At 68.1% G+C, this 98,821-nt stretch carries 89 protein-coding genes (1 of these 89 cut by a window edge); 53 read left to right on the plus strand and 36 right to left on the minus strand.

What is annotated here, in order from left to right; all coding sequences use genetic code 11:
* From AC07O4_RS05730 to AC07O4_RS05810, 17 genes are all read left to right on the plus strand, one after another.
* Positions 1-317: the 3' portion of a branched-chain amino acid ABC transporter permease gene (locus AC07O4_RS05730; RefSeq protein WP_062471312.1), read on the plus strand. Its footprint begins 1,009 nt before the window's first position; 317 of the gene's 1,326 nt are visible here — the last part of the coding sequence; the start codon falls outside the window, past its left edge; the stop codon is at positions 315-317.
* Positions 318-1,094: an ABC transporter ATP-binding protein gene (locus AC07O4_RS05735; RefSeq protein WP_062471315.1), complete on the plus strand. Its 777-nt coding sequence runs from the start codon at positions 318-320 to the stop codon at positions 1,092-1,094.
* Between the two features lies 1 nt (position 1,095).
* On the plus strand, positions 1,096-1,791 hold the full coding sequence (locus AC07O4_RS05740) for an ABC transporter ATP-binding protein (RefSeq protein ID WP_062471318.1): 696 nt from the start codon (positions 1,096-1,098) through the stop codon (positions 1,789-1,791).
* A gap of 237 nt (positions 1,792-2,028) precedes the next feature.
* Entirely contained in the window at positions 2,029-4,131 is a 2,103-nt protein-coding gene (locus AC07O4_RS05745; protein ID WP_062471322.1) for a 3-hydroxyacyl-CoA dehydrogenase NAD-binding domain-containing protein, read from the plus strand.
* A 25-nt stretch (positions 4,132-4,156) separates the two neighbouring features.
* On the plus strand, positions 4,157-5,632 hold the full coding sequence (locus tag AC07O4_RS05750; RefSeq protein WP_495303966.1) for a M20 family peptidase: 1,476 nt from the start codon (positions 4,157-4,159) through the stop codon (positions 5,630-5,632).
* A gap of 49 nt (positions 5,633-5,681) precedes the next feature.
* Complete coding sequence (locus AC07O4_RS05755; RefSeq protein WP_495265702.1) at positions 5,682-6,857, plus strand: acetyl-CoA C-acyltransferase; 1,176 nt, start codon at positions 5,682-5,684, stop codon at positions 6,855-6,857.
* Between the two features lie 2 nt (positions 6,858-6,859).
* Positions 6,860-7,351 (plus strand): PaaI family thioesterase, encoded by a 492-nt coding sequence (locus AC07O4_RS05760; RefSeq protein ID WP_495303967.1) that lies wholly within the window; start codon positions 6,860-6,862, stop codon positions 7,349-7,351.
* 18 nt (positions 7,352-7,369) lie between these two features.
* Positions 7,370-9,223, plus strand: coding sequence for an acyl-CoA dehydrogenase (locus AC07O4_RS05765; protein ID WP_495303968.1), 1,854 nt, complete (start codon positions 7,370-7,372; stop codon positions 9,221-9,223).
* Between the two features lie 2 nt (positions 9,224-9,225).
* Positions 9,226-9,465 (plus strand): hypothetical protein, encoded by a 240-nt coding sequence (locus tag AC07O4_RS05770; RefSeq protein ID WP_495303969.1) that lies wholly within the window; start codon positions 9,226-9,228, stop codon positions 9,463-9,465.
* 20 nt (positions 9,466-9,485) lie between these two features.
* Positions 9,486-9,788, plus strand: a complete 303-nt coding sequence (locus AC07O4_RS05775) for a Dabb family protein (protein ID WP_062471343.1) — start codon at positions 9,486-9,488, stop codon at positions 9,786-9,788.
* Positions 9,778-11,175: a DUF2252 domain-containing protein gene (locus AC07O4_RS05780; RefSeq protein WP_495303970.1), complete on the plus strand. Its 1,398-nt coding sequence runs from the start codon at positions 9,778-9,780 to the stop codon at positions 11,173-11,175. The genes AC07O4_RS05775 and AC07O4_RS05780 overlap by 11 nt, the downstream gene beginning before the upstream one ends.
* Before the next feature lie 70 nt (positions 11,176-11,245).
* Entirely contained in the window at positions 11,246-12,046 is an 801-nt protein-coding gene (locus AC07O4_RS05785) for an SDR family oxidoreductase (RefSeq protein WP_447744189.1), read from the plus strand.
* 1 nt (position 12,047) lies between these two features.
* Positions 12,048-12,518, plus strand: a complete 471-nt coding sequence (locus AC07O4_RS05790) for a PaaI family thioesterase (protein ID WP_082817985.1) — start codon at positions 12,048-12,050, stop codon at positions 12,516-12,518.
* Between the two features lie 34 nt (positions 12,519-12,552).
* On the plus strand, positions 12,553-13,569 hold the full coding sequence (locus AC07O4_RS05795) for an NADP-dependent oxidoreductase (protein ID WP_495303971.1): 1,017 nt from the start codon (positions 12,553-12,555) through the stop codon (positions 13,567-13,569).
* Positions 13,570-13,600: 31 nt separating this feature from the next.
* Positions 13,601-15,241 carry an isovaleryl-CoA dehydrogenase gene (locus AC07O4_RS05800; RefSeq protein ID WP_495303972.1) on the plus strand — a complete coding sequence of 547 codons (1,641 nt, stop codon included), beginning with the start codon at positions 13,601-13,603 and terminating at the stop codon, positions 15,239-15,241.
* Between the two features lie 32 nt (positions 15,242-15,273).
* Positions 15,274-16,212: a glutathione S-transferase family protein gene (locus tag AC07O4_RS05805; RefSeq protein ID WP_495303973.1), complete on the plus strand. Its 939-nt coding sequence runs from the start codon at positions 15,274-15,276 to the stop codon at positions 16,210-16,212.
* 108 nt (positions 16,213-16,320) lie between these two features.
* The gene (locus AC07O4_RS05810; RefSeq protein ID WP_062471360.1) at positions 16,321-17,226 is read left to right on the plus strand and encodes an SDR family oxidoreductase; all 906 of its coding nucleotides are present in this window, start codon (positions 16,321-16,323) and stop codon (positions 17,224-17,226) included.
* Between the two features lie 33 nt (positions 17,227-17,259).
* Here the strand turns inward: AC07O4_RS05810 and AC07O4_RS05815 are convergent, their stop codons facing one another.
* Positions 17,260-17,946, minus strand: a complete 687-nt coding sequence (locus tag AC07O4_RS05815) for an FMN-dependent NADH-azoreductase (protein ID WP_495303974.1) — start codon at positions 17,944-17,946, stop codon at positions 17,260-17,262.
* Positions 17,947-18,080: 134 nt separating this feature from the next.
* Here AC07O4_RS05815 and AC07O4_RS05820 point away from each other — a divergent pair, with 134 nt between their 5' ends.
* Entirely contained in the window at positions 18,081-18,986 is a 906-nt protein-coding gene (locus AC07O4_RS05820) for a LysR substrate-binding domain-containing protein (protein ID WP_495303975.1), read from the plus strand.
* 50 nt (positions 18,987-19,036) lie between these two features.
* On the plus strand, positions 19,037-19,678 hold the full coding sequence (locus tag AC07O4_RS05825) for an ABC transporter ATP-binding protein (RefSeq protein WP_495303976.1): 642 nt from the start codon (positions 19,037-19,039) through the stop codon (positions 19,676-19,678).
* On the opposite strand, the gene AC07O4_RS05830 is transcribed toward AC07O4_RS05825, so the two are convergent.
* Positions 19,679-20,206 (minus strand): GNAT family N-acetyltransferase, encoded by a 528-nt coding sequence (locus AC07O4_RS05830; protein ID WP_495303977.1) that lies wholly within the window; start codon positions 20,204-20,206, stop codon positions 19,679-19,681. It abuts the gene before it with no gap.
* A gap of 27 nt (positions 20,207-20,233) precedes the next feature.
* Complete coding sequence (locus AC07O4_RS05835) at positions 20,234-21,214, minus strand: GlxA family transcriptional regulator (RefSeq protein ID WP_495303978.1); 981 nt, start codon at positions 21,212-21,214, stop codon at positions 20,234-20,236.
* A gap of 156 nt (positions 21,215-21,370) precedes the next feature.
* Here AC07O4_RS05835 and AC07O4_RS05840 point away from each other — a divergent pair, with 156 nt between their 5' ends.
* Complete coding sequence (locus tag AC07O4_RS05840; RefSeq protein WP_495303979.1) at positions 21,371-22,210, plus strand: dienelactone hydrolase family protein; 840 nt, start codon at positions 21,371-21,373, stop codon at positions 22,208-22,210.
* On the opposite strand, the gene AC07O4_RS05845 is transcribed toward AC07O4_RS05840, so the two are convergent.
* On the minus strand, positions 22,174-23,370 hold the full coding sequence (locus tag AC07O4_RS05845) for an MFS transporter (RefSeq protein ID WP_495303980.1): 1,197 nt from the start codon (positions 23,368-23,370) through the stop codon (positions 22,174-22,176). The two genes, AC07O4_RS05840 and AC07O4_RS05845, sit on opposite strands and share 37 nt — an antisense overlap.
* 90 nt (positions 23,371-23,460) lie before the next feature.
* Between AC07O4_RS05845 and AC07O4_RS05850 the strand changes: the two genes are divergently transcribed.
* On the plus strand, positions 23,461-24,423 hold the full coding sequence (locus AC07O4_RS05850) for a LysR family transcriptional regulator (RefSeq protein ID WP_495303981.1): 963 nt from the start codon (positions 23,461-23,463) through the stop codon (positions 24,421-24,423).
* Here AC07O4_RS05850 and AC07O4_RS05855 read toward each other — a convergent pair.
* The 3 genes from AC07O4_RS05855 to AC07O4_RS05865 form a co-directional block, all read right to left on the minus strand.
* Positions 24,372-25,136 (minus strand): fumarylacetoacetate hydrolase family protein, encoded by a 765-nt coding sequence (locus AC07O4_RS05855; RefSeq protein ID WP_495303982.1) that lies wholly within the window; start codon positions 25,134-25,136, stop codon positions 24,372-24,374. The genes AC07O4_RS05850 and AC07O4_RS05855 overlap by 52 nt on opposite strands.
* A gap of 303 nt (positions 25,137-25,439) precedes the next feature.
* Positions 25,440-26,417, minus strand: coding sequence for a Bug family tripartite tricarboxylate transporter substrate binding protein (locus AC07O4_RS05860; protein WP_070060655.1), 978 nt, complete (start codon positions 26,415-26,417; stop codon positions 25,440-25,442).
* 130 nt (positions 26,418-26,547) lie between these two features.
* Entirely contained in the window at positions 26,548-27,792 is a 1,245-nt protein-coding gene (locus AC07O4_RS05865) for a pyridoxal-phosphate-dependent aminotransferase family protein (RefSeq protein ID WP_307638170.1), read from the minus strand.
* 121 nt (positions 27,793-27,913) lie between these two features.
* Between AC07O4_RS05865 and AC07O4_RS05870 the strand changes: the two genes are divergently transcribed.
* Together AC07O4_RS05870 and AC07O4_RS05875 are read left to right on the plus strand one after the other, a co-directional pair.
* Entirely contained in the window at positions 27,914-28,621 is a 708-nt protein-coding gene (locus tag AC07O4_RS05870) for a GntR family transcriptional regulator (RefSeq protein ID WP_489056783.1), read from the plus strand.
* A 9-nt stretch (positions 28,622-28,630) separates the two neighbouring features.
* Positions 28,631-31,687, plus strand: a complete 3,057-nt coding sequence (locus AC07O4_RS05875) for an FAD-binding and (Fe-S)-binding domain-containing protein (protein WP_495303983.1) — start codon at positions 28,631-28,633, stop codon at positions 31,685-31,687.
* Between the two features lie 27 nt (positions 31,688-31,714).
* Here the strand turns inward: AC07O4_RS05875 and AC07O4_RS05880 are convergent, their stop codons facing one another.
* The 6 genes from AC07O4_RS05880 to AC07O4_RS05905 are packed head-to-tail and all read right to left on the minus strand — an operon-like array spanning position 31,715 to position 38,883.
* Positions 31,715-35,521, minus strand: coding sequence for a pilus assembly protein (locus AC07O4_RS05880; RefSeq protein WP_495303984.1), 3,807 nt, complete (start codon positions 35,519-35,521; stop codon positions 31,715-31,717).
* 49 nt (positions 35,522-35,570) lie between these two features.
* Positions 35,571-36,074 carry a type IV pilin protein gene (locus tag AC07O4_RS05885; protein ID WP_495303985.1) on the minus strand — a complete coding sequence of 168 codons (504 nt, stop codon included), beginning with the start codon at positions 36,072-36,074 and terminating at the stop codon, positions 35,571-35,573.
* A gap of 4 nt (positions 36,075-36,078) precedes the next feature.
* Complete coding sequence (locus AC07O4_RS05890) at positions 36,079-36,687, minus strand: PilX N-terminal domain-containing pilus assembly protein (RefSeq protein ID WP_495303986.1); 609 nt, start codon at positions 36,685-36,687, stop codon at positions 36,079-36,081.
* Positions 36,684-37,688, minus strand: a complete 1,005-nt coding sequence (locus tag AC07O4_RS05895; protein ID WP_495303987.1) for a PilW family protein — start codon at positions 37,686-37,688, stop codon at positions 36,684-36,686. Before AC07O4_RS05895 ends, AC07O4_RS05890 begins: the two co-directional genes overlap by 4 nt.
* Entirely contained in the window at positions 37,685-38,284 is a 600-nt protein-coding gene (gene pilV, locus AC07O4_RS05900; RefSeq protein ID WP_495303988.1) for a type IV pilus modification protein PilV, read from the minus strand. The genes AC07O4_RS05895 and pilV overlap by 4 nt, the downstream gene beginning before the upstream one ends.
* Positions 38,281-38,883, minus strand: coding sequence for a GspH/FimT family pseudopilin (locus AC07O4_RS05905; RefSeq protein ID WP_495303989.1), 603 nt, complete (start codon positions 38,881-38,883; stop codon positions 38,281-38,283). The genes pilV and AC07O4_RS05905 overlap by 4 nt, the downstream gene beginning before the upstream one ends.
* 252 nt (positions 38,884-39,135) lie before the next feature.
* On the opposite strand from AC07O4_RS05905, the gene AC07O4_RS05910 reads away from it, so the two are divergent.
* Positions 39,136-39,693 carry a methylated-DNA--[protein]-cysteine S-methyltransferase gene (locus tag AC07O4_RS05910; RefSeq protein ID WP_307693613.1) on the plus strand — a complete coding sequence of 186 codons (558 nt, stop codon included), beginning with the start codon at positions 39,136-39,138 and terminating at the stop codon, positions 39,691-39,693.
* A 10-nt stretch (positions 39,694-39,703) separates the two neighbouring features.
* On the opposite strand, the gene AC07O4_RS05915 is transcribed toward AC07O4_RS05910, so the two are convergent.
* Positions 39,704-40,924, minus strand: a complete 1,221-nt coding sequence (locus tag AC07O4_RS05915) for an MFS transporter (protein WP_495303990.1) — start codon at positions 40,922-40,924, stop codon at positions 39,704-39,706.
* A 78-nt stretch (positions 40,925-41,002) separates the two neighbouring features.
* Positions 41,003-41,884 (minus strand): LysR substrate-binding domain-containing protein, encoded by an 882-nt coding sequence (locus AC07O4_RS05920; RefSeq protein WP_495303991.1) that lies wholly within the window; start codon positions 41,882-41,884, stop codon positions 41,003-41,005.
* A 78-nt stretch (positions 41,885-41,962) separates the two neighbouring features.
* Here AC07O4_RS05920 and AC07O4_RS05925 point away from each other — a divergent pair, with 78 nt between their 5' ends.
* The 14 genes from AC07O4_RS05925 to AC07O4_RS05990 all read left to right on the plus strand — a co-directional run bounded on the left by AC07O4_RS05925 (position 41,963) and on the right by AC07O4_RS05990 (position 59,303).
* Positions 41,963-43,138 carry an MFS transporter gene (locus AC07O4_RS05925; RefSeq protein WP_495303992.1) on the plus strand — a complete coding sequence of 392 codons (1,176 nt, stop codon included), beginning with the start codon at positions 41,963-41,965 and terminating at the stop codon, positions 43,136-43,138.
* Positions 43,135-43,746: a pyridoxamine 5'-phosphate oxidase family protein gene (locus AC07O4_RS05930; RefSeq protein WP_495303993.1), complete on the plus strand. Its 612-nt coding sequence runs from the start codon at positions 43,135-43,137 to the stop codon at positions 43,744-43,746. Before AC07O4_RS05925 ends, AC07O4_RS05930 begins: the two co-directional genes overlap by 4 nt.
* 99 nt (positions 43,747-43,845) lie before the next feature.
* Positions 43,846-45,063, plus strand: a complete 1,218-nt coding sequence (locus tag AC07O4_RS05935; RefSeq protein ID WP_185993570.1) for a multidrug effflux MFS transporter — start codon at positions 43,846-43,848, stop codon at positions 45,061-45,063.
* Position 45,064: 1 nt separating this feature from the next.
* Complete coding sequence (locus AC07O4_RS05940; protein WP_495303994.1) at positions 45,065-46,495, plus strand: MFS transporter; 1,431 nt, start codon at positions 45,065-45,067, stop codon at positions 46,493-46,495.
* A gap of 20 nt (positions 46,496-46,515) precedes the next feature.
* Positions 46,516-47,166 carry a paraquat-inducible protein A gene (locus AC07O4_RS05945; RefSeq protein WP_095745301.1) on the plus strand — a complete coding sequence of 217 codons (651 nt, stop codon included), beginning with the start codon at positions 46,516-46,518 and terminating at the stop codon, positions 47,164-47,166.
* A 2-nt stretch (positions 47,167-47,168) separates the two neighbouring features.
* A complete protein-coding gene (locus AC07O4_RS05950) occupies positions 47,169-47,906 on the plus strand; it encodes a paraquat-inducible protein A (protein WP_095747606.1) in 738 nt (245 codons plus the stop codon).
* Positions 47,903-49,564: a PqiB family protein gene (locus AC07O4_RS05955; RefSeq protein WP_070060642.1), complete on the plus strand. Its 1,662-nt coding sequence runs from the start codon at positions 47,903-47,905 to the stop codon at positions 49,562-49,564. Before AC07O4_RS05950 ends, AC07O4_RS05955 begins: the two co-directional genes overlap by 4 nt.
* Positions 49,561-50,190 carry a PqiC family protein gene (locus AC07O4_RS05960; RefSeq protein ID WP_139705864.1) on the plus strand — a complete coding sequence of 210 codons (630 nt, stop codon included), beginning with the start codon at positions 49,561-49,563 and terminating at the stop codon, positions 50,188-50,190. Before AC07O4_RS05955 ends, AC07O4_RS05960 begins: the two co-directional genes overlap by 4 nt.
* A gap of 62 nt (positions 50,191-50,252) precedes the next feature.
* Positions 50,253-51,863, plus strand: coding sequence for an MFS transporter (locus tag AC07O4_RS05965; RefSeq protein ID WP_495303995.1), 1,611 nt, complete (start codon positions 50,253-50,255; stop codon positions 51,861-51,863).
* 19 nt (positions 51,864-51,882) lie between these two features.
* On the plus strand, positions 51,883-53,367 hold the full coding sequence (locus tag AC07O4_RS05970; RefSeq protein WP_495303996.1) for a flavin-containing monooxygenase: 1,485 nt from the start codon (positions 51,883-51,885) through the stop codon (positions 53,365-53,367).
* 174 nt (positions 53,368-53,541) lie between these two features.
* Entirely contained in the window at positions 53,542-54,978 is a 1,437-nt protein-coding gene (locus AC07O4_RS05975) for a PAN domain-containing protein (RefSeq protein WP_495303997.1), read from the plus strand.
* A gap of 211 nt (positions 54,979-55,189) precedes the next feature.
* Complete coding sequence (locus AC07O4_RS05980) at positions 55,190-55,699, plus strand: RNA polymerase sigma factor (RefSeq protein WP_495303998.1); 510 nt, start codon at positions 55,190-55,192, stop codon at positions 55,697-55,699.
* A 69-nt stretch (positions 55,700-55,768) separates the two neighbouring features.
* Positions 55,769-56,785, plus strand: coding sequence for a FecR family protein (locus AC07O4_RS05985; protein WP_495303999.1), 1,017 nt, complete (start codon positions 55,769-55,771; stop codon positions 56,783-56,785).
* A 103-nt stretch (positions 56,786-56,888) separates the two neighbouring features.
* Positions 56,889-59,303, plus strand: coding sequence for a TonB-dependent siderophore receptor (locus AC07O4_RS05990; protein ID WP_495304000.1), 2,415 nt, complete (start codon positions 56,889-56,891; stop codon positions 59,301-59,303).
* 1 nt (position 59,304) lies between these two features.
* Here AC07O4_RS05990 and AC07O4_RS05995 read toward each other — a convergent pair whose 3' ends face one another.
* Entirely contained in the window at positions 59,305-60,501 is a 1,197-nt protein-coding gene (locus AC07O4_RS05995) for a serine hydrolase domain-containing protein (protein ID WP_495304025.1), read from the minus strand.
* Between the two features lie 285 nt (positions 60,502-60,786).
* Between AC07O4_RS05995 and AC07O4_RS06000 the strand changes: the two genes are divergently transcribed.
* A complete protein-coding gene (locus AC07O4_RS06000) occupies positions 60,787-61,263 on the plus strand; it encodes a VOC family protein (RefSeq protein ID WP_495304002.1) in 477 nt (158 codons plus the stop codon).
* Positions 61,264-61,281: 18 nt separating this feature from the next.
* On the opposite strand, the gene AC07O4_RS06005 is transcribed toward AC07O4_RS06000, so the two are convergent.
* From AC07O4_RS06005 to AC07O4_RS06040, 8 genes are all read right to left on the minus strand, one after another.
* Positions 61,282-62,718 carry an MATE family efflux transporter gene (locus AC07O4_RS06005; RefSeq protein WP_495304003.1) on the minus strand — a complete coding sequence of 479 codons (1,437 nt, stop codon included), beginning with the start codon at positions 62,716-62,718 and terminating at the stop codon, positions 61,282-61,284.
* Positions 62,715-63,287: a DUF2239 family protein gene (locus tag AC07O4_RS06010; protein WP_070060635.1), complete on the minus strand. Its 573-nt coding sequence runs from the start codon at positions 63,285-63,287 to the stop codon at positions 62,715-62,717. Before AC07O4_RS06010 ends, AC07O4_RS06005 begins: the two co-directional genes overlap by 4 nt.
* Positions 63,288-63,355: 68 nt before the next feature.
* A complete protein-coding gene (locus AC07O4_RS06015; RefSeq protein WP_495304004.1) occupies positions 63,356-63,796 on the minus strand; it encodes a MarR family winged helix-turn-helix transcriptional regulator in 441 nt (146 codons plus the stop codon).
* A complete protein-coding gene (locus AC07O4_RS06020; protein ID WP_159271826.1) occupies positions 63,793-64,155 on the minus strand; it encodes a GIY-YIG nuclease family protein in 363 nt (120 codons plus the stop codon). Before AC07O4_RS06020 ends, AC07O4_RS06015 begins: the two co-directional genes overlap by 4 nt.
* A gap of 55 nt (positions 64,156-64,210) precedes the next feature.
* Positions 64,211-64,720, minus strand: coding sequence for a hypothetical protein (locus AC07O4_RS06025; protein WP_070060632.1), 510 nt, complete (start codon positions 64,718-64,720; stop codon positions 64,211-64,213).
* A 91-nt stretch (positions 64,721-64,811) separates the two neighbouring features.
* Positions 64,812-65,150, minus strand: a complete 339-nt coding sequence (locus AC07O4_RS06030; protein ID WP_062480212.1) for a hypothetical protein — start codon at positions 65,148-65,150, stop codon at positions 64,812-64,814.
* Between the two features lie 23 nt (positions 65,151-65,173).
* The gene (locus tag AC07O4_RS06035) at positions 65,174-66,208 is read right to left on the minus strand and encodes a hypothetical protein (RefSeq protein ID WP_495304005.1); all 1,035 of its coding nucleotides are present in this window, start codon (positions 66,206-66,208) and stop codon (positions 65,174-65,176) included.
* Between the two features lie 78 nt (positions 66,209-66,286).
* Complete coding sequence (locus AC07O4_RS06040) at positions 66,287-66,979, minus strand: hypothetical protein (RefSeq protein ID WP_062472930.1); 693 nt, start codon at positions 66,977-66,979, stop codon at positions 66,287-66,289.
* Between the two features lie 379 nt (positions 66,980-67,358).
* Between AC07O4_RS06040 and AC07O4_RS06045 the strand changes: the two genes are divergently transcribed.
* The 5 genes from AC07O4_RS06045 to AC07O4_RS06065 all read left to right on the plus strand — a co-directional run bounded on the left by AC07O4_RS06045 (position 67,359) and on the right by AC07O4_RS06065 (position 73,812).
* The gene (locus tag AC07O4_RS06045) at positions 67,359-68,153 is read left to right on the plus strand and encodes a LuxR C-terminal-related transcriptional regulator (protein ID WP_062472928.1); all 795 of its coding nucleotides are present in this window, start codon (positions 67,359-67,361) and stop codon (positions 68,151-68,153) included.
* A gap of 91 nt (positions 68,154-68,244) precedes the next feature.
* On the plus strand, positions 68,245-69,159 hold the full coding sequence (locus AC07O4_RS06050) for a sensor histidine kinase (RefSeq protein WP_495304006.1): 915 nt from the start codon (positions 68,245-68,247) through the stop codon (positions 69,157-69,159).
* Between the two features lie 79 nt (positions 69,160-69,238).
* Positions 69,239-71,614, plus strand: coding sequence for a Tex family protein (locus tag AC07O4_RS06055; protein WP_070060629.1), 2,376 nt, complete (start codon positions 69,239-69,241; stop codon positions 71,612-71,614).
* A 39-nt stretch (positions 71,615-71,653) separates the two neighbouring features.
* Positions 71,654-72,730, plus strand: coding sequence for a patatin-like phospholipase domain-containing protein (locus tag AC07O4_RS06060; protein WP_159271828.1), 1,077 nt, complete (start codon positions 71,654-71,656; stop codon positions 72,728-72,730).
* A gap of 95 nt (positions 72,731-72,825) precedes the next feature.
* Entirely contained in the window at positions 72,826-73,812 is a 987-nt protein-coding gene (locus tag AC07O4_RS06065) for a tripartite tricarboxylate transporter substrate binding protein (protein ID WP_159272713.1), read from the plus strand.
* A 15-nt stretch (positions 73,813-73,827) separates the two neighbouring features.
* Here the strand turns inward: AC07O4_RS06065 and AC07O4_RS06070 are convergent, their stop codons facing one another.
* From AC07O4_RS06070 to gbd, 7 genes are all read right to left on the minus strand, one after another.
* Complete coding sequence (locus AC07O4_RS06070) at positions 73,828-74,214, minus strand: DUF4150 domain-containing protein (protein ID WP_056580973.1); 387 nt, start codon at positions 74,212-74,214, stop codon at positions 73,828-73,830.
* Between the two features lie 20 nt (positions 74,215-74,234).
* A complete protein-coding gene (locus tag AC07O4_RS06075) occupies positions 74,235-74,921 on the minus strand; it encodes a DUF3540 domain-containing protein (RefSeq protein ID WP_495304007.1) in 687 nt (228 codons plus the stop codon).
* The gene (locus AC07O4_RS06080; RefSeq protein WP_495304008.1) at positions 74,918-76,042 is read right to left on the minus strand and encodes a pentapeptide repeat-containing protein; all 1,125 of its coding nucleotides are present in this window, start codon (positions 76,040-76,042) and stop codon (positions 74,918-74,920) included. Before AC07O4_RS06080 ends, AC07O4_RS06075 begins: the two co-directional genes overlap by 4 nt.
* Entirely contained in the window at positions 76,039-78,696 is a 2,658-nt protein-coding gene (locus AC07O4_RS06085; RefSeq protein WP_495304009.1) for a DUF2169 family type VI secretion system accessory protein, read from the minus strand. The genes AC07O4_RS06080 and AC07O4_RS06085 overlap by 4 nt, the downstream gene beginning before the upstream one ends.
* A 6-nt stretch (positions 78,697-78,702) precedes the next feature.
* Complete coding sequence (locus AC07O4_RS06090) at positions 78,703-79,140, minus strand: hypothetical protein (RefSeq protein WP_307693638.1); 438 nt, start codon at positions 79,138-79,140, stop codon at positions 78,703-78,705.
* 16 nt (positions 79,141-79,156) lie between these two features.
* Positions 79,157-81,499 carry a type VI secretion system Vgr family protein gene (locus AC07O4_RS06095; RefSeq protein WP_495304010.1) on the minus strand — a complete coding sequence of 781 codons (2,343 nt, stop codon included), beginning with the start codon at positions 81,497-81,499 and terminating at the stop codon, positions 79,157-79,159.
* Positions 81,500-81,674: 175 nt separating this feature from the next.
* Positions 81,675-82,811, minus strand: a complete 1,137-nt coding sequence (gbd, locus tag AC07O4_RS06100; protein ID WP_062472908.1) for a 4-hydroxybutyrate dehydrogenase — start codon at positions 82,809-82,811, stop codon at positions 81,675-81,677.
* A gap of 63 nt (positions 82,812-82,874) precedes the next feature.
* On the opposite strand from gbd, the gene AC07O4_RS06105 reads away from it, so the two are divergent.
* From AC07O4_RS06105 to AC07O4_RS06115, 3 genes are read left to right on the plus strand one after another with little or no spacing between them, the layout of a single operon-like run.
* Positions 82,875-83,747 carry a 2-keto-4-pentenoate hydratase gene (locus AC07O4_RS06105; protein ID WP_495304011.1) on the plus strand — a complete coding sequence of 291 codons (873 nt, stop codon included), beginning with the start codon at positions 82,875-82,877 and terminating at the stop codon, positions 83,745-83,747.
* A gap of 50 nt (positions 83,748-83,797) precedes the next feature.
* Positions 83,798-84,712, plus strand: coding sequence for an alpha/beta hydrolase (locus AC07O4_RS06110; protein WP_495304026.1), 915 nt, complete (start codon positions 83,798-83,800; stop codon positions 84,710-84,712).
* On the plus strand, positions 84,709-85,593 hold the full coding sequence (locus AC07O4_RS06115) for a YbgC/FadM family acyl-CoA thioesterase (RefSeq protein ID WP_495304012.1): 885 nt from the start codon (positions 84,709-84,711) through the stop codon (positions 85,591-85,593). The genes AC07O4_RS06110 and AC07O4_RS06115 overlap by 4 nt, the downstream gene beginning before the upstream one ends.
* A gap of 10 nt (positions 85,594-85,603) precedes the next feature.
* On the opposite strand, the gene AC07O4_RS06120 is transcribed toward AC07O4_RS06115, so the two are convergent.
* Both AC07O4_RS06120 and ygfZ read right to left on the minus strand, forming a co-directional pair.
* Complete coding sequence (locus AC07O4_RS06120; protein ID WP_369647068.1) at positions 85,604-86,527, minus strand: hypothetical protein; 924 nt, start codon at positions 86,525-86,527, stop codon at positions 85,604-85,606.
* A 146-nt stretch (positions 86,528-86,673) separates the two neighbouring features.
* Positions 86,674-87,600, minus strand: a complete 927-nt coding sequence (gene ygfZ / locus AC07O4_RS06125; RefSeq protein ID WP_070060618.1) for a CAF17-like 4Fe-4S cluster assembly/insertion protein YgfZ — start codon at positions 87,598-87,600, stop codon at positions 86,674-86,676.
* Positions 87,601-87,738: 138 nt separating this feature from the next.
* Between ygfZ and mltG the strand changes: the two genes are divergently transcribed.
* The 6 genes from mltG to AC07O4_RS06155 all read left to right on the plus strand — a co-directional run bounded on the left by mltG (position 87,739) and on the right by AC07O4_RS06155 (position 92,441).
* Positions 87,739-88,764, plus strand: a complete 1,026-nt coding sequence (mltG, locus tag AC07O4_RS06130) for an endolytic transglycosylase MltG (protein ID WP_062472898.1) — start codon at positions 87,739-87,741, stop codon at positions 88,762-88,764.
* A 5-nt stretch (positions 88,765-88,769) separates the two neighbouring features.
* Positions 88,770-89,441, plus strand: a complete 672-nt coding sequence (gene tmk / locus AC07O4_RS06135; protein ID WP_307638295.1) for a dTMP kinase — start codon at positions 88,770-88,772, stop codon at positions 89,439-89,441.
* A 25-nt stretch (positions 89,442-89,466) separates the two neighbouring features.
* Positions 89,467-90,489: a DNA polymerase III delta subunit-related protein gene (locus tag AC07O4_RS06140; protein ID WP_095947640.1), complete on the plus strand. Its 1,023-nt coding sequence runs from the start codon at positions 89,467-89,469 to the stop codon at positions 90,487-90,489.
* Positions 90,486-90,872, plus strand: a complete 387-nt coding sequence (locus tag AC07O4_RS06145) for a PilZ domain-containing protein (RefSeq protein ID WP_307638204.1) — start codon at positions 90,486-90,488, stop codon at positions 90,870-90,872. The genes AC07O4_RS06140 and AC07O4_RS06145 overlap by 4 nt, the downstream gene beginning before the upstream one ends.
* An 85-nt stretch (positions 90,873-90,957) precedes the next feature.
* Positions 90,958-91,764, plus strand: coding sequence for a TatD family hydrolase (locus AC07O4_RS06150; protein ID WP_159271840.1), 807 nt, complete (start codon positions 90,958-90,960; stop codon positions 91,762-91,764).
* Positions 91,761-92,441: an ankyrin repeat domain-containing protein gene (locus tag AC07O4_RS06155; protein WP_495304013.1), complete on the plus strand. Its 681-nt coding sequence runs from the start codon at positions 91,761-91,763 to the stop codon at positions 92,439-92,441. Before AC07O4_RS06150 ends, AC07O4_RS06155 begins: the two co-directional genes overlap by 4 nt.
* Positions 92,442-92,454: 13 nt before the next feature.
* Here the strand turns inward: AC07O4_RS06155 and AC07O4_RS06160 are convergent, their stop codons facing one another.
* From AC07O4_RS06160 to AC07O4_RS06170, 3 genes are all read right to left on the minus strand, one after another.
* Positions 92,455-92,928 carry a hypothetical protein gene (locus AC07O4_RS06160; protein WP_495304014.1) on the minus strand — a complete coding sequence of 158 codons (474 nt, stop codon included), beginning with the start codon at positions 92,926-92,928 and terminating at the stop codon, positions 92,455-92,457.
* Positions 92,929-93,616: 688 nt separating this feature from the next.
* Positions 93,617-98,071, minus strand: coding sequence for an NACHT domain-containing antiphage protein HyoA (gene hyoA, locus AC07O4_RS06165; protein ID WP_495304015.1), 4,455 nt, complete (start codon positions 98,069-98,071; stop codon positions 93,617-93,619).
* A gap of 459 nt (positions 98,072-98,530) precedes the next feature.
* A complete protein-coding gene (locus AC07O4_RS06170; protein ID WP_495304016.1) occupies positions 98,531-98,716 on the minus strand; it encodes a hypothetical protein in 186 nt (61 codons plus the stop codon).
* Positions 98,717-98,821: the final 105 nt, after the last annotated feature.

The raw sequence follows: 98,821 nt of genomic DNA on the forward strand, positions 1-98,821 counted from the left end.
TGGCCAAGTTCGGCAAGTTCAACCGCTTCTGGGGCCTGTACGCCGCGCTCGCCGTGGCCCTGGTGCCGGTGGTGGTCGGCGCTGCCGCGCTGATCGAGATGATCTATCACATCCAGCTCAACGCGGCGATGGGCCCGGACCTGAAGTTCTTCGGCACCATGCTGAACACGGCGGGCGTGACCAGCTGGCTGGGCGCCATCGCGATCCTGGCCGTCGGCCTGGGCCTGCTCGAGGTGGCACGGCGCCGCTTCGTGCGGGTCTGGGGCCAGGCGCAGGAAGAGATCGAAGCAGAAATCAAACGTCGGGAGGCGGCGTAAATGAGCGCGCAATACGCATTGGAACTGAAGGCGCTGCGCAAGAATTTCGGCAAGACCGAAATCATCCGCGGCGTGGACCTGGCGGTGAAGGCCGGCGAACGCATCGCCGTGATCGGGCCGAACGGCGCGGGCAAGTCGACGCTGTTCAACCTGATCAGCGGGCGGCTCACGCCCACCAGCGGCGAGGTGCTGCTCAACGGGCAGCGCATCGACGGCAAGAAGCCCTATGAAATCAACCGCCTGGGGCTGTCGCGCAGCTTCCAGATCACCAACATCTTCCCGAAGCTCAGCGTCTTCGAGAACCTGCGCTGCGGCGTGCTGTGGAGCCTGGGCTACAAGTACACCTTCCTGCGCTTTCTCTCGAACCTGGACGACGCCAACGCACGCACCGAAGAGCTCATCAAGCAGATCGGCCTGGAGCGCAAGCGCGACGTGCATGCGGTGAACCTCACCTATGCCGAGCAGCGCGCGCTCGAGATCGGCGTGACCATCGCCGGCGGCGCCGGCGTGATCCTGCTGGACGAGCCCACGGCCGGCATGAGCAAGACCGAGACCTCGCACTTCATCTCGCTCATCAAGCACGTCACCGTCGGCAAGACACTGTTGACGGTGGAGCACGACATGGGCGTGGTCTTCGGGCTGGCCGACAAGATCGCCGTGGTGGTCTACGGCGAAGTCATCGCCTTCGACACGCCGGCTGCCGTGCGCGCCAATGCACGCGTGCAGGAGGCGTATCTGGGTTCGTCGGTTGCCGACGCGCAAGGGGCGGGACACTGACATGCTGAAGCTTCACGACATCCACGCCTACTACGGCAAGAGCCATGTGCTGCATGGCGTTTCCTTCGACGTCCGCCCGGGCGAGATCGTGGCCCTGCTGGGTCGCAACGGCTCGGGCCGTTCGACCACGGCCAAGGCCATCATGGGCCTGGTGCATGCCGAGGGCACGCTGCAGTGGAAGGGCGGCGACATCCTGCGCCGCAAGGCCTACGAGATCGCGCACATGGGCATCGGCTACGTGCCCGAGAACCGCGACATCTTCCCCAAGCTCACGGTGCACCAGAACCTGCTCCTGGGGCAGAAGGGCTCGGGCAAGGGCAGCCGCTGGTCGTTCGACGACATGTACGGCATGTTCCCGCGCCTGAAGGAGCGCCAGCACACCGAGGCCGGCGTGCTCTCGGGCGGGGAGCAGCAGATGCTCACGCTGTGCCGCACGCTCATGGGCGACCCCGACCTGATCATCATCGACGAGCCCACCGAAGGCCTCGCGCCCAAGATCGTCGAGCTGGTGGGGCAGTACCTGCGCACGCTGAAGGACAAGGGCATCTCGGTGCTCCTCATCGAGCAGAAGCTCACCATCGCGATGCAGATCTCGGACCGCGCGCTCGTCATGGGCCACGGCAGCATCGTGTTCGACGGGACGCCCGACAGCCTGCGCGCCGACGGCACCACCCGCAGGGAGTGGCTGGAGGTTTAAGCAAACCCCCAGGCTTCGCGCACTTCGTGTCGCGCGCGCCTTCCCCCTTGCAGGGGGCAACACCTGCGGCCCGGCAAAGCCGGTTCCGCGGTGTTCCTGGAAAGTCCGGCTCTCTCTTGAGGCCCTTGTCCCGACAGCGACTGCGTGCCATTGTTCGGCCACGCAAAACGCCTAGAATCTTCGAAAAAGAACACTCGTGCTTTTTCTTCTTTTTCTTCACACACCAAGGAACGCAGCATGACGGCTGAATACAAAGTGCTCGGCGATGTCGCCGTGATCACCCTGACCAACCCGCCGGTCAACGGTCTCGGCTTCTCGACACGCATCGGCATCACCGACGGCCTGTCCAAGGCCAATGCCGATAGCGCCGTCAAGGCCATCGTCATCACCGGCGCCGGCAAGGCGTTCTCGGGCGGTGCGGACATCAAGGAATTCGGCACGCCCAAGGCGCTGCAAGAGCCCAACCTGCTGAGCGTGATCCTCTCGCTCGAAGCCTCGCCCAAGCCCATCGTCGCAGCCATCCACTCCGTGTGCATGGGCGGCGGCCTCGAGCTGGCGCTCGGCTGCCACTACCGCGTGGCCGCACCGGGCACCAGCGTGGCACTGCCTGAAGTCAAGCTCGGCCTGCTGCCGGGTGCCGGCGGCACGCAGCGCCTGCCGCGCGTGATCGGCGTGGAAACCGCCCTCAACATGATCGTCAGCGGCGAGCCCGTGAAGAGCGAGCTGCTCGCCAGCCTGCCGGGCCAGAAGCTGTTCGACAAGCTGGCCGCCTCGGCCGAGTCGGTGTTCGACGAAGCCGTCGAGTTCGCCAAGTCGGTTGCTGCCAAGGGCGGCGAGCTGCCGCTCGTGCGCAACCTGCCGTGCAAGCACCCGCAAGGCGATGCCTACTTCCAGTTCGCCAAGAACATGGTCGGCGGCATGTCGAAGAACTACCCCGCGCCGCTGAAGTGCGTCGACGCCGTGCAGGCCGCGACCAAGATGAAGTTCGACGACGGCATGGCCGAAGAGCGCCGCCTCTTTACCGCGCTGATGTTCACGCCCGAATCGCTGGCCCTGCGCCACCTGTTCATGGCCGAGCGCGCCGCGAGCAAGATTCCCGACGTGCCCGAAGACACGCCCAAGCGCGACATCAAGGCTGTGGGCGTGATCGGCGCCGGCACCATGGGCGGCGGCATCTCGATGAACTTCCTGAACGCGGGCATCCCCGTCAAGATCCTCGAGATGAAGCAAGAGGCGCTCGATCGCGGCATTGCCACCATCAAGAAGAACTACGAAGCCCAGGTCAAGAAGGGCAAGCTCAAGCAGGACAAGTACGAGCAGCGCATGGCGCTTCTGAGCACCACGCTGAGCTACGACGACCTGAAGGACGCCGACCTCATCATCGAAGCAGTGTTCGAAGAAATCGGCGTCAAGGAAAAGGTCTTCAAGGAACTCGATCGCGTCGCCAAGAAGGGCGCCATCCTGGCCTCGAACACCTCGACGCTCGACGTCGACAAGATCGCCTCGTTCACCGACCGTCCGCAGGACGTGGTCGGCATGCACTTCTTCAGCCCCGCCAACGTGATGAAGCTGCTCGAAGTGGTGCGCGGCAAGGCCACGTCCAAGGACGTGCTGGCCACCGTGATGGCCATCGGCAAGAAGATCAAGAAGACCTCCGTCGTGTCGGGCGTGTGCGACGGCTTCATCGGCAACCGCATGATCGAGCAGTACAGCCGCCAGGCCGGCTTCCTGCTGGACGAAGGCGCCACGCCGCAGCAGGTCGACAAGGCCATCGAGAAGTTCGGCTTCGCCATGGGCCCGTTCCGCATGGGCGACCTGGCCGGCAACGACATCGGCTGGGCGATCCGCAAGCGCCGCGCCGTCGAGCGCGCCGACATGAAGTACAGCCGCACGGCCGACAAGCTGTGCGAACTGGGCCGCTTCGGCCAGAAGACCGGGGCAGGGTGGTACGACTACCAGGCCGGCAAGCGCGACGCCATTCCGTCGGAACTCGTCAACAAGATGATCGAGGATCATCGCAAGGAACTGGGCATCACGCCGCGCAAGATCTCCGACACGGAAATCGTGCAGCGCCTGGTGTTCGCCCTCGTCAACGAAGGCGCACACATCCTGGAAGACGGCATTGCTTCCAAGTCGGGCGACATCGACATGGTGTACCTCACCGGCTACGGCTTCCCGATCTACCGCGGTGGCCCGATGCACTACGCCTCGCAGGTCGGCCTGTACAACGTGGCCGAGACGATGAAGCGCTTTGCGCAGAACCCGCGCGACGACGCCGAGTTCTGGCAGCCCGCACCGCTGATCCAGAAGCTGGTGGCCGAAGGCAAGTCCTTCAGCTGAGTCTGAACCGGGATCAAGACCGCCCATGTTGAAACGCATCTTCCTCGGGCTGCTGCTGGTGCTCCTGGCACTCGTGGCGGCCGTGGCGGTCAAGACCTGGACCACGCCATCGCAGCAACTTGCGGTGGCGCCCGCACCGAAGCTCGAGATCGACCTGCAGGCGGCTGCGAAGCGGCTGGCCGGCGCGATTCCGATCCGCACGGTGTCGAGCCTGGACGACCCGGCCGCCAACCTGGCCGAGTTCGACAAGCTGCACGCCTACCTGGCGCAGCAGTACCCGAAGGTCCACGCCACCCTCAAGAAGGAAGTGGTGGGCCAGAAGGCCTTGCTCTACACCTGGACCGGCACCGACGCGCAAGCCAAGCCCATCGCGCTCATGGCGCACCAGGACATGGTGCCCATCGCGCCCGGCACCGAAAAGGCCTGGTCGGTCGACCCCTTCGCGGGCGAGATCAAGGACGGCTTCGTCTGGGGCCGCGGCACGCTCGACAACAAGGGCAACCTGTTTGCGCAGATGGAAGCCATCGAGTTGCTCATCGGCAGCGGCTTCCAGCCCAAGCAGACGGTCTACCTCGTGATGGGCGACGACGAAGAGGTGAGCGGCCTGCGCGGCGCGCAGCCCATCGCCGAACTGCTCAAGTCGCGCGGCGTGAAGCTCGACTGGGTGCTCGACGAAGGCCTGCTCGTGCTCGACGGCGTGCTGCCCGGCCTGAGCAAGCCCGCGGCACTCATCGGCCTGGCGGAGAAGGGCTACGGCACCTTCTTCCTGTCGCTCGATACCGCGCCCGGCCACTCGTCGATGCCGCCGCAAAAGAGCGCCATCGGCCGCATGAGCGCCGCGCTCGCGCGGCTCGAAGCAACGCCGATGCCCGGCGGCATCCAGGGCGTGGCCGGCCAGATGTTCGGCGCGCTCGCGCCCGAGATGGGCGGCGTCAACCGCGTCATGCTGTCGAACCTGTGGCTCACCGAGCCGCTGGTGCGCGGCCAGCTCGAGAAGAGCCCGAGCAGCAACGCCATGCTGCGCACGACCACCGCGCTGACCATCGTGCGTGCCGGCAACAAGGACAACGTGCTGCCCGGCCGTGCCGAGGCCGCTGTCAACTTCCGCGTGCTGCCCGGCGACACGCTGGCCAGCGTCGAGGCGCATCTGCGCAAGGCGCTGGGCGACGACGACATCAAGGTCAAGCCGTACCCCGGCAACTCGGAGCCCTCGCCGGTGTCGCCCACCGACAGCACCGGCTACCGCGCGATCCAGCAGGCCGTGCGCCAGAGCTTCCCCGACGCCGTGGTGGCGCCCGGTCTCATGACCGCCGCCACCGATTCCCGCCACTTCAGCCTCGTGAGCGATGCCGTCTTCCGTTTCTCGCCGTTCCGCGTGAAGAGCGAGGACCTGGCGCGCTTCCATGGCAACAACGAACGCCTGGCCATCTCGAACTACGGCGAGATGATCGGCTTCTATCACCAGCTCCTGAGCAACACCAACGCTGCTCCGGCGCAATGACGACCCCGTCTTCTCCCTCTTTTCCCTTCCATCTTCAAAGGACCTCACCATGACCAGCGCCGTCATCGTTTCCACCGCCCGCACGCCGCTCGCGAAGAGCTGGAAGGGTGCCTTCAACATGACCCACGGCGCCACGCTGGGCGGCCATGCCGTGCAGCACGCGGTGCAGCGCGCCGGCATCGACCCGGCCTCGGTCGACGACGTCATCATGGGTTGCGCCACGCCCGAAGGCGCCACCGGCTCCAACATCGCGCGTCAGATCGCCCTGCGCGCCGGCCTGCCGGTCACCACCTCGGGCATGACCATCAACCGTTTCTGCTCGTCGGGCCTGCAGACCATCGCCACCGCCGCCCAGCGCATCATCGCGGGCGAGGGCGACGTCTACGTGGCCGGCGGCGTCGAGAGCATCTCGTGCGTGCAGAACGAGGCCAACACGCACATGCTGGCCGACCCGTGGCTCGTGAAGCACAAGCCCGAGATCTACTGGAACATGCTGCAGACCGCCGAGCAGGTCGCCAAGCGCTACAACATCGGCCGCGACGCCATGGACGAGTACGGCGCACAGAGCCAGCAGCGCGCCACCGCCGCGCTCGAAGCGGGCCTCTTCAAGGCAGAAATTGCCCCCATCACCGTGCTGGCTGGCGTGGCCGACCCCGTGATGGGCCTGCGCACCAAGGAAGTCACGATCGAGAACGATGAAGGCATCCGCCCCGGCACCACCAAGGAAGGCATCAGCGGCATCCGCTCGGCCATGCCCGGCGGCCTGATCTCGGCCGGCAACGCCAGCCAGTTCTCCGACGGCGGCGGCGCCTGCGTGCTGGTCGACGAGAAGTACGCGCAGCAGAAGGGCCTGGCGCCCATCGGCCGTTTCCTCGGCTTCGCCGTGGCCGGTTGCGAACCCGACGAAATGGGCATCGGCCCGGTCTTCGCCATCCCCAAGGTGCTCAAGCGCCTGGGCCTCACGGTCAACGACATCGACCTGTGGGAGCTGAACGAAGCCTTCGCCGTACAGGTCATCTACTGCCGCGACAAGCTGGGCATTCCGGGCGACCGCCTGAACGTCAACGGCGGCGCCATCGCCGTGGGCCACCCCTACGGCGTGAGCGGCCAGCGCCTCACGGGCCACGCGCTCATCGAAGGCAAGCGCCGCGGCGCCAAGAAGGTCGTGGTCACGATGTGCATCGGCGGCGGCATGGGCGCCGCGGGCGTGTTCGAGGTCCTGTAACCATGTCCGGCTTGGGCAATGACCAGGAGGAGGTCTCGCCCGAAGCCGTCCTGGCTGTCCTTGAGTATGGCCGCGGCGTGCTGGCCGCGCAGCCCTTCAGCGTGCTGATCGGCGCCGAGCTGCACGCACTCGCGCCGGGCCATGCCGAGCTCCAGCTGCCGCTCACCGCGCAGCTGAAGCAGCAGCACGGTTTCGCCCATGGCGGCATCGTGAGCTACATGGCCGACAACGCGCTGACCTTTGCAGGCGGCAGCGCCTTGCGCGTGCCGGTCGTGACCTCCGAATTCAAGATCAACTACGTGCGGCCCGCCATCGGCCAGCGGCTGATTGCGCGCGCCCGGGCCGTGCACACCGGCAGCTCGCAGGCCGTGTGCACCTGCGAGGTGGTGGCGGTGGCCGACGACGGCACCGAGAAGCTCTGCGCGCTGGCGCAGGGCACCATCGCCAAGCTGCCCGATTCCCCGAAGAAGACTTCGTCGCCCGCGAAGTCGTAGCCTGAAGAAGACATCACCATGAGCCTGCGTCCCACCCTCGACTTTCTGCTCTACGACTGGCTCGACGCCGAGAAGCTCAACCAGAGCGAGCGTTTTGCCGACCACTCGCGCGAGACCTTCGACGCCGTGCTCGACACCTGCGAGCGCATCGCGCGTGAAAAGTACGCACCGTTCAACCGCACCGTCGACACGCAGGAACCGCATTTCGACGGCGAGAAGGTCATCCTGCCGCAGGCCACGCACGACGCGCACAAGGCCTTCGTCGAGTCCGGCATGCTGTGCGCCGCACAGGACTACGACATCGGCGGCATGCAGCTGCCGTACACGGTGCAGGCCGCGGCCAACAGCTTCTTCGCGATGGCCTCGGTGAGCATCGGCTCGAACATGCTCACCAGCGGCAACGCGAACCTGCTCATGGTGCACGGCACCGAGAAGCAGAAAGAGGTGTTCGCCAGGAATGAATTCTCGGGCCGCTGGGCGGGCACCATGTGCCTGTCGGAGCCGCAGGCCGGCTCGTCGCTGAGCGACGTGGCCACGCGCGCCGTGCCCGACGGCGCCGACTTTCAAAACGACCCGCTGGGCCCACGCTTTCGGCTCACGGGCAACAAGATGTGGATCTCGGCGGGCGACCACGAGCTGACCGAGAACATCGTGCACATCGTGCTGGCCAAGATCCCCGACGAGAACGGCAAGCTCATTCCCGGTACGCGCGGCATTTCGCTGTTCATCGTGCCCAAGCGCATGGTGGACACGCAGGGCGAACTCACCGGTGAGCGCAACGACGTGGCGCTGGCCGGCCTGAACCACAAGCTCGGCTGGCGCGGCACCACCAACACGCTCCTGAACTTCGGCGAGGGCAAGTACCCGGTCGGCGGCAAGGCCGGTGCGGTGGGCTACCTGGTCGGCGCGCCCGGCAAGGGCCTGCACTGCATGTTCCACATGATGAACGAGGCCCGCATCGGCGTCGGCACCGCCGCCACCATGCTCGGCATGGCCGGCTACTACGCCTCGCTCGACTACGCCAAGAGCCGCCCGCAGGGCCGGCTGGTGAAGAAGCCCGAAGCGGCCGGCGCCGCCGTCGTCAAGGACTCGGCCGCGCCGCAGGTGCGCATCATCGAGCACGCCGACGTGCGCCGCATGCTGCTCGCCCAGAAGGCGTACTGCGAGGGCGCGCTGGCGCTGGAGCTGTACTGCGCCCGCCTGGTCGACACGCAAAAAACCGGCGACGCCGCACAGGCCGACGACGCCCGCCTGCTGCTCGAAGTGCTCACGCCCATCGCCAAGAGCTGGCCCAGCGAGTGGTGCCTGGAGGCCAATTCGCTGGCGATCCAGGTGCACGGCGGCTACGGCTACACGCGCGACTTCCCGGTGGAGCAGTACTGGCGCGACAACCGCCTGAACATGATCCACGAGGGCACGCACGGCATCCAGGCGGCCGACCTGCTGGGCCGCAAGGTGCTGATGGAAAAGGGCCGCGGCCTGCAACTGCTGGCCGGCCGTGTCACCGAGACCATCGGCCGCGCCGCCAAGGTGCCGGCGCTGGCGCCGCACGCCAAGGCGCTGGGCGCCGCGCTGCAGCGCATCGGCAGCGCCACGGAGGCCGCCTGGTCCACCGGCGACCCGGCCGACGCGCTGGCCAACGCCGTGCCCTACATGCAGGCCTTCGGCCACACGGTGCTGGCCTGGATCTGGCTCGACGTGGCGCTGCGGGCCCTGGAAATCGACGCACAGAAGGCGAGGGCGGTAACAGCTGGCAAGATCGGCGCCACGGACTATTTCTTCCACTACGAGCTGCCGAAAATCGGTGCCTGGCTCAACGTGGTGGAGAGCCGTGACCCGACCTGTACCGCTTTGCCCGAGGACGCTTTCTGACAATGGCCAACGCCGCCCCGAACTCACCCCCGCCCGCCGCTCAACCGCCGAAACCACCCAAGCCGCATGCGTGGCTGGAGAAGTGGATCTGGATCCTGATCTACGGCGGCCTGTTCCTCGTGATCCTGGGCATCGCCACGGGCCGCACCGAGCCCGCGCTGGGCTGGTCGATGGCCGTGCCCGGCGTCGTGGTCGCCGCGGTGGGCGTCGTGCTCATCTACGTGCGTTCGCGGCTCAAGTAAGAACAAGGCAAGGACCGACCATGCTCAAGCACATCGTGATGTGGAAGTTCAAGGAGCACGCCGAGGGCGCCGACAAGGCGACCAACCTGCTCAAGGCCAAGGCGCTGCTCGATGCCTGCGCGACGCTCTCGCCCGGCACGCACCGTTTCGAGGTGGTCATTGCCCAGCCCGGGCTCGAGGCCACCTACGACCTGATCCTCAACTCGGAATTCACCGATGCCGCCGCGCTGGCGGCCTACGCCGACCACCCCCAGCACGTGGCGCTCAAGCCTTTCATCGGCGCCGTGCGAGAAGCCCGCCAGTGCATGGACTATGAGCTCTGAACCCCACGCGCCCGACGCCACGGCCTCACCGGCCGAGCGGAGGGCGTTCGGCCGTGCGCAGCGCCAGCGCTGTGCGCTCGGTCAGTGGGCGCAGGTGCCCCGGCCCGACGCGGTCGACCGCGATCCGCTCGGCTGGCTGAAGGCGTCCAACCGCGGCCGCGTGCCCGAGCTGGTGCCGGTGCGCCATGGCCGCATGCTGGCCAGCCCCTTCACGTTCTACCGCGGCGCCGCCAGCCTGATGGCGAACGACCTCGCCAGGCTGCCGCACAGCGGCATCGCGACGCAGCTGTGCGGCGATGCGCACCTCGCGAACTTCGGTTTCTTTGCCAGCCCCGAGCGCGCGCTGGTCTTCGACATCAACGATTTCGACGAAACCCTGCAAGGGCCCTTCGACTGGGACGTGCGCCGGCTGGCCACCTCGTTCGTGGTGGCCGCGCGCGACCGGGGTTTCAAGCCGCGCATCGGGCGCGAGGCCGTGCAGCAGCTGGCCGAGGCCTACCGCGACCGCATGCGGGCCTTCGCACGCATGGACACGCTGGAGGCCTGGTACGCGCGGCTCACCTCGCAAACCCTGCTGAAGCTCGGCGCCGAAGACGCGACCGAGCTCGCGGTCATCAAGAAGGCGCGCCGCAGCACCTCGCGCGTGTTCGCCGACAGCGCAACCGAGACGGTGGACGGCCGCCTCATGATCCGCGACCAGCCGCCGTTCGTGTACCACGACGCCCGCGCAACGGCGCGTGAAATCAAGCGCTTCCGCGCCGGGCTGCCGGCCTTCCTGGCGCAGTACCGCGCCAGCCTGCCGCCCGAGCGCCAGCGGCTGTTCGACCGCTACGAGCTGCACGACGTCGCGGTGCTCACGCCCGGCGTCGGCTCGGTCGGCCGGCGCTGCTTCCTGCTGCTGCTCGTGGCCGACCGCGCGCACCCGCTGTTCCTGCAGTGCAAGGAGGCCGGCGAGTCGGTGCTCGAAGCCCCGCTGGGCGCGGCACCGGTCACGGCGTCGCCGGGCCAGCGCGTGGTGCGGGGCCAGCGGCTGGCCCAGGCCGCCAGCGACGTCTTCCTGGGCTGGGCCCAGGGACCGGGCGGGCGCGGCTTCTACGTGCGGCAGCTGCGCGACATGAAGGCCTCCTACAAGCTCGAGGACTTCAAGCCGGTCGACCTGCTCGAGTTCGCCGAGGCCTGCGGCTACAGCCTGGCCCGCGCGCATGCCAAGGGCGGCGACGCCTGGGCCATCGACGGCTACCTGGGGCGCTCCAGGAGCTTCAACACAGCGCTCGCCGATTTCGCCGAAGGCTATGCCGACGTGAACCAGGCCGACTGGCGCCGGCTGAAAAAAGCCGTGGCCGCCGGCAAGGCCGCCGCCGTCGAGGCCGACGACACCGCGTCCTGACGGCCCGAAGCCACCGCCTTCACAGCCAACGCAACCCTCTTCTTTCATCATCCACACCGGAGACACCGACATGACGAAGCCCCGCACCACCCAACAGCTGTTCGACCTCACGGGTCAGACGGCGCTCATCACCGGCGGCTCGCGCGGCCTGGGCCTGCAGATGGCCCATGCGCTGGGCGAAGCCGGCGCGAAGATCATGCTGAGTTCGCGCAAGGCCGACGACCTGGAACAGGCCGCCGCCGAGCTGCAGGCCGCCGGCATCGACGCGCGCTGGATCGCCGCCGACTGCTCCAAGGAAGAAGACACCCGCCGCCTGGCCGACGAGACCCTGCAGCGCATGGGCGGCGTCGACATCCTCATCAACAATGCCGGCGCCAGCTGGGGTTCGCCGGCCGAGAGCCACCCCGTCGAGGCCTGGGACAAGGTGATGAACCTCAACGTGCGCGGCTACTTCATCCTGGCGCAGCAGATCGCCAACGGCTACATGATCCCGAAGAAGCGCGGGCGCATCATCAACATCGCCTCGATCGCGGGCCTGAACGGCAACCCGCCCGGCATGCAGACACTGGCCTACAACACCTCGAAGACCGCGGTGATCGGCTTCACGAAGACGCTGGCCGCCGAATGGGGCAAGTACAACATCAACGTCAACGCGATCTGCCCGGGCTTCTTCATGACGAAGATGGCGGCCGGCCTGATCAAGACGCTGGGCGAAGAGCACATGGCCGCCTCGGCGCCGCTGGGCCGCCTGGGCGACGACGAAGACCTGAAGGGCCTGACGCTGCTGTACGCGAGCGATGCCGGCAAGCACATCACCGGCCAGTGGGTCGCGGTCGATGGCGGCGTGAGCGTGGTGCTGGGTGCGGCCTGACATGTCCGATTCGCCTGAAAAGTCCAGCGACATCAACATCCGCTCGTACACGAGCCAGATTCCGTTCGCGCGCCACCTCGGCTTCGAGCTCACGAAGTTCGAGGACGGCCAGTCCGAGATCATCTACACCGCCAAGCCCGAGCACCTGAACACCTTCGACGTGACGCACGGCGGCGCCTGCATGACGCTGCTCGACATCGCCATGGCGGCCGCCGCGCGCAGCGTGGCGCCCGAGACCGGCGTGGTCACCATCGAGATGAAGACCAGCTTCATGCAGCCGTCGGTCGGCCCGCTGCACGCACGCGGCACGCTGCTGCATCGCACCGCGACGCTGGCTTTCACCGAAGCCAAGATCTACGACGAGCAGGAGCGCGTGTGCGCCCATGCCACCGGCACCTTCAAGTACGTGAAGCGCCGGCTGCCGACCGGCCCCGCGAGCGCGAACGCGATGCGCCCGCCATCCACCGACTGACCGACCAACCGACACCCCCATTCCGGAGACTTCCATGCCGACCAACAAGCAACAGATTCTCGATAACCGCCCCGACGGCGAAGCCGTGGCGAGCAACTTCAAGCTCGTGACCACCGAGACGCCCGCGCTGCAGGACAACCAGGTGCTGGTGCGCCACCACTTCATGAGCCTCGACCCGTACATGCGCGGCCGCATGAACGACGCCAAGAGCTACGCGCAACCCCAGCCGCTGGGCCAGGTGATGCAGGGCGGCACGGTCGGCGAAGTGGTCGAGAGCAAGCACCCCAAGTACGCCGTGGGCGACAAGGTCGTCGGCTTCGGCGGCTGGCAGGAATACAGCGTCGTCGATGGCTCGCAGCCCGGCGCGCTGAAGAAGGTCGACACCAGGCACGTGCCGCTGTCGCACTACCTCGGCGCCGTGGGCATGCCCGGCGTGACGGCCTGGTATGGCCTCGTGAAGATCATCGCGCCCAAGGCCGGTGAAACCGTGGTCATCACCGCCGCCAGCGGCGCCGTGGGCAGTGCCTTCGGCGCGCTGGCCAAGGCGCGCGGCTGCCGCGTGGTCGGCATCGCGGGCGGCCCTGACAAGTGCAAGTACGTGACCGACGAGCTCGGCTTCGACGCCTGCATCGACTACCGCCAGCACCCCGACGTGAAGACCATGAGCGCCGCGCTCAAGGAAGCCTGCCCGAACGGCATCGACGGCTACTTCGAGAATGTCGGCGGCTACATCTTCGACGCCGTGCTGCTGCGCACCAACGCGTTCGCGCGCGTGGCGCTGTGCGGAATGATCGCGGGCTACGACGGTGCGCCGCTGCCGCTCGCAAACCCCGCGCTGATCCTCATCAACCGCCTGAAGATCGAGGGCTTCATCGTCAGCGAGCACATGGAAGTGTGGCCCGAGGCGCTGACCGAACTCGGCACGCTGGTGGGCACGGGCAAGCTCAAGCCGCGCGAGTCGATCGCGCAGGGCATCGAAGCTGCCCCTGAGGCCTTCCTGGGTTTGCTCAAGGGCAAGAATTTCGGCAAGCAACTGGTGAAGCTCATTTGATGCTTTGAAACGCACGGCAAGGAGGCCGGACATGGACATGACGCACGAGGTCTTCAACCAGCCCACGCCGCTGGTCGACTACAACCTCTTCGACACCCACCGCTCCCTGCGCGATGCGCTGAAGTTCAACGCGCCCGCGCTGCAGACCACGCAGCTGCACGAGCTGGGCGCCACCCTCGGCTCGGCCGCCATGCAGACGCATGCGCGGCTGGCCAACATCCACACGCCCGAACTCCACACGCACGACCGCTTCGGCCGTCGCATCGACGAAGTGGAGTTCCATCCGAGCTACCACGCGCTGATGACCGCCGCGGTGGGTGCGGGCCTGCACGGCACGCCGTGGACCGGCACGTCCGCCTCGCCGCACGTGCTGCGCGCGGCGGGCTTCATGCTCTTCACCGAGCTGGAGCCGTCCATCCTGTGCCCGATCTCGATGACCTACGCCGTCACGCCCGCCTTGCGCGGCAACGCAGGCGTGCATGCCGACTGGGGCCCGAAGCTCGCCAGCCTCTGGTACGACCCCACCCTGAAGCCGCTGCACGACAAGCCCGGCGTGACCATGGGCATGGGCATGACCGAGAAGCAGGGCGGCTCCGACGTGCGGGCCAACACCACGCAGGCCGTGCGCGACGGCAGCGACGCCTGGGGCGAGCGCTACGCGATCACCGGCCACAAGTGGTTCTTCTCGGCGCCGATGTGCGACGCCTTCCTCATCCTCGCGCAGGCGCCGGCCGGGCTGTCGTGCTTCTTCCTACCGCGCGTGCTGCCCGATGGTTCGCGCAATGCCATCCACATCCAGCGCCTGAAGGACAAGCTCGGCAACAAGGCCAACGCCAGCTCCGAGGTCGAGTTCCACGGCGCCAGCGCCTGGCTGGTGGGCGAGGAAGGCCGCGGCATTCCGCAGATCCTCGAGATGGGCACGATGACGCGGCTCGACTGCTCGCTCGGCACCAGCGGCCTCATGCGCCAGGCGCTGGGCATCGCGCTGAACCACACGGCGCAGCGCCAGGCCTTCGGCAAGCCGCTGGTCGAACAGCCGCTCATGAAGAACGTGCTGGCCGACCTCGCGCTCGAAAGCGAAGCCGCCACCGCCCTGGCCATTCGCCTCGCGCGGGCCTTCGACCGCCAGGCCGACGCGCACGAGAACCTGATGGCGCGCCTGCTCACGCCGGTCGCCAAGTTCTGGATCTGCAAGCGCGGCAGCCACTTCGCGCAGGAGGCCATGGAGTGCCTGGGCGGCAACGGCTACGTGGAAGAGGGCGGCGAGGGCATCCTCGCGCGCATCTACCGCGAGATGCCGCTCAACTCCATCTGGGAGGGCGCCGGCAACATCATGGCGCTCGACCTGCTGCGCGGCCTGCGCAAGGGCGACGCCGTGGCCGCGCTGGCGCACGAGCTGGCCCCCGCGCGCGGCCAGCAGGCCGCCCTCGACCGCCTGGCCGACGCCTTGCCCGCACGCATCGAGGCCATGGCCTCCGAGACCGAGGCACGCCGCCTCGCGCAGGACGTGGCGTTGGCCGTGCAGGCCGCCTTGCTGGTGCAGACCGCGCCCGCCGCCGTGGCCGATGCCTTCTGCGCCTCGCGCCTGGGCGGCGACTGGGGCCAGGCCTTCGGTACGCTGGGCGCGGGCACCGATTTCGATTCGATCATCCAGCGCGCGCAGCCGCGCTGAACCCTGACAAGAACACCTCCACGAAAGACACCATGGCCGACCTCATCCTCCACCACTACACCACCTCGCCGTTCTCGGAAAAGGTGCGCACGATCCTCGGCGCGAAGCAGCTGCCGTGGAAGTCGGTCTTCATTCCGCCGATCATGCCCAAGCCCGATGTGGAAGTGCTCACCGGCGGCTACCGCAAGACGCCGTTCCTGCAGATCGGCGCCGACATGTACTGCGACAGCGCGCTCATCGCCGACGTGCTGGAGCACCTGCAGCCCGAGCCCACGCTCTACCCGCAGCCCGAGAAGGGCATGTCGCGCATCCTCGCGCAGTGGGCCGACACCTCGCTGTTCTGGGCCGCGATGGCCTGGAGCCTGCAGCCCAAGGGCGCCGCCGAGGTGTTCGCCAAGGCGCCGCCCGAAGCCATCAAGGCCTTCGGCGAAGACCGCGGCAAGATGAGCGCCGGCAACATGACGCGCCTGCGCCCGGCCGACGCCACCGGCGCCTACAAGTCGTACTTGCGCCGCCTGTCCGACATGCTCGACGACAAGCCTTTCCTGCTGGGCGAAGTGCCGTGCATCGCCGACTTTTCGGCCTACCACCCGCTGTGGTACACGCGCCGCATCGAGGCGGTGAAGGGCATCCTCGACCTGACGCCTGCGGTGCTCGACTGGATGGACCGCATGGCGGCCATCGGCCACGGCACCTCGTCGAAGTTCTCCAGCGACGAGGCCATCGCCGTCGCCAAGGCCGCCACGCCGCACACGCTGCTGACCGACAGCACCTTCCAGGACGACCACGGCATTGCGCTGGGCAGCGCCGTCACCATCCGCGCCGAGAGCTTCGGCCTCGAAGAGACGGCGGGCACGCTGGTGGCCGCGACGCGCACCCACTACACGCTGGAGCGCAGCAGCGAGCGCACGGGCACGGTGCATGTGCACTTTCCGCGCATCGGGTATGTGTTGAAGAAAGCAGAGGCCTGATGAGCGAAAGATCGCGCGTGCGACGGGCACCTTCGTGACTGCGCCGGCGCGCGTTCCGTATTTCAATAGCGGCTTCCGCTTCAACGTCAGAGACAAGGACACCGGCAAATGATCCAGGACTTCAAGGGCAAGACCGCCGTACTCACCGGCGCAGGCTCGGGCTTCGGCCTCGAATGCGCGCGCATCGGCGCCGCCCGCGGCATGAACCTCGTGCTGGTCGACGTGCAGCAGGACGCACTCGACAAGGCCAAGGCCGAGATGGAGGCCCTGGGCGTCCAGGTGCTGGCGCGCAAGGTCGACGTGTCCGACGCGGCCCAGATGGAAGCGCTGGCCGCGGCCGTCAAGGAGCGTTTCGGCGCCCCGCACTTCGTGTTCAACAACGCCGGCGTCGGCGCCGGTGGCCTGGTGTGGGAAAACACCGTGGCCGACTGGGAATGGGTGCTGGGCGTCGACCTGTGGGGCGTGATCCACGGCGTGCGCCTGTTCACGCCGATGATGCTCGAGGCCGCCGCCAAGGACCCGAGCTACCGCGGCCACATCACCAACACCGCCAGCATGGCCGGCCTGCTCACGCCGCCCAACATGGGCATCTACAACGCGGCCAAGGCCGCCGTCGTGAGCCTGACCGAAACCATGTACCAGGACCTGAACCTGGTCACCGACCAGATCGGCGCCAGCCTGCTGTGCCCGTACTTCGTGCCCACCGGCATCACGAGCAGCGAGCGCAACCGCCCGAACGCACCGAAGGACACCGAGCTCACCAAGAGCCAGCTCATCGGCCAGGCCATGAGCAACAAGGCGGTGAGCAGCGGCAAGATCACGGCCGCCGAAGTGGCGCACAAGGTGTTCGAGGCCATCAGCGACAACCAGTTCTACGTGTTCAGCCACCCCAAGGCGCTGGGCAACGTGAAGAGCCGCATGGAGAACATCGTGTCGATCACCAACCCGGCCGACCCGTTCCTCGAGCGCCCCGAGATCGGCCAGAAGCTGCGCGAGCAGCTGCGCTCCGCCTGATCCCTTCCTGAGGCGGCCCCTCGCGGGCCGCCTTCAGCCGGCCTGCACCTTCGCCTGCAGGTCGCGCACCAGTTGCTCGATGCCCGACAGCGCCTCGGCCATCGAACGCTCCAGCAGGTCGCCGCGGTCTTCCGCATGCTCGACCGCGATGTCGTGCACCTCGTGCAGCCCGAGCAGGCCCAGCGCGGCCTTCACGCCCGGCACCAGGAAGTTCAGATGCGCCTGCATCCCGCCGGGCCCGAAGCCGCTGCTGCCATGCGCGGTGAGCAGCACGGTGCGGCGCGGGCGCTCGGCCAGCAGCGGCACGTAGGGGTAGTCCAGGCTCGGGTCCATGTCGAAGGTCTCGCCGACCCGCACGATGTTGTCGATCCATGCCTTCACGGTGGCCGGGGCGCTGTAGTTGTACATGGGCGTGCCCATCACGATCACGTCGGCGCGGCGCAGCTCGGCAATGAAGGCGTCGCTCTCGGTCAGCACCTCGTGCATCCAGGGCTCGCGCGCTTCGGCGGGCGTGTAGGCGCTGTGGATCCAGTCGCCGGTGACCGCCTGCGGCGGCGCGATGCCGAAGTCACGGTAGATCACCTCGTCCTGCGGGCGGGCCGCCTGCCAGGTGCTGACGAAGTGGTGGCTCAGGCGGCGCGAATGCGAGCCGTGGACGACGGCGCCCGAACGGCCGGAACGGGGGCTGGCATCGATGTGGAGCAGGGTGGTGGTGGTCATGGCGTGGTCCTCGGTTGGATGAAGGGAATTCAGCTGTCTGCTTGACACAGTTCCCAATCTATCGAAGCATCCGTGGCCGGACAAACGACGAATTTTTCTCGCTGCAGAAAACTCAATTCATCTATCAGCACGCCATGGCCCTCCTGCATTCCCTGCCTCCGCTGGCCTCGCTGCGCGCCTTCGAGGCCGCCGCGCGCCATTGCAGCGCCAAGCTCGCGGCGAACGAGCTGTCGGTCACGCCCACGGCCATCAGCCACCAGGTGCGCCAGCTCGAAGAGTCGCTGGGCGTGGCGCTGTTCGTACGCCAGCCGCGCCAGCTCGTGCTGACGCCGCAGGGCCGCGAGCTGCAGGCGGTGCTGAGCGATTCGTTCGCTGCCATGGCGCAGGCGGTGGCACGCCTGCGTGCGCCGCCCGAGCGCAGCGCCATCACGCTGTCGACCACGCCCGCCGTCGCCGCGCGCTGGCTGCTGCCGCGCGTGGGGGCGCTGCGCGCGGCACACCCACGGCTCGACCTGCGCATCCACGCCTCGCACGACGCCGTGCCGCTGGACGGCCTCACGGCCGACGTCGCCATCCGCTACGGCAAGGGACAGTGGCCGGGCCTCGTGGCCGAGAAGCTGTTCGACACGGTCTTCGCGCCGGCCTGCAGTCCCGCACTCAAGCTGCGCCGCCCGGCCGACCTCGTGAAGCACACGCTGCTGCATTTCGCGGTGCCGAACAGCAAGACCCAGCCCGGCACCTGGGCCGCATGGCAGCAGGTGGCCCAGGTGCCCGGCCTGGACGTGACGGCCGGCCCGGTGTTCTCCGACGAAACCCACACCGTCTCGGCCGCGCTGCAGGGGCAGGGCGTGGCGCTGATGGGCCTGGCGCTCATCGCGGACGAACTGCGCGCGGGCAACCTGGTGCAGCCCTTCGGACCGGTGCTGCAGGGCTCGCCGTTCTACCTGGTGTGCCCGCAGGCGCGGCGCGACGATCCGAACGTGGCGGCGGTGTTTGATTGGGTGAAGGGGCTGTCGCCGCTGGACGCCGGCGGGGTCTGAATCACGGCAGCGACACAATCGCGTCCATCGCCGTTTCGTTCCCCCTTCTCATGCGAACTTCCCCGACTTCTTCCCTCCTGCAGATCCAGAACCTGCACTTCGCCTACCCCGACCAGCCCGCGCTGGCCAAGGGCTGGTCTGCCACTGTGGGCGAGGGCGTCACGCTGCTGTACGGCGACACCGGCAGCGGCAAGTCGACCTTGCTGCGCGTGCTGGCGGGGCAGCAGCCCGCATCGGCCGGGCAACTGCGCGCGGCCGACGTGGCGCTCGACGCCGAACCCGCGGCCTACCGACGCCAGGTCTTCTTCTGCGAACCGGCGTCGGAAGCCTTCGACGCGCTCAGCGTGCAGGCCTGCACGGCCTTGCTGGGCGAGGGCGATGCGGGGTTCGACAAGGCCGAGTGGCAGCGCCTCGTCGAGGCCTTCTCTCTCGTGCCGCACCTGGAAAAGCAGATGTTCATGCTGTCGACCGGCTCGCGCCGCAAGGTCGGGCTGGCCGCCGCGCTCGCGTCGGGACGGCCCGTGGTGCTGCTGGACGATCCGGTGGGTGCGCTCGATGCGCGTTCGATCCACGGCCTGTGGCGGGCCATCGAACGGCGCATTGCGCAGCCGGGGCGGGCGGTGGTCGTGGCGAGCAGCGAGCGCGTCACGGAGGTGCCGCTGGCCGCCTGCATCGAGCTGCCGCTGGTCTGATCAGCGGCGCGGTGTCGCCATCACGTGGTTGTCGTGCGGCTTTCCGCCGAGCATGAACTGCGTGAGCCCCATCGCGACCAAGCCTTGCTTTTCGTAGAACGCGACGGCGCGCGGGTTCTTCGCGTACACCGCGAGCCACAGGCCGTCGCTGCCCGTGCGTGCGTGGGCGGCGGTGCGGGCTTCGCGCAGCAGCATCGACCCGACGCCGCTGCGCTGGAAAGGTGACTGCACATAGAGCGTGCGCAGCTCGGTGTCGCAGCCCGGCACCAGCGGCTGCGCGGCGCCGAACTGCAGCAGCGCATAGCCCACGAGCTGGTCGCCGACCTGCGCCACGCGCAGCGCGACATGGGGCGATTCCGACCACGCAGCGAACGCTGCCGGCGTGAAGGTCGACAGCACGTAGCGCCCGAGCACGTCGTTCACGCCGTCGGTGGCATAGGTGTCGAGCCAGACCTGAATCGCCAGCGCGGCGAGCGTGTGCGCGTCGGCTGCGGTGGCGGGGCGAAGGGTGACAGGCGGACGGTTCATGGTGCGGCGCATTCTGCGGCAAGCGCGTCACGCCGACTGCAGCGCCGACCGGAACCGGCTCGGCGGTGCTCCGGCCGACTTGCGCATCAGCCGCCGCAGCGCCGTGGCGTCTTCGTAGCCGACCTGCGCCGCGACCTGCTCGATGGTCATGCGGCTGCTCTCGATGAGCAGGCGCGCGCGGTTCAGCCGCACGCTCTGCACCAGCGCCAGCGCCCCCAGGCCGGTGGCGGCGCGCACGCGCCGGGCCAGCGTGCGCTGCGACATCGCGAACTCTTCGGCCAGCGCAGCCACGCTGGGCGGCGTGGGCAGCGCGGCCTCGATGCGCCGCGTGAGCCGCGCGACCAGCTCGTTGCCGTTGGACAGCATCGAGGGCACGACGAACGGGGCCTGCGCCTGGCGGCCGTCGATCAGCAGCACCTTGCTCACGGCCTCGGCCAGCGCGGGGCCGAAGCGCGTGCGCAGCAGGTGCAGCATGAGGTCCGACTGCGCAAAGGCCGCGCCCGCCGTGCTCACCGGCCCGTCGGCGCAGACCATGCGGTCGGCATCGACGTGGCAGGCCGGTTCGAGCCGGCGCAGCTCGGGTGCCAGCCACCACGAGGTGGTGACGCGGCGCTGCGCCAGCAGGCCGGCCGCCTGCAGCAGGAACACGGCCGAGCACGAGGCCGCGACCGCGCCGCCGCGTGCGGCATGGCGCCGCACCGCATCGATGGCGGCGCGGGCGTGGTCGTCGGTCAGGCGCAGTGCGAGGTCGGCCGGCTTGTCGACGCCGAGGCCGGGCACGATCCACGTCGAGCCGTCGGCGCGCGCGCGGCGGGGCATGGCGAGGGTGTCGATCTGCAGGCCGTTGCTCAGCGGCACGCAGCCGCCATCGGGCGACACCACGCGCCAGGTGGGGCGGGGCATCTGGTGGCGCGGCGCGAGCGTGGCGGCGGCCGCCAGCACGTCGAGCGTGACGGCGGTGCTGGTGGCGAAGCTGCCCGGGAGGACGAGAACGGTGAAATCGTGCATGGCAGAAAACGCCCGATAGGCGTCTGAATGGACACTGGCAGTCTAGTGCGTGCTCGGGTGCAATGGGCATCGTCGCAACACCGAAAGTGCCCTCGTGTCCCACATCCTTGCCCTTGCTCCTCTCGGCGCCCACCTGCACGCCCAGGGGGCCTTGCCATGACCGACCCGCTCGACGACTTCACCCGCCGCGAGATCACGCTCGACGGCGCCACCAAGGCGGTCTACGTCGCCGGCTCCGGCCCGGCCGTGATCGTGATGACCGAGATGCCGGGCATCAGCCCGCAGGTGGCGCGTTTCGCCCGCTGGGTGCGCGAGGCCGGCTTCACGGTCTACATGCCGTCGATGTTCGGCCGCGACGGCGCGCTGCCGGATGCGGAAGAGGGCAAGGCCGTGTTCCAGCGCGCCTGCGTGAGCGCCGAGTTCCGCGCCTTCGCGGGCAACGCCTCGAGCCCGGTGACGCAATGGCTGCGTGCGCTGGCGCGGCTGGCGCATGCGGAGTGCGGCGGGCCGGGCGTGGGCGCCATCGGCATGTGCTTCACCGGCAACTTCGCGCTCACCATGATGCTGGAGCCGGCGGTGCTGGCGCCCGTGCTGTCGCAGCCGTCGCTGCCGCTGGACAACCCCGGCGGCATCGAGATTTCGCAGGAAGAGATCGCCCAGGTGCGCCAGCGCCTGGAGCGCGAGGACCTGACCGTGATGGCCTACCGCTTCGAGGGCGACCGCTTCTGCCGGGCCCAGCGTTTCGCGGCGTATGCAAAGGCACTGGGCGACCGCTTCGTGGCCCGCGTGCTGCCCGACAGCGCGGCCAACACACGCGACCTGCCGTCGTTCTTCTCGCAGGTGGTCGCGAGCCCGCACAGCGTGGTGACGGCGCACCTGATCGACGAGGCCGGCCAGCCGACGATTGCAGCGCGCGACGAGATCCTTTCGTTCTTCGCGCGCCGCCTGGGGGTGCAGGATCAGGCCCGTGCCGAGGCGCCGTCGGCCGGCAGCTGACCGGTCTTCTGTGCGCGGCGGTCGAGCGCGCGGCTCCACAGCGCGATCGCCAGGCCCACGAGCGTGAGCAGCGCGGCCACCCAGCCCAGCGCATGCAGCCCCGGGCCGTGGTCGATCGTCACGCCGCCGACCCAGGCACCGAGTGCGTTGCCGAGGTTGAAGGCCGCGATGTTCAGGCTCGAGGCGAGGTTCTGGCCCGCGCCCGAAGCCTTCTCGAGCACGCGCAGCTGCATCGGCGCCACAGTGGCGAACGAGGCCACGCCGAGCAGTCCGACGAACACCACCGCGGTGAACGGCGTGCCGATGGTGAACTGCATCGCGCCGAGCACCACGGCCAGCGCCACCAGCGTGCCGAGCACGGCGGCCATCGGTGCGCGGTCGGCCAGCTTGCCGCCCAGGATGTTGCCGACGGCCAGGCCGCCGCCGAACACCAGCAGGACCGGCGACACGGCCGATTCCGAGAGGCCGGTGACCTGCGTCAGCAGCGGCTGGATGTAGGTGTAGACCACGAACACGCCGGCAAAACCGAGCACCGTCATCGCCAAGCCCAGCAGCACCTGCGGGCGGGCGAGCACGGCGATCTCTTCGCGCAGCGGGGCCGGCTTGGCCTCGCCCTTCATGCGGGGCACGAAGGCCGCGAGCACCACGAAGGCCAGCACGCCGATCAGCGTCACCGCCCAGAAGGTCGAGCGCCAGCCCAGCTGCAGGCCCAGCCACGCGCCGGCCGGCACGCCCAGCAGCGTGGCGGCGGTGAGGCCGGTGAACATGATCGCGATGGCCGAGGCGCGGCGCTCGGGCGCCACGAGGCCGGTGGCGACCACCGAGCCGACACCGAAGAAGGTGCCGTGCGCCAGCGAGGTGATGACGCGCGCGGCCATCAGCATTTCGTAGTTGGGCGCGAGCGCACAGGCGAGGTTGCCGAGCGTGAAGATCGCCATCAGCGCGAGCAGCACGGTCTTGCGCGGCAGCTTGCGGGTCGCAATGGTGAGCACGGGCGCGCCGACCGAGACCCCGAGCGCGTAGCCCGAGATCAGCAGGCCGGCGGCCGTGATGGAGACGTGCAGATCCGTCGATACCTGCAGGAGCAGGCCCATGATGACGAATTCGGTGGTGCCTATTCCGAAGGCACCGGCGGTGAGGGCAAGGAGAGCGATGGGCATGATGCCTGTACTGTGCGGACGATTGGCCTCGATGACTAGAATGCCGCCAGTACATGCACTTGTGAATTCAAGTCACAGAAAAGGAAGGCCATGCCGCGCATCGACGTCAACCGCTCCGGTGAAATGGAGGCCTTCGTGCAGGTGGTGGAGGCGGGCGGTTTCTCGGCGGCGGCGCGGCTGCTGGACATGACACCCTCGGCCGTCAGCAAGCTGGTGGCGCGGCTCGAGCTGCGCCTGGGCATCCAGCTGGTGCACCGTTCCACGCGCAAGCTGCAGCTCACGCCCGAGGGGCTGCATTTCTACGAGCGCAGCACGCGCGTGCTGGCCGACATGGACGAGGCCGAGCGTTGCGCCGCGGCCGGCGCGGCGCCGCGCGGGCGTGTGAGCATCAACGCCAGCGTGTCCTTCGGGCACCACAAGCTGGTGCCGCTGGTGCCGCGCCTGCTCGAGATGCATCCGCAGATCACGCTCGACATTGCGCTGACCGACCGCATCGTCGACCTGATGGACGAGCGCGCCGACATCGCGATCCGCTGGGGCCAGTTGCCGTCGTCCGACCTGGTGGCGCGACGTCTGGGCGAAACCAGCCAGGCCATTGTGGCCGCGCCGGACTACCTGGCGAAATACGGCACGCCGCGCACGCCGCAGGAGCTGGAGGCGCACAACCGGCTGGGCTGGAGTTACCGGCGCAACACGCCCGACTGGCCGTTGCGTGTCGACGGCCGCATGGTGATGCTGTCGGTGGCGGGGCCGGTGCGCGCGGGCGACGGCGAGACGCTGCGGCAGCTGGCGATTGCGGGGGCGGGTGTGGCGCGCTTGTCGCTGTATCACATCCAGCACGACATCGATGCCGGCCGGCTGGTGCCGCTGCTCGAGGAGTTCAACCCGGGCGAGATCGAGCCGATCCACGCGGTGTACATCGGCAAGGCCGGCACGCTGCCCGCGCGGGTGCGGGCGGTGCTCGACTTCCTGGTGGCGTGCTCGGGCGTGGGCGGCGGGCGTTACACGCTCAAGCGCACGGCGCCGATGCCGGGGAATTCGGCCGTCACCTGATCGCCGCGGTGGCAGGGCAGCACGCCGACCCACGAGCCGGTGGTGACGACGGTGCCGGCGGGCACGGTCTGGCCGTGGCGCGTGAGGTGGCGCAGCCAGATCGGCAGCAGCCAGGCCGGGTCGGCCAGCGGATGCGTGCCTTCGCGCACCACCGTTTCTGCATCGCCGATCTTCGTTTCGCAGCGCTGCGAGGCCCAGTCGACGGCGGCGTACGGTTGCCAGTCGCCGAGCACGAGTGCGCCGTGGACCTGCGAGTCGGCCAGGCGCAGCAGGGCGGGCGTGGCGGCCAGGTCTTGCCAGCGGGCATCGACGATTTCGACGGAGACGGCCATGGCGTCGATGAGGGCTGCCGAGTTGTCGTGGTCGAGCGCGGCGGCTTGGGCGGGCGTGACGTCCTGGCCGAGTCTCAATGCAATCTCGGCCTCGATGCCGGGGGTGTGGAATGTGAGGTCGCTGAAGTTGGCGGGGCTTTGGCGCACGCCGGACGGGGGCAGCGGGGCGTGCGTGAGCGTGGCGCTGCGGGAGCCGCCGCCGGACTTCCATGTCTTCGGGACGCCGTCGAACCAGCCGAGGGCTGCGGCTACGGCGTCTTGCACTTCGTACGCTTGAGGTGCGTCTTGCAGGGCGTCGGTCCAGGGGGTGGCGTCGAGCGTGCGGTTGGCTTGGCGTGCGGCGATGAGGGCTTCGGTGAGGGCTTTTTGGTCGGGCGTCATTTTTGGGATCTTCTCAGTTTCTCTTGGGTTCGTTTGTTCAGGGCGCGTGCCCAGGCCACCGGGTACTTCCCTCCGCGAATGTCCCCCGGCCTGCGGCCTCCTCCTTGATTTCGCTGCGGGAAGCACCCAGTGTCCTGGGCACATGGACGCGCTGTTGGTGTGCGGCCGATCAACAACCGCTCTGAACTCGCTCACGCCGATGGGGCGCCTTGCGCAGCGAAATCAAGGAGGAGGGCGAAGCCCGGGGGACATTCGCGGAGCAAGGTGCCCCGTCGGCGTGAGCGTCGCCCTGAACAACGACCGTCAAGTCTCGACCTGCACCTTGCCGTCCTTGACGACCTTCGCCCACTTGGCGATCTCGGTGCTGATGAACTGCTTGAACTTGTCCTGCGAACCGCCGCCGTCTTCCGCGCCGTAGGTGTCGAGCCGTTCCTGCACGTCGGGCATCGCGAGCACGGTGTTGACGTCGCGGTTCACTTTCTGCGCGATGGCTGGGGGCAGCTTGCCGGGGCCGGCCAGGCCGTACCAGGTGGTCGCTTCAAAACCTGCGAAGCCTTGCTCCTGCATCGTCGGCACGTTCGGATGGCCCTTGGCGCGCTTGGTGCGCGTCTGGGCCACGGCGAGCACGCGGCCGTTCTTCACGTGCGGGGTGGCGGCGGTCATGGTCTCGAAGCTGTATTGAATTTGCCCGCCCATCAGGTCGGCCAGCAGCGGGCCGCTGCCCTTGTACGGCACATGCAGCGCATCGACGCCGCCCTGCAGCTTGAACATCTCCAGCGCCAGATGCTGGGCCGAGCCCGCGCCGGCGGAGCCGAAGCTCACGGTGCCGGGCGCGGCCTTGCAGGCGGCGACGATGTCTTTCACGCTGAGGGCCTTCTGGCCCGGGTTGGCGATGAGCAGGTTGGGCGTGACGCCCACGAGCACGATCGGCACGAAGTCGCGCTCCACGTTGTAGCGCAGCTTGGGCTGCAGGCTGGGTGCGAGCGCGTGGCTGTTGATGTGGGCCATGAGCAGGGTGCTGCCGTCGCTGGGCTGCTGCGCCACGTAGTCGGCCGCGAGCACGCCGGCGACGCCGGCCTTGTTCTCGACGATGACCTGCTGGCCCCACATCGTCGTGAGCTTCTGCGCAACCACACGCGCGAGCGCGTCGGTGCCGCCGCCGGGTGGAAAGCCCACCACGATGCGCACGGGGCCCGTGGGCCACTCCTGCGCGAACAGCCGGGGCACACCCAGCGTGGCGGCCGCGCCGGCGGCGGCCTGGATCAGGGAACGTCTTTGCATCTTCTTTGTCTCCGTCGGTTGGGGAATCCGATGCGTGCCGGGAGCCGCTTGCGCGGGCCCGGCAGGGTGGTGGACCGCCGCATCGTTCAAGCGATGCGCTGCGGCCCGTGTGGGTTGGCGTGCGCCGGGTTCAGGCTGCTTTTTGCAGGCCGACCGGTGCAGCCTGGTGGCTCGCGAAGTAGTCCATCGCCGCCTGCACGCCGCTGCCCGCCAGCTTGATGCCGCTGAGCTTCATGCCCATCTCGACACCCGCGACCATGGCCACGAGCGTGAGGTCGTTGCTGTCGCCCAGGTGGCCCATGCGGAACATGCGGCCCTTGAGCTTGCCCAGGCCCGTGCCCAGCGAGAGGTCGAAGCGCTGGTGGATCAGGCGGCGCACGGCGTCGGCATCGACGCCCTCGGGCGTGATCACGCCGGTGAGCACGGGCGAGTACACGGACGGGTCGGCGCACTGGATCGGCAGGCCCCAGGTGTTGACCGCCGCACGCACGCCGGCGGCCCAGCGCTGGTGGCGCGCGAACACGTTGTCCAGACCTTCGCCGAGGATCATGTCGAGCGATTCCGACAGTCCGTAGAGCAGGTTGGTGTTCGGCGTGTAGGGCCAGTAGCCGTCCTTGTTCATCTCGACGATCTCGTCCCAGGCCCAGAAGGCCTTGGGCAGCTTGGCGTGCTTGGCGGTTTCGAGGGCGCGCGGCGAGAGAGCGTTGAAGCTGATGCCGGGCGGCAGCATCAGGCCCTTCTGCGAGCCGCTCACGCAGACGTCGACACCCCATTCGTCATGGCGGTAGTCGGCGCTGGCCAGACCCGAGATGCTGTCGACCATGAGCAGGGCGGGGTGGCCCGCCGCGTCGATGGCCTTGCGCACCGAGGCGATGTCGGAAGTGACGCCGGTGGAGGTCTCGTTGTGCACCACGCACACGGCCTTGATCTTCTTCTCGGTGTCCTTGCGCAGGCGCGCCTCGATGAGCTCGGCCTGCACGCCGCGGCGCCAGCTGGGCGCATTCGGCAGGTGGGCGTCGGTGCCGGTGTAGGCCAGGAACTCGGTCGACAGGCCCAGGCGCGTGGCCATCTTCTGCCACAGCGACGCGAAGTGGCCGGTCTCGTACATGAGCACGTGGTCGCCGGGGCTGAGCGTGTTGGCGAGTGCGGCCTCCCATGCACCGGTGCCCGACGCGGGGTAGATCGCGACCGGGTGCTTCGTCTTGAAGATCTCCTTGATGCCGCCGAGCACCTTCAGGCCCAGCGTGCCGAACTCGGGCCCGCGGTGGTCGATGGTGGGCAGGCTCATGGCCCGCAGGATGCGGTCGGGGACCGGGCTGGGGCCGGGAATCTGGAGGAAGTGACGGCCGGTGGGGTGGATGTCGAGTTGCAGCATGGGCTCTCCTTGTGCGCTCAGTTTTGCATTCAAAATGCATTTATGTATGCTGGTTTACACCTATCAACCCAGGTTGTATCGGCTATTTTTTGCATTCAAAATGCAGACAAGGGAACCTCACATGACCGCTGAAATCATCGAAATCTCCAGGCTGGCCTTGCATGACCAGGTGGTGGCGCGCCTGCGCACCATGCTGGTGGAGGGGCGCATCGCGCCCGGCGCCAAGCTCAATGAACGCGAGCTGTGCCTGCAGCTGAACGTGTCGCGCACGCCGCTGCGCGAGGCCATCAAGTTGCTGGCGGCCGAGGGGCTGGTCGACCTGCTGCCCAACCGCGGCGCGGTGGCGGTGAAGCTCACCGAGGCCGACGTGCTCAACACCTTCGAGGTGCTGGCGATGCTCGAGGGCATGTCGGGCGAGCTGGCGGCCAAGCGCATCACCGACGAGGAACTGGCCGAGGTGCGCGCGCTGCACTACGAAATGATGGCCTGCTTCGCGCGGCGCGACCTGTCGGGCTACTACCGCCTGAATGCGCGCATCCACACCGCCATCAATGACGCGGCGGCGAACCCGGTGCTGTCGAACACCTACCGCTCGATCAACGCCCGCGTGCAGTCGCTGCGCTTTCGCACCAACCAGGACGAGACCAAGTGGAAGCACGCGGTCGAGGAGCACGAGCAGATGGTGCAGGCGCTGGCCGCGCGCGACGCGCAGGCCATGCGCAAGGTGCTCACGGCGCACGTGCTGCGCAAGCGCGACACCGTGCTGGAGCTGCTGCGCGCCGGGCAGATCTATCCACAAGCCAAGAGCACAACCAACAAAGCGAGCTGACACCCCACCATGCGCATCGACCCCGCCAGCCACATGCAGCCAGCCGGAACCGTCCTCCCGCCCAACGACACCTGCGAACTGCTGGCGCGCCGGCTGCGCACCGACACGCAGGGCGAGGTGCTGTTCGACGACGGCTCGCGCGGGCGCTATGCCACCGACGCCTCGATCTACCAGATCACGCCGGTCGGCGCCTTCGTGCCCACGAACGAGCGCGACATCGCCACCGCCATCGACATCGCGCGCGACCTGAAGGTGCCGGTGCTGGCGCGCGGCGGCGGCACCAGCCAGTGCGGCCAGACCACAGGCGCGGCGCTGGTCATCGACAACAGCAAGCACTTTCGCAAGGTGCTCGAGGTGAACGTGGAAGAGGGCACCGCCACGGTCGAGCCCGGCCTGGTGCTCGATCACCTGAACGCGCAGCTCAAGCCGCACGGGCTCTGGTACCCGGTCGACGTGTCGACCAGCGCGCAGGCCACGCTGGGCGGCATGGCGGGCAACAACTCCTGCGGTTCGCGCTCCATCGCCTACGGCAACATGGTGCACAACGTGCTGGGCGCGAGCGCGTGGCTGTCGAGTGGCGAGCTGGTCGAGTTCGGGCCGCTGGGCACGCTCGGCGCACGCGCGGCGGGCATCGCGCAGTTCGTGCACGGGCTGGCGCAAGAGCACCGCGACGCCATGGCGAAGCACTGGCCCAAGGTGATGCGCCGCGTGGCGGGCTACAACCTCGACATCTTCGACAACCAGAGCGAGAAGCCGTACACGGCCGACGGCAGCGTGAACCTGGCGCACCTGCTGATCGGTGCCGAAGGCACGCTGGCCTACACGCGCAGCCTGAAGCTCAAGCTGGCGCCGCTGCCGCGCGCCAAGGTGCTGGGCATCGTGAACTTCCCGACCTTCCATGCGGCCATGGACGCAGCGCAGCACATCGTGAAGCTCGGGCCGACGGCGGTGGAGCTGGTCGATCGCACGATGATCGAGCTGAGCCTGGCCAACCCCGCCTTCAAGCCGACCGTGGAAACGGCGCTGATCGGCAAGCCCGCCGCCATCCTGCTGGTCGAGTTCTCGGGCGCCGACAAGGCTGCGCTGCTGCCGCAGCTGAAGCGGCTGGTCGAGCTGATGGGCGACCTCGGCCTGCCCGGCAGCGTGGTCGAGATGCCCGACGACGGCCGGCAGAAGAACCTGTGGGAGGTGCGCAAGGCCGGCCTCAACATCATGATGAGCCTCAAGGGCGACGGCAAACCCGTGAGCTTCATCGAGGATTGCGCGGTGCCGCTCGAACACCTGGCCGAATATACCGACGCGTTGACCGAGGTGTTCGCGAAGTACGGCAGCCGCGGCACCTGGTACGCGCATGCCTCGGTCGGCACGCTGCATGTGCGGCCCATTCTCGACATGCGCGCCGACGGCGCGGCCAAGATGCGCGCCATCGCCGAAGAGGCCAGCGCGCTGGTGCGCAAGTACAAGGGCGCCTTCAGCGGCGAGCACGGCGACGGGCTGTGCCGCGGCGAATGGATCGAATGGCAGTTCGGGCCGGCGATCAACGAGGCTTTTCGCGCGATCAAGCAGCAGCTCGACCCGATCGGCCTGTTCAACCCCGGCAAGATCATCGACCCGCCGCGCATGGACGACGGCGCGCTGTTCCGCTTCGCGCCGCCGACGGCGCCCAAGCCGTACCGTCGCATCGAACTGAAGCCCGTGCTCGACTGGTCGGGCTGGAACGTCAACGCCGACCCCGTGACTGAAGTGACCACCGCGCCCGGCACGGGCGGCGACAGCACCGGCGGCCTCGCCAAGGCCGTGGAGATGTGCAACAACAACGGCCACTGCCGCAAGTTCGACGCCGGCACCATGTGCCCCAGCTACCGCGTGACGCGCGACGAGCAGCACCTGACGCGTGGACGCGCCAACACGCTGCGCCTGGCGCTGTCGGGCCAGCTCGGCGCCGACGCCTTCACCAGCGAGGCCATGCACGAGACCATGGACCTGTGCGTGGGCTGCAAGGGCTGCAAGCGCGACTGCCCGACGGGTGTCGACATGGCGAAGATGAAGGTCGAGTTTCTCGACCACTACAAGAAGCGCCACGGCCACACGCTGAAGGACAAGCTGGTCGCCTACATGCCCGACTACGCGCACCGTGCCAGCCGCATGCCCTGGCTGCTGAACCTGCGCAACCGCGTGCCGGGGGCCGCGTGGCTGGGCGAGAAGATGCTGGGCTTTTCGGCCAAGCGCTCATTGCCCGAGTGGCGCACCGACACCTTCTGGCGGGCGAAGGACGCGGTGGCGGCCGGCCTGTTTTCCGATCAGGCCTCGGTGCTGGCTGCGGCAGCGCGCGGCGAGAAGGTCGCCGTGCTGTTCGTCGACACCTTCAACGGCACCTTCGAAAGCGAGAACGTCTTTGCGGCGGCGCGCGTGCTGCATGCCGCGGGCTATGCGCTGCACACGGTGGAGAAGGGCGGCGGGCACCACTGCTGCGGCCGGACTTTCCTGGCCAGCGGCATGGTGGACGAGGCCAAGGTGCGCGCCGGGGCGCTGATCGACGCGCTGCTGCCGCTGGCGCAGGCGGGTGTTCCCATCGTCGGGCTCGAGCCCTCGTGCCTGCTCACGCTGCGCGACGAAACGCTGGTGATGGGCTTCGGCGACAAGGCGCAGGCCGTCGCGAAGCAGGCGCTGCTGTTCGAAGAGTTCATCGCCCGCGAACGCAAGGCCGGCCGCTTCGAACTCGCACTGAAGCCGGCCACCGCACCGATCCTGCTGCACGGCCACTGCCACCAGAAGGCCTTCGGCGCGGTGAGCCCGATCATGGAGGTGCTGAAGCTGATTCCGGGCGCCGAGCCCGAGCTGATCGAGAGCTCATGCTGCGGCATGGCCGGCAGCTTCGGCTACGAAGCCAGCCACTTCGAGGTGTCGATGCAGATGGCCGAGGCGAGCCTGCTCCCGGCCATTCGCGCGAGGCCCGATGCGATCGTGGTGGCGGACGGCACGAGCTGCAGGCACCAGATCGGCGACGGCGCGCAGCGCGAGGCGGTGCATGTGGCGGTGCTGCTGGCGCGACACATGATGCTCTGAGGCGGCTGCGGCTTTCTCTTTCGGAACTCAGAAGGGCGGCGAGACCACCTGGCGCCAGCTGCGGCGCCAGGTGCGGGAGTCCGGACAGCCGTCACCGGCTTTCTGGGTGCCACCCACGCCGGTGAGAAAGCCGGTTTCGTTGGTGCAGCTGCTCCTGGGCTTGCCGTCCGGCTGGCCTTCGTTGGGCTGGCCGACCATGTTGCGCGAGTTCACGTTGCCGCGCGTGAAGCCGCCGGCGGGGATCGAGACGACCGAGTACGCGTCGAAGCTGCCGTTGCCATCCACGTCGAAGGAGTTCTTGTTCTTGCCGGTGAGGGCGTCGAGCACGTAGATGATGTTGGGCAGGCTGCCCGTGGCCGTGCAGGACTCGATGCCCTGTTTTTTGTCCTCCGGCAGGAAGGACGAGACGATCACGCTGCTGCCCAGGTTGGCGAGGTCGCCGACCACGCGCTCGCCGTTGGCCATCGCGCCGGGGTGGGTGATGGTGCCGAGGTTCAGTTGCCATCCCTTCTTGGTTTTCCAGTCGACGGCATTCGTGCTGAGCTGGTAGAAGTCTTTTCCCTCTTCAATGCCCGCGCCGGTCTTCGCCACAGGAACGATGGTTTGCGTCACGAGGTTCGAGGTGTTGAGCGCGACGGCGCCGGCCTTGTCGTCGCCTCCGATCGGGGTCTGGTCCCAGAGGCCGTAGAGGGCCTGCTTCGTGGCCGGCATGGCCAGGTCGTCCTCGTCGAGCAGGATGCCCGTGCCGATCACCACGATGGCGCCGCACTGCGAGGTGGCGCTGTAGGTGCAGGTGCTTCCGTCGCCCGGGTGGACCTGCCAGGTCGGCGCCGCGTAGATAGGCTGCTTTTTGCCCAATGGCGTGGTGAACAGCCGCCTGGGAACGGAGGCCGCGAGCTTCGCGCTTCGCAGGTCGAAGCGCCACAGGTTGCCGTTGGCGTCGCCGGCGTAGGCTGCCACGATGCGGCGGGTGCTGTCCCGCACCGCGACCACGCCGCCCAGGCCGCGGTTGCCACCGCTGACCTCGCCGCCATAGCCCGTGGGGAGTTGAATGAATTGCTTGAGCTTTCCGGTGAGCGCCTCCACCACGTACAGCCCGACCTTCTGCGTTTCGGGGTAGTGGCCGTTGCCGGTCAGCATGACCCAGGTGCCGTCGTCCAGCTGGCCCGCGGCGGGGTTGTTGGTCACATGGCCCAGGTGGGGATAGTCCTTGTGCTTGTTGTTCACTTCCCAGAGGAAGTGTTCCTTGCCCGGGGTCCGGTCGGCGGTGTTCAGCGGCGATTCCAGTCCGTACATGAAAGGGCCCGCGCGTCCGCCCGTGCCCAGCACCAGCTGGCGCCAGGTGTTCTTTTCGCCGGCCGGGGTCTGGCCGTTCCTGTCGTACACATCCTGCTCGACCAGCGGGCCGTCGAGCGTGTAGCGAAAGCGGAAGTTCGCGCCGGCGAGGTCGATCTGCGAGGCCATGGCGCCCTTGGGCATGAATGCGGCCAGCTCGCTGCCTGCGGCGTCGGTCCTGCCGGCGTTCAGCACATGGACTTTGCCGTTGTTGGTGGCCGCGAAGATGGTGGGAGGGCGCGTGGTCTTGAGTACCTTGTAATCGGGGTAGGTGTCCTTGCCGTCGACCGAGCCGAAGGTGCCGTAGCCCATGTCGAAGCGTCCCCCCACGAACACCGGCGGCGAGTTGACCGAGGCGCCGATGGGCTGCCTGCGCAGCCGGTAGACCGTGCCGTCGGCATCCTTCTGCGGGTCCTCGCCCAGCAGGTAACGGACAAAGCGTTCGTCGGTGGCCTGCTGCTTGTCGGCGTTCAGCAGGGCCTGGAGATCGTTCGGCAGGTCGCTCAGCCGGGTGCGGTCGGTGAGCGCCGTGCGCTGGGCGCTCCCGGGGGCGTTGGGGTCGTAGTTCGACAGGGCGAGGATCGTGCGCTTGTCCAGAGGCGGCATCCTGGCATTGGCGGACCAGGCCGGCTTCGGCTTTCCGGCATCGTCGAAGACAGCGTTGGCGCCGTCGGCATTCAGCGCGAAGGCCTTGATGTCGCCGCTGTTGTCGGCCGTCTGGTACTCGGTCGTGTACTTGTACTGGCCCTGCAGCGTCTGGAACTCGTTGCTGTTGCCCGATACGGCCACGCCGGCGTCGTTGCCGGAGCCGACCATGCTGCTCAAGGCGTTGTCGAGCGCGCGGCGTACGTCCTCGCCCGAGTACACGCTGTAGGCACGGCCGCCGCCGGTGAAGCCGGCGCGGATGAAGTCATCGACGCGCCGGGCGTCGCCCGCGTCCCCGCCGTCGGTGTTCAGGTCGCCGGTCGCCCACTGCGGTGGCGTCGCCGGATTGCCGGCGAGCCAGTCGCTGTTGTACTTCTCTATCTGCGCCCACGTCAGCCCTTTCTTGAGGGGTGAGTCGCCCGAGGGTGTGAGGCCCCAGCCGATGGTGTACGTGGTCATGTTCTGCCAGAAGGTGGGGTTGTGCTGACCCTCCACGGGTGGCACGTCGTTGGACAGCGTGCTGGAGAAATCCGTGTGCCAGAAATAGCGGGCCGTGAGATCGGCAAAACCGTTGCTGCTGGTGCCGCCATCGCTGTAGGGGATGTAGAGGTTTCTGGCACTCAGCTTCTGGGGCAGGTCCAGGCTGTCGCGCGCGGGAGCGCCCTTGGGGTCGTATTTGAACTTCGCTGCACTGCCGGAAGGCTTGCCGTCGTAGTTGGTGCTAGTGGTCGTGGCTGTGAAGAGCGTGTCGATGTCTTGCGCCGTGCCCGAGTTCCAGGCGCCATCGGACAGCACGATGGCGTAGGCGCGCCTGCAGCTCAGCTCGCCACTTGTCGCGTCGTTGGGATCGTTCTTCCAGGGGCTGGTCAGCGAGGAGGTCGCATAGGTCGCGGTCTCCTTGCCGGCGCAATAGTCGGCGGCGAGTCTCAGGGCGTTGTGGCTCGGCGTTCCTCCGTTGGGGACGATGTCGTAGATCCAGCTATAGAACCTGGACTTCCATTTCTGCCCCGAAGCGGTGGACTCGTCCTTGAAGTAGTTGACGCCGCTGACGATGTGCTCGGCGGGTTTGGCCGGGTTTCTCGGATCTACTTCCGCCACGCTTTGGTTGTATTGAACGTACCCGACCCTGAACTTGTTGTCGTAGCTCTGCATCGCCAGGCCCAGGGCGGTGCTGACGGCGAGCGCGCGGTTGCGGTACCACGTGTACCAGTTCGCGATGTTCTTGCGTTCCAGCGCCGCGGGGCATTCGTTGGCGCTCCCGCAGTCGGTCCGCCTGTGTCCGGGTGGCAAGGGGACATCGCCGACATCGAGCGCCCCGATGACGCTAACTGTTCGATTGGCCTCGGTGGAACAGTCGTTGTTCTTGCACAGAACGTAGGTGAACTTCTTGGTGCTTGTCGTCGTCCCCGCTTCGTGCAAAGGCCTTCTGTCGGTGGACGACTGGTTGTTGACGAAAGAAACCGGGTTGGGCTTTTCCTTTCCGGTTGCATCGACTCTGGCGCTATAGGTGATCGCTGGGTTGTAGTACTGGGTGTTGATGTTGCTGGACCGCATCGAATACCACCCGTACTTGCCCCTGCAATCCTTCTCTTCTCCCTTGCACTGGTCGTTGACCGCATACCCGTCCTGCATCTCGTCGTCCATCGACCCGGAGTTGTCCAGCACGAACATCAGGTTGGGCTTGGCACCCGGCACGGCGTTGTACAGCGGGGTCTGGCTCGGCGTCGTGGCAGCCAGCGCGTCGCCGATGGGAAGAAGCGCCGCGTTCCACGCGGCAGCGAGATTGACGAAGGTTCGCCGCATGCGTGCAGCCTTGGCGGGTGCCGGAACAAGAAACGGGCGCGTGGCGGTCATGCGGTTTTCCCTGCGGTTGAAAGTGGGGCGCTGAGGAGGCGTGCGAGATTCATCTCCAGCACTCCTTCGTCAGCAGTCCCGTGACCTCGTCATCCATGTCCTTCGCACCCAGGCCGCTCAAGGTCAGCGTGCCGCACCGGTCGCCGGTCATGCTGCCGGTGCGGGTGGCTTTGAGGATGTAGCTGGGTGGGGCGTCGCGCGCGAAGACGGCGATGGTGTAGTTGGCGGCGCCGGACTTCGGCGACTGCTGCAAGGCCTTGGGCAACAGGCTCTCTGCGCCTTTCTTCTGCTCGGTCTCCTCGCCGGCATCACCCGCGGTAGCGGTGTAGCGATCGTTCGCCGAGTAGTAGCGCTGCATGAACTGCGCGGCCTCCATCAGGATGCCCTGGGCTTCGGCGCGCTTGGAGCGGCGCACGTGCTCCTGGTAGTTCGGCAGCGCGATGGCGGCCAGGATGGCGACGATCGCGACGACGACCATGACTTCGATCAGCGTGAAGCCGCGGCGGGAGCGCGAAAAAGCAGAAGGCAGGTGTGGCATGGCGAGGAAGGTCATGAAGTCATTTGTCGCGCGTCAGCACGGACTGCAGCCACGCTTCGGCGCCCTGGGTGGCGACGCCGGTCGACGTCTCGAACCTGGCGTTGTTGGCAAAGCCCCGGGCGGTGATCAGGTAGCCGGTCAGTTTGGGCGTCGAGGTGGTGGCGATCTTCTGGATGAGGCAGCGCGGTTCGATTTCCAGGGGCGTCGCGTCGACCGTGGTGCCGGTGGGCTTCTTGTTGACGTAGGCCTTCGGAACGACGATCGCGCTGTTGCCCACCCAGCTGGCCTTCTTGCGCCATGCCGCGGTTTCATCGAACTCCGAGCCGATGGGGGTCGTGATGATCCGGGCGCGCATGCCGACGGAGGCGTACTCGGTGTAGTCCTTGTCGTCGCCGTCGAAGATGGCCACCTGTTCGCAAAAACGCAGCGCGGTCTCTGCGGCCTCGCGCGCGACCTCGGTCGAACGGATGCCGTTCACGCTGCGCTCGCTCTGCGTGGCATTGCGGATTGCGAAGGTGCCGACCAGCGACAGGATCACGACCAGGACCAGCGTGACGATCAGGACCACGCCGCGTTCGTACGCACGGCCGGCGACGCGGCGCGGAAGAGGGGATGGCTTCGTGTTCATGGGGTGATCAGGCGGTTGCGCAGCAGCACCGTGGTGGTGAAGGTCCTGCGCAGGTAGCCGTCGGCGCCGGTGCGGTCGGTGTTGTCGCATCGCTTGTAGGCAAGGCCACCGTCGGGCACGTCGCGCACCGGCCGGTCGCTGCGCATCTGCAGGCACACGCGCACGCTCAGCACGCGGCTCCAGCGGTCTTCGGTGAGATCGGCCAGGACGCCGCTGCCGGGCAGGGCATCGACACCCGCGGCATCGAGGTACTTGACGATCTGGTGTCGCAGCGGGTCGTAGGTGGCCGCCAGCTCGATGCTGGGACGGCTGGCCACGCCATAGAGAATGCGCATGCTCTCGACGTTGGCCAGCAGCGGCTGCGAGGGGCCGATGGCGTTGACGGCGTCGCGCTTTTCCATCCCGCGGCAGGACAGCATCGGCGCCGTGCTCGCGTCTGTCACCAGATAGCGGTTGTCGGCCAGGGCGTAGTTGCCGGGTGGGGGCGCGCCGGGTGCCGGCGTGGGCGGCGGGTTCACCTGCGACGGCGTGAGAGCGTTGATGCCGTTGCCCAGGCAGTTCGTTGCCAGCTTGGCGTCGGTGCCCGTGGGCATGGTGTTGTCGGTGGTGGCTTCGTAGCGGATGGCGATGGCGTCGCTGCCTTTGCCCGTGCACGACAGCTTGTCGAAGGCGGCTGCGGCGTCGGTGAATCCACCGGTGCATCCGCGCACGGCGGGGCCGGCGTAGTTGCCCATCACCGTGGCGCCGTTGCTCGGGATGAGCTGCTGCGAATAGCCGGCCTGCTTGAGCTGCTGCTGGATCAGGTTGAGCGCGAGGATGCCGTCCTCGTTCAACTGCGTCTCGGCCTGCGACAACTGGCTGCTGCGGCTGGAGGTCGAGAACGTGGACAGGGCGGCGGCCAGGATCACCAGCCCGATCGTCAGCGAGATCATCAGTTCGATCAGCGTGAAGCCGCGGACCGGGTTGCGCCTGCGCAGGGGAACAGTGAAGACGGCGCTCACAGCGTGATCCGGAAGTACATGCAGTTCACCTCTGTCGGGGCCGCGATGTTGGCGCCGGCGATGGGGCAGGCCTGGTGCAGCGCGAAGCCCGTGTCCTCCGCGATGCCGCGCCAGATCAGCCAGATATTCAGCACGCGCGTGGCCGGCAGGCCGTTCACGCCAGAGGCCGCGTCGACCAGTTCCGTCGTGACGTAGGCCGTGCCGCCGGGCAGCCGGTTCCCGACATTCGTGAGCCACTGCGCGAGGTCGTAGGCGGCAATGGCCGCGCCGCAGGTGTTGACTGGCATGTCGGGAACGGAGGTGTCGACCTCGCAGGCGGCGGGCGCCGGCGTGGGGTCCGTGGAGGCTGCCTCGCGCGTGCTGGCGTTGTAGGCCTTGGCGTGGGCGTAGCCGGCAAAGCCCGCGAGGTTGGCGCGGGCACGTTCCGCGTAGTCGTTCACCAGGCTCAGGCCGGTGGCACGCATGCGCGAGAACTGGTTGTACTTGAGGGCTGCCGAGGTGAGCCCCGCCATGCCGAACAGGCCGATGGCCAGGATGACGATGGCGACCAGCACCTCGATGAGGGTGGCACCGCGCTGTTGTGTGGAGCGCTTCATTCGTCGTTGCCCGAACAGTCTTCGCCATCTGCGGCGTAGCGGATGCGCCCGGGCTTGCTGATGCACAGCGTCTTGCGTGCCCACGGGGTGGTGCTGGCCGTTTCGAAGCCTGGGGTCTCAACGGTGATGCTGTTGCTCCCCGAGCTCACCAGACCATTGGGCAGGAAGACAAAGCGGCCGGCTTTGCCCAGAGCAATCTTCGCGATGCCAGGCAGTGCGTCCTGTCGCAACAGCACTTCGTCTGTCGACTCGGAATAGGCGAAGTCGCCGTCGCGGTCGTTCTTGGCGAAGACGATCCAGCCGGCCGCGAAATCGTTGCCACCCGAACCGGTTTCGCAGTCGATTGCGGTGCCTGCGCGCAATTGGCAGACGACGACGGGTCTTGCGCGGGCAATGGCTTCGGTGCGTGCGGTGCGCAACGAACCGGTCACGGCATTGACGGCGTTGGACAGCCGCCACTGCACGACGAAGCGCGTCATCGAAGGCGCCGCGATGCCGATCAGGATTGCGAGGATCGCCAGCGTGACCATCAGCTCGATGGCGGTCAGTCCGCGCTGGTCGCGCAGCCGCGCCGGCCGCGAAGAATCGCGTCGCCTCATGTGCATGTGTCTCCCTGTTGTTTTGGAATTTCAGCCGACAACTTCTGGGCGCGAGACTAGGGGGCGATGCACATGTCCGACAACGGCTTGCCGACGTTCGGTGCGTTCGAAAGGATGAGCGGAAATGCCTCGAAGCGCCGAATGAAAGTCTGGTATTTCGAGGTCTTCGGCTGGTACTTTTTCTCTTCTGCGGAAGTGGGCTTCGCGCCCATGTCCGCGCGTCGTTCTTCAACCTTGAATCACAATGCTTCGATGACTGCCGCATCTCCTTCCGATTCCGGCTTTGCCTTGTTCCCGACCGCCATCGGCGTCTGCGCGCTGGCCTGGGGGCCGCAAGGGCTGGTCGGTGTGCAACTGCCTGAAGAGCGGGGCGAAGCCGCGACGCGTGCGCGCATGCATCGGCGCTTTCCTGATCTGGAGGAAGCTCCGCCGTCGCCACGCGCGCAGCACGCCATCGCGGGTGTGCAGGCGCTGCTCGAAGGCGCGACCGACGATCTGTGCGACATCGAGCTCGACATGCGCGGCGTGTCCGAGTTCCATCAGCGCGTCTATGCGATCGCGCGGCGCATTCCGCCGGGTCAGACGCGCACCTACGGCGAGGTGGCCGAAGAGCTCGGCGACAAGGGCCTGTCGCGCGCGGTCGGTCAGGCCATGGGTCACAACCCCTTCGCGCCGGTCGTGCCGTGCCACCGCGTGCTGGCCGCGGGCAACAAGCCCGGCGGCTTCTCGGCGGGCGGCGGCGCGCTGACCAAGCTGCGCATGCTCGACATCGAAGGCGCCACGCCGAACGGGACGCGCTCGCTGTTCTGAGCTTGAACGGTCAGGCCGCCGGCACGGGCAGTTGTTGCAGTCCTGCGATGCGCGAACCGAAGATGATCGCGGCCTGCAGCACGAAGCCCGCGAGCGCCAGCAGCAGACAGGCCGGCTCGCCCCACAAGGCACCGGCCAGGCCGCCGAGCGCCGCGCCCACGGGGCGCGCACCCGCATTCACCGTGAGGAACACCGCCGACACCCGGCCCAGCATCGCCGAGGCCGTCACGCTCTGGCGCAGCGTGGTCGAGGTGATGACCCAGACCATCGGCCCCGCGCCGAACAAGAAGAATGAAAGCGCGGCCAGCGAAGCGGTCGGCACGACGAGCGTGGCCGCCATCGTCGCGGCCGCGGCGACCGCCACCGCCGGCCCGACCTGGATCGCGCGGCCGAACGGCAGCCGCGCCGTCACGCGCGAGGTCAGCAGCGCACCGACCACCATGCCCGCACCGTACATCGCGAGCGTGAAGCCCACGGCCTGCGCGCCGAGGCCCAGCACGCGCACGGCATAGGGCACATAGCCCGCCTGCAGCACGAACCACGAGATGTTGAAGACCGCGCCGGTCATCAGCATCGGCCGCAGGAACGCGTGCTGCCAGACGAAGCGCGCGCCATCGTGCACGTCGCGCAGCGGATGGCGCGACGTAGCCGCGGGGCGGGGCGCTTCGTTCAGGCGCAACAACAGGCCCACGGCCGCCACCGACAGCACCGCCGCCAGCACGAAGGCCGACGATGCACCAGCCCAAGCGACCAGCGCGCCTGCGAGCGCGGGCCCGGCCGTAAAGGCGGCACTGCGCGCCAACTCCAGCCGCCCGTTGGCGCGCGCCAGCGCGTCACGCGGCACGAGGGCTGGCACCAGTGCGGGCGCCGCGACGCTGAAGCCCACGGTGCCGACCGCGCCAAGGAACCCGAGCACGGCCAGCCCGCCGATGCCCAGCGTCGACGACAGCACCATGCCGAGCAAGGCCAGCAGCGACACGGCGCGCAGCCCCTCGGCCCACACCATCAACCGGCGGCGCGACATGCGGTCCGCGAGCAGGCCCATCGGCAGCGAGACCAGCAGGAAGGGCAGCGTCTGCACCGCCGCGAGAAAGCCGATCTCGCCCGGCCCGGCGCCGAGCGCGAGCACGGCCACCAGCGGCACGGCCGCGAGGCTCAGTTGTTCGGCGGACTGCGCCGCAAGATTGGCCCAGGCAAGGTGGGAGAAGGAACGGGGAAGGGGCGAGGGCATGGGGCGGCACACGAAGAGAAAGACCGCATCCTCGGGGCCGCGCCCGTCTGCCGCTGGCCGTTTACGGACGTGGAAGCCTCAGCCCGCGTTCATCTGCTCGAACCACTCGGCCACGCACACCGCCTCGGGCGCTGCATCGGGTGCAAGGCCGTAGTAGTAACGCTCCAGCGTCATCCGCAACCCAGGCAGCGGCGATTGCAGTCGCCCCGAGGCCAGGTCATGCGCCACCAGCGAGGTCGGCGCGAGCGCGATGCCCAGCCCGTCGACCGCGGCCTGCAGCACGAAGTGCAGGTGATCGAACTGCAGCCGCCCAGCCGGCCGGGCGCGCGGTGCGCCGACCTGCTTCTTCCAGTCGTCCCAGTCGTCCTTGCGCGTGCGCGCCGACAGCAGCACGTGCGAGGCGAGGGCGCGCAGGTCGGGCAGCGGCTGCGCCTTGAAGAGCGCCGGCGCGCCGACCACCAGCACTTCGTCTTCAAGGAAAGGCCGCACCTGGATCGACGACGGCCAACCTTCGAGGCCGCGGCGCACGGCGATGTCGAAGCTGTCCGTGGCCTGCTCGGGCATGACGGTGCTGGTGACGACCTGCGGCTCGATATCGGGATGGCGTTCCACGAACGACGGCAGCCGCGGAATGAGCCAGCGCACCGCGAACGAGGGCCGCACGTTGATGCGCACCGCGCGCGCCGGGCCCTGCAGCTGCAGCGCGCGGGCCGCCGCGTGGATCTGCGCGAGCGCGGGCTCGGTCTCCGCAAAGAACTGCTGGCCCTCGGGCGTCAGCGTGACCTGCCGGATGCGGCGCTCGAACAGCGCCACGCCCAGGCAGGTTTCGAGGCTCTTGATCTGCCGGCTCACCGCGCTGTGCGTCACGTGCAGTTCGACCGCGGCACGCGTGAAGCTCAGGTGGCGGGCCGCCGCCACGAAGGCACGCACGGCATGGAGGGGCGGTTCGCGAAGCGGCATGCGTGCGATTTTCTCACGCATGCCGCGCGGGAATGTCGTTTGTCGGCGGGCGGCGCGAGCGGGCACGATACGGGCTCGATGTCCGCCGCACCACCGCTTTCTCCCGCCGTTCCCGTCCGTTCCACCGACCTGGATTCCCGCCACGCCGCGATGGCGCTCGGCCTCTCGCTGCCGGCCGACGTGGTGCTCTACCTGCTGCTGCCCATGTACGCGTCGCAGTTCGGCGTCTCGCTGGCCGAGGTCGGTCTGCTGCTGGCGGCCAACCGGCTGGTGCGCATCGCGGGCTACGGCTGGGTCGCGCGTTTCTATGCGCGCCACGGCGACCGGGCGAGCTGCACGCTGGCCGTGGTGGCCGCCGCCTGCTGCGGGCTGGGCTACGCCACGCTCTCGGGGTTTTGGGCGCTGCTGCCGCTGCGGCTGACCTGGGGCCTGTGCTTCGCGGCGCTCAACCTGTCGACGCAGGCCCTGGCCACGGCCGACCCGCTCGGTGCCGCGCGGCGCAGCGGGCGTTCGCGCGCCTTCATCGCGACCGGGCCGGTGCTCGCGCTGCCGCTCGGTGCGCTGCTGGCGTACACGGTCGGGCCGCGCGCGATCTTCGGCGTGCTGGCGGTGGTGTCGTTGCTCGCGCTGTTCGTCACGCGGCGGCTGCCGTCGAAGCCGCACCACAGTGCCGCGCCGACGCGGCGCTTCTCGCGGCCGAACGCGCTCGACGGCTGGTCGTTCATGGAAGGGCTGGCGCTCGACGGCCTCTTCATCGTGGGCCTGTCGTACCTCGGCAAGGACCTGCTGCCCGGCGGCGCGGTGATCGTGGCCGGTGTGCTGATGGCGCTGCGCTACCTCGCGGAAATCTTCCTCGGGCCGGTGGGCGGGCGCATGGCGGAGCACTTCGGCGCCGAGCGCCTGCTCGTGAGCCTGTCGCTGGTGACGTCGCTCGCGCTCGTGGGTTTTGGCCTGGGCTGGCTGTGGAGCTGCGCGGCGCTGATCGTGGTGCTGCGCGCGCTGCAGGTGCCGCTGCTGCCGCCCATCGTGGCGCGTCGCACGCCGGGGCCGGAGCGCGTGCGGGCGCTGGCGGCCCGCGCGGTCTGGCGCGACATCGGCGCGGGCGCCGGGCCCTTGCTGGCCGGCGTGCTGCTGCCCATTGCTTCGCCGCCGTGGATCTACGGCAGTGCCGCGCTGTTGCTGGCGGTGGCGGCGCTGGCGTGTGTGCGGCGTGCATCGCCATCCACCCCGATCCAGGAGAACATCACCCCATGACCACCATCGACACCGTCGCCCAACTCGAAGCCCTGTTTGGCCAGCCGGGCGAGGCTTCGCTCAAGAAGGAAGTGCCGTACCTGCACCCGAGCTACCAGGCGCTGATTGCGGCGTCGCCGTTCGCGGTGCTCGCGACCCTCGGCCCCGGCGGGCTCGATGCTTCGCCGCGCGGCGACGCCCCGGGCTTCGTCGCGGTGCAGGACGAGAAGACCTTGCTGCTGCCCGAGCGCCGCGGCAACAACCGCATCGACAGCCTGCGCAACATCGTGGCCGACCCGCGCGTGGCCTTGCTGTTCCTGATTCCGGGCGTGGGCGAGACGCTGCGCGTGAACGGGCGCGCGCGCATCAGCGTGGCACCCGAACTGCTGGCACGCTTCGCGGTGGAGGGGCGCGCGCCGCAGTGCGTGATCGAGATCGCCGTCGAGACCGTGTTCTTCCAGTGCGCCCGCGCCATCCAGCGCTCCAAGCTCTGGGCGCCGGTGCCGCAGGACGCGCCGCGCACCGTGCCGACGCCGGGCGCCATCCTTTCGGCGCTGACCGATGCGGCCTTCGACGGCGCCACCTACGACCGCGAACTGCCCGCGCGCCAGCAGGCCACGCTGTACTGAGCGGGCGCGGCGTACCGCCCGGTAGAACGAATGCACTAGCGGCCCAGGCCGCCGACCCCACGCCTGCACCGATTGCGAGCCTTCGCCACAATCGACCCAATGCGTTCTTCTCCGTTCTTCAAAATGGCCCTGTTGTTGGGCCTGCTCTCCGCCATCGGGCCTTTCGCGATCGACATGTACCTCCCGGCTTTGCCCGCCATCGGGCAGAGCCTGCATGCGGACATCGGCGCGGTGCAGATGAGCCTCACCGCCTTCTTCCTGTCGCTCGGCGCGGGCCAGCTGCTCTACGGCCCGATCTCCGACATGGTCGGGCGCAAGCCGCCGCTGTATGCCGGGCTGGTGCTGTTCGCGCTGGCCAGTGTGGGCTGCGCGCTGGCGACCGACATCCAGACCCTGATCGCGCTGCGCTTCGTGCAGGGCCTGGGCGCGGCCGCCGGCATGGCGATTCCGCGCGCCGTGGTGCGCGACCTGCACACCGGCACCGACGCCGCGCGGCTGATGTCGCTGCTGATGCTGGTGTTCAGCGTGTCGCCCATCCTGGCGCCGCTCGCGGGCAGCCTGGTCATCGCCTTCACCGGCTGGCGCGGCGTGTTCTGGGCCGTCACCATCGCCGCGGTGGCGGGCCTGGCCATGATGGTCAAGCTGCTCGACGAAACACGCCCGGCCTCGGAGCGTGTTGAAAGCAGCCTGGGCAGCGCGCTGTCGGCCTACTGGCTGCTGCTGCGCGACTGGCACTACCTCGGGCTGGTGTTCATCGGCAGCTTCGCCATGGCGGGCTTCTTCACCTACCTGGCGAATTCGTCGTTCGTGATGATCGACCACTACGGCCTGTCGCCCGCGATGTACAGCGTGGCCTTCGGCGTGAACGCGGCGGCCTTCATCGCGGCCTCGCAGTTCACGGGTTCGCTGGGCGAGCGCTACGGGCTGGTCAATCTCGTCAAGTTCGGCGTGGCCTGCTGCGGCGTGGCGATGGTCGCCATGTTCGTGTACTTCGCGATGGGCGGCGACAACCTGTGGGTGCTGATCGTCCTGTACTTCATCGCCTCGGGCTTCATGGGCCTGGTGATCCCGACCACCGGCGTGCTCGCGCTCGAGATGCACGGCGCCATCGCCGGCACGGCCTCGGCGCTGCTGGGCACGCTGCAGATGCTGACCGGCGCCTTGGCGATGGCGGTGGTGGGCCTGTTCTCCAACGGCCGTCCGCTGCCGATGGTGGCGGGCATGGCCGGCGGTGCGCTCATCGCGCTGGTGCTGACCTGGCTCACGCTGGGCGGTGTGCGCTCCGAGCCGACCGGGGGCAGGGCGCAGGAGGCCTGACATGACGGTCGCCATGACAGGCAACGGCCCGCAGGCCCAGCTCGACGGCCTGGCCGCGCCCGCGCGCGGCTGGGCGATGCTGGTCATCATCCTCGGGCTCACGGTGTCTGTGCTCGACGGCACCATCGTCAACCTCGCGCTGCCCGGCATCGCGCGCGAGTTGCAGGCCAGGCCGGCGCAAGCCATCTGGGTGGTCAACGCCTACCAGATCGCCACGCTGGTGATGCTGCTGCCGCTGGCCTCGCTGGGCGACCTCGTGGGCTACCGGCGCGTGTACCTGGTGGGCATGGCGGTGTTCACCGTGTCGTCGCTGGCCGCGACCTTCGCCAATTCGCTCGGCACGCTGATCGCGTCGCGCGCCCTGCAGGGGCTGGGCGCGGCGGGGATCATGAGCGTCAACGCGGCGCTGGTGCGGCTCACGTTCCCCTCGGCGCAGCTGGGGCGGGGCATGGCCATCAATTCGCTGGTGGTCGCCACCTCGTCGGTGGCCGGGCCTTCGGTGGCGGCGGCGATCCTGTCGGTGGCGTCGTGGCCGTGGCTCTTTGCCATCAACGTGCCGCTGGGCATCGTGACCTTCGCACTCGGCATGCGCGCGCTGCCGTTCAACCGCGCGGCGCCGGCCGCGGGCGCGCGCTTCTCGCTGGTCGACGTGACGCTCAACGTGCTGATGTTCTCTCTGGTCTTCCTCGGCGTGGACCACCTGGGCGTGCGCGAGGGCGGGGTGCAGGCCACGGGCACGCCGTGGTCGGCCTGGGCCACGCTGGGGGCCGGGCTGGCAGTGGGTTTCGTCTACCTGCGGCGCCAGCGCACGCAGGCGGTGCCGCTCTTTCCCATCGACCTGTTGCGCATCCCGGTGTTCGCGCTGTCGATGGGCACCTCGGTGGCGGCGTTCTGCGCGCAGATGCTGGCCTACATCGCACTGCCGTTCCTGCTGCTCGACGTGTACGGCCGCAGCCACATCGAGGCCGGCCTGCTCATCACGGCGTGGCCGCTGGCCATCGTGGTGATGGCGCCCATCGCCGGGCGGCTCATCGGGCGCTATCCCGACGGGCTGCTGGGCGGCATCGGCCTGGGTCTGCTGGCCGCCGGCCTGGCGCTGCTGGCGGCGCTGCCGGCGCATCCGGGCAATGCCGACATCGCCTGGCGCATGGCGCTGTGCGGCCTGGGCTTCGGCCTGTTCCAGTCGCCCAACAACCACACCATCGTGAGTTCGCCACCTGCGCACCGAAGTGGTGCAGCCAGTGGCATGCTGGGCACGGCGCGGCTCACAGGACAAACGCTGGGGGCCGTGGTGCTGGCGGCGGTGTTCAGTGTCTGGAGCCCGCACGGCGGACATGGCCCGGTGGTGGCGCTGGTGCTGGCGGCGGGCTGCGCGGCGGTGGCGGCGGTTTTCAGCAGTCTGCGGCTGAAGACGACAAGTCCGCATGCCTGAATAAGGTAGGGTACGGCCTCATGAAGGAAGTACCTGACACCGTGGTCTGTCCGGGCTGCGACGCGGTCTACGCCCGCACGCCGCTGGCGCCGCGCGACGTGGCCGAGTGCCCGCGCTGCGGCACCGAGCTCGACCGGCACCCGGGCGCGCAGCAGCGGCGCATCCTGCCGCTGACGGTCGCGAGCCTGATCATGTTCGCCATCGCCAACCTGTTCCCCATCGTCGAGATCGAGCTGCAGGGCCTGCGCAGCCAGACCACGCTGGCCGGCGCAGTGGTGGTACTGAGCGCCGAGGGCATGTCGCCGGTGGCGCTGCTGGTGCTGGCCACGACCATCCTGTTTCCGCTGCTGCAGCTGTGCATCCTGGCCTACCTGCTGGTGCCGCTGGCCCGCGCGCACCGGCCCTGGGGGTTTGCGGTGCTGGTGCGCATGATGCAGTCGCTGCGGCCCTGGGGAATGATCGAGGTCTTCCTGCTCGGCGTGCTGGTGGCGATCGTCAAGCTGTCGAGCATGGCGACGGTGGTGCCGGGGCCCGCGCTGTGGGCCTTCGTGGCGCTCACTGTGACGCTCACGGCCGTGCTGTCGTTCAACCCCGGTGCGTTCTGGGAGATGACCTTCCGCAAGGCCGATGAAGAAGACGCCGATGCCGATGCACCGGAGGTGCGCGCATGAACATGCGCGGGCTGCCCGCCCGCCTGGCCTCGGCACGTCCGTGGGAGGCGCAGGCCGACGACGAGCACGACCACGAGAACCCGGTGCCGACCGCAGCCGCGCTCGGCCTGCACGTCTGCACGCACTGCACGGCCGTCTGGCGCGATGCCGAAGATGGCGATGCCTGCGCCCGCTGCGGCACGCACCTGCACACGCGCAAGCCGCAGAGCCTGAACCGCACCTGGGCCTTCCTGATCGCGGCCTGCATCATGTACATCCCGGCCAACCTGCTGCCGGTGATGATCACGCGCACGCTGTTCGGCGCGCAGTACGACACCATCCTGAGCGGCGTCATCTACTTCTGGGTGTCGGGCGCCTGGGGGCTGGCGGCCATCGTGTTCATCGCCAGCTTCCTGGTGCCGCTGTTCAAGCTGGCGGTACTGCTCTTGCTTGTGGTGCTGGCGCAGCGACGCAGCAACTGGCGCCGGCGCGAGCGGGCCAAGCTGTATCACATCATCGAGATCATCGGACGCTGGTCGATGCTCGACGTGTTCGTGGTGTCGCTGCTGACCGGGCTGGTGCAGATCCAGGGCTTCGCGGTCATCACCGCGGGCGTGGGCATCGCGGCTTTCGGCGCGGTGGTGGTGCTGACCATGCTGGCCTCGCTGAGCTTCGACCCGCGCCTGACGTGGGACGGCCCGGTGCCGCAAGCCGACACGGACGAACGACAGATTGAAAGCAGGGAAGAAAAAATCGCATGAGTGAAGAAGACACGCAACCGCAAGACCGTCCGGCAGCGTCGGCCCCGCCCGCGCTGCCGAAGCCGAAAGTGGCGCGCCGCCGCGAATGGCTGCCCTCGCTGATCTGGCTGATTCCCATCGTCGCCGCGCTGGTCGGCGTGACGCTGGTGGCGCGCATCCTCATGGAGCGCGGCCCCGAGATCGTGCTCACCTTCAAGACGGCCGAGGGCCTCGAAGCCGGCAAGACCGCCGTGAAATACAAGGACGTGCAGATCGGCCTGGTGCAGAGCCTGCGGCTGGCGCGCGACCGCTCGCACGTGCGCGTGCTGGTGCAGCTCAATAAGGACGCCGAGGGCTTCACTTCGGCCGACTCGCGCTTCTGGGTGGTGCGGCCGCGGTTGGACACCTCGGGCATCTCGGGCCTGGGCACGCTGCTGTCGGGCGCCTACATCGGCGCCGACGCGGGCGTCGAGAAGGAAACCGCGGGCGAGTTCACCGGCCTCGAAGCCCCGCCCATCGTCACGCGCGGCGACTCGGGCCAGCAGTTTTTGCTGCGCGCGCGCGACGTGGGCTCGCTCGACGTGGGTTCGCCCGTGTACTTCCGGCGCATCAAGGTCGGGCAGGTCGCGGCCTACGAACTCGACGGCGACGGCCGCGGCGTCACGCTGCGGGTGTTCGTGAACGCGCCGTACGACAAGTTCGTCGGCATGAACACGCGCTTCTGGCAGGCCAGCGGCATCGACGCGCAGCTCAGCGCCAGCGGCTTCACGCTGCGCACGCAGTCGCTGGCCACCATCCTGCTCGGCGGCATCGCCTTCCAGGCGCCCGACGACGCCATGGGCCCGCTGGCCAAGGAGAACACGGCCTTCGTGCTGGCGCAGGACGAAAGCGCCGCCATGAAGGAGCCCGACGGCCCCTCGCAGACGCTGCTGATGTACTTCAACCAGTCGCTGCGCGGGCTCACGCCGGGCGCGCCGGTCGATTTCCGCGGCGTGGTGCTGGGCGAGGTGAAATCCATCGGCGTCGAGTTCGACCGCGCCGAGCGCGAGTTCCGCATGCCGGTGCTGGTGCAGATCTACCCCGACCGCCTGCGCCGCCGCGAAAGTGGCGCCGGTGCGCAAGCCACGGAGTCGCGCGCGACGCAGCAGGAACGGCTGCGCTTCCTGGCCGAGAAGGGCCTGCGCGCCCAGCTGCGCAACGGCAACCTGCTGACCGGCCAGGTCTACGTGGCGCTCGACTTCTTCCCGAAGGCGCCGCCCGCGAAGATCGACCTGTCGAAGAGCCCGATCGAGCTGCCGACCATCGCCAACGGCCTGGACGAGATCCAGTCGCAGGTGCAGGAAATCGCCACCAAGCTCAACAAGGTGCCCTACGAGCAGATCGCCACCGACCTGCGCACCACGCTGGCCACGCTCAACAAGACGCTCACCAGCACCGAGCAGACCGTCAGCCGCATCAACAGCGACGTGACGCCCGAGCTGGCCGCCGCCATGAAGGACGTGCGCAAGACCGTCAACTCGGCCGAACGCACGCTGGCCGACGACTCGCCGCTGCAGCAGGACATGCGCCAGACCCTGCGCGAGCTGACGCGCGCCGCCGGTTCGGTGCGCGTGCTGACCGACTACCTCGAACGCCATCCCGAATCGCTGCTGCGCGGCAAACCGGACGACAAGAAATGAAGACGACGACGACCTTCGCGCTCGCGGGCGCCGCCGCGTTGCTGGTGCTGGCGGGCTGCGCGAGCAAGCCCGACAGCTACTACACGCTGGCCAGCCCGCCCGCGCTCACCGATGCCGCGCCGCGCCAGAGCGATGCCGCCACGCCGCTGTACATCGAGCTCGCGCCCGTGGCCGTGCCCGAGCGGCTCGCGCGCCCGCAGATGGTGGTGCGCCGCCCGACCGGCGGCGTGCAGGTCGACGTGCTCGAGCAGCACCGCTGGGCCTCGTCCTTCGAGAACGAGCTGCGCGACGCACTGGGCAGCGGCATCGCCAGCCGGCTCGGCGCGCTCGACGTCACGCAGGGCGGCCGCCAGACCTCGCAGCCCGTGTGGCGCGTGGCGGTGCAGGTGCGCCAGTTCGAGATGGTGGACGGCGGGCGCGTGGACGCCGGCTTCACCTGGACCCTGCGCCGCTCCGACGAGGCGCGCACGCTGGTGTGCCGGCTCGACGCGGGCGAAGCCACCGGCGGCGGCATGGACGCGCTGGCGCAAGGCGCGCAGCGCGTGACGGCCGCGGCGGCGGCGGCCATGGCGCGCAGCGTGAACGCGGCGCGGACGAACCCGGGCGCGACGGCGTGCGCGACCTGAGGCTTTCACCTTTCCCCGACGGGGGAAGGCACCACGCGGTAATCCGATAGATCGGAGGCCCCATGGCACAGATCGGCAAGGCGCCCTGCGACGACACGCTGATCCTGCATGGGTCTCCACCTCCTGCGGAAGAGGGCGCCTGCCCCGAAGCCTCCAAGCCCTGGGTGCTCGCCGCGGCCATCGTCGGCTCGAGCATGGCCTTCATCGACGGCACCGTGGTCAACGTCGCCTTGCCTGCCATCCAGGCCGATTTGCACGCCACGGCCTTCCAGGCGCAATGGGTGGTCGAGTCGTACGCCTTGCTGCTCGCGGCGCTGTTGCTGGTGGGGGGCGCGCTCGGCGACCGCTACGGGCGGCGGCGCATCTTTGCCATCGGCGTCGTCGTGTTCGCGTTGTCGTCGGTGGGCTGTGCGCTTGCGGCCGACGTGCAGCAGCTCATCGCCGCACGCGCGATTCAAGGGATCGGCGGCGCGCTGCTGGTGCCGGGCAGCCTGGCGCTCATCAGCGCGTCGTTTCCTGAAAAAGAGCGCGGCAAGGCCATCGGCACCTGGTCGGGTTTCAGCGGCATCACGGCGGCGGTGGGGCCGGTGCTGGGCGGCTTCCTGGTCGATCACTTCTCGTGGATCTGGGCTTTTCTCATCAACGTGCCGATGGCGCTGCTGGTGCTGTGGATCGTGCGCCGCCACGTGCCCGAGAGCAAAGGCGCCGCGGCGCGCGGCGGGCTCGACCTGTGGGGCGCGTTGCTGGCGACCGCCGGGCTGGGTGGCATCGTCTACGCCTTCATCGAGGCGCCGACGCAAAGCTGGCGTTCGCCGGCCGTGCTCGCGGCGTTGGCGATCGGCGTCGCGGGCAGCGTCGGCTTCGTCATTGCTGAGCGCCGGGCGCGCACACCGATGTTGCCGCTGTCGCTGCTGCGCATCGGCAACTTCAGCGGCGCCAACCTGCTGACGCTGCTGCTGTATGCGGCGTTGGGCGGCGGGCTGTATTTCTTTCCGCTCAACCTGATCCAGGTGCAGGGCTACTCGGCCACGGTGGCGGGCGCGGCGCTGCTGCCGTTCATCTTCCTGATGTTCGCGCTCTCGGGCTGGGCCGGGCAACTGGTCGATCGTTTCGGGCCGCGCGTGCCGCTGGTCATCGGGCCGGCCATCGCGGCCGTGGGCTTTGCGCTGTTCGCGCTGCCGGGCGTGGGTGCGAGCTACTGGAGCGGTTTCCTGCCCGCCGTGGTGGTGCTGGGCTTCGGCATGACGGTGACGGTCGCGCCGCTCACCACCACGGTCATGAATGCCGTGGGGCCCGATCTCGCGGGCGTGGCCTCGGGCGTGAACAACGCGGTGTCGCGCGCGGCGGCGGTGCTGGCGATCGCGGTGTTCGGCGCCATCATGGCCTGGGCCTTCGACGCGGCGCTGGCCGAGCGGCTGCAGGCGATGGGCGCGTCGGACGAGGTGCGGGCTTTTCTTGCGGCCGGGCGCGACCGATTGGCCGCGGCCGGAGTGCCGCCGGGTGCCGATGCGGCCACGGTCGCCGCCGTGAAGCGCGCGGTGGCCGAATCGTTCGTCGCGGGCTTTCGCTGGGTGATGCTGCTGAGCGCCGGCCTGGCCGTGCTGAGTGCGGTGAGCGCCTGGCTGATGATCCGGCGCACGCCCGTGGCAAAGCCAGACAACAACAAGCCATGAGACAGGAGACAAACCACCGATGGAAGCAGCACAACCGGCCGACGCGCCGCCGCACGTCGATGTCCTGATCGTCGGTGCCGGCCTGTCCGGCATCGGCGCCGCCTGCCACCTGCAGGCCCAGTGCCCGGACCGCAGCTACGCGATCCTCGAAGGGCGCGAACGCAGCGGCGGCACCTGGGACCTGTTCCGCTACCCGGGCGTGCGTTCCGACTCCGACATGTACACGCTGGGCTACGTGTTCCGACCGTGGACGCAGGCCAAGGCGATCGCCGACGGCCCCTCGATCCTGCAGTACGTGCGCGACACCGCGCGCCAGCACGGCGTCGAGGACAAGATCCACTACCAGCACCGCGTGGTGCGTGCCGCCTGGTCGAGCGCCGACGCCTGCTGGACGGTCGACGTGGAGCAGGGCCCCGACAAGCGGCTCGTGCAGTGGCGCTGCAACTTCCTCTTCCTGTGCAGCGGCTACTACCGCTACGAGGCGGGCTACACGCCCGACTTCGCCGGCATGGCCGACTTCAAAGGCCGCATCGTCCATCCGCAGCACTGGCCCGCCGACCTGGACCACAGCGGCCGGCGCGTGGTCGTGATCGGCAGCGGCGCCACCGCGATGACGCTGGTGCCTGCGATGGCCCAGAGCGCCGCGCATGTCACGCTGCTGCAGCGCTCGCCGACCTACGTGGTGGCGCGCCCGGCCGAAGACCCGATTGCCAATCGCCTGCGGCGCCTGCTGCCGGCGATGGCCGCGTACCGCCTCACGCGCTGGAAGAACGTGACGCTCGGCATGCTGTTCTTCCGGCTCGCGCGGCGCAAGCCGGCGCGCGTCAGGCGCATGCTGTTGGGCGGCGTGCGCCACGCGCTCGGGCCCGGCTACGACATCGCCACGCACTTCACGCCGCGCTACAACCCGTGGGACCAGCGCCTGTGCCTCGTGCCCGACGGCGACCTGTTCGCCGCGCTCAACGCGGGGCGCGCCTCGATGGTCACGGACCACATCGACACCTTCACGCCCGAGGGCCTGCGGCTGAAGTCGGGCCGCGAACTCGAGGCCGACATCGTCGTCACCGCCACCGGCCTTGAATTGCAGGTGCTCGGCGGCATCGAACTGAGCGTGGACGGCCGCCGCGTCGACCCGGCGAGCACCTTCAACTACAAGGGCATGATGTACAGCGACGTGCCCAATCTGGCCTCGTCCTTCGGCTACACCAACGCCTCGTGGACGCTCAAGTGCGACCTGACCTGCGCCTACGTCTGCCGGCTGCTGAACCACATGCACGAGCACGGCTGGCGGCAATGCACGCCGCACAACGCGGGCCCCGACCTGTCGCCCGAACCGTGGATCGATTTCAGCTCGGGCTACGTGCAGCGCTCGCTCGACAAGTTTCCCAAGCAGGGCACGCACACGCCGTGGAAGCTGCACCAGAACTACCTGCGCGACATCCTCCTGCTGCGCCTCGGGCGCGTGGACGACGGGGTGATGGCGTTCTCGAATCGCGTGGCTTGACCGCGTTGCGTGACGCTGCGATGTATAGCTCTGCTCAATACAACATCAAAGATTTTTGAATTGGATCGATGGCAGGCGGCGGTGATTTACTCCGCCCGGCGTTGCACTCACTCTGCAAAAGACGGTGAGGCAGCGCCCGGGAATCACCCCACGACCCTGTGATGAGGAGACCTCATGAAGTCATCGATCCGTGCATCCCTGGCGGGCCTGCTGTTCGCAGCGCTGGCAGGACATGCAAGCGCTGCCTCGCTGGACGCTTTCGCGGCCACGCCGAATGCGGCCATCTCCGGCAACAACATCGAGAACCTGACGCAATCGACGCCCGAGATGTGCGCGTCGGCCTGCCTGGGCGCGCCACGCGGCGCCTGGTGCGTCTCGTTCGACTACAACAAGACCGCCCAGAGCTGCGACCTGAGCGACAAGCGCGCCGCCGACGTGGGCGGGCTGAAGACCGACTACCCCGGCAACCCCTATGACCACTACAGCCTCAAGCCCGATCCGCTGAAGCCTTTCACACGCACGCCCAATGCGGCCATCAGCGGCTACAACACCGAGGCCCTGCAGACCGTGACGCCCGCCGACTGCGCCAACGCCTGCACCGACGCGAGCCGCTCGTCGTGGTGCAAGTCCTTCGATTACCACAAGACCAACCAGCGCTGCGACCTGAGCGACAAGCGCGCCAGCGACATCGGCGGCCTGAAGACCGACTACCCCGGCAACCCCTACGACCACTATTCGCTGATCGCGGGCGAGGGCGTTCCCAACCCCGTGCCCGGCAACAAGCACATCCTGCTGATCGGCATCGACGGCCTGCGCGGCGACGCCATCCAGTGCGCGGGCTGCGTGCAGACGCCGGCGATGTCGGCGCTGATCGCCGGCGGTGCCTTCCACGGCAACGTGCTGGCGGGCGGCACCAAGCAGGCGACCGTGAGCGGGCCCGGCTGGTCGTCGGTGTTCACCGGCTTCTGGGCCGACAAGCACGGCGTGACCTCGAACACCACCACCTTGCCGCTGAAGAAGACGCACGTGTTCGACCAGATCAAGGCGGCCTGGCCGACGGCCACGACCGCGGTGGTGGGCGACTGGTTCAACATCACCCACAACCTGCGCCCGGCGCTGGCCGACTTCGTGATCGCCAACGCGGCCAAGAATTCGCAGCAGGCCACCGATGCCGTGAAGGGCTGGCTGAGCTGGAAGCACCCGCCGACGGCGATCTTCTACTACCTGCACAACGTCGACGTCCACGCGCCGAGCTACGACCCGTTCAATGCCTACTACCAGGGCAAGATCGCCGGCGAAGACCAGCAGATCCAGCAGGTGCTCACGGCGCTCACGTCGCGGCCGAACTACGCGAATGAAGAATGGCTGATCGTCGTCACCTCCGACCACGGCGGCATCGGCAGCAGCCACGGCGGGCAGACGGCGGCCGAGCGCGACACGCTGCTGATCCTGAACAACAACCACCAGAACCCGCTCAAGACCAGCTACTGCGTGGGCAACCTCGGGGGTACCGCATTGACGCAGGTGGACGGCACGACGCCGCACATCCTGGACTTCCTGGGCCTGCCGAACACCACCGAAGGGCAGAAGCACCCGGCGTGCGGGAACTGAGGACAGGCGAGTCCGGACGAGGCCGAAGGGGAGGGTAGCCCGCGCGCATGCCGTGTGCGGCAGGCGAAATGCCTACCCTTCGGCGATCGGCGGGTTGAACCCGCACATAATCTCGCGTTTTCTTTTGTTCTGAATCTCTCAGGTAGCCACGCCGTGTCGAAGCCAACCTGCCCCTGGACTTCGACCAACCCTTTCCGGTTGTGGTGCGCCCGTGTTCGAACGCTATTACCGCGAGCTGCTGAGCTTTCTGTCCCGCAAGGTTCCCGACCGCGCCACCGCGGCCGACCTGGCGCAGGAGAGCTACGTGCGGGTGTACGAGGCGCAGCGCACCGGCAGCGTGGTGCGCGATCCGCGCGCGCTGCTGTACCGCACGGCCCGCAACCTCGTCACCGACCACCACCGCCGCACCAGCGTGCGCGCGGGCGGCGACACGGCGGCGCCCGATGACGCACCGCCCGACGCCGACGACTGCATCGGCCCGCCCACCTTCGAGCCCGACGCCATCCTGTCGTCCACCCAGGGCATGGCGGCCATGGTCGAGACCATCGACCGGCTGCCTCCGCGCTGCCGCGAAGCCTTCGTGCTCTACAAGTTCGACGGGCTCTCGTACGCCGAGGTGGCTGCACGCATGGGCATTTCGGTGCGGACGGTCGAGATGCAGTTGCGCATTGCGATGGAGGCGTGCTGGGCGTGCCTGGAGCGGACCCGTGGTTCAGAGTGAGATGAGACGCCCCATTACAGGGTTTGACCACGCTCGTGCGTCTACCCCCATAAGAACGATCCCCACGTCATGACCCTCACGTCGCCACCGTCCGAAGAAGCCCTGCGCCTGCGACAGGACGTGCTGGACTGGTTCGTCCGCCGCCAGCGCGCGCAATGGAGCGCGTCCGACGAGCGCGCGTTCCAGGCCTGGCTCGGCGCCGATGCGCGCCATGGCGAGGCGTTCCGCGAATGGGAGTCGCGCTGGCGCGCCTTCGACGCGATCGCGCCCGAGACGGTCGCGGGCTGGCGCAGCGGCTTCGAAGGCCGCGCGCCCGCCGCACCCACGCGCCGCGGCTTCCTGAAGCCGGCTTTCGTGCTGGCTGCTTCCGGCATGGCGGTCGGTGCCGGCTACCTCGGCTGGCGCCATGTGCAGGCCCAGCCCGTGTTCGAACAGGCTTTCGCCACCCGGCGCGGGCAGCAGCTCGAAGCGCCGCTGCCCGACGGCTCCCGGCTGCGGCTGGACACCGCCACCCGCCTCGAAGTGCGCCTGTTCCGCGACCGCCGCGAGGTGACGCTGCTCGACGGGCAGGCGGTGTTCGCGGTGCAGTCCGATGCGAAACGCCCCTTCGACGTGCTGGCCGGTCCGCTGCGCGTGCGCGTGGTCGGCACGCGCTTTGCCGTGCGCCACACCCCCGGCATGCCGGGCGCCGATGGCACGCGGGTGTCGGTGGAAGAGGGCAAGGTGCGCGTGCTGCATCGGGCGCCGGATGCGACGAGCGAAGTCTTCCTCGTCGCCGGCCGCCAGGTGGAAAGCGATGCGCAGGGCCGGTTCTCCGCCGTCTCGGCCGTGCCGCGCGACGGCATCGCGCCCTGGCGCGAGCACCGCCTGAGCTTCGTCGACACGCCGCTGGCCCGCGCGCTGGCCGAACTGGAGCGCTACGGCAGCACCGGCCTGGTGGTGAACGACCCGGCCGTGGCGGCCCTGCGACTGAGCGGCACCTTCGACCCGAGGGACGCGCGCACGCTGCGGCGCGCCCTGGCCAGCGCCTTGCCGGTGCGGCTGAAGGAAGCCGGCGCGGTCGCGGAAATCCTGCCGGCCCCCTGAAACAAAAGAACCAAGAATTTCTCGCCGGCACTACGGGGATTCCGCCGGCTCGTGCGTCAGCCCAGATAGGAACCATTTGCATTCACTACCTGGAAGACGTTCGATGACGAAGCGCTTGAGAACAAAGATGACACCCGCGCCGCTGGCCCTGGCCGTTGCACTGGCCCTGGCGAACGCGCCCCTGATGGCCCGGGCGCAGGGCGCGCCCCAGCCGATCCACATCACGGCCCAGCCGCTGGCCGAGGCGCTCAACGACTGGGCGCGGCAGACCCGCATCCAGCTGGTCGTGCAGCAGAGCCTGGTCGCGGGCAAGACCGCGCCCGCCATCTCGGGCAGCCTCACGGCCCGGCAGGCGCTCGACCGGCTGCTGGCCGGCAGCGGCCTGGCGGCCACGATGGAAGGCAATGCGGCGGTCATCAAGACGGCGCCTGCCACGGGCGGCACGTCCACGCTGCCGGCCGTGACCGTCGTGGCCGACGGCGAGGAAAGCGCCACGGGCCGGGTGCAGGGCTACGTGGCCAAACGCAGCGCCACCGCCACCAAGACCGACACGCCGATCATCGAGACGCCGCAATCGATCTCGGTGATCACGGCCGACCGCATCGAGGCCATCGGCGCCACCAACCTCAAGGACGCGCTGGGCTACACGCCGGGCGTGTCGACCACCACCTACGGCGCCGACTCGCGCTACGACTGGATCTCGCTGCGCGGTTTCGACGCCTATTCGCCGGGCTTCTACCTGGACGGCCTGCCGCTGCGTAACAACAGCACCTGGGGCGTGTGGCGCACCGAGAACTACGGCGCCGAACGCATCGAGCTGCTGCGCGGCCCGTCGTCGGTGCTGTACGGCATGAGCGGCCCCGGCGGGGTGGTGAACGTGGTCAGCAAGCGCCCCACGGCGGAGCCCGTGCGCGAGCTGCAGCTGCAGGTGGGCGACCACGCCCGCAAGCAGGTGGCGGGTGATTTCTCGGGCGCGCTCGACGCCGACGGCAAGCTGCTGTACCGCATCACCGGCCTCGTGCGCGACGCGCAACTGCCGGCCGGCAAGGAGGGCGACGACCGCATGTACATCGCGCCTGCGCTCACCTGGAAGCCGTCGGGCGACACCACGCTGACCTTGCTGTCGCAGTTTTCGCGCACGCGCGGCGGGGTCTACACGCGCGCGCGGCCGCAGGTCGGCTCGCTCGATCCGACCGCCATCGGCACCACCATTCCCTCGAAACTGTTCGTCGGCGAGCCCGGCTTCGACCGCTTCGATCAGGACCAGCAGATGGTCGGCTACCAGTTCGAGCACCGCATCAACGACACCTTCACGGTGCGGCAGAACGCGCGCTACGCGCACCAGAAGCTCGACTACACGGGCACGCAGCTGAAGGGCTTCATGGCATTGAACCCCGACGTGCCGAACGACCCGCTCAACTTCCAGCAGATGTCGCGCAGCGTGTTCGGCAGCCGCGAGAACATCGGCGCCCTGGCGCTGGACAACCAGCTGCAGGCCGATTTCCGCCTGGGCGAGACGCAGCACAAGGTGCTGGTCGGGCTGGACTACCAGCGCACGCGCATCGACCAGATCACCTTCAGCGGCGGCAGCGCCTCGCCGCTGAACATCTACGCGCCGGTGTACGGCGGGCCGATCGAGCGGCCCGCACCGTACTTCGACGGCATTACGCGGCTCGCGCAGACCGGCGTCTACCTGCAGGACCAGATCAAGTGGGGCGAGCGCTGGACGCTGACGCTGGGCGGGCGCTACGACACCGCCGACAGCACCGTGGACAGCCGCCTCGACGGCTCGCGCCAGCGCATGCGCGACCACAAGTTCACCAGCCGGGCCGGCCTGGTCTACCTGCACCCGAGCGGTTGGGCGCCGTACCTGAGCTACTCGGAGTCGTTCGCGCCCACGGCCACCATCGACCCGGCGTCGGGCGACCCGTTCAAGCCCGAAAGCGGCAAGCAATACGAGGCCGGCGTGCGCTACCAGCCCACGGGCAGCAAGGCGATGTACAGCGCCGCCATCTTCGACCTGCGGCGCAAGAACTACATCAGCTACGACGGCGAGTTCATGCCCAAGCAGACCGGCGAGATCTCGGTGCGCGGCCTGGAGTTCGAGGCCACGGCCGAGATCGCTTCGCGCCTGAACCTCACGGCCTCGTACAGCTACACGCCGCGGGCCATCGTCACGGCCAGCAGCAACACGAGCGAGATCGGCAAGCAGGCCACGGCCGTGCCGCGCCACCGGCTGTCGGTGTGGGCGGACTACCGTTTCGCCGGCGGCGTGAAGGTGGGCCTGGGCGCGCGCTACACGGGCTCGAACTACGGCGACGGGGAGGCCGCGTGGCCGAGCAAGGTGCCGGCCTCGACGGTGTTCGACGCCATGCTCGGCTACGACATCGACCGCTGGAGCCTGGCGCTGAACCTGCGCAACCTGACCAACAAGACGTACTTCGCGAACTGCGGTTACCGCAACTGCTATTACGGCTATCCGCGCACGGCGACGGCCACGGCGACCTACCGCTGGTAGGTCAGCGACGCTGTGCCAACAGGTGCCGCCCCAGCGCCTCGAAGGCCGGCAGCGTGACCGGGTCGTTCGCGGCGTTGCCCGCGATCGGGTGCGAGGCGTAGCGCACGATCACCATCCCGGCCTTCGGGTCGATGTAGATGCGCTGGCCGTGCACGCCGCGCGCCATGTAGGCGCCGTGGTCGTTGTGCGTCACCCACCACATGTTGCGGTAGCTCCAGCCCTGCAGCAGCGGGTAGCCGCCCTTGACGAAGGCGGCCTTGTCGCCGCCGCGGCGGATGTCGTCGACGGCCGCCTTGGGCACGACCTGCTGGCCTTTCACGCGGCCGTCGTTGCGCAGCATCTCGCCGAAGCGCGCGAGGTCGCGCAGGCCGGTGTTCAGGCCGCCACCCGCGAAGGGCGTGCCGATGGAGTCGACGGTGAAGTAGGCGTCCTGCTCGGCGTCCAGGTGGCGCCAGATGCGTTCCGACAGCAGTTGCGCCACGGTGCGGCCGGTGGCGCGCGCGATCACCCAGCCCAGCACGTCGGAGTTGACGGTCTTGTAGCCGAAGCCTTCGCCGTGCCGTCCCTCGGGCTGCACGGTCTGCAGGAACTCGTAGTAGCTGCGCGAGCCGGTGTAGTCCTTCGGTTTGGGCAGCGGGTTGCCGGCCTGCGCATGGGCCCAGACCTCGGCCTTCGGGTCGGCGTAGTCCTCGCTGAACTTCAGGCCCGTGGTCATGTCGAGTACCTGGCGCACGGTGGCGTTGCCGAAGGCTGACTTCGCGAGCTTGGGCACGTAGTCGGCCACCTGCTTGTTGGCATCCAGCGTGCCCTCGGCCACCAGCATCGCGCCCAGCGTGCCGACCACCGACTTGGTGACCGACATCGCGCCGTGCTGGCCGTCGTCTTTCAGCACGCCGAAGTAGCGCTCATAGACCACGCGCCCGCGGTGCAGCACGAGGATGCCGTCGGTGTAGGTGGCGGCCAGCGACGCGTCCCAGGTCATGGGCGTCTTCGCGTCGAGCGGCGTGAAGCTGAGCGTGTCGATGTCCTTGCGCAAAGCATGGGGCAGGGCGGTGGGCGCACTGAGCCCGCGCGACACGTTCACGGTCGGCATCAGCTGGCGGAAATTCGACACGCTCCAGCGCATCGCCGGAAACCGGAAATAGCTGCCGTCCTCGAAACGCAGCGTGCGCTCGGGCGGCGGCGGCGAGCCGGTCATCCAGCCGAGCCGGGCGGGGTCGCTGGCGGCGGCGTCGGGGTAGGTGGCATCGGCCGCGCCGGCCGACACCGCGAAGGCGGCGAGCGCGGCGGTCAGCAAAGCCTGGGCGCCGAGGCGGGTTCTGGAAGGGGCGAACATGGCAGTTCCGAAGCGAAGGACCGGCCCATTGTGGCCCGCGGCCCGGCCTGCGAACTTCCCACTGACAGCCGCGGCGCAGGTTGACAATGCGCCGCTTCGGCTTTGATACTGAACCCTTCAGTTCATCATTCAACCCAAGGAGATTCCATGCAGAAGATCATTCCCTGCCTCTGGTTCGACGGCAACGGCGAGGAGGCGGTCAATTTCTACACCGCCATCTTTCCGAAGTCGCGCCTCACCGACACGCTGCTCTGGGGCGATGTGAATCCCGCCAAGAAGGGCAAGCTGCTCACGGCGACCTTCGAGCTCGACGGGCAGTCGTTCATGGTGCTCAACGGCGGGCCCGAGTACAAGATCACGCCGGCCATCTCGCTCATCGTGACCTGCGAGACGCAGGAGGAGGTCGACCACTACTGGGACAAGCTGCTCGAGGGCGGCGGCCAGCCCGTGCAGTGCGGCTGGCTCACCGACCGCTTCGGCGTGTCGTGGCAGGTCACGCCGATGCCGCTCATCCGCATGTTCCAAGACAAGGACGCGGCCAAGGCGGCCCGTGCGATGGCGGCCATGATGAAGATGATCAAGCTCGACATCGCCACGGTGAAGAAGGCCTTCGACGGGGAGTGACCCCCGCCGAGGCACCGATCAGACCAGCCGGCCGATCGGCTTCTTGCGCCACACCAGGCGGTAGTACGCGGTCTGCAGCAGCAGCATCGCGCCGAAGGTGACCGGGTAGGCGACCCAGATCCCGTCCAGGCCCATGCCGAAATGGCGGCTCATGAGCCAGGCCACCGGCACTTCGACGCCCAGGATGCAGACGATCGAGATCAGCGTCGGCACCAGCACCGAGCCGCTGGCGCGCATGATCCCCGAGATCGCCGAGGCCATGCCGAACAGCACCAGGCTCCACAGCATGATGTGCAGCAGGTTCTGCGCGATCTCGATCACCGGTGCGCTGGTGATGAAGAAGCCCATCAGCGGACGCGAGAACAGGTAGCCCAGCAGCACCAGCCCGCCCGTCAGCACGAGGTTCATGCCCAGCGCGGTCTGCACGATCGCGCCGAGCCGGTTGGCGCGGCCCGCGCCGATGGCCTGCGCGCCGAGGATCGACGTGGTGATGGCGATCGAGATGGCCGGGAACTGCACGTAGGCCACCACCTGGTTCACCGCGCCGTAGGCGGCCGTGGCGTTGGAGCCGTAGCTGTTGACCATCGACAGCAGCACCACTTCGGCCAGCGCCACCACGATCATCTGCACGCCGGTGGGCACGCCGATCTTCAGCACCGCCTTCAGCAGCTGCGGCTGGATGCGCAGGCAGCGCACGAACTCCGCGTCGGGGGCGAGCGGGCTCTTTTTCTGGCGCAACCGAAAGCCCAGCCACGTGGTCGCGACCGCGAACGAGAGCACCGAGGCCCACGCGCCGGCCGCCACGCCCAGCTGCGGCAGCCCGCCCCAGCCGCGGATGAGCGCGGGCGTGACCACCAGGCCGATGGCCGTGGAAATCAAGAGCGTCAGCAGCGGCGTGATGGTGTCGCCCACACCGCGCAGCATGGCGGTGGCCAGCAGGAACAGGAACACGCCGGGCATCGCGATCAGCATGATGCGGGCGTAGCGCGTGGAGTCGGCCAGCACGTCGGGCGGCGTGCCCAGCATGGCCAGCATCGGCGTGGTGAAGAGGCCCCCGAACACCGCGATCGCCAGCCCCAGCAGCAGGCCCACCGTGAGCGTGGTGCCCGCCACCGCCTTGGCCTTGGCCGCGTCGCGCGCGCCCCAGGCCTGGCCGATGAGCACCGAGGCGCCCGCGCCCAGGCCGATGATGAAGGCGATGAAGAAGAACATCACCGGGAAGAAGCTCGACACCGCCGCCAGCGCGCTCACGCCGAGCATCTGCCCGACGTAGACGTTGTTGATGGTGCCGGAGAGCGACTGCAGGATGTTGCTGAGCAACATCGGCGCCAGGAAGAACAGGAACACCTTCCACAGCGGACGCGGCGCACCCACCGGCGCCACGGGCACGCCGCGCAGTCCGCTCGGGTTGCCGGGGCTGGTGGTGGTGCTGCTGCTGTCGGGCGCCGCGCTCATGCGGCACCCCAGCCACCGGCCGACAGCTTGTGCAGGTGCACACGCAGGTCGGTGGGCCAGGGTTCCACGAGGTCGCTGAAGCGCTGATGCTCGCCCGCGAACAGGGCGCGCGTGGCTTCCTCGAAGCCGGGCAGGTTGCCCGCGATGGCGGTCATGAAGCGGTAGGTGGCTTCGCGCGCGGCGCGCACCGTGTCGCGGTCGGCGTGCACGTGACGCGCGTCGTCGACCAGCTTGCGCAGCGCCACCGAGGCGCCGCCCGGCTGGCGGCCGAGCCAGTCCCAGTGACGCGGCAGCAGCGTGACTTCGCGCGCCACCACGCCCAGGCGCGGACGGCCGACGCCGCGCGGTGCGTCTTCGTGTTTCTCGGCTTCGAGCGCGGAGGTCTCGATGGCCTTCGGGTCGCGCAGGTCGACATCGAGCTGCTCGCCGGTCTGGTCGTCGAACACGAGGCAGGTGGCGGCGTCGCCGCGCTCGCGCAGTTGCGTGAGCACCTGGGCCTTGGTGCCGGCGGCGACGCGCTGGAAGCCGGCAAACGCAGTGAATGTGGTCGGTAGTTCGTCGGGTGACATGCAGATTCTTTTTGGGTTGTCGATCCGGGCGGAACGAAACGAGGTTCGTAATCTACCCGCAGGACGGTTCAGGCGTGCGGCGTGTCGTGATCGCACAGCACCCGCAGCGCGGCATGCAGGTCTGGCAGGCGTTGCGGGTCCAGCGATTTCACGGCATCGACGCAGATCGCTTCGACGGTGGTGATGGCGGCTTGCATCAACTTCCTTCCGCCGCTGCGAATATTCGCATGGCGCCGGGGGTCGCCATCTGTTCCCGTCGTGCGCTCGGCCAGGCCGGTCTTTTCGAGCAGCACCATCTTGCGGATGAGCGCCGACATTGGCAACCCCAGCGTGTGCGCGAGCTCGGCCATCGGCATGGCGCCGTTGCCGGTACGCAGCAACAGGTGGAGCAGGGTGAAGTCGTCGTAGTCCAACCCGTGGAAGGCGCCCAGGTCCTCGTTGAGTTTCAAGCTCAGGCTGGCGTGGGCGCGGCCGAGGTCGAGGCAAAAGCCCAGTGCGTCGGTGCTCATGGCGTGTTGTAGCCCTTGTCAGTGGTGCACTGGAGCTCCTCGCGCCAGAGCTCCAGCAGCTTTTCCAGCTCCGCCGCGCGGTCGAAGGCGGGGTCGTCGCGCTCCTTCACCCGGTCGATCACCTCGAAGCCGAAGTGCGTCGCGCCCTGCGCCACCCAGTCGTGCTGCAAGGCCTTGTTGCGGTGCGAGCGCAGGTTCAGCTCGAAGCGGGCGCGGTTCATCGCACCTTCGACGTCGAGGCTGCCGGCCACGTAGACGCGGCCGTCCATCAGGTTGCGGATGACGAAGACGCCCGCGGGGCGCACGCTGTCCTTGTATTGCTTGACGAGGGTACGTCGGGTGGAAGGAGATGGATTCATCTCCAAATATTACCCGGGCAAAATATAAAACACAATACACCCGGGTAAAAATAATTCACTCGGCGCGCAGCCGATGCCAGCCGCGCAGCACCCGCCGGTGCACCGCCCGCACGATCCGCCAGGGGCGGCTTTCGCGCACCCGCGTCAGCACGCTGTCTTTCCATGCTTTCCAGCGCGGGTACCAGCGGGCGAACCAGGCCAGGCGCATCAGCGAGCCTTCGACCAGCTGGAAGATCCGCGCGACCACGGCCGTGCCCGCGAGCTTGGCCAACAGCAGCACGGCCATGCCGCTGAACGCGTGGCCGCGCCCGAACAGGAACAGCGCCAGCAGCTTCACCGGAAAGAGCAGCAGCATCGGCACGAAGAACGCCAGCAGCGCGCCCCAGGGCGGCAGCGCGCGCAGCAGGTTCTCGAGCCGCGCCCAGAAGGGCAGCCGTGCAAGCCGCGCGACCAGCGCCGCGAGCGGGGCCCAGCCCCATTCCTCGAACAGCAGCACCGGCACGAGGATCGTGGTGGCAACGGCGCGAAACAGGGCGCGCAAGGCGCGCACGAGGGGGTTGTGCATGCGCGAAGGGTATACGCACACGGCCGCGCGCCGCCGGGACCTTGCGGACCCTGCGGCGCATCGTGCGAAAAAGCGGCGTCTGCGCGCCTGTCTATTTGCGGCCGACGCTGCTGTCTTCCGCGGGCCGGAAGAACAGGTATTCGCCCCGGCCCAGTTCGGGCGTGACCTCGTAGCCGCTGCACCGCGTGACGTTGCACTGGATGATCACGACGCGCGGCCAGATGGTGGCCGAGGTCGGAAACCCCGGCATGTACTGCGGCACGTGCCAGACGCCGTAGTCGCCCACCGGCTCGGCGTTTTCCGTGCCGCTGGCGTTCTGCAGGCCGCTGCCCATGGGCATCCGCTCGATGCGGATGATCGGCGTGGCGGCGACCGACGCCGTCGCCACGCAACAGGCGGCCAGCCAGAGAGGAACGGTCCTGGTGTTCATGGTGATGGACTCCAGAGCCGGCCTCATTGCGCGTCGGCCGGTGCCGAAGCCACCTCGTCGGCCGGTTCAGCCGGCAGGCGGCGCGTGATGCGCGCTTCCAGGATGTCCGGCTGCGGGGCCACGGCGCTCGCCATGACCGGGGCCGGCTCCGCCGCAGGTGCCGCGGCTTCTTCGGCGGGCGCTGCGGCCACGGGGGCCGGTGCCACCTCCGGCGCAGACACCGGGACGGCGGTCGCGGCCGGCGCCGGTTGCGGTGCCGGCTGTTCCTGCGCCGGGGCTGCCATGGGCATTGCCTCGACCAGCGTGGCCGGTGGGGCGGGCTGCTGCACCGCCACGACCGGCGCGGGCGCCGGGGCCGGGGCCAACGCGACAGGCGCTGCAGGTGCCACGGGCGCCACCGGCTGGGGCACGGCCACGGGGGCCGGCGCAGGCGCTGGAGCCGCGGCCACGGGCGCTACCGGCGCCGCCGGACGTGCCGCCACGGGCGCGCCGGCCGAGGAGGCCTGCGGTCCGAACGCGCTCACGCGCTCTTCGGCGGTCATCGACTGCGGGCACTTCGAGCCGGTCATCTCCAGGGCCGCCTGGGCCGCCGGGTCCATGCAGTCCATGGCCAGCGACGCTGCCTTCATGCCCTTGTTCCAGAGCTCGCGGCTCATCTTCAGGCGCTTGCAGTGTTCGTCCGTCCAGGTGGTGCCGAAGCTCAGCCCGACCCCTGCGCCGTTGGCGCTGGCGCTGGTGCTGCCCATGCAGGTGTCGTTGCTGGTCGTCAGGTTCGGGCCGCTCACGGAGGGCACGTTCTTGACGGTGTAGCTGCCACGGTAGTCGACGGTGCTGGTCGTCGCGCCCGTGTTGTTGATGTTCTGTGTGCTGTTGCTGTCCACCGTGGCCCGGGAGGTGACTTCCGAGGGGGCGGAGCTGTTGAAATTCACCGCCTGGGTGTTGCCCTGGGCGTTGGTGGTGGCTGAACTCTGCGACTGGTTGTTGGCGCCACCCGCCGTGGTCTGCGCCAAGGCGCCGGCGGACAGGCCCAGCAAGGTCAGGGCAATCAATGTTTTCATTTTTTCGACTCCTTTGGGAAGCAGGGGAGGGGCGTGCCCCTCCCCGTTTCTGGTCCAACAACCGATGGTCTGGATCGCTCAGGGAGCGTTGGCCGTTGCGCCGGAGATCGCGCCACCGGCGGTGCCGCCACCGTTGCTGAAGCCCGCTGCGTTGCCCACGGCGAAGTTGATGACGCCCGTGGAGCCGCCGGTCGAGCCCGACGTGGCCGAGGTCGTCGTGCCGTTGACGATGCCGTTGACCGCGCCCGAATTGGCGCTGAAGCCGGCCGTCGTGCCCGAGGTGCGCGTCACCACGGCCAGACCGCCGCCAGGACCTGCAGCGGTGGCTGCGGTGTTGTTGGTGGTGGAGCCGGCTGCGCCGCCTGCAGAGCCGCTCACGGGGTTGGCGCCGCCGCCGGCGTAGTTCGCATTGGCGCTCGAGGTCGCATTGGCCTGTGCATTCGCACCGCCTGCAGCCACGCCGTTGCCGGTCGTTGCTGCCACGCTGGTCACGCGTCCTTGCGTGGTGGCCGAGCCGCTGGCGGTGGCGCCGCCGACGCGCAGGAAGGCATTGCCTGCTGCGCCGCCCGCCGCGTTGGCCGTGGCCGACGAGGTGGAGCTGGCTGCGTTGTAGCTCAGTGCGCTGCCCGTTCCGGAGCTGGCGGCGACCGAGCCAGCCGAGCTGGAGGAGCCGGTCGTGGTGTTGGTGACGGCGAGCGCCACGCTGCTGCCGGTTGCGGTCCCGATGCCAGCCACGAGAACCACTGCCATGGCGATAAGAGTCTTCTTCATGATGCTTCCTCGATAGTGTTGAAACGAACCCGATCGCCGGGGAATCCGGCCATCAGCGACGGTCAGCGAGCACGGATTGAATGGATTCCGTTGCGACCGGGATGCAGTTTCAGCGGGGGGAAGGGATCGAAAAATGCCTCAGGCTGGGTAGTGCAAGGCTATGGCGAAAGCAATGCCCGGCCGCGTTTTCGGCGCGGGCGGGGGACCGGTTTCCGGCCCTGTTTCCCTCGTGGCCACTATCACTTTCGTTCACAATCTGGCAATATTGCAACCGAAAGAAACCAAGGTAATCAAAAAAGCCGATAGCCGGAAAAAGAGTAGAAATCGATTAACTTTTGTTCACGAAGTCGCGACTTTTATCTGTGACAAGGGGGCTTAAATGGAAAACGATCTCGACATTTCATTGACCGATGTCGGTGGTGGCGCTAGGAAATTCTCCAATCCCGGCCAGTTCGGTGGGCTGCTGGCTCCCTCGGCGGATACCCTGCCGTGGCCGGACTACCTCACGGGCCAGGAAACCAAGCCCGTTCGTGTCCTGCTCGTCGACGACGACCCCTTTGTCCGCCGTGTCATCGCCCAGGAACTGCTGGGCGATCTGCGCATCCAGCTCGAAGGCCAGGCCGGCTCCCTGCGCGAGGGAAGGCGCCTCTTGATGCAGCATGAATTCGATGTGCTCATGGTCGACATCCGCCTCGGAGACGGCAGCGGATTCGAGCTCATCGAAGAGGCCAAGAAGCACCGCAGCGCGGCCGAGATCATCGTCATTTCCGCGCTGGAAGACGAGCCCCAGGTGCTGCATGCCTTCGAGCTCGGCGCCTCGGGTTACCTGGTGAAGAACGCCTGGTTCCAGAGCTATGCCCAGGCCGTGCTGCAGGTGGTCAATGGCGGCGCTGCCATCACCCCCCGGCTGGCGCGGCGGCTGCTCGTTCACCTGGACCACCAGCGCGCCAATCCGAGCCCGGTGCGCCCGCCGGACAGCAAGGCGACCCTGTCGGCAAGGGAGCGCGAAGTGTTGCGACTTGTAGCCACGGGATATGTGACGGAAGAGATCGCCCTGCAGCTCACCATCAGTGCCCAGACGGTTAACGCGCACGTCAAGAACATCTACCGCAAGCTGCACGCCCACACCCGCGCGCAGGCCGTGAGTTTCGCCTCGCACCGGGGGCTGCTCTAGGGCGCGCTTCGGGCGCGCCGCGTTCGCAGCGGAGCCACCCATGCGCGCGCCCGCGCCCCCGCTCCCGCCGTATTTCCTGGAGGACCAGTTCGTGTGGCTTTCGATCGCCGCCTGGTGTGTGCTCCTGATCTGGCTGTGGCCGCGTGCCTCGCGCCAGCGGATGCTGCTGTGGGTGGGGCTCGCATTCGCGCTGCACCTGACGCCGGTGGTGGGGCAGGTGATTCGCGCGACCTCGGCGATCACCACACTGGGTACCGAGGTGCCGGCCGCCTTCTGGGCCCTGCAGGGGGTGAACGTCGCCGTGCTCTGCATGATCGTGGCCACCTGGTATTTCACGCGACGCCGCCTCGTGCGCTACCGCCAGGCGCAGGCCGTGCTCGCCGAGCGCCGCCGCATCGCCAGCGACCTGCATGACGGCGTCGGCTCGCGGCTGGTGGCGCTCATGGCCAGCTACGACCCGCGCTCCGCCGACGCGCGCGAGCTGTCGATGGCCCTGCAGGCCTGCCTGCTGGAACTGCAGATGACGGTCGACTCCCTCGACGACCAGGCCGACACCAGCATCGGCGAGCGCCTGGGCCACTTGCGTTACCGGCTGCAACCGGCGTTCGACCGGCTCGGCATCACGCTCGTGTGGAACGTGCAGGACGTGGTGCTGGCGCCGCCGCTGTCGCCCGAGGCCGCGATGCAGCTGTGCCGCATCGCGCAGGAGGCCTTGTCGAACGTGCTGCGCCATTCGCAGGCGACCCGCGTGGAGGTGCGCTTCGGCCCGCGCGAACGCTCGCACGGGCTGGTGCTCGAAGTGCTCGACGACGGGCGCGGCCTGGATGCGGCGGCCGGCGAGGCCGGCGGCAAGGGCCTGCGCAGCATGCGCGAGCGCGCCGATACGCTGCATGGCGAGCTGGCCGTCATGGATGCAGCGCCGCACGGGCTGCGCATCCGGCTCGTGATGCCCGGTGAAGTGCTGCCGCAGTCGGCGGTCGCGGCGCCGGCCGAGAGCACGTTGTAACCATCCCGCGCCGGTGCCCGGCGGACGGCCTCGTCGCCTATGGCAAACTTCCGCGCTTTGCCAGGGACGCGCTCAAGACATGCAGAAAATCATTCGCCAGCTCGCCGTTGAAATCAAGGTCGGCGAGCACCAGGTGAAGGCCGCCGTCGAACTGCTCGACGAAGGCGCCACGGTTCCGTTCATTGCCCGCTATCGCAAGGAAGTCACGGGCGGCCTCGACGACATCCAGCTGCGCGAACTGGAAGCCCGGCTGTCTTACCTGCGCGAACTCGAAGACCGCCGCGTGGCGGTGCTCAAGGCCATCGACGAGCAGGGCAAGCTGACCCCCGAGCTGCGCGCCGCGATCGAATTCGCGCCCACCAAGCAGGAGCTCGAAGACCTGTACCTGCCGTTCAAGCAGAAGCGCCGCACCAAGGGCCAGATCGCCCGCGAATTCGGCATCGAGCCGCTGGCCGACAAGCTGCTGGCCGACCCCACGCTCGACCCGGCCGTCGAAGCCAAGGCCTTCCTGCAGCCCGCCACCACGCTGGACGACGGCAAGCCGGGCCCCGATTTCTCCACCGTGCCCCTCGTGCTCGACGGCGTGCGCGACATCCTGTCCGAGCGCTGGGCCGAAGACGCCGTGCTGGTGCAGCGCCTGCGCGAATGGCTCTGGAACGAAGGCCTGCTCAAGTCCACCCTGATGGCCGGCAAGGACGAGAACAACGCCGACATTGCCAAGTTCCGCGACTACTTCGACTACGACGAACCCATCGGCCGCGTGCCGTCGCACCGCGCCCTGGCCGTGTTCCGCGGCCGCGCGCTCGAGGTGCTCGACGCCAAGCTCGTGCTGCCCGTCGAGCCCGAGCCGGGCAAGCCCAGCATCGCCGAAGGCAAGATCGCGCTGCACCTGGGCTGGAGCCACGCGGCCCGCCCGGCCGACGACCTGCTGCGCAAGTGCGTGGCCTGGACCTGGCGCGTGAAGCTGGCGCTGTCGACCGAGCGCGACCTGTTCACCCGCCTGCGCGAAGACGCCGAAAAGGTCGCCATCAAGGTGTTCGCCGACAACCTGCGCGACCTGCTGCTGGCCGCACCCGCCGGCCGGCGCGTCGTGATGGGCCTGGACCCCGGCATCCGCACCGGTGTGAAGGTGGCCGTGGTCGATTCGACCGGCAAGCTGGTCGAGACCGCCACCGTGTTCCCGCACGAGCCGCGCAAGGACTGGGAAGGCTCGCTCCATACGCTGGGCAAGCTGTGCGCCAAGCACGGCGTGAACCTGATCGCCATCGGCAACGGCACCGCCAGCCGCGAAACCGACAAGCTGGCCGGCGACCTCATCAAGCTGCTGGCCAAGATGGCCGCGCAAGCCGGTGCGCCCGAAATGACGGTCGACAAGGTCGTCGTCAGCGAAGCCGGCGCCTCCGTGTATTCCGCCAGCGAATTCGCCTCGCAGGAAATGCCCGACGTGGACGTGAGCCTGCGCGGCGCCGCCTCCATTGCGCGCCGCCTGCAGGACCCGCTGGCCGAACTCGTGAAGATCGACCCCAAGAGCATCGGCGTGGGCCAGTACCAGCACGACGTGAACCAGAGCGAACTCGCGCGCACCCTGCAGGCCGTTGTCGAAGACTGCGTGAACTCGGTGGGCGTCGACCTGAACACCGCCAGCGTGCCGCTGCTCAGCCGCGTGTCCGGCCTGTCGGCCAGCGTGGCCAAGGCCGTGGTGCGCTGGCGCGAGGCCAACGGTGCGTTCTCCACCCGCAAGCAGCTGCTCGACGTGACCGGCTTCGGCCCCAAGGCCTTCGAGCAGAGCGCCGGCTTCCTGCGCATCCGCGACGGCGCCGACCCGCTGGACATCACCGGCGTGCACCCCGAAACGTACCCGTTGGTCGAGCAGATCATCGTCAAGACCGGCAAGCCCATCGCCGAGCTGATGGGTCGCGCCGACATGCTCAAGACCCTCAAGCCCGAGCTGTTCGCCAACGAGAAGTTCGGCGTCATCACGGTCAAGGACATCCTGGGCGAACTCGAGAAGCCCGGCCGCGACCCGCGTCCCGACTTCAAGGTGGCGCGCTTCAACGACGGCGTGGACGACATCTCCGACCTCACCGAGGGCATGATCCTCGAGGGCACCGTGAGCAACGTGGCCCAGTTCGGCGCCTTTGTCGACCTGGGCGTGCACCAGGACGGCCTGGTCCACGTGAGCCAGCTGAGCCACAAGTTCGTCAACGACGCCCGCGAAGTCGTCAAGACCGGCGACATCGTCAAGGTCAAGGTGATGGAAGTGGACGTGGCCCGCAAGCGCATCGGCCTGTCGATGAAGCTCGACGCCGCGCCCGCGCGCCGCGACGGCCCGCGCGACAACCGCTTCGAAGGGGCAGGGCGCGGCCAGCAGCAACAAGGCCGGCGCGACAACTCGCCGCAGCCGGCGGGGCAGATGGCGAGTGCGTTTGCCAAGTTGCAGGGGTTGCGCAAGTAACCCACCCGCGGACCGCACGTTTCTTGCACACACCGCCGCATGAAAGCCCTGCGCATCTACGCCGGCCCCGCGGCCCGCCAGCACATCGAGCAGCACGGCCTGCGTCCGCAGGACGTGCGCACCGTCCCCGGCGCGGCGGGCGGTCCCAAGGGGCTGATCCTCGGGCCGCTCGATCGCTTCATCTTCGGGCGCTGGCTCACGCAGTCGAGCCAGCCGGTGGACCTGGTGGGTGCGTCGATCGGTGCGTGGCGGCTGGCGACGGCCTGCCTGTCGGACCCGGAGGCGGCCTTCGGGCGCTTCGAGCACGACTACGTGCGCCAGCAGTTCGAGGTGCCGCCGGGCCAGAAGCGGCTCAGCCCGCACCAGCTCAGCGAACGTTTCGCGGAGAGCCTCGACACCTTCTACGGCGGACGCATCGGCGAGGTGCTGGGCCATGCGCGCTACCGGCTGCACGTGGTGACCTCCCGCGGGCGCCACATCCTGGGGCGCGAGGGCAGGGCGCGCACGCCGGTCGGCTACCTGGGCGCCTTCGCGAGCAACAGCCTGCATCGCAAGAGCCTGGGCGCCTGGCTGGAGCGCTGCGTGTTCTCCACGCCCGGCGCGGCCTTGCCCTTCGGCACGACCGACTTCCGCACGCGCCAGCACGCGCTGAGCGAGGCCAACTTCAATCGCGTGCTGCAGGCCTCGTGCTCCATTCCGTTCCTGCTGGCGGCGGTGCACGACATTCCGGGCGCGCCGCGCGGCGCCTACTGGGACGGCGGCATCACCGACTACCACCTGCACCTGGACTACCAGCCCGCAGACGAAGGCATCGTGCTGTACCCGCACTTCCAGCAGGCGGTGGTGCCGGGCTGGCTCGACAAGGGGCTGCGCTGGCGCCACAAGTCGACGCGCTTTCTCGACCGCATGGTGGTGCTCGCGCCCAACCCCGAGTGGGTGAAGACGCTGCCGCACGGCAAGCTGCCCGACCGCAAGGACTTCATCCGCTTCGCGAACGACGCGCAGGCCCGCATCGCGGCCTGGGGCCAGGCCACGCGCGAGGCGACGCGCCTGTCGGACGAGTTCGAGGCCTGGCTCGGCGACGACGGGCGTTCGCGCGACATCCTGCCGCTCTGAACACGCTTTGTCCCGTCGGGGACAAACCCTGAGCGCCGGGGCAGGAGCGCGCTTCGAGAATGGTCCGATCCATGCCATCCGAAGGGTTCCCGACCATGCCGCACGCCACGCTCTCCCGCCGCCGTTTTTCTCTTGCCACGGCCGCCGCCGCAGCCAGCCTCGCCGCGCCGTCCTTCGCGCAGAGCGCCTGGCCGAGCAAGCCGATCCGCATCGTCGTGCCCTACACGCCGGGCGGCTTCACCGACCAGATGGCGCGGCTGGTGCAGGCGGGCCTGCAGACACGCCTGGGCCAGCCGGTGGTGATCGACAACAAGCCCGGCGCCAACAGCCTGATCGGCGTCGATGCCGTGGCCAAGGCCGCGCCTGACGGCAGCACCTTCGGCGTCGTCATCGCGGCCTACACGGCCAACACCACGCTGTACCCCAAGCTGCCCTACGACCCGCGCAAGGACCTCGTGGGCGTGTCGCTGATGGGGGTGTCGCCATTGCTCGCAGCGGTCAACAACGACGCGCCGTTCAAGACCGCGCGCGAGCTCATCGACTACGCACGCAAGCATCCCGGCAAGGTGAGTTTCGGCTCCTCGGGCAACGGCTCGGCCGCGCACCTCACGAGCGAGCTGTGGAAGTCGCTCACGCAGACCTACATGATCCACATCCCGTACCGCGGCGCGGTGCCTGCGCTGACCGACCTGATGGGCGGGCAGATCCAGCTGTTCTTCGATGCGCCCACGGGCCTCATCAACCAGGGCAAGGCCGGCAAGGTGCGGCTGATCGGCGTGGCCGGCGACAAGCGCCTGCCGGCCGTGCCCGATGTGCCCACCTTCATCGAGCAGGGCTTCGCGGGCTTCACCGGCAGCACCTGGGCGGGCATGCTGGCACCGGCGGGCACGCCGCGCGAGATCGTCAAGCGCATGTCGGAAGAGGTGGCGCGCATCATCAAGAGCGACGAGACGCGCGCCAAGCTCGATGCCATGGGCACCTTCCCGGCGGGCAGCACGCCGGAGGAGTTCGACGCGTTCATTGCGTCCGAGACCACCAAGTGGGGCAAGGTGATCCGCACGGCGGGCGTCAAGCTCGACTGAGCCTCCAGCGCTGTTTCAGGGGGCCAGCACCAGCACCTTGAACTGGCTGGGCACGATGCGCATGCCCACGATGTTGCAGCGGTTCTGCACCGCCAGGCTGGTCATGCGCGTGCAGGGCGTTCCCTTGAGCAATACCGTGAACGCGCCGGTGATGTGGCGCGACGGCCCCATCACCGTCTGCGACACCACGCCCATCAGCACGCCGGCGTTGTCGCCGTTGGTGATCGGCGTGGTGGTCGCCATGTTGTGCACGGGCGTGCCGCCGTACAGGATGTTCCAGGCGTTGGGCAGGGCCGTCGGCCCGAGCGCGATGTTGGGGTAGGGCACGGGCAGCGCGGGCGGTGTCTTGCAGACATCGGGAAACGCGAGGTCCATTCCCATCATCTGTGCGTTGGCGAACATGGTTCTGGCTCCTTTCGGTATCAACCCATGTGGATCTGTTCGGCGTCGACCTTCACCAGCGCCTGGCTGGTGACGAAGGTGTTCTTGGCGTGCAGGCGCAGGCTTTGCGAGGCCTGCATGTCGATCTGGCCCGCGCGCACCTGCTCGACCTCTTCGGTGAGACGAAAGCTCGAACGCGTGAGCAGGCTCAGGCGGTCGAGCACGGTTTCGAGCGTGCGGCCCACGAAGCGGGCGACCAGCGTGGTCACGCGCACCTCGGCGCCGCGGTAGGCCATGTCGGTGATGTCCACCGTGGCCTTGTCGGCCTGAAGTGCGAACGCGGAGGCCTGCAGCGCGATGCCGCCGCGCCGCGAGCGGATCGTGAGGTCGCCCTCGGCCACGAGCTGCGACTGGCTCGGGTCGGCCTGCGTGACGACGGCGATCAGGAACAGCTGGTCGCGCTGCGGCCCGGCCACGAGCACGACGTCGCCCGTGTTGGGCTGCAGCAGGCAGCTCGCGGCGCGTGGGCAATGCCAGGGCGCACTGCCTGTCTGCGGCTCGACGACGAAGCGGCCGTCGGGCAGCGATTGCACGACGGTGCCGAGCGCGCTGCCGGTCCAGGCCGGTGCGGCGACCGCAGGCAGCGGCTTGCGCAGCAGTGCGTGCATCTCGGTCTCGGGCGTATTCGACGGCGGCGAAACGGCTTCGCGAACGGCGCGGTGGTTCATGGCGGGGTGTCCTGTGGATCGGGCGGCAGCGGCCGGCCGAAGGTGTCGCGGCCGGCGCGTTGCGGGCGGCTCGCACGGGCGGCGGAAAAGCGCTCGGCCTCGAACAGCGCCGGGTCGCTGTCGAGCACGCCGAGGCGGTCGCTCCAGCGCACGCCGGTCTCGATTGCCCGGTGCATCTGGGTGCGGTGGAAGTTGGCGCCGCGCAGGTCGGCATCGGCGAGGTCGGCGTACGAGAAATCCGCATACACGAGGTGGCTGCGGGCGAACACGGTGCGGCGGCAGCTCGCGCGGTGGAACACGCACTGTTCGAGCCGCGCGTCCGACAGGTCGGCGTCGTCGAGCCGGGCACTCACCCACAGGCTCTGGTCGAAATGCCCGCCACGCGCATCCACCCGGCGCAGGTCGGCTTCGGGAAACAGGCACTGCGGCGCCTGCACGCCCGACAGCACCGCGCCTGCGAGCTTCGCGCCCTTGAAGTTGCACTGGCTCAGGCGCGCGCCGGCGAAGTTGCAGCCCGTGAGGTCGGCATCGATGAACTGGCACAGATGAAACGACTGCGCCGAGAAGTCCTGCCCCGCGAGGTCGGCCTCGCCGAAGATCACGTTGTGGAAGCTTGCGCCCTTGAAGTGCGTGCCGCGCAACGCTGCGCGGTAGAAGACGGTGGTGTTCAGCGCCGTGTCGTCGAAGCGCGTGCCGTCGAGGCGGCATTCGCCGAACACCGATTTCGTGAGGTCCGCGCGCCCGAAGCCCGCGCCGTCGAGCGTGCTCTGGTGGAAGGTGGCCTGGCCCGCCTGCGCCGCGCTCACGTCGACGCCGCTCAGGTCGGCCTCGGAGAAGACGGCGTGGGCCATCGCCGCAGACTGCAGGCGCGCGCGGGGCAGGGCGCAGCGGTGGAAGGCGGCGTGCTGCAGGTCGGCGCTGTCGAGCACCGCGTCGTCGAAGCGGCAGCTGTCGAACACCGATTCGCCCAGCCGCGCGCCGCGCAGGTTCGCTCGGCGGAAGTCGCAGGCGCCGAAGCTGCCGCCGCGCAGGTCCATGCCGTCGAAGTCCATGCCCTGGAAGTTCTGGTCCTGGATGTGGTCGCCGCCGCGGATCTTCGCTGCCAGCTCGGCCGGCGTCATCGGGCCGGGTCCGCGGCGCGGCGCGGGAGGGTCTTGGCCTGTTCGAGGTGCGCGCCGTGCGTGTCGGTCACACCGTCGATCAGGGTCTGCGACACGTCGGCGCGGAACAGGTTGGCCTCGCGCAGGTCGGTGCGGACCAGGCGGGCTTTCTGCAGGCTGGCATGCATGAGATTGGCGCCGCGCAGCGAGGCCTGCGTGAAGTCGGCGCGGATGAAGAGGCTTTCGGGCGCATCGCAGCCACTGAGGTCCGCGCCCGTGAGGCTGCAGGCCGACAGGTCGCAGGTGTCGAGCGTGGCACGCACGAAGCGCGCGCCGTCCAGCGGCATCTCGCGCAGGCCGCATTGCACCAAGGTCGCGTCTTCGAAGTCCATGGTGCGCAGGCTGCTGGTGCCGACGAAGCAGGTGGTGTGCAGGGTGGCGCCGCGAAAGACGTTGCCGGTGTCGCCCGGCGTGTGGGCCCATGCGCAGGCTTCGAGCTTGGCCGCGCTGAAGTCGAGCCGCTCGGCGATGCAGGAGATCAGGCCGACCTTGTGGAGCACGGCGTTGCGAAAGCTGCAGTCCTGCAGACGGGTCTGTTCGAGGAAGGTCACGTAGGAAAGATGCGCTGCATCGAAGCGGCAGTGGTCGACCTGCAGGCCGAGCACGGTCAGGTGCTCCAGCGAGGCTTGCGAGAAATCGCAGTGGTCGAAGTGCGTCTGCTCGAGCGTGGTGTGGTGCAACTGCGCCCCGGTGAACACGGTGCGGACGCAATGGGCCAGGCTGAGGTTCGCGCGGTGAAGCACGCAGCCCGCGAGCGAGGCCCGCGTGAGGCGCGCACGCACGAGCACGGCCTCGGTGGCATCCGCGCCGTCGAGCCGGGCGCCTTCGAGGTTCGCGTGTTCGAGCAGCGTGCGGTGCAGGCGCGCGCCGCGCAGGTCCATGCCCGACAGGTCGGCGCCGGTGAGGTCCATCTCCGAGAGATCGCGCGTGGTGGTCATCGCGTCCTGTACGCGCTGGCGCGCCTCGGCGGCGCGTTCGCCTTCGAGCACGTCGGCGGGCGACTGGTGCTGCGCGCCCATCCGGTACATGTCGATCAGCCCGCGTTGGCCTTTCTCGACCACCTCCGCGAAGGCCCGCTGCTGCGCGGGCGGCAGCGCGGACGTGCCCGTGGCGGCGGCGATGCCGAACATGCCCTGCAGCACGGTCTGCGCATCGAAGGCGGGCGGGCCTTTGGTCGTGGTGTGGTCGATGTTCGAGACCAGCTCTGCGGAATCGAAACCGACCTGGCGCGACTCGGCCGCATTGCGTTGCCCCGCGCGTTCGAGTTCGCGCCGGCCGTCTTCGAGCGCCTGGCGCTGGTCCTGCGTGAAGCGCCGCGTGCGCTCGACGAACTCGGGCAGTTCGGCGAGCGTCGGCGCCTTGCGGAAGGGCTCGGGCAGCGGCCGTTCGCGCAGCAGGCGCGGATCGTGGCCGGCCTCGCGCGCCTGCTGCATCAGGTCCGCGCGCAGCCGGTCACCACGCTCGCGCATGTTGCGCACCCGTGCGGATTCCTCGCCGTCGTCCAGCGTGTCGAGCCACGGGCCGATGGCCTGCGCGGGCAGCAGCTCGTCGTCGCGGGCGGCATGCAGTGCGCCGGTCTCGGGATCGCAGCGGCGCTGGAGGAGGGCGAAGTAGTGCGCCAGCGGGCGCGGTGCATCGCCCGCGGCTTCGATGGCCGGCATCACATGGGTCACGTCGTCGGCGTCGTCTTCCACGATGTCGATCTCGCCGTGGTGGATCAGCGCCACCTGTCCGCGGTGCGGAAAGAACCACGCCGTGGTGAGGCGCATGGGCACTTCGTCGAACTGCTCGGGTCCGCGGCCGGGGCCGTTGCGCCGCGCGATGAAGGCGCGCGCACGCCAGTCGGGCAGCCGCCCGCGCTGCACCCGCTGCGTGGGGTGCATGTGCCAGATCTCGTAGGGCATGCCGCCGGGAATGTGGTCGCGCGCGGGCCAGCGCTGCTGCGGGGGTGCGGCGTTGAAGAAGCGCCAGTCCATGTCCTCCGAAAAACCGGGGAACAGATGCTCGCGCCAGTGGCCGTCGTACTGCCGGCCGATCAGGCGCATGCGGCTGGGCCGGGTCAGCTCGATCGGGCCGAAACCGGCCGGCTCGGTCTCGCGGTCGGGGCGGTCGATGCGCTGCTGCGGGTCTTCCATGTTCGGCAGGCGCTGCACCTGCAAGCCGTTGACGGTCTCGTGGGCGTGACCGATGCCCTGCGGGTTCTCGGCAAAGCCGGGGCCGCCGTAGGCGCGCGTGGCGTCGAGCCGCATCGATTCGAAGGGCTGCGGCGCGGTGGCGCGGCCATCGAGCCAGAAGCGGTCGCCGAACACCAGCAGCTGGCGCGAAAGCTCGCCCACACGCATTGCGACGGCGCAGGCGCTCTTGTCGTCCTGATGGTGCGTGTAAGCGTGGCCGGTGGCCAGGAACTCGGCGTGGGGTTTGGGAATGCCCAGGTCGATGGCGCCCGTGGGGCCGAGCTCTTCGGCGGCGATCTTCCAGAACTCCGGCTCGGGCAGCAGCACGGGCGCGGCGTCCATCGACACCATGCCCATGAGTGTGACGCCCAGGCGTTGCTGACGGCCCCGCAGGAAGGGGCGTGTGATGACGCTCAGCCGCAGCGGCTTGACGGTTTTCAATGGGGATCAGCTCCGTGCGGGCGCCACTTCGAGCGGCGTGCGCTGCCGGTCGACCGCCACCACGTCGGGGTGCGCCGGGTCCTGGACCAGATGCAGGGTCGCGCCCGGCACCGCGAGGCGGGGCAGCAGCAGTTCGTCGACCAGCGTGCGCAGCACCACGCTCGGCACCGGGGACGACGGCGGCATCTGCAGCGTGAATTCGAGCGCGACCATGCACTGGCCATGGCTGCCCGGGCTGGTGAGCTGATGTTCAGAGCGCCGCACCTGCGCCACCACGCCGTGCGTGGCCACGCCGGCAAGGCCCAGGCGCTCGCCGATGCGCCGCTCCTGCGTGTACCTGCGCTGCTCGCGCGTGGCCGTGACGACCACCGCGACGCCGGCCAGCAGCGCCCCGCCCATCATCACGGCGAAGACGCTCCAGAGGACCTGTTCCCAGACGGCCATCGGTCGGTCGATCGGCTCAGACCTTGACGGTCATCGCCTTGGCGGCGAAGGCCAGGCCGCCGCTGGCGATCTTCATGCCGATGTTCGCGACCTTGAGCATCTTCCCCTCGATCTCGGTCGCCGAGTTCTGCGAGCGGAACACCGCCACGTCGAGACGGATGCCCGAGAACTGCGAGTTGAGGATGTAGTTCTGCTGGCGCAGCCCCCACAGGTCGAGCGCCAGCCCGACCGCCGAGAAACGCGCCCCCACGCCGCCCGCGCGGTACCAGCGCCAGTCGTTGCTCTTGGCGTAGTTGTTGATGTAGGTCTTCGAGTTGTTCGTGTAGTCGTTCGTGATGTTCTTGTAGGTGTTCGACGTCGTGTTGTAGACGTTCGTGTTGATCACGTGCTGCGTCGTGTTGTGGATATGGTTCGTGGTGTTGAAGGTCACGTCCGGCGAGGTGTGGACCGTCGGGCCGGTCACCGTGGTGTTCGACGGACCGTTCACATGCACGGTGTTCGACGTGTTGATGGTGTCGTTGCGGCCCGCGCTCACGAAGCGGATTTCCTGCCCGTCGATGGTGCCGTTGAAGCCACCGCTGATGGCGAGGGTCACGCCGCCGGAGATGGTGTCGTTCAGCCCGCCGCTGAGCGTGCGCGTCTTGCCGCCCGTGATGCGTTGCGTCACGCCGCCGCTCACGGTTTCGCTGAAGCCGCCCGTCACGTCGCGCGTGTCGCCGCCGGTGATGGTTTCCGTGGCGCCGGCGGTGATGTCGCGCGTCTCGCCGTCCTGGTAGGTGGCGGACTCGTGGCCCTTGATGAGGGTGGTGCGGGTGCCGTCGGTGGTGTGGGTCTCGTCGGCTTCCACTTCGACGTCGAGGTTGCGCTCGGCGTGCAGCAGGATCTGCTCGGCGCCTGCGCGGTCCTCGAAGCGCAGCATGTTGGCCTGGTTGGCCGCGCCGCCGGTGCTGGAACGCGTGAGGATGCCGCTGGCCGTGGCGTTGGCGGGCAGCTCCCACGGCGGCATCTGGTCGCTGTTGTAGACGCGGCCGGTGATGATGGGGCGGTCGGGCTCGCCGCCGATGAAATCGACGATCACTTCCTGGCCCACGCGCGGCATGTGCATGGTGCCGTAGTTGGCGCCGGCCCAGTTGCTCGACACGCGCACCCAGCACGAGCTGTTCTCGTCCGACTGGCCGTAGCGGTCCCAGCGGAACTGCAGCTTCACGCGGCCGAAGCGGTCGGTCCAGATCTCTTCGGGGCCGACCACGGTGGCGGTCTGCGGGCCGTTGGTGCGCGGGCGCGGCGTGGTGCGCGCAGGGCGGTAGGGCACGGCCGAGGGCAGCACGGTGAAGTCGAACTCGCACACCGATTCGCTGCTGCCGCCGGTCGAGTATTCGGGCTCGCGCAGGTCGTAGCGCGTTCCGGTGACGAGGTACTCGCGGTTGTCGGCCTCGCGCGGGCAGTGCGTCATCTCGAACAGGTGGCCCGGCGCCATGCCCACCACGTTGGTGTGGCCCGAGGCCAGCTCGTGCGCGCACTGCAGCTCCTGCAGGCGGATCTTCGCGTAGGCGTCGCCTTGCTGGTGCTCGCTGTAGCCGCCGAGCCATTCATAGACTTCGTAGGTCGCGTGGTCGTGGCCCTTGGGGTCCTGCTGCACGCTCTGCAGCGAGGCGCGCGACTTGCGAAAGTCGAAGTCGTCGAGCATCACGCGGCCCGAGGTGATCTGCTCGGCCACGCGCCAGCGGTCGATGCAGGGCTCCAGCGCATTCACCACGCGGTCGCGCGGGCGGTAGGGAATGCGGGCGTGGCCCGGCAGCTTGGCGTAGCCGCCTGCATCGTCGGCCAGCACCAGCAGGTGCGAGCCATTGCTGTGCTCGAAGTGGTACGCAATGCCTTCGTGCTCCATGAGGCGGCTCACGAAGGCGAAGTCGCTCTCCTGGTACTGCACGCAGTACTCCCAGGGACGGTAGCTGCCGGTGAGGCGTTTCTCGAACTGGAAACCGTACTTGCCCAGCACTGCGTCGAGCACCTCGGGCACGCTCTGGTTCTGGAAGATGCGGCAGTCCGTGGTGCGCGTGAGGTACCACAGCCAGGGCTGCACGAGCGCGCGGTAGATGTAGTGGCGACCGGTTTCGTTGGCACGCCCGACGAGCTCGAAGCGCACCACGGTGCCGTTGAGGTAGCGCGGCGTGCCGTCGTCGGCAATGGCCAGCGTGAGCGAGGTGCCGAGCAGGCGCTTCAGGTCGAGATTGAAGCTGGTGCTGACCATGTCGACCTCGAACTCGAAGAGTTGCGAGAGTCCTTCGTGTCCCCGCATCGCGCGGAACTTGAGTTGCTCGGCGCTCAGGACGGTATGGACTTGGACGGTACGCGGCATTCGACACTTCCCTGACCCCTCGGGCTTTCACGGATGCGAAGCCTCTGCAGATGGGGCCAGGCCAGTATGAAAACGCCGCGTGTCACATCCATGACGCGCCCCATGCAAAAGGCCGTCGAAACGGCCTTTTGTGAAAGCGAATGCACGCCTGCGCAGCAGGAGTGACGCAAAGGTTTTACATCGACGCTTCGAGCATCGCCTTGTAGTCGTCGCGCGTGGCCAGCCGCGGGTTGGTCTTGTGGCAGTGGTCGGCCATGGCGCCATCGATGATCTGTTCGAACATCGCGGGCGTCACGCCCACTTCGGCCAGGCCCTTGGGCAGGCCCAGGCGCGCGTTCATGTCGCGGATCGCGTGGCCGAGGTCGCCGGCCGAGTCCAGGTGCATGGCCTGCGCCATGCGTTGCAGGCGCTGTTCCTTCTGCACCGATTCGGCGCCCGAATTGAAGTGGATCACCGCCGGCAGGAAGAGGGCGTTGAGCGTGCCGTGGTGCAGGCGCGGATCGACGCCGCCCAGGCTGTGGCTCAGCGAGTGCACGCAACCCAGGCCCTTCTGGAAGGCCATGGCGCCCTGCATCGACGCGCTCATGAGGTTCAGGCGCGCTTCGCGGTCGCTGCCGTCTTTCGTCGCGCGCTCGATGTGGCCCCAGGCGCGCTCCAGGCCGTCGAGGCCGATGCCGTCGGCCGGCGGGTTGAAGGCGGCCGACATGAAGGTTTCCATGCAGTGCGCGATGGCGTCCATGCCGGTGGCGGCCGTGAGCCGGGGCGGCAGGCCGAGCGTGAGCTCGGGGTCGCAGATGGCGGCCTTGGGCATCAGGAACCAGCTGTGGAAGCCCAGCTTGCGGTGGTCGTCGACGATCACGATGGCGCCGCGCGCCACCTCGCTGCCGGTGCCGCTGGTGGTGGGCACGGCAATGAGCGGCACCGCGCGCTCGGTGATCTTGGGCGAGCCGCCTTCGATGGTGGCGTAGGTCTTGAGCGGGCCCTCGTGCGTGGCCGCGATGGCCACGCCCTTGGCGCAGTCGATGGCCGAGCCGCCGCCCACGGCGATGAGGCCGTCGCAGCGGCCGCTGCGGTACAGCTCGACGGCGGCGCGCACCGCGGCCTCGGTCGGGTTGGAGGGTGTCTGGTCGAACACCGAGACCTCGAGATCGGCGATGGCGTCGAGCGCCTTCTGCAGCACGCCGGCCGCGCGCACGCCGGCGTCGGTGACGATCAGGGGGCGGTTGATGCCGATGCGCGCGCACTCGCTCGACAGGAGCTTGATGGCGCCGAATTCGAACTGGATCTGGGTGAGGTATTGGATGAGGGCCATGAGGGGGAACGCCCGAGGGCAGTACGATTGCTGACCGTTCGAATCTAACAAGAGGGGACATTCTTGCCCACCAACAAAACCCTTGCGTCTGTCGCACTGGGCTCAGCGCTGCTGGCCGCCTCGGTCCACGCCGCCTGCCTCAGCGACACCCAGGTGGCCGACTTCGCCGCCGCGCAGGCGGCACGCACGCCCGCCGCCGACATCGAGAACCTCAACGAGGCCGACGCCGCCTGCACGCGCGCCAAGCTCAACGTGCTGCATGCGCGCAACCTCGGTGACGTGGTCGGCTACAAGGCGGGCCTGACCAACCCCGCGGTGCAGAAGCGCTTCAACTACGACCAGCCGGTGTGGGGTGTGCTCTATCAGCGCATGCTGCTGGACACTGGCGCGGTGGTCGATGCGGCCTTCGGCGCGCGGCCGCTGTTCGAAGCCGACATGCTGGTGCGCGTGAAGAGCGCCGACATCCACAAGGCGAAGACGCCGGCCGAGGTGCTGGCCAACATCGACCAGCTCATTCCCTTCATCGAACTGCCCGACCTCGCGGTGCAGACGCCCTCGAAGCTCAACGGCCCGGGCGTGGCTGCGATCAACGTCGGTGCGCGGCTCGGCGTGCGCGGGCTGCCGGTCGATGTGCCGGCCTCGGCCGACGGGCAGTCCTGGATGCTCGAGAGCCTGCGCGACATGCGCGTGGTCATGAAGGACGGGCAGGGCAAGGAGCTGGCGACCGGCAAGGGCTCGGACATCCTCGAGCACCCGCTCAATGCCGTGGTGTGGCTGGCCGGCGCGCTGGCCAAGGAAGGCATCGCGCTGAAGCCGGGCGACCTGATCAGCCTGGGCTCGTTCTCGCCGCTGCTGCCACCCAAGGCCGGGCAGACGGTGGTGGTGAGCTACGAAGGGCTGTCGCGCATGCAACCGGTGGTGGTGTCTTTCAAGTGAGCACGACCACGACAGCGAACCGCCTCGCGCAACCCGCACTCACCCCGAAGATGGCCGGCGTGGTCGAGCGCATGGCGCGCGCGGGCCATCCGCCGCTCGACCAGCTCACGCCCGACGAAGCCAAGGCCTCGTACGAAAAGGGCGCGGGCGTGCTCGAAGTGCCCAAGCCCGAACTGGCGCGCATCGAAGACTTCCACATCGCCGCGCGCGACGGCCACGCGATTCCCGCGCGGCTGTATGCGCCGTCGGCCGAGGTGCTGCCGGTGCTCGTGTACTTTCACGGCGGCGGCTTCACGGTCGGCAACATCCGCACGCACGACACGCTGTGCCGCGTGCTCAGCCTCAAGAGCGGCTGCGCGGTGGTGTCGGTCGACTACCGGCTCGCGCCCGCGCACAAGTTTCCGACCGCGTCGAACGACGCCTGGGACGCGTTCCAGTTCATCGCCACGCAGGGCGCGAGCCTGGGCCTGGACGGCACGCGCCTGGCGGTGGGCGGCGACAGCGCGGGCGGCACGCTGGCGGCCGTGTGCGCGATCCTGGCGCGCGATGCCGGCCTGCCGGTGGCGCTGCAGCTGCTCATCTACCCCGGCATGGCCGCGCACCAGGACACCGACTCGCACCGACGCCATGTCGACGGCCCGCTGCTGACCAAGGCCATGATCGACTTCTTCTTCGGCCAGTACGTGAACACGCCCGCGGACCGCGACGACTGGCGTTTCGCGCCCTTGCTGGCCGACGACGTCGACGATGTGGCGCCGGCCTGGATCGGCCTGGCCGAGGCCGACCCCGTGGTGGACGAAGGCATCGCCTACGCCGACAAGCTGCGCGCCGCGGGCGTGGCGGTCGACCTGGAAATCTACCGTGGCGTGATCCACGAATTCATCAAGATGGGCCGGGCGATTCCCGAGGCGCTGCAGGCGCAGAACGACGCGGCCCGCGCACTGAAAGAGGCATTGAACCCATGAGCGACAACAACAACACCCCGGTCCGCCGCGAGGACTTCCGCTATTTCCACCGCCTGCGCGTGCGCTGGGCCGAGGTGGACATGCAGAAGATCGTCTTCAACGCGCACTACCTGATGTACTTCGACACCGCCATCGCCGACTACTGGCGTGCGATGGCGCTGCCGTACGAAGAGGCGATGCATTCGCTGGGCGGCGACCTGTACGTGCGCAAGGCGACCATCGACTTTCGCGCCTCGGCCCGCATGGACGACGTGATCGACGTGGGCATGAAGTGCGCGCGCATCGGCAACTCGTCGATCATTTTCCAGGGCGGCCTGTTCCGCCAGGACGAGTTCCTGGTCGGCTGCGAGCTCGTCTACGTGTTCGCCGACCCGGCCACGCAGACCTCGAAGCCCGTGCCCGCGGCCCTGCGCGAGACGCTGACGGCCTTCGAGGCCGGCGAGCCGATGCGCACCGTCGAGACCGGCGACTGGGCCACGCTCGGCGAAGGGGCGAGCGCGCTGCGCCGCGCCGTGTTCATCGAGGAACAGAACATTCCCAAGGAGCTGGAGTGGGACGCGCACGATGCCGTCGTGCTGCACGCGGTGGCGCGCAACCGGCTCGGCCAGGTCATCGGCACCGGCCGGCTGCTGCCCGCCGAGGACGGTGTCTCGCACATCGGCCGCATGGCGGTGCACCGCACCTTGCGCAGCGGCGGCCACGGCGCGGCCGTGGTGCAGGCGCTCGAAGAGGCAGCCCGCGCACGCGGCGACCGCGAAGTGGCGCTCAATGCGCAGCGCAGCGCCGAGCGTTTCTATGCGCGGCTCGGCTACGTGGTGCACGGCCAGCCTTTCGAGGAAGCCGGCATCGCGCACATCGAGATGCGGCGCGCGCTGCGCTGAGCACTCCCGATCAGTAGCGGGCCGGCGGGTCCGGCACGTAGCCGGGGTCCGAGCCCGGGAAGGGCGAGGGGCCCGACGGGCGCGGCCAGCGCTGCGGCACCGGGATGACGCCCGCGGCGACCAGGTTCTCGCGGCTGTCGTAGCGGATGCGGATCACCTCGTCGGGCTGCGAGCTGGCGCGCTCGAAGGTCGTCTTGCCGACGTACGAGGTCTCACGCCGTCCGTGGGCCGTGCCCAGGCTCGGGCTGGGCGCGGACTGGCGGGCCATGGCGCCGGCCGACGACTCGGCGGCCATGTCGGCGTTGCCGGCGCTGCCGGCGGGCGGGGCCGCCTTGGCCCGCGCATCGCCCATCGACGACGGTGCCGGCGGCGCTTCGCTGCGCCGCTCGCGGCTGCTGTTGCTGTACTCATCGCGCGACGGATAGGGCGTCACGACCGGCGGCGGCGGTTCCGGCCGGCGTTCGCGGAACATCGCGACGCCGATCACGCCCACGTCGTCGGGGCGGCCCGTGCGGCTCGCGTAGGAGTTGCCGGCGGCGGCGAACTCGAAGGCCGCGATCTGCGAATCGCTCTTGCGCCAGCCCGCGATGTCGCTGCGCTCGCGCGGGCCGAACACGTAGCCGTTCTGGCCGACGCCGGCGGTTTCGCCGGTGACGACGTTGACGCCGTCCACCGACATCACGGCCATGATGCGTTCGCCCATCGCGTTGCGCGCCCGGATCGCATAGCGCGCGCCAGGGCGGCCGGCCACCCAGTACTCGCCGCGGTGGCGGTAGATCGGCAGCTCGGCGCCGCTCGTGCGGTCGACGATGCTGATGTTCATCAGCCCGCCGATGCGGCTGGCACCGGAGGGGTAGGGCCGCATCGGGCTTTCCGCCCCCGCCGACAGCGCGGTCAGGGCCAGGACGGTGGTGAGGAGAAGTCTGCGCTGCATCATGGTGGCTTCCTTGCCAGGAGTGGATCGATGCAGGCTTCTACGGCGGGGCCTCGCGAACGGGGTTAAGCGTCGCGCAAAAAAATGGCGCTGTCGGTGAGACAGCGCCAAGCGCCCCCGGAAAGAAGGCAGGGACGCAGGGGAAATCAGATGTCTTCGAGCAGCGGGTAGGGCAGCGGCTCGACCGACAGCGCCGGTCCGCCGGGCGCCCCCGCGTGCAGGCCGCCGGCCTCGAGCGCGGCGATCTGGATGGAGATGAGCGCCGACCAGCCGCCGTCGGGCGCGGGCGCGGCCTGCGCCACCGTGCCCACGGGCTGTTCGGCGTCGTTGGCTGCGAACACCTCCTGGCCCGCGGCCAGCGGGGCGTCGGTCTGCGCGAGGTAGGTGCGGCGCTTGAGCGTGCCGCGGAACTGGCTGCGCGCCACGATTTCCTGGCCGGGGTAGCAGCCCTTCTTGAAGTTCACGCCCCCCACCGACTCGTAGTTGATCATCTGCGGCACGAAGGCCTCGATCACCGGCGTGGTCAGCGTGACGATGCCGCTGCGCACCTCGCTCCAGGGCCACAGGGCGGCGTCGAGCGTCGGACCCACGGGCGCCTTCTGGTCGGCCGGCGCGATCCACAGCGCGCGCGGCACGCCGTCGGCCGGGTACAGCGACACCACGCTGATGTCTTCGCCGATGGCCGTGCGGCGACCGGGCGGCAGGGCCGCGTCCAGGCCGTTGGCGGTCAGGGCCGTGCCGGCCACGCCGTGCAGCGCGAACTGCTCGGTGGCGTCGGTCAGCTTGACCTTGGCGCGCAGCACGTACATCGACAGGCGCTTGAGCGTGGCCGCCAGGATGTCGCGGCTGCACACCAGCAGGATGAGTTCGGGTTGCGGCCGGATGCCGATGAAGCTGGCGATCACGCGGCCCTTGGCCGTGCAGAGCGCCGCCAGGCGGGCCTCGGTGGCGCCGAGCAGCGAGAAATCCTGCGTGAGCTGGCCGTGCAGGAAGCTGGCGGCATCGGGGCCTTCGGCGCGGATCACGCCGAGGTGGGGCAGGGTGCTCACCCCGTTGAGAACGACTGTGGTCATCGCTGAATTATCATGGCCGTGCCTGTTCCTTCGGGGCGGCAGGGATTCCCCGTCGCAGCGACGGGGCCGGCCGTTCCCGCGGGTCGGTGTCCATCTGCTTGCCAGCCCTTTTTCTTCCTCCGTCTTTTCCTCGGATTCGTGCGCAGCTTCTTCCTCACGCTCTTCCTGCTCGTGGCCCTGGCCGTCCTGGCGCTCGGCGGCGCCGGTCTCTGGTGGGTGCACCAGCCGCTCAAGTTGCCGACGCCCAGCGTCGACCTGTCGGTGGAGCCCGGCACCACGCCGCGCGGCATTGCGCAGGCCGTGGCCGACACCGGTGTCGACGTGCAGCCTCAGCTGCTGTACCTGTGGTTCCGCGTCTCGGGGCAAGACCGCCAGATGCGCGCCGGCAGTTACGAACTGGAACGCGGTGTCACGCCCAAACTGCTGCTCAACGTCCTGGTGCGCGGCGAGGAAGCCACGCGCAGCGTGGTGCTGGTCGAAGGCTGGAACATCCGCCAGGTGCGCGCCGCGCTCGCCAAGGCCGAGCAGCTCAAGCCCGAAAGCGTGGGCATGAGCGAAGACGCGCTGATGGCCGCGCTGGGCAAGCCGGGCCTGCACCCAGAAGGCCGCTTCTTCCCGGACACCTACACCTACTCGAAGGGCTCGACCGACATCGCACTGCTGCAGCGCGCCATGCGGGCCATGGACAAGAAGCTCGAGGCCGCCTGGGCGGCGCGCGCGGCCGATTTGCCGCTCAAATCGGCCGATGAGGCGCTTATTCTGGCCAGCATTGTCGAAAAGGAGACAGGCAAGGCCAACGACCGCGCGGAGATTGCCGCCGTCTTCACCAACCGGCTGCGCATCGGCATGCCGCTGCAGACCGACCCGACCGTGATCTACGGCATGGGCACCGCCTTCGACGGCAACCTGCGCAAGCGCGACCTGCAGACCGACACGCCCTGGAACACCTACACCCGCGGCGGCCTGCCGCCCACGCCGATCGCCATGCCCGGCAAGGCCGCGCTGCTGGCGGCCGTGCAGCCGGCGCAGAGCAAGTCGCTGTACTTCGTCTCGCGCGGCGACGGCACGAGCCAGTTCAGCAGCTCGCTCGACGACCACAACCGCGCGGTCAACCGCTATCAGCGAGGCGGTGGCAGCAGCTCCCAACCCAAGGCGACCCAATGAGTTCGATCAGCAATGGCGGTCTGTTTCTGACGCTGGAAGGCATCGACGGCGCGGGCAAGTCGAGCCACCTCGACGCGCTGGAAGCCCGCTTCAAGGCGCAGGGCCGCACCGTGGTGCGCACGCGCGAACCTGGCGGCACGCCGCTGGCCGAGACGCTGCGCGGGCTGGTGCTCGAGCAGCCGATGAACCCGCTGACCGAATCGCTGCTGGTGTTCGCGGCGCGCTGCGACCACATCGCCCAGGTCATCGAACCGGCGCTGGCGCGCGGCGAGGTCGTGCTGTGCGACCGTTTCACCGACGCCACCTTCGCCTACCAGGGCGCGGGACGCGGCTTCGACACCGCCGTGCTGGCGACCCTCGAACAGTGGGTGCAGGCGGGTCGGGCCGGTCTGCCGGCTTCGCAACTGCTGCAACCCCAAGTGACCGTGTGGTTCGACCTCGCCCCCGAGATCGCCGCCCAGCGCCTGGCCGGTGCGCGCGTGCCAGACAAGTTCGAGGCCCAGCCCGTCGAGTTCTTCCGCCGCGTGGCGCAGGGCTATGCGGCCCGCGCCGCCGCCGATGCGTCGCGCTTCGTGCGCATCGATGCGAGCCAGGCCCGCGACCAGGTCTGGCAGCAGATCGACACGGCGCTGGTGGCGCGCGGCGTGCTGTCGCCGGTGCAGGGGGCCGCGCGATGAGCGAGCCGGTGCAGGGAGCCGCGCGATGAGCGAGCCGGTGAACACGCTGACCCCGTGGCTGCGCCAGCCCTTGGCCGAGCTGCTGCGCCAGCGCGGCCATGCCTGGCTGCTGCAAGGCCCGTCGGGCATCGGCCAGTACGAACTCGCGCTGGCGCTCGCCGCCGCCTGGCTGTGCGAACAGCCGGTGGAGGAGGGCGGTGCCGCCTGCGGCCACTGCGCGAGCTGCCACGCCATCGAGGTCCGCACCCACGCCGATTTGTGCGTGCTGATGCCCGAGGTCGCGATGCAGGAACTGGGCTGGCCGCTCGACGAAAAGGCCCAGTCCGACATCGACGACAAGAAACGCAAGGCCAGCCGCGAGATCCGCGTCGAGGCCATGCGCGACGCGGTCGGCTTTGCCCAGCGCACCAGCGCGCGCGGCCGCGGCAAGGTCGTGCTCGTGTACCCGGCCGAGCGCATGAACACCATCACGGCCAACGCGCTGCTCAAGACGCTGGAAGAACCCGTCGGCGACGTGCGCTTCGTGCTCGCCAGCGAGGCCGCGTGGCAGCTGCTGCCGACCATCCGCAGCCGCTGCCTGGGCTTCACGCTGCCGTGGCCCGAAACCGCCGAGGCCGAGGCCTGGCTGGTGGCACAGGACGTGCCCGCCGCCGACGCCGCGCAACTGCTGCGCGCCGCGGGCGGACGGCCCAGCGATGCGCTGCGGCTGGCGCGCTCGGGCCAGTCGCCCAAGGCGTGGTCGCTGCTGCCCAAGGCCGTGTCGCGCGGCGACGTGGGCGCGCTGGCCGACCAGGCGCCGGCCCAGGCCGTCGTCTCGCTGCAGAAGCTCTGCCACGACCTGATGGCCGTGGGCCACGGCGCCGAACCCCGTTTCTTTGACGCGGCCGACCTGCCGCCGGCCCCGCACAAGCTGGCGCTGGCGCGCTGGTCGAAGTCGCTCGCCGCCGCCGCGCGGACCGCCGAGCACCCGTTCAACGCCGGCCTCATGCTCGAAGCGCTTGTGAGCGAGGCGCGAAGCACCCTAAACTCTGCCGCTCGCCGCCCATGAACCAACCTGTCGCTCCCGCCGCTGCCGCTTTGTCTGCCACGCCCGCCCGGCCGAGCGTCATCCAGCTCGCCATCAAGGAAAAGGGCGCGCTCTACGCGGCCTACATCCCGCTGTTTGCCGAGGGCGGCATCTTCATTCCGACCACGCGCGAATACCGGCTGGGCGATGACGTCTACGTGCTGCTCACGCTGCCCGAAGACCCGCAGCGCTATCCGGTCGCCGGCAAGGTCGCCTGGATCACACCGGCCCGCGCCGCTGGCAACCGGGCGCCGGGCGTCGGTGTGCGCTTTCCCTCGGACGAGAAGTCGCGCCAGCTGAAGGCGCGCATCGAAGCCGCGCTCGGTGGCTCCATGGCCTCCGACCGCCCGACCCAGACCATCTGAGTTCTTTCTCCGCCGCCGTCCCCGTGACGCGGAACTCCGGACACGGCGCGATCTCCCACAGGCGCGCCGCACTTCATCCTTTCCGATGTTCACCGACTCCCACTGCCACCTGACATTTCCCGAATTCGCGGACCAGATGCCCCAGATCCGCGCCGCCATGGCTGCCGCCAAGGTCGACCGGGCGCTGTGCATCTGCACCAAGCTCGAGGAATTCGACGACGTGCAGGCCCTGGCCGCCCGCTACGACAACTTCTGGGCCAGCGTGGGCGTGCACCCCGACAACGAGGACATCGCCGAGCCCACCGTGGAAGACCTGGTGCGCCTGTCGGCACGCCCGCGTGTCGTGGCCATCGGCGAGACCGGCCTCGACTACTACCAGATGGAAGAGCGCAAAGGCGGTCGCAGCATCGCCGACATGGAGTGGCAACGCGACCGCTTCCGCGTGCACATCCGCGCCGCGCAGCAGACCCGCAAGCCGCTCATCATCCACACGCGTGACGCTTCGGCCGACACGCTGGCGATCCTCAAGGAGGAGGGCGAAGACGGTGCGGGCAGGGCGGCCGGCGGCGTGTTCCATTGCTTCACCGAAACCGCCGAGGTGGCGCGCGCCGCGCTCGACCTGGGTTTCTACATCTCCTTTTCGGGCATCCTGACCTTCAAGAAAGCCCAGGACCTGCGCGACGTGGCGGCCTTCGTGCCGCTGGACCGCATGCTGATCGAGACCGACAGCCCCTACCTGGCGCCCGTGCCGTACCGCGGCAAGACCAACAACCCGTCGTACGTGCCCTTCGTGGCACAACAGATCGCCGAACTGCGACAAATGCCCGTAGAGGACATCGCCAAGGCGACAAGCGACAACTTCGAAACATTGTTCAGGGAAGTCAAATCATGAAAAACTACTTTAGGAAGTCGATATATCTTGTTGTCATGGCTGCATCTTTTGCAGCACATGCCGGTTCGTTCGAAGACTTTTTCCGTGCCGTGCGCGGCGACAACGCCAGTGGTGTGCGCACCCTGCTGAACCGCGGTTTCGACCCGAACACGCGCGACGAACACGGCCAGACCGGTTTGATGCTCGCGCTGCGCGAGCCGTCGCCGAAGGTCATCCAGGTGCTGATGGAGTCGCCGCAACTCAACGTCGACCTGGCCAACGCCAAGGACGAAACGCCGCTGATGCTGGCGTCGATCAAGGGCCAACAGGACCTGGTGGTGCAACTGCTCAAGCGCGACGCTGCCGTCAACAAGACCGGCTGGGCACCGCTGCATTACGCGGCGAGCAGCGGGCAACTGTCGATCATGAAGCTGCTGCTCGAGAACCACGCCTTCATCGACGCCCAGTCGCCCAACGGCACCACGCCGCTGATGATGGCCGCGATGTACGGATCGAACGACGCCGTGAAGCTGCTGCTGGCTGAAGGCGCGGATACGGCGATGAAGAACCAGCTCGGCATGACTGCGGTCGACTTTGCAGTGAAGGCCAACCGGGCGGAGTCTGCGGAACTGATCAAGGCAGCTGGGGATGCGAAGGCGAATGCGGTGAAGGCGGTGCCGAAGGATGGGAAGTGGTGAGTGCCCGCAGGCCTCAGCAATCCTGACGCAGCAGGGGGTGAACACGGTCGCCCAGGTATCTGGACAACCATGTGCAGTGCTCTTGAAGGCTTTCCACTGGAATATCGTTGCCCAGCCATAGGGACTTTTCATCCTGTCCTGGCAAGCGCGTGACCACGCTGAGATAGCCCGCAGTGGCGTAGCTGGTGAGCGCCGTGGGGGTCACTGCGCGAATGGACTCAAACGGGACCACGGTGGTGCACAGCTTTCGCAGTGGCGCCGTCTCGACATAACTGAGCTGCCTGGTTTCCGAGTCGAAGCTGAAGGCGATGACCGTTTTTCGCGAAGTCGCGACCAGCAGCATGAGACCCGCGAGGCCGCTCGTCCCGAACAGCGGGATCCAGATCGCCGGATCAACGAACACGCCGGATGAAAACGGGTTCGCGCCGCTCGCGAGCGAGGCAAGGCTCGCCAGACCAAGCCCGAGAAGATAGACGGGTGCGGTCATGGCGAGTACTGCCAGAGAGGCAGCGGTTGCCAACAGCAAGGAAGAACAAGCGCTGGATCTTTCCGTGCTCGATCGCCAGCAGAAGCAGCGGCTCATTTCTTCCTGGCCAGCAAGGACGTTAGATGTCACTTGTGGGCGTTCCTTTCTTGACGGGTTGGGCTTGCGGGATGCCTGCCTGGGTTTCTTGAGTCCCGTCAACTTTACGGTAGCCCATTCATAACGAACACAATGTGCATTATGTAAAATGACTTGTGTGCGTATGGAACGCTTGCCGCGGAGATGGGTGAAGTAACTCTTTTGACATTCGTGAAGTAAAGCTTTTGACATGGCTGCTGCCCTGTCTGCTCTCCGTCTACTTTCAGAAATGTGTTCACGGATTTTTCACGAATGTGTTCGCGACTTCATCCTCGCTCTACTGCTTTCGGATGTACCGGCGCCAGGTCCCTGGCTCGATGGGTGTGAGGTGCCGGGTTTTCTCGACCTGCTGAGGCCAGCGCGACATCGGCTGTCGTGCATTTGCAGAAATCTCGGCCTATCTTTTGCATAAATCCGAGCCCGGTTGATTTGAGTGCAGCTCGTAGCTCGGAAATGCGTCCGGCAAAGTGCCCTAGATTGTCCTCTCCTCCCCGCAGATGATGCAATCGATAGTCATAGGCTTTTCCGCAGGATTTCGGGCTGGCGCCCGCTGTCATTGACGATCACGCGGCTGAAGTCGCTTTGTCAGGTCTACGCCGACCACCTGAACATCTTCAACATTCAGCAAGGTCGGGGAAATTGCCAACCAGCGGGACTGAAGTGCTTGCACAAGCGCCTCGAAGTTCACGTCCCGTAACTCTCCTGGCGGCCGCCATGACGATTTACTACCGCGATACACGAGCAAATACACACCGCATGTAGATCGGGGATCGCGAAGGTAGTCGCCGCAAAGCTGCACCTCAAGGCGTTCGAAAAGATCCGGCCCGGTCCAGTTGTCGGCAAGCTTGAGTTCTACCGGCACTGGGGCATCAAACCGAATGCCGTGCACTCGCAGGTCAGGCCGCTTCGCATCAGCCAGTTCTTCCTCCTGAGGTACTGCATACCGCCCGTTGGCGAAGTTGCGCAGCCAGTTGCCAATGTACGCCCGAATCTCCACCTCAATTCCAACCCGAGCGAGCATCGGCGCATCGCTGCTGTCGCCCTCTTCCAAGTCTGCCTTCAGGTCTAGGACCCTCATGACCGCGAGTTCAAACAGATCGCGATGATTCGACGGGGTTCGTTCGTGTTCGTCGTTGAACTCTCGTACTTGGGCCTCGGTCCAAGGCCCGAGCGCCGAGTCCAGCTCTGCCCTGCTCTTGGCGTACGCGGCGATGAGTGGCCTCATCGTCTCGTCCGGATGGGCGAGAGCAATCTCGCTGAGCGCTGCATAGGCTTCCTTCCCGGCGAGGGCGCGGAGCATTGACAGAAGATGCTCGCGGGCGTCCTGAGCATGGTCTCTCAGGCCCGGCGAGTACACGCCCCCGTTGGCTCGATCGATGTCATCTCGCCGGCGGATATGCCGATGAGCTAACAGGTACAGGGTCTTTAGGTACTGCACGACGCAGTAGGCTCTACGCACTCTCGACACCTCTCCGCGGCGACTCCCCACTAGTTCCGCCAGATACGCCATGATGATCTTGACGCGGTCCGTATCACTGGACAGTCCATCAAGTGTCTCCTCCAGCGCCGGGATAGCCTCCCCCGGAGCGACCCCCGTCCAAACGGCGTACCACTGCGCAATGTGGTCCAACTCTTTCGCAGATGAAGCTCTTGTCCTGGCAAGTAGTGCAACTTCCGTGTCGCTTGCCGTTGACCCTTGGATGATGTTCAAGAGATGCTGCAAGTTGCGAAGGTTTTTTGAGTCTGTGGCCGAAAGCCATGCAATCAGCTGTGGAGCGATCGAATCCCAAAGCCACTCCCCTGACCAGTTGATGTCGTGAAGGAGGTAATGACTGTCCTTGTCGGCCCGTTCAACGCTCAGCTCATAGGCAACTTCGGTCAGGGCCAGTTCCTGAACTTGCGCCGAATGCGCGGCGAAGACCGCGGAAAACCATGGAGGAAACCCGTTGAGTTCGTGCATCGCGTACCGAAATGCGAGTTCAACTTCGGAGCCCGTGAGCCTCGCCGCCCATTCTTCCGACTCCGCACTTTCGATGGAAAGACCTGCTAGTCCGAAGATGATGGAAAACGGTGTCGTCCCGACAGCGGCGCCCTCGGAGATCAAGACCGGTTTGTATTTCCGCCAATACGCAACTGCTCCATCGCGAAACGCCTCCGCGACGTCAGCACCGAACTCCGGCTCAAGCAAGCGCCACTTTCCGTCGGACCAAACGGATGACCCCTTGGTTTTTGAACGCATTCGGCCGTGCAAGTAGTACTGAGCATTCGTAACCACATCCGGCCCGAGCCCTGGGTCACGCAAACTGGCAATATTCTCCTGAAGATATTGATGCCACTTCTCTTCATTGCGGCGCACAGTGGCCGCCCGCGTCGCACTTCGTCGCTTCCACTTGGCATCGAGGCGCCGGAGCTTGGCGTTCTCGGGCGACTGACGCGGAGGATGCAGAAAGGTCTCGAGTCTCTCACTGAGCTGTTGATGGGTCGCACACGCAGCGCGAAGCTGCCGCCGATGATCCCCGCGACGTCCCGATTCCACGTAGAGTCTGAAAGACAAAGACAGGGCGACGAGCTTGTCGTCGATCGATTTTCGCGACGTCACGTCGTTGAGGGCTCGTTCGAAATCCTGCGATTCGAACGAAACGTATGACCGCCACATCCCCGCGCTCCACCAATCGGTGAGCTTCTGCCCCTTTCGCTCCAGGCGCCGTCGAGAGTACCTGACGGTGAACCAGAACAACGCGAACTTCAGGTCAGACCAATTTTTCACGAGCAGCTCAATCTGCAGTTCCCCGCTATTCAAGTCCATCAGGTCATACTCTCGTGCCGTTGGAAGCTTGTGCAATGCGGCCAAGGTCGCGGAGCCAAGGGCCGCAGCATCGCGCATCAGAAGCTGCCGCTGCACGGCGAGTGCAACAGGCTTCAGCAGCCACGAGTACCGGGTGGATATATCGCAGTCGCCTCGCTCTAGGACTGGGCGTCGCTCCAGGAAGCTGTTGAACAATTCCACAGCTCTTGGGAGATCGCTAACTTCGAGTCGCCCGACAAAATCGCATATGGCCTCACGTAGATGGTCCGCCTGGTATCGGCCTGAGTCCGTAGTCCTGGCTAAGGACTCGCCGAGCCAGTCCAATGTCTCGGAGGTCGCGGGCGCAAACTCCAGCAGTTCGGCCGTCATTGCTCGATCGAGTCCTTTCGATTCGGCGAGGAAGGCCGTGCGTATCCTGGTCAAATCTCCCTCGGATCCAGTCGCATGCACTGCGCGAACTGCCACCCTTCGTGCGTACGGACCAGCTGCTGACGACAACGCAACGGCCATGGCTTGCGCAAGCGCATTGGCGAGACGCCCCTGCCAGATCATGCGAAGGAGAAAAACCTGCGACTCTTCGTCCTTATAGACGTCGATCAATCGATTGATGTCGTCGACAAGGTCTGCGGAAGCGAACCGTTGGATGGCCGCGTAGTCGTCTAGATGCCTCGGCGTTCCTTTCGCGAGGTCCGCGCACGTCTCCCGCAGAATTGCTTGCCGCGTCGCTAGCGAGAGTTGACTGGGGTCACCTCCACCGAGCAGCACGTCTGGCGCAAATTTGCCCACCTTCTCCTGTACCTTCTGATCCAGTATTGCCAACCACGACAGCACCGGTCGCATGGCCGGAGCCACGACCTCAAGGCCGTACTGCTCACGAAAGAACAGACGCTCGATCCCAAGTCGGGATGTGTTTCGCAGCAACAGCTCTGAGAACCACTCCGCAGCAAGGTATTCGCGCACCGAACGATGATGGAATCGAACCGTGCCATAGATCTCTTCGTCAAACAGCGGGCGTTGTAGCAAGGTCGCACGCTCGCCCGCTGACCAATCCCCAAGAAGTGCCTCCAATCTCAACCCGCGCAGGATCTGGCCGCGGTCCGGTACAGCAATAGTCTGTTGCTGGGTTAGTGTGCAGGCGGCCGCCAAAATTCTGGCCCCCACTCGTGCCTTGTCAGCCGGCAGGGGCCTGATCTCATCGCGGTTTTGGTCGGGTTCTCGAAGGCGGCGCTCGACGCTTGCGCGCAAGAGTTCAAGTCGGGATCCAAGGCGTCTGTTGCCCGACCAGAACTCCAGCAGTTCTTCCAGGTCCAGCGGACGCGTCGTAAATGACCACCCATCGGCTCTCTCAAGCTCTTCGAGCAGCCTGTCGACTTCGGGCACCTGCCGTTTCTCCGCAAACAGACGAACCTGCTCAACCGTGAGGTCATCCAGCGCGACGACAGTAAATGGTCCTGATTCACCTGCCTTGCCGCGGGTGCTTCTTGTATGCGCGTCGTACTGTACGTCCGCAGGCTCAGTATCAACTTCCAGGGCTCGATCAGGACTCACGTAGGGAAAGTGCCTAGTGCAAAGCTCCAGGTCTGACAGCGGCCGCCACGCGGCGGTCCTTCCGGTCAGCAGAATGTGCGCGTGCGGCATTGCAAACTTGAGCCGCCCCGCCAAGATTCGAACGGCTGCCGCAAAGTCTTGCGGATCGCGCAGTCGGGCCTCGTCGATGGAGTCCAGCAGGAGCCAGCCCTCCTCCCCAGAACGCTCCCATCGCTGAAACTCCTCATACGTCCCCTCTTCGAACGCCGTCTCAAACTCCGTTGAGATGTGCTCTAGCCGAAGAAAGAATGCTGGCTTTCCTTCTCGCCTGAGCTGCTGCGCCGTATGTCGGATCTCCTCCGTCTTCCCAGACCCAGCCTCGGACAACACCACCACGCGAGGTAACTTCAGGAGATTCGACCACTTTCGGCTCTCAAGAGTAGGAACGAGTGGGGTGTCGTCGGAGGCGGCGACCGTTGGATCATCAGCCAAAGCCCGAAAACTTCGATCTAGCTCAACAAACATGCGCGCTAGGATAGCTTCGTTGAGTTCACTTGCGGCACACGCACCGCAAAGCCAGTCTGCGCAAAGCACGACAAGTGATTCGCAGTCGTCGAATCGTGAGCCTTGAGCTTTCTGACAGGCGTAGACTTCACCATCGAAGATCGCCGACATCAAGGCTTGTTCGCATGACGAAATCACTACTCGCGTTCACAAATTCCGCCGAATTCAAGCAACGATTGAACGAACGCTTTGATCGGCTGGCATCTACGCGCTCGATGCTAGGGACGCCGAAAGCCGTCATTGTCGACGGAGTTGTATACAAGGAATTCCCTGGCGGAAGACTCGAACGGGTCAGTAAACCGTCAACCGACAAGTGATGCACGGGTTCTCAATTAAGCCCTGCCCGTCGGGCGAGCTCAGGACAGGCTAGAAGTTGCCGACGCGTACTTTTCGATCATTCGCGGGTTCGAAAGGCCGTACTCGCGCTTGCCCGTCTAGTGATTTCGGAAGAAGTACATGCCTCCACTGAACGCCAATTTCCAGCCCCTCCAAGCATCACGTGGCCCCTTGATCTCTAGCTGTTCCGACAGCCGATCATCGCGTCGCTATTCTTGTCGATTGATTCAGTGATCATGGCATTGCCGGCTCGCCATCGTGACATGGCGCCCAATCTGCCGGGTGCTCAAAGTTCCTCGGGCTGAAGCGTTTATAATTGATCCACCACTCCTCCTTTGCGCCGTCATTTGGTTGGCTTCTGCTTGGGAAGAAAAAACCGCCTTCGGGCGGTTTTTTCATGGTGCGGGCGAAGAGCGTCATCGTGCCTTGTGTGCGCCGGCCTTTGGGGTGTTAGTGCCAGTGCAATCTTGACCAGCTAAACCGCAAAGTGCCAATCCAATATTGACCAGGGTGTTCCACTGACCT

It is taken from the genome of Variovorax sp. GW821-FHT09D04, from assembly GCF_059416405.1.

Excerpts from the sequence above, each read along its gene's own strand:
- AC07O4_RS05735 (WP_062471315.1), top strand. The coding sequence starts at position 318 with ATGAGCGCGCAATACGCATTGGAACTGAAGGCGCTGCGCAAGAATTTC.
- AC07O4_RS05740 (WP_062471318.1), top strand. The coding sequence starts at position 1,096 with ATGCTGAAGCTTCACGACATCCACGCCTACTACGGCAAGAGCCATGTG.
- AC07O4_RS05745 (WP_062471322.1), top strand. The coding sequence starts at position 2,029 with ATGACGGCTGAATACAAAGTGCTCGGCGATGTCGCCGTGATCACCCTG.
- AC07O4_RS05750 (WP_495303966.1), top strand. The coding sequence starts at position 4,157 with ATGTTGAAACGCATCTTCCTCGGGCTGCTGCTGGTGCTCCTGGCACTC.
- AC07O4_RS05755 (WP_495265702.1), top strand. The coding sequence starts at position 5,682 with ATGACCAGCGCCGTCATCGTTTCCACCGCCCGCACGCCGCTCGCGAAG.
- AC07O4_RS05760 (WP_495303967.1), top strand. The coding sequence starts at position 6,860 with ATGTCCGGCTTGGGCAATGACCAGGAGGAGGTCTCGCCCGAAGCCGTC.
- AC07O4_RS05765 (WP_495303968.1), top strand. The coding sequence starts at position 7,370 with ATGAGCCTGCGTCCCACCCTCGACTTTCTGCTCTACGACTGGCTCGAC.
- AC07O4_RS05770 (WP_495303969.1), top strand. The coding sequence starts at position 9,226 with ATGGCCAACGCCGCCCCGAACTCACCCCCGCCCGCCGCTCAACCGCCG.
- AC07O4_RS05775 (WP_062471343.1), top strand. The coding sequence starts at position 9,486 with ATGCTCAAGCACATCGTGATGTGGAAGTTCAAGGAGCACGCCGAGGGC.
- AC07O4_RS05780 (WP_495303970.1), top strand. The coding sequence starts at position 9,778 with ATGAGCTCTGAACCCCACGCGCCCGACGCCACGGCCTCACCGGCCGAG.
- AC07O4_RS05785 (WP_447744189.1), top strand. The coding sequence starts at position 11,246 with ATGACGAAGCCCCGCACCACCCAACAGCTGTTCGACCTCACGGGTCAG.
- AC07O4_RS05790 (WP_082817985.1), top strand. The coding sequence starts at position 12,048 with ATGTCCGATTCGCCTGAAAAGTCCAGCGACATCAACATCCGCTCGTAC.
- AC07O4_RS05795 (WP_495303971.1), top strand. The coding sequence starts at position 12,553 with ATGCCGACCAACAAGCAACAGATTCTCGATAACCGCCCCGACGGCGAA.
- AC07O4_RS05800 (WP_495303972.1), top strand. The coding sequence starts at position 13,601 with ATGGACATGACGCACGAGGTCTTCAACCAGCCCACGCCGCTGGTCGAC.
- AC07O4_RS05805 (WP_495303973.1), top strand. The coding sequence starts at position 15,274 with ATGGCCGACCTCATCCTCCACCACTACACCACCTCGCCGTTCTCGGAA.
- AC07O4_RS05810 (WP_062471360.1), top strand. The coding sequence starts at position 16,321 with ATGATCCAGGACTTCAAGGGCAAGACCGCCGTACTCACCGGCGCAGGC.
- AC07O4_RS05815 (WP_495303974.1), bottom strand. The coding sequence starts at position 17,946 with ATGACCACCACCACCCTGCTCCACATCGATGCCAGCCCCCGTTCCGGC.
- AC07O4_RS05820 (WP_495303975.1), top strand. The coding sequence starts at position 18,081 with ATGGCCCTCCTGCATTCCCTGCCTCCGCTGGCCTCGCTGCGCGCCTTC.
- AC07O4_RS05825 (WP_495303976.1), top strand. The coding sequence starts at position 19,037 with ATGCGAACTTCCCCGACTTCTTCCCTCCTGCAGATCCAGAACCTGCAC.
- AC07O4_RS05830 (WP_495303977.1), bottom strand. The coding sequence starts at position 20,206 with ATGAACCGTCCGCCTGTCACCCTTCGCCCCGCCACCGCAGCCGACGCG.
- AC07O4_RS05835 (WP_495303978.1), bottom strand. The coding sequence starts at position 21,214 with ATGCACGATTTCACCGTTCTCGTCCTCCCGGGCAGCTTCGCCACCAGC.
- AC07O4_RS05840 (WP_495303979.1), top strand. The coding sequence starts at position 21,371 with ATGACCGACCCGCTCGACGACTTCACCCGCCGCGAGATCACGCTCGAC.
- AC07O4_RS05845 (WP_495303980.1), bottom strand. The coding sequence starts at position 23,370 with ATGCCCATCGCTCTCCTTGCCCTCACCGCCGGTGCCTTCGGAATAGGC.
- AC07O4_RS05850 (WP_495303981.1), top strand. The coding sequence starts at position 23,461 with ATGCCGCGCATCGACGTCAACCGCTCCGGTGAAATGGAGGCCTTCGTG.
- AC07O4_RS05855 (WP_495303982.1), bottom strand. The coding sequence starts at position 25,136 with ATGACGCCCGACCAAAAAGCCCTCACCGAAGCCCTCATCGCCGCACGC.
- AC07O4_RS05860 (WP_070060655.1), bottom strand. The coding sequence starts at position 26,417 with ATGCAAAGACGTTCCCTGATCCAGGCCGCCGCCGGCGCGGCCGCCACG.
- AC07O4_RS05865 (WP_307638170.1), bottom strand. The coding sequence starts at position 27,792 with ATGCTGCAACTCGACATCCACCCCACCGGCCGTCACTTCCTCCAGATT.
- AC07O4_RS05870 (WP_489056783.1), top strand. The coding sequence starts at position 27,914 with ATGACCGCTGAAATCATCGAAATCTCCAGGCTGGCCTTGCATGACCAG.
- AC07O4_RS05875 (WP_495303983.1), top strand. The coding sequence starts at position 28,631 with ATGCGCATCGACCCCGCCAGCCACATGCAGCCAGCCGGAACCGTCCTC.
- AC07O4_RS05880 (WP_495303984.1), bottom strand. The coding sequence starts at position 35,521 with ATGACCGCCACGCGCCCGTTTCTTGTTCCGGCACCCGCCAAGGCTGCA.
- AC07O4_RS05885 (WP_495303985.1), bottom strand. The coding sequence starts at position 36,074 with ATGACCTTCCTCGCCATGCCACACCTGCCTTCTGCTTTTTCGCGCTCC.
- AC07O4_RS05890 (WP_495303986.1), bottom strand. The coding sequence starts at position 36,687 with ATGAACACGAAGCCATCCCCTCTTCCGCGCCGCGTCGCCGGCCGTGCG.
- pilV (WP_495303988.1), bottom strand. The coding sequence starts at position 38,284 with ATGAAGCGCTCCACACAACAGCGCGGTGCCACCCTCATCGAGGTGCTG.
- AC07O4_RS05905 (WP_495303989.1), bottom strand. The coding sequence starts at position 38,883 with ATGAGGCGACGCGATTCTTCGCGGCCGGCGCGGCTGCGCGACCAGCGC.
- AC07O4_RS05910 (WP_307693613.1), top strand. The coding sequence starts at position 39,136 with ATGACTGCCGCATCTCCTTCCGATTCCGGCTTTGCCTTGTTCCCGACC.
- AC07O4_RS05915 (WP_495303990.1), bottom strand. The coding sequence starts at position 40,924 with ATGCCCTCGCCCCTTCCCCGTTCCTTCTCCCACCTTGCCTGGGCCAAT.
- AC07O4_RS05920 (WP_495303991.1), bottom strand. The coding sequence starts at position 41,884 with ATGCCGCTTCGCGAACCGCCCCTCCATGCCGTGCGTGCCTTCGTGGCG.
- AC07O4_RS05925 (WP_495303992.1), top strand. The coding sequence starts at position 41,963 with ATGTCCGCCGCACCACCGCTTTCTCCCGCCGTTCCCGTCCGTTCCACC.
- AC07O4_RS05930 (WP_495303993.1), top strand. The coding sequence starts at position 43,135 with ATGACCACCATCGACACCGTCGCCCAACTCGAAGCCCTGTTTGGCCAG.
- AC07O4_RS05935 (WP_185993570.1), top strand. The coding sequence starts at position 43,846 with ATGCGTTCTTCTCCGTTCTTCAAAATGGCCCTGTTGTTGGGCCTGCTC.
- AC07O4_RS05940 (WP_495303994.1), top strand. The coding sequence starts at position 45,065 with ATGACGGTCGCCATGACAGGCAACGGCCCGCAGGCCCAGCTCGACGGC.
- AC07O4_RS05945 (WP_095745301.1), top strand. The coding sequence starts at position 46,516 with ATGAAGGAAGTACCTGACACCGTGGTCTGTCCGGGCTGCGACGCGGTC.
- AC07O4_RS05950 (WP_095747606.1), top strand. The coding sequence starts at position 47,169 with ATGCGCGGGCTGCCCGCCCGCCTGGCCTCGGCACGTCCGTGGGAGGCG.
- AC07O4_RS05955 (WP_070060642.1), top strand. The coding sequence starts at position 47,903 with ATGAGTGAAGAAGACACGCAACCGCAAGACCGTCCGGCAGCGTCGGCC.
- AC07O4_RS05960 (WP_139705864.1), top strand. The coding sequence starts at position 49,561 with ATGAAGACGACGACGACCTTCGCGCTCGCGGGCGCCGCCGCGTTGCTG.
- AC07O4_RS05965 (WP_495303995.1), top strand. The coding sequence starts at position 50,253 with ATGGCACAGATCGGCAAGGCGCCCTGCGACGACACGCTGATCCTGCAT.
- AC07O4_RS05970 (WP_495303996.1), top strand. The coding sequence starts at position 51,883 with ATGGAAGCAGCACAACCGGCCGACGCGCCGCCGCACGTCGATGTCCTG.
- AC07O4_RS05975 (WP_495303997.1), top strand. The coding sequence starts at position 53,542 with ATGAAGTCATCGATCCGTGCATCCCTGGCGGGCCTGCTGTTCGCAGCG.
- AC07O4_RS05985 (WP_495303999.1), top strand. The coding sequence starts at position 55,769 with ATGACCCTCACGTCGCCACCGTCCGAAGAAGCCCTGCGCCTGCGACAG.
- AC07O4_RS05990 (WP_495304000.1), top strand. The coding sequence starts at position 56,889 with ATGACGAAGCGCTTGAGAACAAAGATGACACCCGCGCCGCTGGCCCTG.
- AC07O4_RS05995 (WP_495304025.1), bottom strand. The coding sequence starts at position 60,501 with ATGACCGGCTCGCCGCCGCCGCCCGAGCGCACGCTGCGTTTCGAGGAC.
- AC07O4_RS06000 (WP_495304002.1), top strand. The coding sequence starts at position 60,787 with ATGCAGAAGATCATTCCCTGCCTCTGGTTCGACGGCAACGGCGAGGAG.
- AC07O4_RS06005 (WP_495304003.1), bottom strand. The coding sequence starts at position 62,718 with ATGAGCGCGGCGCCCGACAGCAGCAGCACCACCACCAGCCCCGGCAAC.
- AC07O4_RS06010 (WP_070060635.1), bottom strand. The coding sequence starts at position 63,287 with ATGTCACCCGACGAACTACCGACCACATTCACTGCGTTTGCCGGCTTC.
- AC07O4_RS06015 (WP_495304004.1), bottom strand. The coding sequence starts at position 63,796 with ATGAGCACCGACGCACTGGGCTTTTGCCTCGACCTCGGCCGCGCCCAC.
- AC07O4_RS06020 (WP_159271826.1), bottom strand. The coding sequence starts at position 64,155 with ATGAATCCATCTCCTTCCACCCGACGTACCCTCGTCAAGCAATACAAG.
- AC07O4_RS06025 (WP_070060632.1), bottom strand. The coding sequence starts at position 64,720 with ATGCACAACCCCCTCGTGCGCGCCTTGCGCGCCCTGTTTCGCGCCGTT.
- AC07O4_RS06030 (WP_062480212.1), bottom strand. The coding sequence starts at position 65,150 with ATGAACACCAGGACCGTTCCTCTCTGGCTGGCCGCCTGTTGCGTGGCG.
- AC07O4_RS06035 (WP_495304005.1), bottom strand. The coding sequence starts at position 66,208 with ATGAAAACATTGATTGCCCTGACCTTGCTGGGCCTGTCCGCCGGCGCC.
- AC07O4_RS06040 (WP_062472930.1), bottom strand. The coding sequence starts at position 66,979 with ATGAAGAAGACTCTTATCGCCATGGCAGTGGTTCTCGTGGCTGGCATC.
- AC07O4_RS06045 (WP_062472928.1), top strand. The coding sequence starts at position 67,359 with ATGGAAAACGATCTCGACATTTCATTGACCGATGTCGGTGGTGGCGCT.
- AC07O4_RS06055 (WP_070060629.1), top strand. The coding sequence starts at position 69,239 with ATGCAGAAAATCATTCGCCAGCTCGCCGTTGAAATCAAGGTCGGCGAG.
- AC07O4_RS06060 (WP_159271828.1), top strand. The coding sequence starts at position 71,654 with ATGAAAGCCCTGCGCATCTACGCCGGCCCCGCGGCCCGCCAGCACATC.
- AC07O4_RS06065 (WP_159272713.1), top strand. The coding sequence starts at position 72,826 with ATGCCGCACGCCACGCTCTCCCGCCGCCGTTTTTCTCTTGCCACGGCC.
- AC07O4_RS06070 (WP_056580973.1), bottom strand. The coding sequence starts at position 74,214 with ATGTTCGCCAACGCACAGATGATGGGAATGGACCTCGCGTTTCCCGAT.
- AC07O4_RS06075 (WP_495304007.1), bottom strand. The coding sequence starts at position 74,921 with ATGAACCACCGCGCCGTTCGCGAAGCCGTTTCGCCGCCGTCGAATACG.
- AC07O4_RS06080 (WP_495304008.1), bottom strand. The coding sequence starts at position 76,042 with ATGACGCCGGCCGAGCTGGCAGCGAAGATCCGCGGCGGCGACCACATC.
- AC07O4_RS06090 (WP_307693638.1), bottom strand. The coding sequence starts at position 79,140 with ATGGCCGTCTGGGAACAGGTCCTCTGGAGCGTCTTCGCCGTGATGATG.
- AC07O4_RS06095 (WP_495304010.1), bottom strand. The coding sequence starts at position 81,499 with ATGCCGCGTACCGTCCAAGTCCATACCGTCCTGAGCGCCGAGCAACTC.
- gbd (WP_062472908.1), bottom strand. The coding sequence starts at position 82,811 with ATGGCCCTCATCCAATACCTCACCCAGATCCAGTTCGAATTCGGCGCC.
- AC07O4_RS06110 (WP_495304026.1), top strand. The coding sequence starts at position 83,798 with ATGGCCGGCGTGGTCGAGCGCATGGCGCGCGCGGGCCATCCGCCGCTC.
- AC07O4_RS06115 (WP_495304012.1), top strand. The coding sequence starts at position 84,709 with ATGAGCGACAACAACAACACCCCGGTCCGCCGCGAGGACTTCCGCTAT.
- AC07O4_RS06120 (WP_369647068.1), bottom strand. The coding sequence starts at position 86,527 with ATGCAGCGCAGACTTCTCCTCACCACCGTCCTGGCCCTGACCGCGCTG.
- ygfZ (WP_070060618.1), bottom strand. The coding sequence starts at position 87,600 with ATGACCACAGTCGTTCTCAACGGGGTGAGCACCCTGCCCCACCTCGGC.
- AC07O4_RS06140 (WP_095947640.1), top strand. The coding sequence starts at position 89,467 with ATGAGCGAGCCGGTGAACACGCTGACCCCGTGGCTGCGCCAGCCCTTG.
- AC07O4_RS06145 (WP_307638204.1), top strand. The coding sequence starts at position 90,486 with ATGAACCAACCTGTCGCTCCCGCCGCTGCCGCTTTGTCTGCCACGCCC.
- AC07O4_RS06150 (WP_159271840.1), top strand. The coding sequence starts at position 90,958 with ATGTTCACCGACTCCCACTGCCACCTGACATTTCCCGAATTCGCGGAC.
- AC07O4_RS06155 (WP_495304013.1), top strand. The coding sequence starts at position 91,761 with ATGAAAAACTACTTTAGGAAGTCGATATATCTTGTTGTCATGGCTGCA.
- AC07O4_RS06160 (WP_495304014.1), bottom strand. The coding sequence starts at position 92,928 with ATGACCGCACCCGTCTATCTTCTCGGGCTTGGTCTGGCGAGCCTTGCC.
- hyoA (WP_495304015.1), bottom strand. The coding sequence starts at position 98,071 with ATGTCGGCGATCTTCGATGGTGAAGTCTACGCCTGTCAGAAAGCTCAA.
- AC07O4_RS06170 (WP_495304016.1), bottom strand. The coding sequence starts at position 98,716 with ATGACGCTCTTCGCCCGCACCATGAAAAAACCGCCCGAAGGCGGTTTT.